The 115343-nt window shown below is 40.2% G+C and carries 112 protein-coding genes (2 of these 112 only partly in view); 44 read left to right on the top strand and 68 right to left on the bottom strand.

Annotation, left to right across the window (positions count from 1 at the left end):
• The 4 genes from ACT53H_RS10885 to ACT53H_RS10870 form a co-directional block, all read right to left on the bottom strand.
• Nucleotides 1-1918 carry the 5' portion of a bifunctional diguanylate cyclase/phosphodiesterase gene (locus tag ACT53H_RS10885; protein ID WP_443271180.1) on the bottom strand. It extends 137 nt beyond the left edge of the window, so 1918 of the gene's 2055 nt are visible here — the first part of the coding sequence; its start codon is at nt 1916-1918; its stop codon lies beyond the left edge, outside the window.
• A 335-nt stretch (nt 1919-2253) separates the two neighbouring features.
• The gene (gene ilvC, locus ACT53H_RS10880; RefSeq protein WP_004794656.1) at nt 2254-3270 is read right to left on the bottom strand and encodes a ketol-acid reductoisomerase; all 1017 of its coding nucleotides are present in this window, start codon (nt 3268-3270) and stop codon (nt 2254-2256) included.
• Between the two features lie 32 nt (nt 3271-3302).
• The gene (gene ilvN / locus ACT53H_RS10875) at nt 3303-3794 is read right to left on the bottom strand and encodes an acetolactate synthase small subunit (RefSeq protein ID WP_001215920.1); all 492 of its coding nucleotides are present in this window, start codon (nt 3792-3794) and stop codon (nt 3303-3305) included.
• Nucleotides 3794-5518 (bottom strand): acetolactate synthase 3 large subunit, encoded by a 1725-nt coding sequence (locus ACT53H_RS10870; protein WP_004794658.1) that lies wholly within the window; start codon nt 5516-5518, stop codon nt 3794-3796. Before ACT53H_RS10870 ends, ilvN begins: the two co-directional genes overlap by 1 nt.
• A 505-nt stretch (nt 5519-6023) precedes the next feature.
• Here ACT53H_RS10870 and ACT53H_RS10865 point away from each other — a divergent pair.
• The 7 genes from ACT53H_RS10865 (at nt 6024) to ACT53H_RS10835 (ending at nt 15590) form a co-directional block, all read left to right on the top strand.
• Entirely contained in the window at nt 6024-6371 is a 348-nt protein-coding gene (locus ACT53H_RS10865; RefSeq protein ID WP_174738743.1) for a DUF4124 domain-containing protein, read from the top strand.
• Between the two features lie 187 nt (nt 6372-6558).
• A complete protein-coding gene (gene leuS / locus ACT53H_RS10860) occupies nt 6559-9183 on the top strand; it encodes a leucine--tRNA ligase (protein ID WP_151826851.1) in 2625 nt (874 codons plus the stop codon).
• A 27-nt stretch (nt 9184-9210) separates the two neighbouring features.
• Nucleotides 9211-9720 (top strand): LPS-assembly lipoprotein LptE, encoded by a 510-nt coding sequence (locus ACT53H_RS10855; RefSeq protein ID WP_004794663.1) that lies wholly within the window; start codon nt 9211-9213, stop codon nt 9718-9720.
• A gap of 18 nt (nt 9721-9738) precedes the next feature.
• On the top strand, nt 9739-10728 hold the full coding sequence (gene holA / locus ACT53H_RS10850; RefSeq protein ID WP_476009224.1) for a DNA polymerase III subunit delta: 990 nt from the start codon (nt 9739-9741) through the stop codon (nt 10726-10728).
• A gap of 107 nt (nt 10729-10835) precedes the next feature.
• Nucleotides 10836-12176, top strand: coding sequence for a MacA family efflux pump subunit (locus tag ACT53H_RS10845; protein ID WP_004794665.1), 1341 nt, complete (start codon nt 10836-10838; stop codon nt 12174-12176).
• Between the two features lie 2 nt (nt 12177-12178).
• Nucleotides 12179-14173, top strand: coding sequence for a MacB family efflux pump subunit (locus ACT53H_RS10840; protein WP_004794666.1), 1995 nt, complete (start codon nt 12179-12181; stop codon nt 14171-14173).
• Between the two features lie 22 nt (nt 14174-14195).
• Nucleotides 14196-15590, top strand: a complete 1395-nt coding sequence (locus tag ACT53H_RS10835; RefSeq protein WP_476009250.1) for an efflux transporter outer membrane subunit — start codon at nt 14196-14198, stop codon at nt 15588-15590.
• A gap of 69 nt (nt 15591-15659) precedes the next feature.
• Here the strand turns inward: ACT53H_RS10835 and ACT53H_RS10830 are convergent, their stop codons facing one another.
• The 3 genes from ACT53H_RS10830 to orn form a co-directional block, all read right to left on the bottom strand.
• Entirely contained in the window at nt 15660-16463 is an 804-nt protein-coding gene (locus ACT53H_RS10830) for an enoyl-ACP reductase FabI (RefSeq protein ID WP_216069908.1), read from the bottom strand.
• Between the two features lie 137 nt (nt 16464-16600).
• On the bottom strand, nt 16601-17332 hold the full coding sequence (locus ACT53H_RS10825; protein WP_004794670.1) for a Bax inhibitor-1/YccA family protein: 732 nt from the start codon (nt 17330-17332) through the stop codon (nt 16601-16603).
• A gap of 154 nt (nt 17333-17486) precedes the next feature.
• On the bottom strand, nt 17487-18053 hold the full coding sequence (orn, locus tag ACT53H_RS10820; RefSeq protein ID WP_005302306.1) for an oligoribonuclease: 567 nt from the start codon (nt 18051-18053) through the stop codon (nt 17487-17489).
• Between the two features lie 126 nt (nt 18054-18179).
• On the opposite strand from orn, the gene rsgA reads away from it, so the two are divergent.
• The 4 genes from rsgA (at nt 18180) to secB (ending at nt 20504) form a co-directional block, all read left to right on the top strand.
• On the top strand, nt 18180-19241 hold the full coding sequence (rsgA, locus tag ACT53H_RS10815) for a small ribosomal subunit biogenesis GTPase RsgA (RefSeq protein WP_005302303.1): 1062 nt from the start codon (nt 18180-18182) through the stop codon (nt 19239-19241).
• 97 nt (nt 19242-19338) lie between these two features.
• Nucleotides 19339-19755 carry a rhodanese-like domain-containing protein gene (locus tag ACT53H_RS10810; protein ID WP_004794673.1) on the top strand — a complete coding sequence of 139 codons (417 nt, stop codon included), beginning with the start codon at nt 19339-19341 and terminating at the stop codon, nt 19753-19755.
• An 11-nt stretch (nt 19756-19766) separates the two neighbouring features.
• Complete coding sequence (gene grxC / locus ACT53H_RS10805; protein ID WP_476009223.1) at nt 19767-20024, top strand: glutaredoxin 3; 258 nt, start codon at nt 19767-19769, stop codon at nt 20022-20024.
• A gap of 27 nt (nt 20025-20051) precedes the next feature.
• The gene (secB, locus tag ACT53H_RS10800) at nt 20052-20504 is read left to right on the top strand and encodes a protein-export chaperone SecB (protein ID WP_476009222.1); all 453 of its coding nucleotides are present in this window, start codon (nt 20052-20054) and stop codon (nt 20502-20504) included.
• 68 nt (nt 20505-20572) lie between these two features.
• On the opposite strand, the gene ACT53H_RS10795 is transcribed toward secB, so the two are convergent.
• From ACT53H_RS10795 to ACT53H_RS10635, 33 genes are all read right to left on the bottom strand, one after another.
• Nucleotides 20573-21229 carry a 4'-phosphopantetheinyl transferase family protein gene (locus ACT53H_RS10795; protein ID WP_476009221.1) on the bottom strand — a complete coding sequence of 219 codons (657 nt, stop codon included), beginning with the start codon at nt 21227-21229 and terminating at the stop codon, nt 20573-20575.
• Nucleotides 21230-21253: 24 nt separating this feature from the next.
• Complete coding sequence (locus tag ACT53H_RS10790) at nt 21254-21688, bottom strand: hypothetical protein (RefSeq protein ID WP_004794675.1); 435 nt, start codon at nt 21686-21688, stop codon at nt 21254-21256.
• Nucleotides 21689-21699: 11 nt separating this feature from the next.
• Nucleotides 21700-22926, bottom strand: coding sequence for a beta-ketoacyl-ACP synthase (locus ACT53H_RS10785; RefSeq protein WP_476009220.1), 1227 nt, complete (start codon nt 22924-22926; stop codon nt 21700-21702).
• Nucleotides 22926-23651, bottom strand: a complete 726-nt coding sequence (locus ACT53H_RS10780) for a 3-ketoacyl-ACP reductase FabG2 (protein WP_476009219.1) — start codon at nt 23649-23651, stop codon at nt 22926-22928. The genes ACT53H_RS10785 and ACT53H_RS10780 overlap by 1 nt, the downstream gene beginning before the upstream one ends.
• A gap of 23 nt (nt 23652-23674) precedes the next feature.
• A complete protein-coding gene (locus tag ACT53H_RS10775) occupies nt 23675-24100 on the bottom strand; it encodes a hotdog family protein (RefSeq protein WP_476009218.1) in 426 nt (141 codons plus the stop codon).
• Nucleotides 24100-25302 carry a beta-ketoacyl-[acyl-carrier-protein] synthase family protein gene (locus ACT53H_RS10770; RefSeq protein ID WP_476009217.1) on the bottom strand — a complete coding sequence of 401 codons (1203 nt, stop codon included), beginning with the start codon at nt 25300-25302 and terminating at the stop codon, nt 24100-24102. Before ACT53H_RS10770 ends, ACT53H_RS10775 begins: the two co-directional genes overlap by 1 nt.
• The gene (locus ACT53H_RS10765; protein ID WP_353155620.1) at nt 25299-25844 is read right to left on the bottom strand and encodes a DUF3261 domain-containing protein; all 546 of its coding nucleotides are present in this window, start codon (nt 25842-25844) and stop codon (nt 25299-25301) included. The genes ACT53H_RS10770 and ACT53H_RS10765 overlap by 4 nt, the downstream gene beginning before the upstream one ends.
• 2 nt (nt 25845-25846) lie before the next feature.
• On the bottom strand, nt 25847-27142 hold the full coding sequence (locus tag ACT53H_RS10760; protein ID WP_476009216.1) for an NAD(P)/FAD-dependent oxidoreductase: 1296 nt from the start codon (nt 27140-27142) through the stop codon (nt 25847-25849).
• Between the two features lie 29 nt (nt 27143-27171).
• Nucleotides 27172-29487, bottom strand: a complete 2316-nt coding sequence (locus ACT53H_RS10755) for an MMPL family transporter (RefSeq protein WP_476009215.1) — start codon at nt 29485-29487, stop codon at nt 27172-27174.
• The gene (locus tag ACT53H_RS10750) at nt 29462-30091 is read right to left on the bottom strand and encodes a LolA family protein (RefSeq protein ID WP_174726921.1); all 630 of its coding nucleotides are present in this window, start codon (nt 30089-30091) and stop codon (nt 29462-29464) included. Before ACT53H_RS10750 ends, ACT53H_RS10755 begins: the two co-directional genes overlap by 26 nt.
• Entirely contained in the window at nt 30091-30519 is a 429-nt protein-coding gene (locus ACT53H_RS10745; RefSeq protein WP_000542808.1) for an acyl-CoA thioesterase, read from the bottom strand. The genes ACT53H_RS10750 and ACT53H_RS10745 overlap by 1 nt, the downstream gene beginning before the upstream one ends.
• Nucleotides 30520-30528: 9 nt before the next feature.
• Nucleotides 30529-32064 (bottom strand): HAL/PAL/TAL family ammonia-lyase, encoded by a 1536-nt coding sequence (locus ACT53H_RS10740; RefSeq protein ID WP_476009214.1) that lies wholly within the window; start codon nt 32062-32064, stop codon nt 30529-30531.
• A 1-nt stretch (nt 32065) separates the two neighbouring features.
• Nucleotides 32066-32992, bottom strand: coding sequence for an LpxL/LpxP family acyltransferase (locus ACT53H_RS10735; RefSeq protein ID WP_476009213.1), 927 nt, complete (start codon nt 32990-32992; stop codon nt 32066-32068).
• A gap of 2 nt (nt 32993-32994) precedes the next feature.
• The gene (locus ACT53H_RS10730; protein WP_476009212.1) at nt 32995-33735 is read right to left on the bottom strand and encodes a glycosyltransferase family 2 protein; all 741 of its coding nucleotides are present in this window, start codon (nt 33733-33735) and stop codon (nt 32995-32997) included.
• 3 nt (nt 33736-33738) lie between these two features.
• Nucleotides 33739-35397, bottom strand: a complete 1659-nt coding sequence (locus tag ACT53H_RS10725; RefSeq protein ID WP_476009211.1) for an ApeI family dehydratase — start codon at nt 35395-35397, stop codon at nt 33739-33741.
• 9 nt (nt 35398-35406) lie between these two features.
• On the bottom strand, nt 35407-35961 hold the full coding sequence (locus ACT53H_RS10720) for a COG4648 family protein (RefSeq protein WP_111855481.1): 555 nt from the start codon (nt 35959-35961) through the stop codon (nt 35407-35409).
• The gene (locus ACT53H_RS10715; protein ID WP_001987856.1) at nt 35958-36212 is read right to left on the bottom strand and encodes an acyl carrier protein; all 255 of its coding nucleotides are present in this window, start codon (nt 36210-36212) and stop codon (nt 35958-35960) included. The genes ACT53H_RS10720 and ACT53H_RS10715 overlap by 4 nt, the downstream gene beginning before the upstream one ends.
• 5 nt (nt 36213-36217) lie before the next feature.
• Entirely contained in the window at nt 36218-36478 is a 261-nt protein-coding gene (locus ACT53H_RS10710) for a phosphopantetheine-binding protein (RefSeq protein ID WP_000067033.1), read from the bottom strand.
• 1 nt (nt 36479) lies between these two features.
• A complete protein-coding gene (locus ACT53H_RS10705; protein WP_104075002.1) occupies nt 36480-37283 on the bottom strand; it encodes a lysophospholipid acyltransferase family protein in 804 nt (267 codons plus the stop codon).
• Entirely contained in the window at nt 37268-37882 is a 615-nt protein-coding gene (locus ACT53H_RS10700; protein WP_476009210.1) for a beta-ketoacyl synthase chain length factor, read from the bottom strand. The genes ACT53H_RS10705 and ACT53H_RS10700 overlap by 16 nt, the downstream gene beginning before the upstream one ends.
• 197 nt (nt 37883-38079) lie before the next feature.
• Nucleotides 38080-39489: a ribosome biogenesis GTPase Der gene (gene der / locus ACT53H_RS10695; protein ID WP_004794708.1), complete on the bottom strand. Its 1410-nt coding sequence runs from the start codon at nt 39487-39489 to the stop codon at nt 38080-38082.
• Nucleotides 39490-39676: 187 nt separating this feature from the next.
• The gene (gene bamB, locus ACT53H_RS10690) at nt 39677-40822 is read right to left on the bottom strand and encodes an outer membrane protein assembly factor BamB (RefSeq protein ID WP_049837905.1); all 1146 of its coding nucleotides are present in this window, start codon (nt 40820-40822) and stop codon (nt 39677-39679) included.
• Complete coding sequence (locus ACT53H_RS10685) at nt 40822-41520, bottom strand: YfgM family protein (RefSeq protein ID WP_004794712.1); 699 nt, start codon at nt 41518-41520, stop codon at nt 40822-40824. Before ACT53H_RS10685 ends, bamB begins: the two co-directional genes overlap by 1 nt.
• 27 nt (nt 41521-41547) lie before the next feature.
• Nucleotides 41548-42840, bottom strand: a complete 1293-nt coding sequence (gene hisS, locus ACT53H_RS10680; RefSeq protein WP_476009209.1) for a histidine--tRNA ligase — start codon at nt 42838-42840, stop codon at nt 41548-41550.
• On the bottom strand, nt 42837-43952 hold the full coding sequence (gene ispG / locus ACT53H_RS10675) for a flavodoxin-dependent (E)-4-hydroxy-3-methylbut-2-enyl-diphosphate synthase (protein WP_004698760.1): 1116 nt from the start codon (nt 43950-43952) through the stop codon (nt 42837-42839). Before ispG ends, hisS begins: the two co-directional genes overlap by 4 nt.
• 21 nt (nt 43953-43973) lie before the next feature.
• Nucleotides 43974-44765, bottom strand: a complete 792-nt coding sequence (locus tag ACT53H_RS10670; protein WP_151964001.1) for a helix-turn-helix domain-containing protein — start codon at nt 44763-44765, stop codon at nt 43974-43976.
• Nucleotides 44756-45556, bottom strand: a complete 801-nt coding sequence (pilW, locus tag ACT53H_RS10665) for a type IV pilus biogenesis/stability protein PilW (RefSeq protein ID WP_216069900.1) — start codon at nt 45554-45556, stop codon at nt 44756-44758. The genes ACT53H_RS10670 and pilW overlap by 10 nt, the downstream gene beginning before the upstream one ends.
• A gap of 15 nt (nt 45557-45571) precedes the next feature.
• The gene (gene rlmN, locus ACT53H_RS10660; protein WP_004794719.1) at nt 45572-46807 is read right to left on the bottom strand and encodes a dual-specificity RNA methyltransferase RlmN; all 1236 of its coding nucleotides are present in this window, start codon (nt 46805-46807) and stop codon (nt 45572-45574) included.
• Nucleotides 46808-46930: 123 nt separating this feature from the next.
• Complete coding sequence (gene ndk, locus ACT53H_RS10655; RefSeq protein WP_003654870.1) at nt 46931-47362, bottom strand: nucleoside-diphosphate kinase; 432 nt, start codon at nt 47360-47362, stop codon at nt 46931-46933.
• Between the two features lie 113 nt (nt 47363-47475).
• On the bottom strand, nt 47476-47676 hold the full coding sequence (gene iscX, locus ACT53H_RS10650; RefSeq protein WP_003654869.1) for a Fe-S cluster assembly protein IscX: 201 nt from the start codon (nt 47674-47676) through the stop codon (nt 47476-47478).
• 99 nt (nt 47677-47775) lie between these two features.
• The gene (locus ACT53H_RS10645; protein ID WP_017388400.1) at nt 47776-48327 is read right to left on the bottom strand and encodes a phosphatase PAP2 family protein; all 552 of its coding nucleotides are present in this window, start codon (nt 48325-48327) and stop codon (nt 47776-47778) included.
• A gap of 24 nt (nt 48328-48351) precedes the next feature.
• The gene (locus ACT53H_RS10640) at nt 48352-49641 is read right to left on the bottom strand and encodes a glycosyltransferase family 4 protein (protein ID WP_476009249.1); all 1290 of its coding nucleotides are present in this window, start codon (nt 49639-49641) and stop codon (nt 48352-48354) included.
• A gap of 138 nt (nt 49642-49779) precedes the next feature.
• On the bottom strand, nt 49780-51963 hold the full coding sequence (locus ACT53H_RS10635) for a carboxy terminal-processing peptidase (protein WP_004794726.1): 2184 nt from the start codon (nt 51961-51963) through the stop codon (nt 49780-49782).
• Nucleotides 51964-52155: 192 nt separating this feature from the next.
• Here ACT53H_RS10635 and nagZ point away from each other — a divergent pair, with 192 nt between their 5' ends.
• Both nagZ and ACT53H_RS10625 read left to right on the top strand, forming a co-directional pair.
• On the top strand, nt 52156-53175 hold the full coding sequence (gene nagZ, locus ACT53H_RS10630; protein ID WP_476009208.1) for a beta-N-acetylhexosaminidase: 1020 nt from the start codon (nt 52156-52158) through the stop codon (nt 53173-53175).
• A 325-nt stretch (nt 53176-53500) separates the two neighbouring features.
• Nucleotides 53501-54343, top strand: coding sequence for a class I SAM-dependent methyltransferase (locus ACT53H_RS10625; protein WP_476009207.1), 843 nt, complete (start codon nt 53501-53503; stop codon nt 54341-54343).
• 55 nt (nt 54344-54398) lie between these two features.
• Here ACT53H_RS10625 and ACT53H_RS10620 read toward each other — a convergent pair whose 3' ends face one another.
• Nucleotides 54399-55712 carry an alpha/beta fold hydrolase gene (locus ACT53H_RS10620; protein ID WP_476009206.1) on the bottom strand — a complete coding sequence of 438 codons (1314 nt, stop codon included), beginning with the start codon at nt 55710-55712 and terminating at the stop codon, nt 54399-54401.
• A gap of 299 nt (nt 55713-56011) precedes the next feature.
• Between ACT53H_RS10620 and ACT53H_RS10615 the strand changes: the two genes are divergently transcribed.
• A complete protein-coding gene (locus ACT53H_RS10615) occupies nt 56012-57277 on the top strand; it encodes a glutamate-5-semialdehyde dehydrogenase (protein ID WP_476009205.1) in 1266 nt (421 codons plus the stop codon).
• Nucleotides 57278-57395: 118 nt separating this feature from the next.
• On the opposite strand, the gene ACT53H_RS10610 is transcribed toward ACT53H_RS10615, so the two are convergent.
• From ACT53H_RS10610 to edd, 5 genes are all read right to left on the bottom strand, one after another.
• Complete coding sequence (locus tag ACT53H_RS10610; protein WP_440203061.1) at nt 57396-59024, bottom strand: NADP-dependent glyceraldehyde-3-phosphate dehydrogenase; 1629 nt, start codon at nt 59022-59024, stop codon at nt 57396-57398.
• 167 nt (nt 59025-59191) lie between these two features.
• Entirely contained in the window at nt 59192-59704 is a 513-nt protein-coding gene (locus ACT53H_RS10605; protein ID WP_476009204.1) for a gluconokinase, read from the bottom strand.
• A gap of 17 nt (nt 59705-59721) precedes the next feature.
• A complete protein-coding gene (locus ACT53H_RS10600; RefSeq protein WP_004794740.1) occupies nt 59722-61080 on the bottom strand; it encodes a GntT/GntP/DsdX family permease in 1359 nt (452 codons plus the stop codon).
• A 185-nt stretch (nt 61081-61265) separates the two neighbouring features.
• A complete protein-coding gene (gene eda / locus ACT53H_RS10595; RefSeq protein WP_016142253.1) occupies nt 61266-61895 on the bottom strand; it encodes a bifunctional 4-hydroxy-2-oxoglutarate aldolase/2-dehydro-3-deoxy-phosphogluconate aldolase in 630 nt (209 codons plus the stop codon).
• A 20-nt stretch (nt 61896-61915) separates the two neighbouring features.
• The gene (edd, locus tag ACT53H_RS10590) at nt 61916-63769 is read right to left on the bottom strand and encodes a phosphogluconate dehydratase (protein ID WP_174726959.1); all 1854 of its coding nucleotides are present in this window, start codon (nt 63767-63769) and stop codon (nt 61916-61918) included.
• A gap of 659 nt (nt 63770-64428) precedes the next feature.
• Between edd and ACT53H_RS10585 the strand changes: the two genes are divergently transcribed.
• The 5 genes from ACT53H_RS10585 (at nt 64429) to ACT53H_RS10565 (ending at nt 70373) form a co-directional block, all read left to right on the top strand.
• Nucleotides 64429-64548, top strand: coding sequence for a hypothetical protein (locus ACT53H_RS10585; RefSeq protein WP_476009203.1), 120 nt, complete (start codon nt 64429-64431; stop codon nt 64546-64548).
• The gene (locus tag ACT53H_RS10580; RefSeq protein WP_476009202.1) at nt 64530-65732 is read left to right on the top strand and encodes an acetate/propionate family kinase; all 1203 of its coding nucleotides are present in this window, start codon (nt 64530-64532) and stop codon (nt 65730-65732) included. The genes ACT53H_RS10585 and ACT53H_RS10580 overlap by 19 nt, the downstream gene beginning before the upstream one ends.
• Before the next feature lie 45 nt (nt 65733-65777).
• Nucleotides 65778-67922: a phosphate acetyltransferase gene (pta, locus tag ACT53H_RS10575; protein ID WP_476009201.1), complete on the top strand. Its 2145-nt coding sequence runs from the start codon at nt 65778-65780 to the stop codon at nt 67920-67922.
• Nucleotides 67923-68150: 228 nt separating this feature from the next.
• Complete coding sequence (locus ACT53H_RS10570; protein ID WP_004794749.1) at nt 68151-69677, top strand: fumarate hydratase; 1527 nt, start codon at nt 68151-68153, stop codon at nt 69675-69677.
• Between the two features lie 141 nt (nt 69678-69818).
• Nucleotides 69819-70373 (top strand): DUF2059 domain-containing protein, encoded by a 555-nt coding sequence (locus tag ACT53H_RS10565; RefSeq protein WP_174740234.1) that lies wholly within the window; start codon nt 69819-69821, stop codon nt 70371-70373.
• 24 nt (nt 70374-70397) lie between these two features.
• Here the strand turns inward: ACT53H_RS10565 and ACT53H_RS10560 are convergent, their stop codons facing one another.
• From ACT53H_RS10560 to tig, 4 genes are all read right to left on the bottom strand, one after another.
• Nucleotides 70398-71114, bottom strand: coding sequence for a DUF2846 domain-containing protein (locus ACT53H_RS10560; RefSeq protein WP_174740232.1), 717 nt, complete (start codon nt 71112-71114; stop codon nt 70398-70400).
• Between the two features lie 152 nt (nt 71115-71266).
• Nucleotides 71267-72580 (bottom strand): ATP-dependent Clp protease ATP-binding subunit ClpX, encoded by a 1314-nt coding sequence (gene clpX, locus ACT53H_RS10555; protein WP_474771641.1) that lies wholly within the window; start codon nt 72578-72580, stop codon nt 71267-71269.
• Between the two features lie 105 nt (nt 72581-72685).
• Nucleotides 72686-73291 (bottom strand): ATP-dependent Clp endopeptidase proteolytic subunit ClpP, encoded by a 606-nt coding sequence (gene clpP, locus ACT53H_RS10550; protein WP_003654845.1) that lies wholly within the window; start codon nt 73289-73291, stop codon nt 72686-72688.
• 193 nt (nt 73292-73484) lie between these two features.
• Complete coding sequence (gene tig, locus ACT53H_RS10545; protein WP_004794757.1) at nt 73485-74819, bottom strand: trigger factor; 1335 nt, start codon at nt 74817-74819, stop codon at nt 73485-73487.
• Between the two features lie 414 nt (nt 74820-75233).
• Between tig and ACT53H_RS10540 the strand changes: the two genes are divergently transcribed.
• The 7 genes from ACT53H_RS10540 to rdgB all read left to right on the top strand — a co-directional run bounded on the left by ACT53H_RS10540 (nt 75234) and on the right by rdgB (nt 83672).
• Nucleotides 75234-77507, top strand: coding sequence for a TonB-dependent receptor (locus ACT53H_RS10540; RefSeq protein ID WP_476009200.1), 2274 nt, complete (start codon nt 75234-75236; stop codon nt 77505-77507).
• A 106-nt stretch (nt 77508-77613) separates the two neighbouring features.
• The gene (locus ACT53H_RS10535; protein WP_312820873.1) at nt 77614-78297 is read left to right on the top strand and encodes a Fe2+-dependent dioxygenase; all 684 of its coding nucleotides are present in this window, start codon (nt 77614-77616) and stop codon (nt 78295-78297) included.
• Between the two features lie 458 nt (nt 78298-78755).
• Entirely contained in the window at nt 78756-80453 is a 1698-nt protein-coding gene (gene leuA, locus ACT53H_RS10530; RefSeq protein WP_004794764.1) for a 2-isopropylmalate synthase, read from the top strand.
• An 83-nt stretch (nt 80454-80536) separates the two neighbouring features.
• A complete protein-coding gene (metX, locus tag ACT53H_RS10525) occupies nt 80537-81697 on the top strand; it encodes a homoserine O-succinyltransferase MetX (RefSeq protein WP_476009199.1) in 1161 nt (386 codons plus the stop codon).
• Nucleotides 81697-82290, top strand: coding sequence for a methionine biosynthesis protein MetW (gene metW, locus ACT53H_RS10520; RefSeq protein WP_001217230.1), 594 nt, complete (start codon nt 81697-81699; stop codon nt 82288-82290). The genes metX and metW overlap by 1 nt, the downstream gene beginning before the upstream one ends.
• Complete coding sequence (locus ACT53H_RS10515) at nt 82287-82874, top strand: tetratricopeptide repeat protein (protein WP_476009198.1); 588 nt, start codon at nt 82287-82289, stop codon at nt 82872-82874. Before metW ends, ACT53H_RS10515 begins: the two co-directional genes overlap by 4 nt.
• Nucleotides 82875-83048: 174 nt before the next feature.
• A complete protein-coding gene (gene rdgB / locus ACT53H_RS10510) occupies nt 83049-83672 on the top strand; it encodes an RdgB/HAM1 family non-canonical purine NTP pyrophosphatase (protein ID WP_004794770.1) in 624 nt (207 codons plus the stop codon).
• Between the two features lie 194 nt (nt 83673-83866).
• Here rdgB and ACT53H_RS10505 read toward each other — a convergent pair whose 3' ends face one another.
• The gene (locus ACT53H_RS10505; RefSeq protein ID WP_312820875.1) at nt 83867-84742 is read right to left on the bottom strand and encodes a permease; all 876 of its coding nucleotides are present in this window, start codon (nt 84740-84742) and stop codon (nt 83867-83869) included.
• 252 nt (nt 84743-84994) lie between these two features.
• Here ACT53H_RS10505 and ACT53H_RS10500 point away from each other — a divergent pair, with 252 nt between their 5' ends.
• From ACT53H_RS10500 to ACT53H_RS10480, 5 genes are all read left to right on the top strand, one after another.
• Nucleotides 84995-85213: a Sec-independent protein translocase subunit TatA gene (locus ACT53H_RS10500; protein WP_004794775.1), complete on the top strand. Its 219-nt coding sequence runs from the start codon at nt 84995-84997 to the stop codon at nt 85211-85213.
• A 12-nt stretch (nt 85214-85225) separates the two neighbouring features.
• Nucleotides 85226-85660 carry a Sec-independent protein translocase protein TatB gene (gene tatB / locus ACT53H_RS10495; protein ID WP_476009197.1) on the top strand — a complete coding sequence of 145 codons (435 nt, stop codon included), beginning with the start codon at nt 85226-85228 and terminating at the stop codon, nt 85658-85660.
• Nucleotides 85657-86427 (top strand): twin-arginine translocase subunit TatC, encoded by a 771-nt coding sequence (tatC, locus tag ACT53H_RS10490; RefSeq protein WP_151964015.1) that lies wholly within the window; start codon nt 85657-85659, stop codon nt 86425-86427. Before tatB ends, tatC begins: the two co-directional genes overlap by 4 nt.
• A gap of 175 nt (nt 86428-86602) precedes the next feature.
• A complete protein-coding gene (locus ACT53H_RS10485; protein WP_353155574.1) occupies nt 86603-88783 on the top strand; it encodes a PhoX family protein in 2181 nt (726 codons plus the stop codon).
• Between the two features lie 179 nt (nt 88784-88962).
• A complete protein-coding gene (locus ACT53H_RS10480) occupies nt 88963-91155 on the top strand; it encodes a PhoX family protein (RefSeq protein ID WP_476009196.1) in 2193 nt (730 codons plus the stop codon).
• Nucleotides 91156-91202: 47 nt separating this feature from the next.
• Here the strand turns inward: ACT53H_RS10480 and ACT53H_RS10475 are convergent, their stop codons facing one another.
• Nucleotides 91203-91982, bottom strand: a complete 780-nt coding sequence (locus tag ACT53H_RS10475; RefSeq protein WP_174738919.1) for an NRDE family protein — start codon at nt 91980-91982, stop codon at nt 91203-91205.
• 93 nt (nt 91983-92075) lie between these two features.
• Here ACT53H_RS10475 and lgt point away from each other — a divergent pair, with 93 nt between their 5' ends.
• The 7 genes from lgt (at nt 92076) to msrA (ending at nt 96964) form a co-directional block, all read left to right on the top strand.
• Nucleotides 92076-92894 (top strand): prolipoprotein diacylglyceryl transferase, encoded by an 819-nt coding sequence (lgt, locus tag ACT53H_RS10470; RefSeq protein WP_004794786.1) that lies wholly within the window; start codon nt 92076-92078, stop codon nt 92892-92894.
• Nucleotides 92895-92969: 75 nt separating this feature from the next.
• Complete coding sequence (locus tag ACT53H_RS10465) at nt 92970-93329, top strand: hypothetical protein (RefSeq protein ID WP_004794788.1); 360 nt, start codon at nt 92970-92972, stop codon at nt 93327-93329.
• Nucleotides 93330-93340: 11 nt separating this feature from the next.
• A complete protein-coding gene (locus tag ACT53H_RS10460) occupies nt 93341-93706 on the top strand; it encodes a hypothetical protein (RefSeq protein WP_004794790.1) in 366 nt (121 codons plus the stop codon).
• A gap of 166 nt (nt 93707-93872) precedes the next feature.
• Nucleotides 93873-94715: a thymidylate synthase gene (thyA, locus tag ACT53H_RS10455; protein ID WP_005302144.1), complete on the top strand. Its 843-nt coding sequence runs from the start codon at nt 93873-93875 to the stop codon at nt 94713-94715.
• Between the two features lie 44 nt (nt 94716-94759).
• Complete coding sequence (locus ACT53H_RS10450; RefSeq protein ID WP_231761974.1) at nt 94760-95269, top strand: dihydrofolate reductase; 510 nt, start codon at nt 94760-94762, stop codon at nt 95267-95269.
• A gap of 14 nt (nt 95270-95283) precedes the next feature.
• The gene (locus ACT53H_RS10445) at nt 95284-96339 is read left to right on the top strand and encodes an Lnb N-terminal periplasmic domain-containing protein (protein ID WP_004794796.1); all 1056 of its coding nucleotides are present in this window, start codon (nt 95284-95286) and stop codon (nt 96337-96339) included.
• 100 nt (nt 96340-96439) lie between these two features.
• On the top strand, nt 96440-96964 hold the full coding sequence (gene msrA, locus ACT53H_RS10440; RefSeq protein ID WP_004794799.1) for a peptide-methionine (S)-S-oxide reductase MsrA: 525 nt from the start codon (nt 96440-96442) through the stop codon (nt 96962-96964).
• Nucleotides 96965-97021: 57 nt separating this feature from the next.
• On the opposite strand, the gene ACT53H_RS10435 is transcribed toward msrA, so the two are convergent.
• The 5 genes from ACT53H_RS10435 to ACT53H_RS10415 form a co-directional block, all read right to left on the bottom strand.
• Nucleotides 97022-97426, bottom strand: coding sequence for an ExbD/TolR family protein (locus ACT53H_RS10435; RefSeq protein WP_003654800.1), 405 nt, complete (start codon nt 97424-97426; stop codon nt 97022-97024).
• The gene (locus tag ACT53H_RS10430; protein WP_004641039.1) at nt 97426-98046 is read right to left on the bottom strand and encodes a MotA/TolQ/ExbB proton channel family protein; all 621 of its coding nucleotides are present in this window, start codon (nt 98044-98046) and stop codon (nt 97426-97428) included. The genes ACT53H_RS10435 and ACT53H_RS10430 overlap by 1 nt, the downstream gene beginning before the upstream one ends.
• 42 nt (nt 98047-98088) lie before the next feature.
• Nucleotides 98089-98838, bottom strand: coding sequence for an energy transducer TonB (locus tag ACT53H_RS10425; protein WP_476009195.1), 750 nt, complete (start codon nt 98836-98838; stop codon nt 98089-98091).
• A gap of 380 nt (nt 98839-99218) precedes the next feature.
• Nucleotides 99219-100082 (bottom strand): formyltetrahydrofolate deformylase, encoded by an 864-nt coding sequence (gene purU / locus ACT53H_RS10420; protein ID WP_004794803.1) that lies wholly within the window; start codon nt 100080-100082, stop codon nt 99219-99221.
• A gap of 75 nt (nt 100083-100157) precedes the next feature.
• The gene (locus ACT53H_RS10415; RefSeq protein WP_004794805.1) at nt 100158-100850 is read right to left on the bottom strand and encodes a TetR/AcrR family transcriptional regulator; all 693 of its coding nucleotides are present in this window, start codon (nt 100848-100850) and stop codon (nt 100158-100160) included.
• A 112-nt stretch (nt 100851-100962) separates the two neighbouring features.
• On the opposite strand from ACT53H_RS10415, the gene ACT53H_RS10410 reads away from it, so the two are divergent.
• The 4 genes from ACT53H_RS10410 (at nt 100963) to ACT53H_RS10395 (ending at nt 104844) form a co-directional block, all read left to right on the top strand.
• A complete protein-coding gene (locus ACT53H_RS10410; RefSeq protein ID WP_174740220.1) occupies nt 100963-102411 on the top strand; it encodes a coniferyl aldehyde dehydrogenase in 1449 nt (482 codons plus the stop codon).
• Nucleotides 102412-102578: 167 nt separating this feature from the next.
• A complete protein-coding gene (rpmB, locus tag ACT53H_RS10405; protein WP_000048256.1) occupies nt 102579-102815 on the top strand; it encodes a 50S ribosomal protein L28 in 237 nt (78 codons plus the stop codon).
• Nucleotides 102816-102827: 12 nt separating this feature from the next.
• Entirely contained in the window at nt 102828-102983 is a 156-nt protein-coding gene (rpmG, locus tag ACT53H_RS10400) for a 50S ribosomal protein L33 (protein WP_003654787.1), read from the top strand.
• 151 nt (nt 102984-103134) lie between these two features.
• Nucleotides 103135-104844 (top strand): cation:proton antiporter, encoded by a 1710-nt coding sequence (locus ACT53H_RS10395; protein WP_004794809.1) that lies wholly within the window; start codon nt 103135-103137, stop codon nt 104842-104844.
• Between the two features lie 35 nt (nt 104845-104879).
• On the opposite strand, the gene ACT53H_RS10390 is transcribed toward ACT53H_RS10395, so the two are convergent.
• From ACT53H_RS10390 to ACT53H_RS10345, 10 genes are all read right to left on the bottom strand, one after another.
• The gene (locus ACT53H_RS10390) at nt 104880-105158 is read right to left on the bottom strand and encodes a hypothetical protein (protein WP_002114792.1); all 279 of its coding nucleotides are present in this window, start codon (nt 105156-105158) and stop codon (nt 104880-104882) included.
• Nucleotides 105159-105270: 112 nt separating this feature from the next.
• On the bottom strand, nt 105271-105774 hold the full coding sequence (locus tag ACT53H_RS10385; protein WP_004794811.1) for a DUF6586 family protein: 504 nt from the start codon (nt 105772-105774) through the stop codon (nt 105271-105273).
• Nucleotides 105775-105855: 81 nt separating this feature from the next.
• Nucleotides 105856-106218 carry an ASCH domain-containing protein gene (locus tag ACT53H_RS10380; protein WP_476009194.1) on the bottom strand — a complete coding sequence of 121 codons (363 nt, stop codon included), beginning with the start codon at nt 106216-106218 and terminating at the stop codon, nt 105856-105858.
• 9 nt (nt 106219-106227) lie between these two features.
• On the bottom strand, nt 106228-106467 hold the full coding sequence (locus ACT53H_RS10375) for an RNA recognition motif domain-containing protein (protein ID WP_003654760.1): 240 nt from the start codon (nt 106465-106467) through the stop codon (nt 106228-106230).
• A gap of 72 nt (nt 106468-106539) precedes the next feature.
• Entirely contained in the window at nt 106540-108519 is a 1980-nt protein-coding gene (locus ACT53H_RS10370) for an ATP-dependent helicase (RefSeq protein ID WP_476009193.1), read from the bottom strand.
• Nucleotides 108520-108634: 115 nt separating this feature from the next.
• A complete protein-coding gene (locus tag ACT53H_RS10365; protein ID WP_476009248.1) occupies nt 108635-109207 on the bottom strand; it encodes an HdeD family acid-resistance protein in 573 nt (190 codons plus the stop codon).
• A gap of 135 nt (nt 109208-109342) precedes the next feature.
• Nucleotides 109343-110101 (bottom strand): hypothetical protein, encoded by a 759-nt coding sequence (locus tag ACT53H_RS10360; protein ID WP_476009192.1) that lies wholly within the window; start codon nt 110099-110101, stop codon nt 109343-109345.
• An 89-nt stretch (nt 110102-110190) separates the two neighbouring features.
• On the bottom strand, nt 110191-112827 hold the full coding sequence (gene topA / locus ACT53H_RS10355; RefSeq protein ID WP_151964022.1) for a type I DNA topoisomerase: 2637 nt from the start codon (nt 112825-112827) through the stop codon (nt 110191-110193).
• Nucleotides 112828-112862: 35 nt separating this feature from the next.
• Nucleotides 112863-113312 (bottom strand): hypothetical protein, encoded by a 450-nt coding sequence (locus tag ACT53H_RS10350; protein ID WP_004794821.1) that lies wholly within the window; start codon nt 113310-113312, stop codon nt 112863-112865.
• A gap of 148 nt (nt 113313-113460) precedes the next feature.
• Complete coding sequence (locus tag ACT53H_RS10345; RefSeq protein WP_174727438.1) at nt 113461-113838, bottom strand: winged helix-turn-helix transcriptional regulator; 378 nt, start codon at nt 113836-113838, stop codon at nt 113461-113463.
• Nucleotides 113839-113937: 99 nt separating this feature from the next.
• Between ACT53H_RS10345 and ACT53H_RS10340 the strand changes: the two genes are divergently transcribed.
• On the top strand, nt 113938-114948 hold the full coding sequence (locus ACT53H_RS10340) for a zinc-binding alcohol dehydrogenase family protein (RefSeq protein WP_476009191.1): 1011 nt from the start codon (nt 113938-113940) through the stop codon (nt 114946-114948).
• Nucleotides 114949-115002: 54 nt separating this feature from the next.
• Here the strand turns inward: ACT53H_RS10340 and ACT53H_RS10335 are convergent, their stop codons facing one another.
• Complete coding sequence (locus ACT53H_RS10335; protein WP_004794826.1) at nt 115003-115248, bottom strand: SlyX family protein; 246 nt, start codon at nt 115246-115248, stop codon at nt 115003-115005.
• A gap of 32 nt (nt 115249-115280) precedes the next feature.
• Between ACT53H_RS10335 and ACT53H_RS10330 the strand changes: the two genes are divergently transcribed.
• Nucleotides 115281-115343, top strand: the start of a protein-coding gene (locus tag ACT53H_RS10330) for an ATP-binding cassette domain-containing protein (RefSeq protein ID WP_476009190.1). 1848 nt of this gene lie beyond the right edge of the window; only the first 63 of its 1911 coding nucleotides appear in the window; its start codon is at nt 115281-115283; its stop codon lies off the right edge, out of view.

Here is a 115343-nt window from a genome sequence, read left to right as displayed (position 1 = left end):
TTACCGTTAAACCTAGCTTTTTAGCTAAATGAATAATACTTTCTAGGATAACTTCTTCTTTTGAACCAGGTTTTAAATCAACAATAAAGCCACGGTCAATTTTCAATTCGTCTACAGGCAAATCTTTTAAATATAAGAAGCTCGAATGCCCTGTTCCAAAATCATCAATAGCAACACGAATTCCCATATCACGTAACCGCTCACAGGCTCGGATACTCAAGTCGATATGACGCATTGCCGTAGATTCTGTAATTTCAACAATTAAGTGATGAGGTTGAATTTGATATTTTTTTAACAATGCTTCGAGCGTACTAAATAACTTTTTATTTTCAAACTGTAATGCCGACAGGTTCACTGCAACTGGATAAAACGGTGTATTACTGCGTTCCCACGCTTGAATTTGTAGGCAAGCTTGCTCCAGTGCCCAATACCCCATTGGAATAATTAAACCAGTTTTTTCTGCACCTTCAATGAACATATGCGGAGTAAGTATTCCTAAGGCTGGGTGATTCCAGCGGATTAAGGCTTCAACCCCACAGACTTCAAGATTGGTATTAAATTTTGGTTGGTAATATAAGATGAACTGTTTTTCTTCTACGGCTTTATAAAGATCATTGATCAGTTTTGACTGACTTCTTGTTTCTTGCTGATGGGTTGAGTAACTAAAGATTGTATATGTATTCCGACCTTGTTCTTTAGACATCAGCATGGCGGCATCAGCATTCATGAGTAAGTCCTGAACATTTTGTCCATGCTCGGGAAAGAGTGCCACGCCCAAACTTGCAGAAATATTAATTTCCTTGCCAGAGATTTGATAGCTTTCCTGAATCAGCTGTAAAACCTTCTCAGCCAAAATCACCGCTTCATCTGCATTTGTATTTTCTGCAATAAGCAAAAATTCATCGCCACCGATTCTAAGCAATTTACATTTTTCATTGAGTTGCCAATGTAAACGGTTTGCCATTTGAATAAGTAATTGATCACCCACATGATGCCCAAACGCATCATTCACCGATTTAAAACGGTCTAAATCGATATATAAAAAAGCAATTTTCTGATCTTTATATCGATGATCTGAGAGCAATACCTCTGCATAATCAACCAAATAAAGACGATTGGGTAGTTTGGTTAAATTATCCAGTATAGATAAGTTAGCTAATTCTTTATTCGCCTTACGTAACTCTAAATTTTGTTGGGTGAGCCGTTGCTCTAACATCGCGACAATAAAACTTGCTACGAGTACCAGACACGTGACCAAAATAATCGTAAATAATAATAAGTCATGTTCTGCCTGATATTGGCTAATAAATTTATCAGTGATATTCGTCGCAATGAGCGCCGTATAGTGCATTCCCATAATACTTAAGGTCATCATAACCGAAAATACGATTTTTAAAGTTAGGCGGTAACGTTCATTATCTTTTAATTTATAAGCTAATAAAAATGCCAGCCCTGAGCCACTCATCGCAATTAATATAGAAAATAATAGCAAGAAAGAGGTGTAATCTTTTTTATAGATATTAATACTCCAGCCCAACATACTTATGTAATATGAAGCTGAAATTCCAATTCCCATAATAATAGAACTTAAAATGAGCCGGAATAAAGGGAGCGTAAAACGCGAAGTCAACCACAAGGCAATGCACGATAGCAAAGCACTAATGGCAAATGAAACAGTAATCAAAGGAATATTTGAGTTAACTGTTTCAGACAGATGATAAGCTTGTATACCAATAATATGAACAATACTAATTGCTGATGCGAGCAATAAGCCATTGATAAATAGAATTAAGGACTCAAATTTTTTATAGACTTGCTTGAATATTAATTGCTCCATGGAAATCACAAGATAGCAAATGAAGCCAGCTGCAAAAAAAGAGCCGACGATCAATGTGCTATCGTAATCAACATGACCCATAGTGGACTTCCATGATTATTCAATACTTTTTTTTATTTTGTTCAACTCATTGCCCAAAATACAATTAAAAATTAAACATGTTAAAAAAATTTTAGTAAATTTGACGTTTTTAGTCAGTTATAAACAATAACATTATCTATATTTTGGTCAAGTATTTTTTACTTTATAAATCAATAGAGTAACTAAAAATTAAGCAGCCAATTATATGAAAAATATAGAATTTCTTTAATCTGGTCAAGTTGACCTAATCGCACTTTTTCACATTCAAATAAAAACAGTATAAAAAAGAACCCTGCTACTAAGCAGGGTTCTTTTGAAGCTTTAGAAAAAGAAAATTAGTTCTTTTCTTTGTCTACGATTTTGTTCGCTTGAATCCAAGGCATCATCGCACGTAACTTATTACCAGTTACTTCAATACCATGTGCAGCATTTTGACGACGACGAGCAGTCATAGATGGGTAGTTTAATGCACCCTCTTGAATGAACATCTTCGCGTATTCACCAGATTGAATACGTTTCAACGCATTACGCATAGCTTCACGAGACTGTTCGTTAATTACTTCAGTACCAGTTACATATTCACCGTACTCAGCATTGTTAGATACTGAGTAGTTCATGTCAGCGATACCGCCTTCGAACATCAAGTCAACGATCAATTTAAGTTCGTGTAAACATTCGAAGTAAGCCATTTCTGGAGCATAACCAGCTTCAACTAAAGTTTCGAAGCCCATTTTCACGAGTTCAACTGCACCACCACAAAGAACTGCTTGCTCACCGAATAAGTCAGTTTCAGTTTCTTCACGGAATGAAGTTTCGATAATACCAGTACGGCCGCCACCTACGCCTGAAGCATAAGAAAGAGCAACGTTACGTGCATTACCAGAAGCATCTTGGTGAATTGCGATTAGGTCAGGAACACCTGAACCACGTTGGTATTCAGAACGAACTGTGTGACCAGGTGCTTTAGGAGCCACCATGATTACATCTAAATCTTTACGTGGAACAACTTGGTTATAAAGAATTGAGAAACCATGAGCAAATGCAAGAGTTGCACCTTCTTTGATGTTCGGCTCAATCACGTCACGGTAAAGTTGTGATTGGAATTCATCTGGAGTCAAAATCATTACGAGGTCAGCTTGCTTAACAGCAGCAGGCACTTCTGCAACTTTAAGACCAGCGTTTTCAGCTTTCTTCCAAGAAGCTGAACCAGCACGTAAACCTACAGTTACGTCTACGCCAGAGTCTTTAAGGTTAAGTGCATGAGCATGACCTTGAGAACCGTAACCAACAATCGCTACTTTCTTGCCTTGGATGATTGATAAGTCACAGTCTTTATCGTAAAAAATTTGCATTTGTGTTCTCCGCTAAAATACTTTTTAAAAAATTAAATGGCTAATACTTTTTCGCCACGGGCGATACCAGATACACCTGAACGAACGACTTCTAGAATAGTGTTTTCTGCAAGCGCATCGATAAAACCATCTAATTTTTCAGTTGTCCCTGCTATTTGAATGGTATAGGTAGTTGGTGTCACGTCGACAATTTGCGCACGGAAAATATCCGCTGTTCGCTTAATTTCAGCACGTGAAGCACCCAACGCTTTTACTTTAATCAACATCAGTTCACGCTCAATGTGTGAACCTTCTGATAAATCTACTACTTTTACAACTTCAACAAGCTTGTTGAGCTGCTTTGTAATCTGTTCAATCTTATGGTCATCACCATAAGTGGTTAACGTCAAACGCGATAACGTAGGGTCTTCGGTTGGAGCTACATTCAACGTCTCAATGTTATAGTTACGTTGACTGAATAAACCTACCAAACGAGAAAGCGCACCAGCTTCGTTTTCAACGAGTACAGAAATAATATGTCTCATTATGTACGCTCCCCTTTCCCTAACCACATATCCTTCATTGACTGACCTGCGATCAGCATTGGATAAACATGTTCTGTACGATCAACCATGACATTAATGAATACACATTTATCATTAATCGCCATTGCTTCAGCAAGCTTCGACTCTAGTTCGTCAGCATGATCAATCTGGATACCCACATGACCATAAGCTTCCATCAATTTGCCAAAATCAGGTAATGATTCAACGTATGAGCTTGAATGACGACCTTCATAGTTCATATCTTGCCATTGTTTAACCATACCTAAAGCACGGTTATTCAAGCACAAGATCTTCACATTCATACCGTATTGCTTACAAGTTGAAAGCTCTTGAATACACATCTGAATTGAAGCTTCACCGGTAATACAAACTACCTGTTGATCTGGGAAAGCTAACTTAGCTGCCATTGCATAAGGTAAACCTACGCCCATGGTGCCTAATCCGCCTGAGTTAATCCATTGACGTGGACGTTTGTACTTGTAATACAACGCGCCAAACATTTGGTGTTGACCCACATCCGAAGTAATAATGGCATCGCCATTAGTTGCTTTATATAAAGCTTCAACAACTTGCTGTGGCTTCATCGTGCCATCAGCAGGTGTTTCATACTTCAAGCCATGAACTTTACGCCATTCATTAATTTGATCCCACCATGCAGCAATTGCTTCTGGGTTAGGCTTAGACACATTCAATTGTTTCAATTGCGTCAACATTTCCTGAAGTACAGGCTCAACCGCCCCTACAATCGGAATGTGCGCCATGATCGTTTTTGAAATGCTCGCCGGATCAATATCAACATGAATAACTTTTGCATTCACACAGAATTTTGCAGGGTTATTGGTTACTCGGTCATCAAAGCGCGCACCAATTGCAAGAATGACGTCAGCATTATGCATCGCCATATTTGCTTCATAAGTACCGTGCATTCCCAACATGCCCACGAACTGTGGATCATTACCAGGGAAACCACCAAGACCCATAAGTGTATTTGTCACTGGATAGCCCAACAAATGAGCCAACTCAGTCAATAATGCTGATGCATTACCTTGAACAACACCACCACCTGTATAAATTACAGGGCGTTTTGCACTTAAAAGCTCATCAATCGCTTTACGAATTTGACCAGAATGACCACGTGAAGGAGGTTGATAAGAACGCATCTTCACTTTTTCAGGATATTCGTACGCAAATTTTTCTGCAGGATTTGTCGCATCTTTAGGAATATCGACTACCACAGGGCCAGGACGACCACTTGATGCGATATAAAATGCTTTTTTGATAATTGCAGGAATTTCGCTTGCGTGACGAACTTGGAAGCTGTGTTTCACGATCGGACGTGAAATACCCACCATATCAGTTTCTTGGAAAGCGTCTTCACCAATAAGATGTGATGCAACCTGGCCAGACAAAATCACCATTGGGATTGAGTCCATATAAGCTGTTGCAATTGGAGTCACAGTATTAGTTGCGCCAGGTCCAGAAGTGACCAGTACTACGCCAGTCTTACCTGTAGCACGCGAGTAAGCATCTGCCATATGACCAGCAGCTTGTTCATGACGTACGAGGTAATGATTAATTTTGTCTTGTTGAAATAGCGCATCATAAATATGTAATACAGCGCCGCCTGGATAACCAAAAACATGTTCAACGCCTTCGTCCGCAAGAGCACGAACGAGCATTTCACCACCAGATAAAAGTTCCAACGTGATTCACCCTAAAATCTTTATCACTATTTATGGAAGGCACAAATAGTGTTTCATTCATTGAATTGTCTGCACTGTTATAGCACACATATTGTCTAGTTTTCGTTGCAATAGAAAAATTTCTGTTTTTCAGCCGTATAAGCTTTTTTAACATTAATAAAGCATGTCTGGATATACATACTTTAAGTAAAATCAATCTCTCGGCTAGAGAGAATGTCTATTACAAAACATGACGGTTATTCGAAGGGTGATCAAATAATCGCATATAAAACTAAAGGAAGCATTTTTGTTGTTTAATTCACTAAAGTCAAGATTAAAGAAAAGGTTTTTCCATAAAAAGTTTTAGCTGCTTCTTTTTTAATCTAAATTTAAATCGTAAATTTGGTAGTTCTACCCTCTATTTATTAAAAATAATTATTCTTTTTTATAAAAAACCATGCATTGTAAATTGCTTATTTATGAACTTTATTTAAATATAGCCAGCTTTCTTTGGGGAATATTTGATATGATTTTATCTTATTTAAAAACAAGCTTATATACAGCAATTGCAACAGCGATTTTAGTTTACTCAAGCCAAAGTCAGGCACAGCAATATTACAAATGGATGGATAAACATGGCTCCACCCATTACACCACGACTCCTCCACCTCAGAGTGCAAAACATTTGAACAAAGTTTCAACTTACGGTAGCCAATCATCTGTAAAAAATTCGACACCTTTCAAAGAACAACAATCTCAAGATAAAACAGATAAAGTAGTGCAAGAGGCAACTAACGTCACACAGGAAAAAAATGCACCCGCAGTAGCTATTCCACCTGCGGTACCTACCCCACCCACTACAACAGCACGATAAGTAAAATGAGAGTGGTGAATATTTTCATCACTCCTCTATTATTTAAAATAAAGAAGAATAGATTGAGAAATGTTTATTGCTCATATTAAAAGATAAAATCCTGATCTAAAAACTGACATTTCCTGTTATTTTGCGCTATGCTGTGCAGCAATCTTTCATTTCAATTTTCGTTGTATAGCTTACGTCTATGACTATTTCTCACATTGACCCCGAATATCAAGCAAACACGATTGAACCATCAGTTCAACAAGATTGGGAAAATCGTAAAGTCTTTAAAGTTGCCGACACTGTCGAAGGTAAACATCGCTACATCCTGTCAATGTTTCCTTACCCAAGCGGCAAGCTGCATATGGGGCATGTGCGTAACTATACAATTGGCGATGTAATTAGCCGTTTTTACCGTTTAAAAGGTGAAACTGTATTACAACCTATGGGTTGGGATGCATTCGGTTTACCTGCTGAAAATGCAGCAATTGCCCATAAAGTTGCTCCAGCAAAATGGACATTTGAAAACATCGCTTACATGCGTGACCAATTAAAAAAATTAGGCCTGTCTGTAGACTGGGATCGCGAATTCGCGACTTGTACACCAGAGTATTATCACTGGGAACAATGGTTATTTGTTCAGCTTTATAAAAAAGGTCTAATCTACCGTAAACTTTCAACAGTAAACTGGGATCCAGTTGACCAAACAGTTTTAGCAAACGAGCAAGTTGAAAATGGTCGTGGCTGGCGCTCAGGTGCATTGGTTGAAAAACGTGATATTCCAATGTACTACTTCCGCATTACGGACTATGCACAAGAATTATTAGACGATCTTGACACTTTACAAGACGGCTGGCCTCAACAAGTGTTGACCATGCAACGTAACTGGATTGGTCGCTCTACAGGCATGGAAATTACTTTCCCTTCAGCCAATACTGAAATCTATGCTGATGGCTTAACTGTTTATACAACACGTGCCGACACGCTAATGGGTGTGACATATGTTGCTGTTGCAGCAGAACACCCTCTCGCGCTTAAAGCTGCTGAAAACAACCCAGAATTGGCTGCATTCATTGAAGAGTGCCGCATGGGTTCAGTTGCAGAAGCGGACTTGGCAACAGCCGAGAAAAAAGGCATGGCAACAGGCTTGTTTGTAAAACATCCTGTAACTGGTGAAGAGCTTCCTGTCTGGATCGCAAACTACGTATTAATGTCTTATGGTTCTGGCGCAGTAATGGCTGTACCAGCGCATGACGAACGTGATTTTGAATTTGCTAACAAGTTTAACTTGTCAATTAAGCAAGTAATCGATGCGAAAGGCGCTGACGATGCAGATTACTCTGCAACTGAGTGGCAAGAATGGTACGGTTCTAAAGAGGGTAAACTTGTTAACTCTGGTGAGTTTGACGGTTTAGAATTCCAAGCTGCGTTTGACGCATTCCTTGCAAAATTAGAACCACAAGCTTTAGCAAACTCTAAAGTTCAATTCCGTTTACGTGACTGGGGTGTTTCTCGTCAACGTTACTGGGGTTGTCCAATTCCAATGATTAACTGTGATACTTGTGGTCAAGTCACAGTTCCAGAAGACCAGCTTCCAGTTGTATTACCAACAGACGTTGTTCCAGATGGTTCAGGTAACCCGCTTAACAAAATGCCTGAATTCTATGAAACTAAATGTCCTTGTTGTGGTGGCGATGCTCGTCGTGAAACAGATACTTTAGATACTTTCGTAGAGTCATCTTGGTACTATGCACGCTATGCATCTCCAGACTTTACTGGTGGTATGGTTAAACCTGAAGCAGCTCAAAACTGGCTTCCTGTAAACCAATACATTGGTGGTGTTGAACACGCAATTCTTCACTTACTTTATGCACGTTTCTTCCACAAATTAATGCGTGATGAAGGCGTTGTACAAGGTAATGAGCCATTTACTAACTTGCTAACTCAAGGCATGGTACTTGCAGATACGTTCTATCGTGAAGCAGAAAATGGCAAGAAAACTTGGTTCAACCCAGCTGATATTGAATTAGAACGCGATGAGAAAGGTCGTATTCTTTCTGCAAAATATTCAGGTGACGGCCAAGAAGTTGTGATCGGCGGACAAGAAAAAATGTCTAAGTCGAAAAATAACGGTATTGACCCACAAGCGATTATTGATCAATACGGTGCAGATACAGCTCGTGTATTCATGATGTTTGCTGCTCCACCAGATCAATCTTTAGAATGGTCTGATGCAGGTGTTGAAGGTGCAAATCGTTTCTTGAAACGTGTATGGCGCCTTGTAGCTGGCTTCCTTGAAAAAGGCAACTCAGCTTCTACAATCGATACAGCTAATTTATCTAAAGACGCTCAAGACTTACGTCGTAAAACACACGAAACGATTCAAAAAGTAAGTGATGATATTGAACGTCGTCATGCATTCAATACTGCGATTGCTGCTTTAATGGAGTTGTTAAACGCGAGCAACAAGTTTGAAGCAAAAGATGACAATGACATTGCTGTAGAACGTGAAGCAATCACAACACTGTTAACTTTACTTGAACCATTTGCACCGCATTTAAGCCAAACTTTATTGGCCCAATTTGGTACAGATGTTACAGCAGCAACATTCCCTGAAGTTGATGCTTCTGCGTTAACGCGTAATACGCAAACGATTGTTGTACAGGTTAACGGTAAACTTCGCGGTAAACTTGAAGTTTCTGTTGATATTTCTAAGGAAGATCTATTAGCTCAAGCTAAAGCTCTACCAGAAGTTCAACAATTCTTAACCGGACCAACAAAAAAAGAAATTGTGGTTCCAAATAAATTAGTTAACCTCGTGGTTTAATTAAAGTTATTAATGAGAGGATCAAGCATGCACTTAGCCAAACGTTTAGCCGCTGTTGTTTTAACCTTAGGCCTTAGTGCTGGCTTAGTCGGGTGTGGATTTCATTTAAAAGGAACCAACCCGACTGCGACTCCGCTTGTTTATAAAAAGTTAAGCCTTGAGTTACCAGCTAAAACTGATGATTTGGAAACGCAGTTAAAAGTGTATTTAGCTGCAAATGGTGTTCAGCTCAGCAATGATAATGATGCCTACGTACTTCGTGTTTTAGAGTACACACCACGTCGTCAGCTTTTAAATGGAAAACTAACTGAAGTATTATTACGTTTGACCGTAACCTTCCAGATCGAAGATCGTCAGGGTAATAAAATTACTGAGCCACGCTCATTAACTGCATCTCGTAGTTATCAATATGACTTGGCAACAGTCAACACTGAAAATCAGCAAGAAAGTTACTTACAACGTATTGTAATTGATGATATTGCGCAGCAGATTACTCGTCAGATTTCAGCAAATCGCTTACCAAAAGCTCAGCCTTAATCTGTATTTTTACCAGCAATGAAAATTGACTATTTACAAGCCTTAAAACGTACTCCGGAAGCTCGGGGTGCGTGGATTTTGCATGGGCAAGAGCCTTTATTAGAACAAAATTTATTAGATGCCTTTCGAAAAAACTGGCAACAACAAGAAGTTGAAAGACAGCGCTATGATATTAGTAGCGTAAGCGACTGGAAAAATGTCTTTAATGCACTTAATAGCTTATCTTTATTTTCTCAGCAGCTTGCTATTGAAGTACACGGCAATATAAAACCTGATGCGAATGGCTTAAAACAACTCAAAAGCTATATACAACATAATGAACATAACCTGCTATTAATTGTTTTACCCAAACAAGATAGTAGCAGCTTAAAATCTGCTTTTTTCCAAGTTGTTGAAGCAAATGGGGTTGTAGTTGCCCTCACGGCAAATTACCCACAAGATCGCCAAAGAATTTTATCTGCTGAAGCAGAGAAACTTGAAATTCAACTCGACAATGATGCTTGGCAGTGGCTAATGCAACATCATGAGCACAATTTGCTTGCAGCTAAAAATAGCTTGATGCGTGTAAGAGACACTTTTCCAGACCAACAACTCATTCAAATTGAACAATTATATGCGTGTCTACAAGATCAATCACGCTATACCACCTATGATTTAAGTGATGCATTATTAGAAGGCAACCTAGGCCAATCTATTAAGATTTTTCAATATTTAATTGCAGCAGGCGAACCCGACAGTCTGATTTTATGGACTTTAAGTAAAGAAATGCGCTTGTTGATGCAATTGTTTGAACAACCCCATAATGCCTTACAGCTCGGTATATGGAAAACAAAAGTTAGCTTATATCAACAAGCATTAAGAAGACTAAATCCACAACAGTTCCTAGGCTGGTCTACCCTTCTATTGCAAATCGATGCGGCAATTAAAGGAATGTCGAACGAAAATGCAGAACATTTAATGCAGCAAGCGATTGCTGAGTTATGTGGAAAAACATTATTTATACAGTAATTCGCCTGAATCATTTTTCTTCATTCCTGAAATATCATAAAAATTCACGTTTTATCCTCATTTCGCTTTTATACTAAATTAAATTTTAAACTTTTCGACCTCTCGCCATGCCAAAAATAAAGCCAATCAAACTTGTTATTATCATCGTCTGTATAGTAATTATTGCTCTATTAGCCTGGAAGTTTTTCAAGCCAAAACAGCAGCAGCCACAATATATTACTGCTGAGGTAACACGCGGGGATATTGAAAATAATGTACTCGCAACGGGTACACTTGATGCAACGAAACTGATTAGTGTCGGTGCGCAGGTATCTGGTCAGGTTAAAAAGATGTATGTGCAACTTGGCGATCAGGTTAAGCAAGGCCAACTCATTGCACAGATTGATTCAACGACCCAAGAAAATAGTTTAAAAACCTCTGATGCAAATATTAAAAATTTAGAAGCGCAGCGCCTTCAGCAAGTTGCTTCTTTGAATGAAAAACAACTTGAATACCGCCGTCAGCAACAAATGTATGCACAAGATGCAACACCACGTGCGGATTTAGAATCGGCTGAGGCAAGCTATAAAACAGCTCAAGCACAAATCAAAGCATTAGATGCACAAATCGAATCTGCAAAAGTCACAAAATCTACGGCGCAAACCAATATTGGTTATACACGTATTGTTGCTCCAACAGATGGTACAGTTGTCGCGATTGTGACTGAAGAAGGTCAGACAGTAAACGCCAATCAAAGTGCGCCAACAATTGTCAAAATTGCAAAACTACAAAACATGACGATTAAGGCCCAAGTCAGTGAAGCTGACATTATGAAAGTTGAGAAAGGACAACAAGTTTATTTCACTACCTTAGGTGAAGACACTAAACGTTACGCGACTTTACGCCAGATTGAACCTGCTCCAGATTCTATTTCTAGCGAATCAACAAGTACGACAAGCTCAACAACGAGTTCAGCTGTTTACTATAATGCCTTATTCGATGTGCCAAATACTGATGGTAAATTGCGTATTGATATGACTGCGCAAGTTTATATCGTATTAAACTCGGCTAAAAATGCCCTGCTCGTTCCATCATCAGCACTGAGCTCTAAACAGTTTTCAGGTCAAAGAAAATCGGGCCAATCATCTGATAAAGCAAGCTCTACACCTGAAGCTGCTAAAAAATCTCAAGGAAATGGAGCTCGTCTGGAGCGTCTTAACCTGACTGCTGAGCAAAAACAGTTAATTGAACAAGGTAAATTAACCTTAAGTGTTGTACGTGTATTACAAGCTGATGGCACAACTAAACCAACTCAAATTTTGGTTGGCATTAACAACCGTGTAAATGCGCAAGTTCTTGCGGGCTTAAAACAAGGTGATCAAGTTGTCATTGCCGATAGCGCAGATACTTCTGCTGCATCAGCTAATAGTAGTAATAACCGTCGCCGTAGTGGCCCAATGGGAATGTAAGCATGACAAAACAAGCTTTGCTTGAAGTCAGCAATCTAGTCCGGGAATTCCCTGCTGGCGAAAGCACGATACAAATTTTAAAAGGCATTGACCTTACCATTTACGAAGGCGAACTGGTTGCCATTGTCGGCCAGTCTGGTTCTGGTAAATCGACCCTCATGAATATTTTGGGTTGTTTGGACCGACCTACGAGCGGTAGCTATAAAGTTAATGGGCAAGAAACAGGTAAACTTGAACCTGATCAACTCGCTCGACTACGCCGTGAATATTTTGGTTTTATTTTCCAGCGCTACCATTTACTCGGTGACTTATCTGCTGAGGGTAACGTTGAAGTTCCTGCTGTTTATGCAGGGGTTACCCCTTCTGAACGTAAACAACGCGCCACAGCTTTACTGACCGAATTAGGCTTAGGTACTAAAACACTCAATAGGCCAAGCCAACTTTCTGGTGGTCAGCAGCAACGTGTTTCTATTGCCCGTGCACTCATGAATGGCGGTGACGTCATTCTGGCAGATGAACCAACAGGGGCACTCGACTCTCATAGTGGTGTTGAGGTGATGCGTATTTTGCGTGAACTCAATGCCGCAGGTCACACTATTATTTTAGTCACCCACGATATGCAAGTTGCAAAAAATGCGACGCGTATTATCGAGATTAGTGACGGAGAAATTATTAGTGACCGTCCTAACGTTCCAGATCAAGCAGCCGAACCGATCAAATCTGATCCAGATGCCGCTCCAGCTCTGCAAGGCAAACAGAAGAAAGGCAAAAGTATTTCTGCATGGCGTTCTACTTTAGATCGTTTGTCAGAAGCTTTTCAAATGGCTTTACTGTCGATGAATGCCCACCGCATGCGTACTTTTTTAACCATGCTTGGGATCATTATTGGTATTGCATCTGTTGTTACAGTGGTCGCGCTAGGTAAAGGTTCTCAACAACAAATTTTAAGTAATATTAGTAGTCTGGGAACAAATACGATTACGGTGTTTCAGGGCCGTGGTTTTGGTGACAACTCCAAAACTGCAAACTTTAAAACATTGGTTCCTGCCGATGCTGATGCGTTAATGACTCAACCTTATGTCAGCGCAGTCAGCCCAATCGTCAGTACATCCAAAACCATGCGTTACCAGCAGAATGAAGCAAACGCGACCATTAATGGTGTAAGTAACGATTATTTTGATGTTAAAGGTTTGGTCTTTAAAGATGGGCAAACTTTTGACCAACGTAGTGTGCGTGATCGTTCACAAGATGTTGTCATTGATACCAATACGCAAAAGCAATTCTTTGGAGATGGTAGCAATCCAATTGGCCAAGTCGTACTGCTCGGCAGTGTACCAGCACGTATTATCGGGATTGTAGAACCGCAGACAAGCGGCATGGGTTCAGATGATACTTTAAATGTCTATATGCCTTATACAACCGTAATGAGCCGTATGTTAGGTCAATCTAATGTACGTAATATTGTGGTTCGTATTAATGACAAATATTCAACTGCTGCCGCAGAAAATGCGATTGTAAATTTATTGACCCAGCGCCACGGTGCACAAGATATTTTCACCATGAACAGTGACAGTATCCGTCAAACCATTGAGAAAACAACCAGCACAATGACGCTTCTGGTTTCAGCAATTGCCGTAATTTCACTGGTGGTTGGTGGTATCGGGGTGATGAACATTATGTTGGTTTCGGTGACTGAACGTACTCAGGAAATTGGCGTACGTATGGCTGTAGGTGCTCGTCAAAGTGATATTTTGCAGCAATTCCTAATTGAAGCAATTTTGGTGTGTTTAATTGGTGGTGTGCTTGGCGTCTTACTATCGCTTGGCCTTGGACAACTCATTAATAAATTTGCTGGCGGTAACTTTAGCGTGGCTTATTCAAGCACTTCTATTATTGCAGCCTTTGTGTGTTCAACCCTGATTGGTGTCGTATTCGGTTTCTTGCCTGCCAAGAATGCCGCGAAACTGGACCCTGTTGCAGCACTATCTCGAGAATAAGGAAAATTGCATGTCTTTCTCTATGACTAAACTCAGCACAGCACTTCTTCTCACAGGTTCTCTTGTAGGATGTGCAGCTGTAGTAAAAACACCTTATGAAACGCCTGCAGTACAAGTTCCGGGTAGTTTTCAATATGACATAGCAAAAGTAAAAAACATGTCTGCCGATCAATACTCTGATCGCTGGTGGACGCTTTTCAATGATGCACAGCTTAATCAGCTGGTAAGCAATGTATTAGAACGTAATAGTGATTTAGCAGTTGCCGGAATTGCGTTGAAACAAGCCCGCCTACAAGCTGATTTAACCGCTAACAAGCAAGGCTTGCGAACTAGCTCTAGTGTGTCTACAGGGCATTCTTTCGATTTAAATTCGGGAGATGACAGCTCTAAAGGCCTATCAATGAGTGCAGGTGTAAGCTATGAGCTTGACTTGTTTGGCAAGCTTGCACGCCAAACTGAGGCAAGTAAATGGGAAGCCTTAGCGACTGAACAAGACTTACAAGCCACTGGGCAAAGTTTAATTGCAACCACTGCCAAACTCTATTGGCAACTCGGTTATTTAAATGAGCGCTACACAACTGCCCAGCAAAGTCTAGCAACCTCTCAAAAGCTTTATGATTTGGTACAAATTCAATATAAAGCTGGTGCTGTTTCAGGTGTAGATCTGACTCAAGCAGAACAATCGGTACAAAGCCAGAAAGCGAGTTTAAGCCAAATTGAACAACAATTGGTTGAAACTCGCACGGCTATTGCTGTGCTATTACATGAGCCGCTGCAACAATTAAACATTCAAGAACCAAAGCGTTTACCACGCACTGCTCTACCTGCAATTGGTGCTGGTTTACCTGCCGATATTTTATCGCGCCGCCCTGATTTGCAAGCAAGTGAACTCCGCTTAAGAAAAGCATTAGCAACTAAAGATGCTACTAAGGCGAGCTACTATCCATCGATTAGTTTAACCAGTAGTTTGGGTTCAAGCAGCACATCTTTGACAGAACTGTTACGTAACCCTGCCCTCACGCTTGGGGCAAGTTTAAGCTTACCGTTTTTGCAATATAACGATATGAAAAAAGATATCGCGATTAGCAATCTTGATTATGAAAAAGCAATTATTCAATATCGTCAAACGCTTTATCAGGCTTTTGCTGATGTAGAAAACGCTTTATCGAGTCGTACAGAACTCGACAAACAAGTAGCGTTACAAGAGCGTAATGTTGAACTTGCAGAAAAAACTGAACATTTAACTGAAGTCCGTTACCGTTATGGTGCTGTCGCATTAAAAACACTTCTCGATGCTCAGCAAACTACACGTACTGCGCGCTTGAGTCTTGTTGAAACCAAGCAAAGCCAATACAACGCGTATGTCACCCTTATGCAAGCTTTAGGTGGTTCACCTGTAAAAGAACTTCCTCAGTAACTTGCACCAATTAAAAAAGCCGTAGTCCTTCAACTACGGCTTTTTTAATGGCTAAATAAGTTTTAAAACTTATTCATCATCCATCATAGATTGGCTCATACCTACAGTATTGAAACCAGCATCTACATATAGAATTTCACCAGTAATACCTGAAGCCCAAGGTGAGCATAGGAATAATGCTGCGTTACCTACTTCTTCAATGGTTACGTTACGTTTTAATGGCGCAACTTTTTCATTGGCATCTAACATTTTACGGAAAGACTTAATACCAGAAGCAGCCAAAGTACGGATTGGACCCGCAGAAATCGCATTTACGCGAATCCCATCAACACCCAAACTTGATGCTAAGTAGCGAACGCCAGCTTCTAAAGAAGCTTTTGCCATACCCATAACGTTATAGTTAGGCATAACGCGCTCAGAACCTTGGTAAGTCAAAGTCAATAAACAACCTTGGCGAGCTTGTAATAAAGGTTTTGCAGCACGAGCCATTGCAATAAAGCTGTATGCACTGATGTCATGAGCAACTTTAAAACCATCACGGTCAGTCACGTCAGTGAAGTCACCATCAAGCGTGTGTGCAGGTGCAAAGCCGATTGAGTGCACAACACCGTCTATACCGTCCCAATGTTTTGCAAGTTCTGCAAATGCATTATCAATTTCAGCATCAACAGCAACATCACATGGAAACACAAGCTTAGAACCGAATTGCTCAGCAAATTCATCCACACGTTTTTTTAATTTTTCGTTTGGATAAGTAAACGCAAGCTCTGCACCTTCACGGTGTAATGCTTGTGCAATACCAAAAGCAATTGATAATTTACTAGCAACGCCTGCAATCAAAAAGCGCTTACCTGCTAAAAGTCCTTGTGTCATGCCGATCTCACTCAAAACAATTTCAAGCATAATGCCAATATTCAGCGGTTTTCGAAATTGCATAATGCATCTTTTTTCAAAAATCGCACGAAAAAAAATCGCTCCTGATAAGGAGCGACTTCTCGATGAATTCAATCTTAGTCGTCAGACAATAAGCCAAGTAAGCGTAAGAAAGAAATATACATCCACACTAAAGTTGCAAGTAATGCGATACCACACAACCATTCCATGAATTTTGGTGCACGATATGCTGCATTAGTTTCGATTAAATCAAAATCTAAAATCAGGTTAAGTGAAGCAATCACTGCAACAAATGCAGCAAAGCCAATGCCTAACCAGTTACTTTCAAAAATATAAGGAACACTTGAACCAAATGCTAAACGCATGACCATCTGTACGATAAATACAATAAAGATCGCCAAAGATGCAGAAATTACAACTGACTTGAACTTTTCAGTTGCGCGAATAATTTGGAATTTATATAGACCAAACATCACCAAAGTCGTAACGAAAGTGGCTAATAAAGCCTGAAGAGGAACACCTGGGTATTTCAACTGGAAAGTAAAAGAAATACCACCTAAAAAGGCCCCTTCAAATAAGGCATACGGAATTGCCAATGTTGGTGCGGTCGTTGGTTTAAACGTTGTAATTAAAGCTAAAACCAAGCCACCAATTGCACCAACAATTGAAGCCGCGTAAGCAATACCAACATTTGCAGTAAAGGCTGCATAGAAAAATAAAGCGACACCCACCGCAGCAGCAATAACTGTCAACATTACAGATTTTTGAATCGCACCTTGCACAGTCATCGGTTGACTATAGTCACTGACCGTTTCAACACGGGTCAGTATCGGGTTATTACTTTGCATAAATGCTCTCTTTTTATAATAAAAATTTAAAACATCATTTTAAGCAAAATGAATATGAAAGCCAAATCAGGCGATCGGCATTATTGTAACAATCCCCTTTAAACAATAAAAAAGGAGGCAATAGCCTCCCTTTCATATCACTCGGGCAAAGTCATTAATCTTTACCGTCAGTGTTCATAATAAAGAAGTATTCACGGTAATATTTCAACTCAGAAATCGAGTCACGAATATCATCCATTGCTAAATGCGATGCATTCTTTTTCAGACCGCTCATGATTTCAGGGCGCCAGCGTTTTGAAAGTTCTTTTACCGTAGATACATCAAGATTACGATAGTGGAAATACTGCTCTAGTTCAGGCATAAGACGGTGTAAGAAACGGCGATCCTGACAGATCGAGTTACCACACATCGGTGAAACTTTTGGATTAACCCATTTTTTTAGGAATTCTAAAGTTTGTAACTCAGCATCACGAGCTGTTAATTTGCTGCGACGAACTCGTTCAATCAGACCTGACTGCCCATGCTGGCGAGTATTCCACTCATCCATTGCATTTAAAATACGGTCAGGCTGGTGAACGGCTAAAACCGGACCTTCGGCAAGTACATTTAAATGATCATCTGTAATAATTGTTGCGATTTCAATAATTTGGTCATTATCGGTATCTAATCCGGTCATTTCCAGATCAATCCAAATTAATCGTGTATTTAAAGTACTGCTCATGTATGTACGTTCTAAAATGCCGTAAAAACATCAATAGTAGCAAATTTCTTGCATCTGCGCTGTAATTCTATAGCCGCTTCATGCTATTTTTGCCATCTTCAAACAGTGGTTTTTTTTGGGATATGAATGGCTTTAATTCGTAAGCGTCGTTTAACTGAACAACAGCAACGTCGTATTGAAAAACAGCACAAAACTCGCCAAGAAGAGGCCGATACTTCACAAGATCTGGACGGACTCGTTGTACAACATTATGGCCGCCAACTTGAAGTACAAGCACTCTCTGTACCTGAGCATCACCCAGAAAAACCTCAAGTTGCCGAAGGAGAGCCAGAACCGTTCTGGAAACCTATCGAGCTCAAAAGCGTATGGCGCTGTCATACTCGAACAAACTTAGAATTACTTGTGACTGGTGACCGAGTTAAATGGCAAGCTGACCCAAACACGGGTTTAGGTATTATTACGGCCATTCACCCTCGTACCTCTTTACTTACACGTCCAGACCGTTATCACAAAGTTAAACCTGTGGCAGCAAATATCAGTTTGATTGTGATTGTATTTTCACCGCTTCCTGAACCTGCGCCAACGCTAATCGATCGATATTTAGTTGCTTGTGCAGATGCAAACATTCCTGCTCTTTTAGTCCTCAATAAGTCTGATTTACTCACTGAAAATGACCCAATTCTCACGCTATTAGAAGAATATAAAACTTTGGGTTATGAGGTGATGATTTGTCAGTCTAAAAAGGGTGATATCTCTGCTTTATCTGAACGTTTAGATGGCGAAACAGTCGCTTTCGTTGGCCAATCGGGTGTAGGAAAAAGTTCTTTAATTAATGTGCTCATTCCAGAAGCAGAGCAAAAAACAAATATTATTTCTGAAAACTCTGCACTTGGTCAGCACACAACAACCTCTACACGTTTAATGAATTTCGGTAAAAATGGCGCGTTAATCGACTCACCGGGAATTCGTGAATTTGGGCTTTGGCATCTTGATTTAGAAAAAATTCGTATGGGCTTTCCAGAAATTGAAGCACATTTGGGTTCTTGCCAATTCCGTAACTGTACCCATACTCATGAAAAGAACTGTGGGTTAAAACACGCTGTAGAATCTGGTGAAATTTTACCACGGCGCCTAGATAGCTTTTTGCGTTTAAATGATGAGATTCAAGAAGCACAGCAAAAAAACTAATTTTCTGTCCGCTTTGCCCTTGAAGTGGTGATTTTGATCACCATCTATATACGCTATACTCTAGGTCAATTTTGTTTTTAATTTTTTTAGGTGACTTGTGGAACGCTGGTTAGAGTTTATGGGGAATCACCCCATTTTGTTTGGTACGCTCGGAGTCTTGGTCGTGTTGTTCTTCATTTTTGAAGGTCAACGTAACGGTCGTAAAATTTCACCACAGTCGCTTGGTATTTTAGTGAAAGCGAAAAATGCCATACTCATCGACTTGCGCGATAGTAAAGACTTCCGTGAAGGTCATATTAGTGGTAGCCGCAATATTCCTTTCAGCCAAATTGCAAGTCATGCTGATGAATTAAAAGCAAGTGACCGTCCATTAGTATTTATTTGCAACCTCGGGCAAGTCGCTGGTAGTGCTTTGCAAAAAGTTGCTCACCATGACAGCTATCGACTTGATGGTGGCATTAGTAACTGGAAAGCACAAGGCTTACCTCTTGTAAAAAGCAAACCAAAAGCTTAAGGAGAATTATTATGGCTGCAAATGTCATTGTTTACTCAACTTCTGTATGCCCGTATTGTGTTCGTGCTAAACAGTTACTTGAGCGTAAAGGTGTTGCTTACAAAGAAGTAAATCTTTCTGTTGAAGCACCGGAAATACGTGTTGAATTAATGCAACGCACTAATCATCGTACTGTCCCACAAATTTTTATTAACGATCAGTTTATTGGTGGTTTTGACCAACTTTATGCTTTAGAGCGTGAAGGTAAACTCGACGAATTATTGGCTTAATCTCGCATCCATATTAAGGAAAAAACAATGAGCGAAGAACAACAAGTTCAACCACAATTAGCTTTAGAGCGTATTTATACAAAAGATATTTCTTTTGAGGTTCCTGGGGCACAAGTTTTTACTAAACAATGGCAACCTGAACTCAATATCAATCTTTCTTCTGCTGCAGAAAAAATTGATCCAACTCATTTTGAAATTTCTTTAAAAGTTGTGGTACAAGCCGATAACGACAACGAAACAGCGTTCATTGTAGATATCACTCAATCAGGTATTTTCTTGATTGATAACATCGAAGAAGATCGCTTACCGTATATTTTAGGCGCTTATTGCCCAAATATTTTGTTCCCGTTCTTACGTGAAGCGGTAAATGATTTAGTGACTAAAGGTAGCTTCCCACAGTTACTTCTTACACCAATCAACTTTGATGCAGAGTTCGAAGCGAATATGCAACGTGCTCAAGCTGTTGAAGGTCAAGCTTAATTTTATAGCTTGCTCTAAACTAAAAAAACCGCGTAATTCGCGGTTTTTTTATGTCTGTTATTCGCTTATTAAGTATCAAGTGAATGAAGCTGAATTGTAGGAAATTGAAAACCACGGCAAGATAATTCTGAGCGCCATGCCACTGTTAAAATCATATTACCCACAACGAAGTTTTGATAAGCAAATGTCCCGATCAGTGGATGAGAACATATTCCGCCACGATCTGTAGGATGTGCTTGAGTATTTAAAGTATTTAAATCTAAACGTATACCAAGGCCTGAAGCTTTTAGAACAGCCTCTTTAGTTGTCCAAACTTTAAACCAATATTCTCTATCTTGTTCTAGACTTTGCCATGTTGCATATTCATCGGGATGAAATGCATGCTGCGCTAGAGCTTCCAAACGTACTTTACGGTCTAACTCTTCAACGTCTATACCGATATCTTTAACATGCTGACTCATCGCTAAAGCATAATATTGTTGGCTATGAGAGTGATTAAAATTTAAATTCTGACTCAATAAATATGGCTTGCCATGCTCATGCTTTGCAAACTCCAAATCTGTTATTGTAATTTGTAACTTCTGTGCTATCAGCTCGTTTCTAATATTATGTATTTGCTGTTTTTTATAATGATTAAATGTACGGAAGTCTGGAAAATCTTGTTTAGATTTTAAAAGAAGCTGGGACAATGTCTGTGTGTAGACTTCAATATTACGTTTAGACATTGTCCCGACCTTATTTAAAATTAATTAGAACTTAACCACGTCGCCTTTTAAGGTAACACCCGCCATCATGGCACCTTTATAGCAATCGTAAGTTGTCGTACTTGTAGTTTCATTGGCTTTAAAATAGCTCACAATATTAGTAACAGCATTTGCACCTTGTGCTTTAGCATTATTTTGCATTTGGATCAGTGCTGAACGTAAAACCCAGTCACAAGACGTTGCTGCTGACTTACCAAAACCATTGGTTTTTTTATTGGTTACCGCATCTTTTTGAATGATTTTACCGCCAGACTTTGTACCCTTTAAATAAAACTTTACTGAACCATCTAAAGTCCCATCTGCAACTGCACGGTCTACAGCTTCTTTAAAATTTAACTGATGTACTTCATCTCCAGCCTGAACAGTAGCAGTAAAACCCGCACTTAGCATTGCTACAAATAAAAGTTTTTTATTTAACATTGTTGTGTTCCTTATTGTTTAACACGTTTAAAAATAAGCGAAGTATTAATTCCGCCAAAAGCAAAGTTATTGCTCATAATAATGTCAGCATCCAGAGTTCTTGGCTGCTGAACGATATAATCCAGATCGCCGCACAGTGGATCGACTTCATCTAGGTTTAAAGTTGGAATAAAGCGGCCACGATTCATCATTTCAATGCTCAGCCAAGCTTCAATAGCTCCGCACGCCCCCAGCGTATGTCCAAAGTAGCTTTTTAAAGAACTGATCGGTTTACATCCTAAAACTGTTGCTGTCGCCTGACTTTCAGCCACATCCCCCTGATCTGTTGAGGTGCCATGCGCATTTACATAAGCGATGTCTTTAGCCTCTACAGATGCATCTTTAAGTGCTAATTGCATACAGCGCCCCATCATCTCGGCGTCTGGTTTAGTTACATGTTGACCATCAGTATTGCTACCGTAGCCAATCACCTCTGCATAGATATGAGCACCTCGAGCTTTAGCATGTTCATATTCTTCTAAAATTAAACAACCTGCCCCTTCACCAATCACCAATCCATCTCGCTTAGCATCAAATGGACGCGGTGTTTTTTCGGGTTGATCATTCATGCCACTGGTCGCGAACAATACATCAAAAACGGCTGCACCTGCTGCACTAAGTTCCTCAGCACCACCCGCAATCATGACCTGTTGTTTGCCATATTTAATTGCTTCATAGGCTTGCCCAATGGCCATAGAACCAGATGTACATGCACTTGAGGTCGGTAAAGTTAAGCCTTTTAGACCAAAATATACGGTCATGTTCACCGCACTTGTGTGGGCCATCATACGAATATAAGTGGTTGCATTGATCTTACTCATGCTCTGATGAAGCAACATGCTAGCAAACTCACCCACGGCCTCTACACTACCCGCAGAAGAACCAAAAGCAACACCAGTTTCGCCACTAGACAAAATTTCGTGTCCAAGCAAACCTGCATTTTGTAAAGCAGTTTCCGCACAAACCACAGACATGAGAGCTACACGCCCCATCCCGCGAGTAACCTTACGGTTAAAATGTTTTGGAACATGGAATGTTTCAACAGGGCCAGCAAGCTTAGTCCGAAGATCAACATATTGCTCCCACTCTGGCATGTAGCGTATACCGCTTTTAGCAGCGTCAAATCGAGCAAAGATCTCATCGGAGGTTTCACCTAAAGAGGTAATTCCTGCCATTCCGGTCACGACCACACGTTTCATTAGATGAGTCCCCCATTTACAGAAATAACCTGTCGGGTTATATAAGAAGCTTCATCTGAACACAAGAATTTTACTACACTCGCCACTTCATCGACCTGTCCCATGCGTTGCAACGGAATCATTTTAAGCGCATGTTCTTTGACTTCATCGGTGACCATTTCAGTTTCGATCAACCCTGGTGCAACACAGTTCACAGTAATTTTTCGCTTCGCCAATTCGAGTGCCAAAGCTTTGGTCGCACCAATCAGACCTGCTTTTGCAGCACTATAGTTAACCTGACCACGGTTACCCATAATCCCAGAAACTGAAGATAAGGTGACGATACGACCACCTTTACGCAAATGAATCATTGGCATAACTAATGGTTTTAATACGTTATAAAAACCGTCTAGGGAAGTCGAAATAACTTCATCCCAATCTTGATCGGTGAGTGCAGGAAAAGCTCCATCATGAGTAAGACCTGCATTCAATACAACGCCATAGAAAGCGCCATGCTGCTCTACATCTTGCTCTAAAATTTGTTTAACCGTCTGGCGTTCATTTACATCAAACATTAGATAATGGCTATTTTGTCCTAATACTTGAATCTCTTGTACGACTTGCTCAGCCTCTGCCTGACGCGAACGTGCATGCACGGTCACATCAAAACCAGCCTTTGCTAGTTGTAACGCAATCGCTTTCCCAATTCCTCGACTTGAACCTGTTACTAAAATTCGTCTTGTCACAATGTATTCCTAATTCTTTGTGGTTATTCAAATGGTGATTCTGTTGGCTCAAATACACTTAACGTTGCCTGAATGCAGTGCTCAGCATATTGAATTTCACAGGAAAATTGCCCAAGGCCTTCATAAAAATATTGTTGTTCTATTTGAATGATCAATCGAGAACCCAAGGCGAAATAAGGGATTGGTAAATTTAATTTACGCGTTCCCAATAAAAAACCGACTTTTGGCGCTTGTTTTGACTGCTGACCTTGCCAGCCTGAATAAGCACTAATCGTTTGTGCCATAATTTCAATGCTTGCCCATGTCGGCAAACCTTCTGCTTCACAAAACATCAGCTCTGGCGTAATCGTGAGTTCTGCTTGCGCCCGCCCTTCTGCAACCTCGGTTAAATGGTCAATAAATACCATCGGTTGCTCATGAGGAATATATTGAATTGCATCTAGTTTCACTAGGGCTTCACTCCAAAAACAAGACTAATATTACTTCCCCCAAAAGCGAAAGAATTACTCATGACATAGCGAATGGATTGTTTTAGTTCAGCTTCTTGCACATAGTTTTGGTCAGCCAAATCTGGATCAACCTCACCACTTTGATGTAAAGGCAACCAACTTTGATCTTTTAGAATCTGTTCACAAACAAAAGCTTCTATGGCACCCGCTGCACCAAGACAATGTCCAGTTTTATGTTTAGTACTACTTAAGGCCACTGGGTAATCCCCAAAAACTTGTCTTACAGCCTTAATTTCCATTGCGTCATTTTGTGGAGTTGCTGTTCCATGCAAATTGATATAACCAATCTCTTGAGCGGAAAGATGTGCCATATCTAATGCACGTTGCATGGCTAAAGCGGCACCTTTACCTTCAGGATGTGGAGCCGAAATATGCCATGCATCCATAGATTCACCAGCACCCATTAACATGACAGGTGCTTGTTCTTTACTTAAAACAAAAAATGCAGCAGCTTCACCAATATTAATACCATCACGATTTACACCGCAGGGTTGGCAAATATGTTCAGATAAACTTTCTAGGCTATTAAATCCATTTAGGGTTAACTTGCACAAGGTGTCGACGCCACCAACCAGCACAACATCTGCTAAATCTGCGTGAAGTAATCGCTGCCCTGCGGCTAATGCTTTAGCGCTTGAAGAACAAGCTGTCGAAATAGTATAGGCGGGCCCTTCCCATCCTAAGTACTGCTGTAATGCTTTCGCTAAACAGCTCATTTCTTGAGGATAATGAGATATTGATAGATCTGTTTGCCCTTGAAAATATTGCTTAAGCAACAATTCATTATCTGCAATACCAGAGGTAGACGTGCCCACCACAATCGCCAAACGTTTATTTTCAAAGAATGCCGTATAGGCTTTTAACTCTGTTTCAATTTCAGATAATGCGGTTAATGCAAAACGTAGATTACGTGAATCTACAGACCGCAAAGCATCAGGTAGGCTCGAACTTAATGGATGCGTATATTGTCCCACCCAAACATCACGATCAGCGATTAAATCATCTCGCAAACTCAAGGTTTGCTCAGGCTGTTGTAATACCTGTTTAATTTGATTAAGTTCGCAGCCTAACGCAGATAAACCAACACTAAATTGTATGCCTACTGCCATTGGAGCTGCATTTGCTGAAGGTAAATGTTTCATGGCGTAGGACTTTCTTCTGTCTGTAAGGTGTTCTCAATCGAACTCAGCGTCATGGTATAAGGGACTTGTTCATTAATCAATTCAATGCTTCCTTGCCCTTGTTTAACCTGCAACACAGGCTGCTTTTCAATATAAACAACCTGCTTGTCTGCTTGTTGTTGAATCTCTACGGCTTGCTGCCCTAAATGCGAAAACTGAGGGTATGTCGCAAACAAAAGATCACGCACCACAAACTCAAAAGGCAATAAACGCATTTGATCAATACGCTGTTCAACATGAACCCGATGCCCATCAAACTGTAACTTAAATAATTGTTGGCCTGTCAGGCTTAAAGCGACCATATCCAGTACAGCACCCTTTTGCTGTTGATATAACAAGAAGCTAAAACTTTGCTGCTTCCACTGAACTTCAACCTGATCTTGCCGCTGATAAGTCTGAGCCTGCCATAGAGGACTTTGCAGCCCTTTAGCATGTGGCATAACCTGACAACCATTTAAAAATATAAAGCTACTGAGTAATATCGTTGCCCATTTGCGTTGCATGGTTATCCCTCAAGTACCTGTTCTTGCGCCAAGCCTTCACGACAATATTCTGCCAAGGTGCTGAGTCTACGTTTGGCATTTTTATGAATCGGATTTTTTTCATCCCACGCATAACCAGCCAATAATGAAGAAATCATACGGCGAATGCCTTCATTTTGATTTTGCGAGAACACCACATCTTGGAACTCGCCTTCGTACCATGACTCAACATAGGCACGAAACACCTGAATACCACGGCGTAATGGTTTTTCATATTCTTCTAACCAGTCGATTTGCTCACCTTGTAAAACTCTTTCAACCAAAGGAACAGCCAAACTTGAAGATTTAAGAGCAATCGTTACACCTGATGAAAAGACTGGATCAAGAAACTCACCCGCATTACCTAATAGCGCATAGTTGCGGTCTGCCAAGTGTTTCACATTCGCTGAGTAGCCCACCAAAGTACGTACTGGTGTATCAAACTTTGCACGGCGTAGTACATGTGACAAGCTTGTTTCATCAGCCAAAATACGCTTAAACATTGCTTCAGGTTCATTATCTTCAGCATTTTCGACCGTGTGTTTGTCAAAAAAGTCTTGTTCTGCAACCACACCGAATGAAGCGCGTCCATCTGCAAATGGAATAAGCCAATACCATGCACGGTGGTCTTTTTCATGCACAGTAATTAAAATTTTATTACGATCAAACTCTGGGTCATCGGTAATTCCATCTTCAATATGGGTAAACAGTGCACGTCGTACCGGAAAATTTGATGGGCTCTCTAAATCTAATAACTTTGGCAAAATCCGCCCAAAACCACTCGCATCTAACAAGAATTTAGTTTGAATCTGATAACGTCGTTGTTCTTCATCTAACACGGTAAGTACAGGCTGTTCAGATGTAACATCAACATCTAAAACCTCATGTCCAAAGCGTATGTCTGCGCCATAAACTTGAGCCTGTTTTGCTAGCAAATTGTCAAAATCTGCACGGCGAACTTGCCAAGTTGTTCCCGGACCATCCGTAAATTTTTCTGTAAAGTCATAAAAACTACGCTGTTTGCCACGTAGAAAAGCTGCCCCATTTTTAAATTGAAAAGCATATTGTTCAACATGCTCACGGACTGTTTCTAATAAACCAGCCTCTTCTAAAAATCCCATAGACTGCGGTAGCAATGATTCACCAATCGAAAAACGAGGAAAATGCTGTTTTTCGATGACCGTAACGGTATAGCCCTTTTTTCGAAGAAGTGCAGCAGCAGAACTACCTGATGGCCCAGCCCCAATAATCACGACGTCAATTTTTTCTATAGTGCTCATAGCACAACTTCCTTTTTAATTTATTCAAATTATGAATGGTCTTGTAAATTTACAATATGTTTTTCATCTGCGGGGGTTAACAAAGTCGCATAGATAAACGAGAAAATAACCCCGAATAAAACCGTTAAACCAAAGCAATGAATTGCATAAGTATGGCTAAATGAAAGTAATCCAAAGCCAAGTAAAGTCGACATCATACATAAAAATAATGCCATTCCAACTACTTGCGGGTGATCATGTCCATGGCGGTAGAAAATTGCATAGTCGACACCAATCCCAATAATCAGGAAAGTTGCCATAATACTAAACAGGTTAATCTCGACACCTAACCATGCCTGAATAGCAAAAGTGCTCAGTAATGCCAAGCTGACTGGCAAGACCAAAGGCACAATCGAACTTAATCCATAAATAAGCGCCAAACCAACTGCCAGACCAATTAAGGCGTAAATCAGAAGATGTTGAGCCTGTACTCGATGTTCAGCAAACATTTGCGACATTTCGGTAATCGGTTGCTGAAAATGTATATGCTCATTCTGAAGCTGCTTCAACACGTCAGGCTGTTTTGCCCCTGTCACCATCACTAATCGCTCATTGGCTTGAGGTTGTAAAAAAGCTAAAGGATGATCTTTAAATACAGAAAAATCTAATAACGGTTGTGTCGCCAGTTGCTGTTGCCACTGTAAAACATCATTAAAATTTAGCCCCATGCTTTGTGCATATTGCTGCAAAGTTGCTTTAGGAATATTTCTTAATAGTTGTAGATTATTTTGCTGCTCTGCCAATGGTGGAATCCATTGTCCCAAAGCTTGAAATGCACTGATTTTCCCTTGTGACTGTAACTGTTGTAATTGCCCAATCAGTTGCTGCTCTTGTTGCTGCATTTCATTTGCCGATGCTGCACGCACCACAAAATAATCACTACTTTGTTGCTGGCCAAATTGCTCACGAACTGCTTGATCCTGCTGCTTTAAGCTCGCGTCCATACCTTGTAAATTACGAATATCATCATTACTTTTAAGATAGAAAAGACTCGCCGTACCTACTGCTAAAATGATTGCAATCAAGCCATAACGAATTTTGGCACGCTGCTGAAACCATAACCGTGCTTGTCCAATCCAAGACAATGCTTTTATTGCGGGCTGGGCATTGAGTGCAGGTAATCTTGGTAATAGCAGTACACTGCTGATCCACGCCGCAGTTAATCCTACAATTGAAAAGACTGCAATCTGCTTAAACCCAGGAAACGGAGTAAAACTCAAAAAGATGTAAGCAACCAATGTGGTCATTAAGCCCATAAACAAACTTGGTAATAGTGGTTTTAAAATTTGAAAACCACCAAGCTTTCTATGCTGCGATTGCATCGCCATAAAATAAAATGAAAAATCGACACAGACACCAATCAGACTCGCACCGAATACCAATGTCATCAGGTGAATTTCACCAAACATCCAGTGGGTCACGGCAAATGCCACAAAGCTTCCAGTCGAAACGGCAATAAACTCGGTCGCCAAAGGTCGCAGTGAGCGAAAGCCGAACAAAACCAGAAAAATTAAGCCCAATGTCGAACCAACACCAATGGTTGAGATTTCCTGTTTAGCCGATTGCGTCCCAAAATTTGAAAATAAAATAGTTCCAGTCCAATGAGATTTTAATCCCATTGCAGCTAACTTTTGCTTAGTTTGCTCAATCCAAGTAGAGGTCTGTTCTTGGTAATCAATATTGTATGGGCTTTGCGTCAACTGTAATACGAAAAGCCGAGAGATACCTTGCTCATGATGAATTGTGGCAAAACCCTGCTCCATTTCAATATCTTGTTGCGACGGGGTTGCCAACTGCATAGCATAACGAGGGAACAATAGTAGCGGGTCTTGCTTAAGTGATTCAGCAGTGACAGGCATGCCTGGACTCATCATCTGCATCAGACTTTGTTCAGTCAGCGCAGCATAATCCTTTTTTTGCAATAAGGCTTGATCTTGAGCACTCAACAAGCCTGCTCGATGTTGATACAACTGTTTTGCAAATTGATCAAAATCGAGTTGGGGCTTCAACGGTTGCCACAACTGGCTTTGCTTGGCCTGCGCTGTTAAGAAATGAGTCGCTTGTTGTATCGCAGCTTCATCTTTGGCATCTACCACCACAAATACTTTATTGTTGAGTTGCTCATTCATGTACTGCTGAGTACGTGCAAGTGCTGGGTCTTGCTGAACTTTAGGCAATAACGCAAAAATATTAGTTTGAATATGAATATCTTTATTCAGCCACGTTATGCCAAGCCCCACCGCGATCAGTAGCAGAGCAATTAACCAAAGCGCGGTGAACTTATTTTGCCAGTTGGAAAATCGCATGCTCAGCAGCCGTTAGAGTCGTCGGTTGAGAAGTCTGGTGACTAAAGCGAATGGTCGTTAAATTATTCGCTTTCTCGGTAATCACAATTTGGTTAACGTACTGTTGACCTTGAGCATCAACACGCACAAATAACTTTTTAAACAAGCTACTTTTCGGAGTTAAGCTCATGCTCCAACCCGCTGGACTATAATTCGAACTTACTACATTAAAATTCTTTGCCAAAGCCTGTTCATTACCAGACATGAGCTGTAAGAATAAAGTCGCGACCGAACTATATGGCGATTGATCAACTTGTATTTGGCTAAATGTACGCTGAGTTTTCTGTACCAATTTGGTTGGGGTAACGATCAAATCTGCTTGCACAGGTCGTTTGATTTGCCATGCTACACCATAAGATTTTGAGAACAACAAAGAGCCGTTCGATACAAAAGTTTTATTCAACGATGGCAATTTTTTTTGCTGTTCAAAATCAGCACGAACTGTAGGAGACTGTGACAGTTGCTGAAAAATTTGAGTGATCTGTGTTGGCGCTGCATAGACCGCACTTAAACTGCTCATCCAAACAGCAGCACCTAAACCTAAAGTTTTGATGAATTGAGACATCACGCATTCCTCTTCGGTTGAAACTCAGACCATGCATTCAAGCGATCAAACAAAACCTGTGGCGATTGAAAACACATTTCACGAGCTTCAATATTCACCGCTACCTGTGTGGTATAACCCTTGGTTAAACGTTTCCCTGACTCAGCATCAAAAATCAAATAATCAATTTTCAAACGGTTTTCCCATTCTTTTAAAATGGCCCGAACCCGAATCTTTTGTTCAAACTCAATACCGTATGCATAGCGAACATGGCTTTCAATCACAGGCCATGCATAGCCTGATTCTTTCATCTGCATATAGTTGTAATGAAATTGATCGAGCAATTTACAGCGAGCAATTTCAAAATATTTTAAATAGTGTCCATGCCAAACCACATTCATGGTATCGACATCATGAAATGGAATTTCAATGATTACATCTGCATGCATTGGCTCACCTTATCCCATAAATTCTGATTGATTAAACAATTCAAGTTGGTCTAAACGATCAACAATCTGTTGTAATTCGGTTTGTAATGGTCGGTCTTCTTCGACAAATGCAAAACTTTGTAAGGTCCATTGCATAAACGTTTGCAATGTTGGACTTAACTGTGTCGTTAAACCTTTCAGATGAATCGCCTGCACACTCGCACAGCAAAGAGCTGCAATAACTTGCTGTGTTAAGGTAATTACACGGCTCGCATCACGTGCAGCAATGGTTCCCATGCTGACTTTATCTTGGTTATGACATTCGGTTGAACGTGAAAAAATTGAAGCTGCCAAAGTGTTTTTCAAGGCTTCAGCCGTCCACGCTGATACTCCGATTTGTACCGCTTTAAAACCATGATTCAATGGTAAACGTTCAGCCGTTGCACCCGTTAAATTACGTGGTAAACCATGATTCATTTTATGATCGACTAGCTGTGCAATCTGTCTATCCATCAAATCAGCAATATTGGCAATCATAATTTTCAAGCTATCCATTGCCTGTGCAATGTGTCCACCGTAAAAATGACCGCCATGCAACACACGCATACCGACTGGATCAATCAATGGATTGTCGTTACTTGAATTCAGTTCATTTTCAATAAACTGACGTAACCATACTTTTGAATCTTCAAATACACCAATAATGTGTGGTGCACAGCGCAACGAATAACGGTCTTGCAAGCGTGGACTTTGATGTGCTGTTTGTACTTCACTGTTCAGCCAGTCACGTAATTGCTTAGCAATCTGTTGCTGCCCTGGATGAGGTTTCTGTGCAAACAGCACTTCATCAAAATGACTAGGATTACCTTCCAAGGCCAACACATTTAGAGCAGTAATTAAAGTACTCGCAAGTGCTATCTGCTCTGCTTTTTTATAGTTTAGACAAGCAATTGCCGTCATCACCGCTGTGCCGTTCATGAGCGCCAAACCTTCTTTAGGTCTAAGCATTAAAGGCTGCATATTCTTTTCAGTATAGACTTGAGCAACTGGAACAGTTTGTCCATTAACATAGACATCACGCTCACCAACTAAAGTTCCCGCAATATAAGACAACGGTGTTAAGTCACCACTTGCTCCGACTGAACCTTCAGATGGAATGACTGGAATTACATTTTCATTCAGCAACCAAACTAAGCGTTCCAGCAAAGCGATCGACACACCTGAATAACCGCGAGCCAATGAACATAAACGTGTCACGACTACTGCACGTGCAGTGATGACATCTAAATTTTCACCTAAACCACAACCATGAAAGCGTGAAAGATGTAGCGGTAGTTCATTAACCTGATGTAATGGCACTTCAACCAAACATGAGTCACCATAACCCGTGGTCACACCGTAGATAACCCCTTCTTCTTCAAGGAGCTGATCGAGAAAATCAGCGCCTTTTTGAATCAGTTCACGCCATTCAGACGTTTCTGGTAAAGCAACCTGACATTCGCCTCTGGCTACAGAAACGACATCTTCAATACTCAGTGGTTGTTCACCTACGGTTAACACACGCATGTTATTTCGTCCAAAAATTATAAAAATTAAACCATTGATAAGGGGCACGCAGACAATGCTGTTCTAGTACGGCAACATATGTTTTAGTGATGGTTTGCATACTTTCAATACGGTTAGCACGAGGTAAATTTATCTGCTCAGCAATTGAATGGATATGCACTTGAAACTGCTGTTGCACCCGATAGCAAAACACCGCAATAACAGGCACTTTGAGTAAATTTGCTAAAATCCATGCACCTTGTGGGAAAGCTGCTGACTCCCCTAAAAAATCAACATGCTGTACACGATCTGACTGCACAGGCACTCGATCTGCCGCCACAATGACCCACTCACCTTGTTGCATCTTGTCTTGCAATAGCATTGCAGTTTCAATACCCAGCTCATCAACTGATAAAAGACACACATCTGCCTTATCATTTATTTTTTTCAAAAACTCATTAAATTTGGTCGCGTGCTTTTGGTAAACCAGCACATTAATTTTCTGTGGATGCTCTGACTTAATTGCTCGAAGCAATTCAATATTGCCGAAGTGAGAGACAACAATCAGAGCACCTTTTTGATAATGCTGAGAGAAGTTTTCATGTCCAAAAACTTGTAGCTCCTGCTCGGGAATATTGCCTAGCCAGCCCTCAATCTTATCTAAAATACATTCGCCAAATTGCATGAAATGCGCGTAGCTATTTGTCCAATTTGGTTGGTGATTAAACGGCGACTGTGATCCAGCAAAATGATGCAGTTTTTGTAAATAAAGTAAGGAAGCCTGTCTTGCTGTGGTAGCAAATAACCAGTACCACATAATAACGAAGTACATCACCAACTTGCATAACCAACGTCCACCAAAACGGTAAAACCATAACATCAGCATAAGGGGCAACATACCGCCTCGCTCTTTAATGTCGTTCCATTTTGGTGAAGCTGAATCTGTCATAGTCAACCTTGCAGCTTTTGTTTTAATAGCTTCGGTAAGCGAATCAACATGCCCATAAACAAAGTTGCATGCGCTTTGCTTAGCCCTAAGTTATCTCGCCAAGCATGAAAATGAGAAATCCCCTGCTCTGGATAAACCACAGGTGTTGGTACATTAATAAAAGGGGTATTTTCCCATTTTAAACGTACTAAAATTTCACTATCAAAACCCATACGTGGCTGAAATTTAGCACTATTTAACACCTTTACTGTGCTCTCAAGTGGATACACACGAAATCCGCACATACTGTCTTTAATTTCAAAAGACAAACTATTTAACCACACCCAAAAGTGGGTAATGTAACGGCCATATAAGCGTTTTTTAGGAATAGAGGCATCAAAATATGGCTGACCAATTACCATTGCATCTGGATTTTGTCGAGACTGCTCAATAAATTTTGGAATATCATCCCAGCAGTGTTGACCATCTGAATCGAGTTGTAATGCATGGCTTAAACCAAGCTCATAGGCTACACGTAAACCAGTTATTACGGCTTGTCCTTTACCCTTATTCACATCATGCTCAATAAGATGAATTTGAAAATATTGCTCTGCCAATGCTTTTAAAATTTGGCTACAAGCATCGTCACTTCCATCATTAACCAACACAATCGGTAGATCAAAACTGTCCAGATAAGAAATCAAATCTGCCAAATAATGTGGATGATTATAAACCGGAACAACAAAGCCGTAATTGGACTGCATTTTTTAATCCTCTACTTCTGTTTGCAAGGCAAATAATAGTCGCCCTGAAGCCAGAATCTGTTCTGAATCACGTAGTTCAAAACTCACTTTGTGCTCTTTTCGAGCAAGCTTGAGTTGTACCACGGCATACGGACGAATCAGGTTTTGAAATTTTAACTGCTCATATCCTTGACACCAGCTCAAATCAGACCAAATTGATTTAGCAAAATGTTGTAAAAAGCCTATTTGCCCAACCCCAGGATAAATCGGTTGTGTTGGGAAATGTCCTTTAAAACAAGCTAACTCAGGTGGAAACTCTAACTCCCAAATATAGTCATCTGAATTTTGAGACTGTGACAGCACCACGGGTTGTAAGATAGGCTTAAATAGAGTTTTCAAATAGTTTTTATTGAGTTTGGACTGAGTATTTTGTGGTAACTGGCTGAGGAAACGCCATTGACGAGGAATCGCGATCGTTTCCAAACTGTCTTTTAATTGTTGTTTTAAATGGCTGACAAAAGCTGGCTTACCTTGCTGTTGTAACTGCTCACGAGTTTGTTCTGTCAGAACAACAATACAACCCAATATTTGACGTTGCTCATGCTCAAGTACCAATACATGACAGTGTTTTACGACATCTAGAGCCTGAATACTTTGCTCAATCGCGTCTAGACTCAAACGCTTTTCTTCAAGTTTGACAATTCGATCTGTACGCCCCATTAACTTAAAGGTCTGCCACGTTTCATCTGTCCATGCTGCGCCATCACCTGTGCTAATCCAATCATTCTCAAAGGCGTGATTACTCTTAACCATAAGCTGTTGGTCTTCAATCCGAATAGCCACATTACTAAATGCAGTCCAAACATCTTCATCTTTAGCACGATGGGCAATACCACCAGTTTCTGAACTTCCCAAAACTTCAATAATCGGACGATTTAAGAAAGGGCGAACACCACTTTCTAGCTTACCACCAGAACTAAAGACCATTTGACAGTGTTGTAAAACGACATCGGTTGTCCAACGTTTTAATAATGCAGGACTTGAGATCAAATAATTGCTTAATCCCAACGTTTCTAATTGTTTTTGAGCTTGTACCACATCTTCTGGGAATGCCATTTGAGGCACATAAAAACTTCGACCAGTAGCAAGTGGTAGCAGTAATTTAAACAGTAATCCATAAATATGTTGATGACTAACCGTTGCAATCGCAATTGCATGTTCATCAAAACTAAAGCTTTGACTTAACCCTTGGACTTCGTTGAGTAATTGTTTGAGTGTTCTGGGAATTTTTTTAGGTTCCCCTGTTGAACCTGATGTATAAAAATAGAGTTGCGCCTGCTCTAAAAAAACATCGTCTAAGGTTAAAAATGAAGGAACAACTTTTTCAGTATTTTGGCGCTTTAAAAAATAAACCTGCTGTGCTGCAAAATCTTGTTCTAGTTCACGTACTCGATTTGGTGGTAAAAGTACTTGTTTTTTCGCTAGCAAAGCAGCAAAGAATAAAACCAGAAATTCATAGCTATCTGCTTCCCATAAAGCCCAAGTTAGATTTTCCATTTGAGCAATTGCAGCAGCTTGTAAGGCCACATCCTGCCAAAAGTAATTAAAACTGGTCGAGTGCAGAGCACCATCTATACAAAGTGGCTGAGCTGAATCGATGAATTTCTGAAAATGGCAATACATAGTTTTTAATTAATGATTTGAAGAATGTAAACGCTGATGTCGCTTACGCAAAATAAATTCACCAAGGAACAAAATGCCCATCAGCACATAAGAAATAAAGCCATTATAAATGACCCAAACCTGAGTTGAGGTAAAAAGCACAGTGCTTAACGCGATCAGTGCATTACAAAAAAAGAAAACACACCAAACTTTAGTCACCTGTCTGGTCCACTGCACCCCAGAATCAGGTAAATCAGGTTCAACGAGTCGGGCAAAGCGTTCAATCATAGACGGCGGCTTAATGAGTGTCAGCGAAAAAATAATTAATGCGCCTAAACTCATACCAACTGGATATAACTTTAACCACGCATGATTATGTGACAATAAGCTCAGACTGCCACAAACAATAGCAAAACCGGTTAAAGGCCATAATAAAGAGTTACCTTTGCCAAAAAGTCTGACGACACCCAGCCCGATGAGTAATAGACTTACCCAAATAAATTGACCGTGTGTCAAACTCCAACCCACAATAAAGGGATACAGCACAAAAAGTGCTGCAACTATCCCTTTAAGAATAAACTTCATTCAGCAGTCATGTTCTGAATAACCGTCACAACATCAAGTACGGTTCTCACATTTTTAAAGTCTTCAGGCTTTACTTGCTTACCTGTTAACTCTTTAATTTTTACAACTAAATCAACCGCATCAATACTGTCGACATCAAGATCAGAATAAAGGTTCGAATCGAGTTGAACAGTCTCTGGTTCAATTTCAAACAAATCTTCCATCCATTCACGGAGTTTAGTTAATACTTGCTCTTGAGATAACATCATCACGCTCCTTATGACTTCTGTTGTGCTTCAACTAAAGCAACCAAACTCTGGATTGATTTAAAATGCTGTTTGGTTTCATCCGACTCTGCATTTAAATGAATGTTGTAACGCTTTTTCAAAGCTAGTCCCAACTCAAGTGCATCAATCGAGTCTAATCCTAAACCTTCTCCAAATAGTGGCGCTTCTGTATCAATATCCGCAATAGTGATATCTTCAAGTGCCAAAACATCAATAATCATTTGCTTTAGTTCATCAGCAAGATTGCTCATTTCAAGATAACTCTTCATCAAAAATTTTATAAAAACTACGACTTAACTGACGAACTTGTTTAGGTCCTACTGTTAAATCGTCTAACAAATCTGATACCTGTACCGCATCTAAAACCTTAACCTCGATATGAAATGGTTGAGATGGTACGTGATACCATTTTTCATTCTTGGTTAATGTAGATGGTGTGCAGGTAATAATTACTGGACGAATTGGTACATTTGCGCGAATGGCAATATTGGCTGCGCCTCGCTGAAACTCATTTAGGGTCATCCCTTTTTCAGTGCGCGTTCCTTCCGGAAAAATTAAAAGAGAAGCCGCATTGTTTTCTTTTAGACGCTTTACACAGTCTTCAACAAACTGCTGAGAACCTGCATTTAAAATATAGCCTGCGCTTTGTACGGGTCCTTTGGTAAATGGGTTCGACCAAAGAGACTGCTTCACAACACAATTAGCCTGCTGCATCATACCAATTAGTACTACAACATCAATCAAAGTCGGATGATTGGCAATCACCAACTCTTGACGACTATTTTGTAGCTTTTCCAAGCCTTCTACCGAATAAGTCATGATGCCAAGTTTGACCATCATTTCGGTAAAGCCTTTGAAACTATGTTTAATCACATTTTGTGCACGCTGCTGACGCTCTTCAGAGTCAGAAGTTGTCGCATTTAGTACTGGTGCAATCACTGAGGCAATGGCCATACCACCCAGCCCAAAACTGGCAAAACTAAAACCAGTAGCAGCCACACGCCAGCAATAATTACTTTTTTGCTTGAGGTTTTTAAGATTTAGCATTTGTTCCACCCAAATGCAGATGTTAACTGGTCAGCATCCTGCCAAAAATGAGCAAAAGCAGGAGCATCTGCTTCATCTGTATGCATCCACGCAGTAATTTGTAAATTAGGTTGCTCTAGAGTAACGACAGCAGCCATTGTATAGGCAGAAAAATCGACTGCCTCAGCATAAATATTAGGTAATGGCTCATCATAAGCAACGACTAAAACCCGCTTGATATCAGTCATCGACTTTAAAAGTGCATACGCCTCAATCAAACTTTCAGTCCATGAACAGCTTAAGCTTGTAGAGGGAGTATCATCCTGACATAAAATAGAATAAAGCCCAGAAATTGCATTATGAACAGACGTTGAAAATTGTGTAGGCGATGGCGTTTGCTCATTTAAAACATCTTTTAAGATATTTAAAGTTTTGGCCTCATCACCATACTTTGACACCCAAACAATATAATCAGCTTTATTACCATCTAATGCACCGATCGCGCTATTTAAAGCAAGTTTAGCTAAGGGCGATAAGCGTCTGCGCTGCATCGCAGGGATGCAGTCGAGAGCTGCGTACGAGGGCTGAGCATGTGTAAATATAAGCTGAGCAAGATGTAATGTTACCATGCTAAAAAATGAACCCTAAGCCACGTTATTCTGTCGAAATATAAATTATTTTATAAAGATGCTGATTATAGCATTCGTTATAAAATTTACAAAAAATTACGTTTATTACTCACACTTTTTCATAACTCTTGGAATGTGCTCATTTATTTGCAATAAAAAACCCAAAGAAAACTTTGGGTTTTTGAACGTTAAAAAGCTTAACGATTAAATTTTTTCTCTGCTTTTTTAAATTTCTGAATGTAGCGACGACGACGCGCAGCAGTACGTTCATCAATTTGACTCTTACGACCTTCAAACGGGTTTTCAGAAGTTTTAAAGTCAATACGAACTGGTGTACCTTCAAGTTTATATACTTTACGGAACACGTTTTCTAAGTAACGACGATAATCCGCAGGAGTCTTATCAACCTTATTACCATGGATCACAATCGTTGGTGGGTTCTGTCCACCCATATGCGCGTAACGCATTTTAATACGTTTTCCACTCACCATTGGCGGTTGATGTGCATCTGTAGCATCATTCAAGATTTGGGTTAATTTCGCAGGTGAAACTTTTAAATGCGATGAATCATAAGCACGGTGAATAGTTGGATACATATCCCCTACACCCGTACCATGCAATGCAGAAATAAGGTGTACTTTCGCCCATGGAATAAAGTCAAAACGACGATCAACATCCAATTTACATTGTTTGCGATCATATTCGGTCATGTTATCCCATTTATTAATAGCGATCATCATGGCACGCCCAGCTTCAAGTGCGTAACCAATTAAATGCAAATCTTGCTCAACAACTCCTTCACGAGCATCGAGAACTACCACAACCACATGTGCGTCTTTAATGGCTTGTAGCGTTTTCACAATTGAGAATTTCTCAATCATTTCTTCTACTTTACCCTTACGACGCACACCAGCTGTGTCAATTAATGTGTATTGACGACCATCACGTTCAAAAGGAATATAAATCGAATCGCGGGTTGTACCAGGTTGGTCAAATGCTACTACACGATCTTCGCCAAGTAATCGATTGACCAAGGTAGATTTACCAACGTTTGGACGACCAATAATAGCTAAGCGTAAACCTGTTGCTTTGTCATGTTCTTCTTCGCTTTCGTCTTCAGGAACATTCTCAAGAACATCTTCAAGCATTTGCTGCACGCCACGACCATGGCTGGCAGCAACTTGTAAAGGTTCACCCATACCAAGTTTGTAGAATTCAACCAAAGCCGCTTCTGCATGAACACCATCTACCTTGTTTGCAACAAGATAAATTTTCTTGCCCAAAGTACGTAGTTCACGGGCAATTTGCTCATCTGAAGCCAATAAACCAGCACGAGCATCAACCACAAAAATAATGATATCTGCTTCATTAATTGCCGTTTTTGACTGCTCGGCCATGTAGTTATCAATACCGCCCTCATTTTCCCCAATACCGCCAGTATCAACGACAATGAAAGACTTATTCTGATAAGTCGCATCACCATATTTACGGTCACGAGTCAGGCCCGCGAAGTCGGCTACAAGTGCATCACGACTCTTGGTAATCTGGTTAAATAACGTTGATTTTCCGACATTCGGACGACCAATGAGCGCAATAACGGGTTTCATACAATAACCTTAATTCAAGACCAGCCATATTTCATGGCATGAGCATTAAAAACAGTACAGGAGATATATTTTAAGGTCAGAGATGACCATAATAAAAGACGGGGCTTTGAACTGATTTAATTCAAACACCCCGATATTTTTAACAGCATAATTTGTTAAGCGCTTATTTTAGCACAAGCAAACGAAATTAACGATTCTGCCAAATACTTAAATCACCTTTTCGGGTCGAAACATAAAGTTGATTCTCGATAACACGCAATGTGTTAACTTCTCCACTTGTTTTTGAACGACCAATTAACTTACCTGTTGTTGGTTCAACAAGATGTAATACGCCATCTAAATCACCTACAACAAGATCTTGTCCTAGCACAACTGGATTACTTAAATGACGGTTTAACAAACTATCATTTTCCCAGATTTTTTCACCAGATGCTAAATCGTAAGCTGTTAACTTACCATCTGTTGAAGAGACAAATACTTTATTGTCATAAACTTCTGGACGTTTAGTACTGCTCGAATCTTCACTCCAAACGACACGTTGAGAAGCAAGATCGGTTACAGTCACTTGACCTTGGAAACTGGTCGTTACCATAAACTGTCCAGCTACAGTAGGATCACCATCGATATCAATTAAACGTTGAATATCAGAACGACCTTCACTTACCGCAACACGACGTTGGAAACGTGGAATACCACTAATGGTATCAATTGCATAAACATATGCATTCGCAGAAGCAATTAATACAGTACGAGGATCAAGGCTCACTGGTGATGCCTGACCACGCAAACTAAATTGGACATTCGGTAACTTATAAGCCCAAACTTGTTGGCCTGAAGTAGCATCATGCGCAAATACAGTACCATCATTCGCAATGGTAATAACACGTCCAGATTGAACCAATGACGGGCTTAACAATGCGCCAGATAACTGTGCAGTCCACTTCTGTTCGCCTGTTGCCTGATCTAGTGCAAAGAGTTGACCTTTACTGTTACCAACAACAACAATTCCTTCAGCAGCTTCAACACCAGAACTCAAGCCTAATTTGCTGACTTTCTTTTCCCAAATGCGTTGTTTACCACGATATGCAGCGACTTCACCTTTTGGATCAAGAGTAAAAACCACACCATCGTTTGCATCAAGTTGCAAACGTAATGGATCAGCTTTATCAGTAGAAGAAACACTACGCGAAAACACTGGCGTTAAGGTCTTTTTCGACTCGGTCAATTTCGGTAGAGGATTAGGTTTAACTTCTTTTACTTTATTACTAGAACATCCCACCAGTACAGCCGATGCGATTGCAATTGCCAAAGGCAGTTTGAATTTCTGATTCATTAAGACTCTTCCACCTGTGTTTCCAAAATTGGGCGCTCAATCTGTGGATCTTCAACTAAAACGCCAACACTTTCGAGTTTAATTTGTAAAATTTGTCGCTCTTGTTTACGTTCTAGTAACGAATTCCAAGCTGCCTGATACGCTTTTTTAGCAGAATCAACATCTTTCTTAGCAACAAAGATATCACCACGTAACTCTTCTACCGTTGCTTTAAACGCAGGATCGACGTTACCAGACAGAGTTTTTAGTGCTTCATCATATTTGTTTTGCGCCAATTGTGCATCTGCTAAACGCAATTTTACAACCTGAATCAAACCTTCATCTTTAACTTTTGAATTTTCAACTTTCTTTAAGGCTTTTTCAGCAGCAGCATAATCTTGTTTTTCATAGGCTAATTTTGCTAATACAAACTGAGTCTGTATAGCCTGAACAGAGTCGATATCATCTTTTACAATTTTATCAGCTGATGCAGTTACTGAACTTAAAGCATTCGGATTATCGGCACTCGCATTTGCCTCATCCATTAACTGCTGTACTTTTGCAGTTTCTACCTGACTAGTTGCCAGATTCTTTTTTTGCCAGTATGTCCACCCAAAAAAGGCAATCAACGCAATGAGAATTCCGCTAATCATGGCAGAACCATATTTTTTGGCGAACGACTTTAAGCTGTCGAATTGTTCTTCATCACTTAAGCTCATGTGATTGTCCTTTTCCAGATGTTCAGTTTATTTTGTAAATTTTTGGATTAAAAATGGTACGAGGTCAGCAATTGCGACTTGTGACTGTTCAGCTGTTGCTAACTCTTTAATAGCAAGCTGCTGTGCTTCCCACTCTCGTTCCCCTAAAATCAAAGCAAAGATTGCTCCAGCCTGATCAGCTTTTTTCATCTGGCTTTTCATGCTGCCTTGTGAACCTGTTTTGATGCGAATACTGCTATTTGTAGCTTCTAACTGGTCACGTAATTGTTCCGCTAAAATCAAAGCATTTGTTTGATAAGCAGGTTCTGCAACCAAGAAAACTTCACAATCACGAATAACTTCAGCTTGTTCAACTTGCTCAAGCAGAAGCAATAAACGCTCCATACCCATTGCAAAACCAACAGCTGGTACAGATTGATCTGGCTTACCTTTTAATTGGCCAACTAAACCGTCGTAGCGCCCACCAGCACATACTGTGCCTTGCGAACCAAGTGCTGTAGTCGTCCATTCAAAAACAGTCTTGTTGTAATAGTCTAGACCACGCACCAACTTCTGGTTAATTACAAACTGGATACCAGCAGCAGTCAAATAATCTTGTAACTGCTTAAAATGATCCAAACTATCTTCTTTTAAGAAATCATGCAATTTCGGCGCATTTTCCAGAATTTTCTGAGTAGATTCAATTTTAGAATCTAAAATGCGTAATGGATTTGTTGTTAAGCGACGCTGCGAATCTTCATCCAACGCATCTTTATGCTCATTTAAAAAAGCAACTAATGCATTGCGATACTCTGTACGCTCATCAGTTTCGCCTAAAGTATTCAACTCAAGCTGAACCTTATCAGCAACGCCCATACGTTTCCATAAGCGAGCTGTCAACATAATCAATTCAGCATCAATGTCAGGAGTCGCAACACCAAAAGTTTCCACACCAAACTGATGGAACTGACGGTAACGCCCTTTTTGTGGTTTTTCATAACGGAACATAGGTCCCATATACCACACGCGTGGCGTAGCGCCGCGCAACAAATTATGTTCAACCAACGCACGAACACAGCCAGCTGTACCTTCCGGTCGTAAGGTTAATGACTCTGGTGGGTTACCTTTGTCGAAAAAGGTGTACATTTCTTTTTCAACAATATCAGTGGCATCACCAATAGCACGTTTAAACAAGCCCGTTTGCTCAACGATTGGTAAACGAATTTGCTGATACCCATAAGCATCCATTAAAGATGCTAAATGTTGCTCAAGACGTCTCCACGCTACTGTTTGCGTTGGCAAGACGTCATTAAAACCTTTGATTGCGACAATTGAACTCATGATGAACTACGAATAATTTCTTTAGATTTAGCTTCTTCAAGCTCTTGGACACGTTGACGAACCATTGTTTCGATTTCATCAACCAATTGATCGGTATCGATTAAATGGCTTTTCTCACCATTACGATAAACCAGTGAGCGAGGCGCAGCCCCAACAACCCCGATATCAGCTTCTTTTGCTTCACCCGGGCCATTTACCTTACAACCAATCACTGACACATCCATTGGAGTACGAATATCTTCTAAACGTTCTTCCAAAGCTTGCATCACTTGAATAACGTTAAATTCTTGGCGCGAACAACTCGGACACGCAATGAAGTTAATCCCGTTAGAGCGTAGACCAAGCGATTTTAAGATATCAAAACCTATCTTGATTTCATCTTCTGGTTCGGCAGCAAGCGAAATACGCATTGTATCGCCAATACCTTCCATCAATAATCCGCCAAGGGCAATCGCTGATTTCACAGTACCCGTACGGTAAATACCCGCTTCGGTAACACCAAGGTGTAATGGATTATCAATTTGCTGAGAAAGCAAGCGGTAAGCATCCATGGTTAAAAACACATTTGAGGCTTTTACACTAACTTTAAACTCATGGAAATCGAGGCGGTCTAAAATATCAATGTGACGTAAAGCTGATTCAAGAAGTGCTTGCCCAGTAGGCTCGCCATATTTTTTCTGTAAATCTTTTTCTAGAGAACCCGCATTCACACCAATACGCATTGAAATACCATGGTGACGTGCCGCAGCAACGACCTCGCGAACTTTCTGGTCTGACCCGATATTACCCGGATTAATACGCAAACAGTCTGCACCATAATCTGCAACTGCTAAGGCAATTCTATGGTCAAAATGAATATCGGCAACTAATGGTACTGAAACGCGCTTACGAATTGCGCCAAATGCCTCAGCAGCCTCCATAGATGGGACCGAAACACGCATAATATCAGCACCTGCATCAACGCAACGCTCAATCTGAGCAACGGTTGCATCAACATCGCAAGTTTCGGTGTTTGTCATACTTTGCACACTAATAGGTGCATCGCCACCGACATACACCGACCCAACACGAATTTTGCGTGTTGGTCGACGTTTAATTGGGTTCTCTATCATTGTATCGCTCAACTCATGGTATTAGCGGGATAAACGGAATTCAGCTTTACCGTTTACCGTATATGGAGACAATGAAATCTGTTCTTGGTTTAAACTTAATGACACGGCAGTTGCATCATCAAGACGAATCTGAAATGGAGACTCGCCATTTAAGTTTAAAGTTGATGACTGACGGCCTGTCGCCAAAACTTTACCTGTTGCATCAACAATATGAACAGACGTTGGACGGTTAAAGTTTAGCACCAATTGATCACCCACTGTTGATGTGGCATTTCCTTTCATAGGTAAAACTTCAACACTAGATTGATTTACTTTAGGTAAATCAGCATCTTCTTTCTTAGAAGTCCATTTTTGAATACCCATGACAATCAATGACACAACGGCAATAATCACGACTGCAAGAAGTGCTCGCTTCAACCATTTCTTATTACGGTCACTATTAGAACCAGGGAGTTTACCCATGATTTTAATCGGTGAATTATTTAAGGCATGGTTCGGTAAAAGCCCGGTATCATTTGCATAAATTTCATCAAAGCGCTGAATAATTGCCGTCGCATCTGTATTTAAATATTTTGCATATGAACGGTAATAACCCTTGATAAAAGTCGCTTCTGGCAATGACTTGTAATCATCTTGCTCTAAAGCAGTTAGAGTCTTAACCGGCATGTTTAAATCTGAAGAAACTTGCCCTAACTCTTTATTCTGAGCAACTCGAATTTGACGTAAATACTCACCAGGACGTTGAATATTTCCTAAAGCAGAAGTCGGTAAGCTTGAGCCAGTTGGCTGCTGTGAATTAGGATTTATTTCCATACGGCCTCAGTACTATACTGTAATTGCAAATAACGTTGATATTCTGGACTTTCCGGGAACAAAGCACGTAACTGGTTTACTAACACTTGCATTCCCATTTTATCCGCATTGGCTCGAGCCACTCTTACACCAATCCAAAGTGCTCTTGCACCCTGATTTTTCTGCCCCACTGTATGAACATATTGTTCATACATTTGTGTAGCAGCCGGAATCTGCTGCTGCAAATAAAAAATTTCCGCTAACTCTAACATTGAAATATAAGAGTCGCGGTTAGCAAGGAGTGCTTGTTTGAATGTTTTTTCAGCATTCGCAACATCACCCAATTTTAAATAAATACGTCCTAGATTTTCTAACGCCTGATAGCGTTGGTCATAACCTAATGTTGTACCAGCAATACGAAATTGCTCGATCGCATCATTATAGCGTTCCATTTGGTATAAATAAGTACCATAGTTATTATGTGCTTGAGCATTATCTGGTTCAGATGAAATTGCTCGTTTAAAGTAATGTTCTGCTTTTTCTAAGTTCGGCTTGCTACCTTCTTGCTGTAGCAGAATGCCCATCATCATATTTGCCATTGCATCGCGGTTATCGACACTTAAAGCTTGATCAAGAGCTCGCTTTGCTGAATCCAAGTCACCCGAACGGATATGTTCAGCAGCAAGTTGTGTACGCACTTTTACCGCTTTTTCTGGGTCTTTCTTTTGCACATGCGTTGTCTGGCAACCACTTACCAGAAATGCAACTGCAACCCCCATACATAATACCGTTTTTAACTTTGGAGTACTCAAAGCCTGCCCTCAATTTTATCCCTGTGTACGCAAAATCTCTTGACGCTGTGTGACTTTCTTCTGCCACTGTTCAGCACGACGAGTTCTATCGGCCACTTGACCGACTAACTGTCCACATGCAGCATCAATATCATCACCACGTGTTTGACGAATCGTACACACAAATCCAGCATCAGACAAAGTTTTTTGGAACGAGATAATTCGATTTCGGCTTGAGCGGCCATATGGTGCATGCGGGAACGGGTTAAATGGAATTAAATTAATTTTACTTGGTAAGTTTTTTAATAATTTAATCATTTGTTGTGCATGTTCAGGCTGATCATTCACACCCTCTAACATCACATATTCAATAGTCACATGTTTACGCGTACTTTCATTACCATCTTTGGCAATATAACGCTGACATGCTGCAATCAACTGAGCCAATGGATATTTTTTATTAATTGGCACTAGTTCATTACGTAATTCATCATTTGGTGCATGTAAAGAAATTGCTAAAGCAACATCAATGTCTTTTGCAAGTTGATCAATTTTAGGTACAACACCTGATGTTGATAAAGTCACACGACGCTTAGACATGCCATAAGCAAAGTCATCAAGCATAATCTGCATTGAGCTTAATACTGCATCATAGTTGAGCAATGGTTCACCCATACCCATCATCACGACATTGGTCACTGAACGCTCGCGCTCGGCAACGGGCACTTCTTCCATATAAGAATAGTTTGCCATCCAAAGTTGTCCAATGATTTCATCTGGCGTTAAATCACGTTGGAAACCTTGTTTGCCTGTTGAACAAAATGAACAATCTAATGCACAACCGACTTGTGACGAAATACACAAAGTCTTACGCAAGCCTGTTTTATCTTCGGCAGGAATTAATACAGTTTCAACTAAAGAACCTGCACCATCGCCCACACGAAAAACCCACTTACGTGTACCATCTTTTGAATAGTGACGGTGAACCACTTCAGGAGCTTTGATTTCACAAATTTGTTCAAGCTTCGCACGCAACTTCCCTGAAATATTGGTCATTTCAGCAAAATCAGTAATGAAGTATTGATGTATCCATTTCATCACCTGACCGGCACGAAACTTTTTCTCACCAATATCTTCAAAGAATTTTTCTAATTCAGTACGAGACATGCCGAGTAAATTCACTTTATTTTCGGCAGCAGGAATGACCAGCGTGGAGGAAGATTGCTGCTGTCCATCAAGATTTTCAGATGAAACGACCTCTGCAGAACTCATGTGTATTTACCTAAACCATGTCAAAAAACTGAAGATATTGTTCAAGAATCAAACAATATTCTCTTGAGAGAATAAAAAAACCAGATAAGTAGTATACCACTTATCTGGTTTGAATGCTTTCGATTAACGAGTGCGTGGGCAGATCTCGTTGTCAGCAAAGAAGTAAGCAATTTCACGCTCTGCAGAAGCAACTGAGTCAGAACCGTGAGCAGCGTTTTCGTCGATGCTTACAGCAAAGTCAGCACGGATCGTGCCAGGAGCAGCTTCTTTAGGGTTTGTAGCGCCTAAGATTTCACGGTGTGCAAGAACTGCATTTTCGCCTTCAAGAACAGATACTACAACTGGACCAGAAGTCATGAATGCAACTAAGTCACCAAAGAAACCACGTTCTTTATGCTCAGCATAGAAACCTTCAGCATCAGCTTGAGAAAGGTGTTTCATTTTAGTCGCAACAATTTTTAAACCCGCTTTTTCAAAACGAGCAAAAATATCACCGATGTGGTTTTTAGAAACTGCATCAGGTTTTACGATAGACAAAGTACGTTCAATAGCCATGAGTGGCTCCTTTATTTTAAAATTTAAACATTAAAAAATTTGCCGCATTATACCGATGTCATAGGCAATAATCAGCTTTGAATGTGTAAAAGTTGTGATTTTTTCTACTGTTTTTAGCGAACTTCGTCTATCCAGGCCATTTGAATCCCTTCTAGCAATCCTTCTGTCGATTTATTTGGGTCATCATTGAAGTCTGGCAATGCGCACACCCATGCATGTAAATCGGTAAAACGAATCCATTGCGGATCAACTTCTGGATGTGCTTCTGACAATTCAATGGCAATATCAATCGTATCTGTCCAACGTAAGCCCATAGCGGCTCCTATCTGTTTAATCTGCTAAATCACGAACTGTGTACTTTAGCAAATCCACAAACCTAATCGATAGCTTAAGCTGATAAAAATTACCGATGCCTATAAAGCGATGTTCAAGAGCGGAGCCATAAAAATAATCATACTCGCGACTGCTGCACCAATGAGTGCACCGACAATCACATCACTTGGGTAATGAAGACCAAGTACCATACGAGACAATGCTACAAGCACCATGAAAGGAAACATCGCCGCAAGTAAAGCTGGCTGGATATAACCCAACACAATCGTCACCATGACCGCATGAAGCGTATGGCCCGATGGAAAGCTAAAGTGATCAAGTGGTCTTTCACCAAGCACAATCACTTGATGCACTTGATAAGGACGAGGTCGTGTTGTCTTATGTTTTAAAAATTTATAGATCGCAGTCCCAACAGAACCACCTAATAACAAGTAGATGATTTGCAGGCTATAGGTGATCCCTTGCATCCCCCACACGATTGCCAGCATTAGATACCAAAATGGGCCATCACCCACACGACTGATGATTTTGAAGAAAAGGGCAACACGCTGTGAGTGAGAGAAATTGTTAAGGTATAAACAGCCTCTTAAATCTAAATCAAGTATTTTTATTTTTGCATTCTTAAATTTCATGGTCATTCTCCTATTTTAGGATACTTAGGTGAAGTCCACCGAGGGCTCCTTCACTACCTGATAAAATGCCTGCTCCAATTGCTGAACCGGAAGTTGCCAACCGCTTTGCTGTACTTTATGACAGGCTTGTACGCCCATTTCTCTAAGTTGTTGTACTGAAGGAAGCTGATAAATTTGTTGTATAAAGTGGCTTTTTTGTCCAAGTGGGCTTAACCAGCCATTCACACCATGTGTTAAGTATTGATGTGCACATGCATAATCATACGCGATAACTGGCAAACCGCTTGCCATTGCCTCTAAAACTACGTTACCAAACGTTTCAACTTGACTCGCAAATACGAATACGTCTGCACTCGCGTAGGCAGCCGCCAAATCTTGACCTCTCAAACTTCCGGTAAAGATAACACCCTTCGCTTCAGGTAATGACTTTAAACGAGCAAAATCCGGGCCATCTCCCACAATAACCAATTTCGTTTTATGGGGCTGGACAGTTTGTAAGTTGGCATAACTATCAATGAGCACTTGCACTTCTTTTTCAGGAGACAAACGCCCTACATAAAGCATAACGCGAGTATTCTCATCGGCATCCCATTGCTTTCGTAAATTTTCAGAGCGGTGCTTTGGTGAAAATCTCGTTGTGTCTACACCACGTCCAACAACAACCAGCGGGCAAGTAATGCCAAAACCGCGTAATGCTTCTTGGGTATCTTTACTTGGCACACAAGTCACTTGAGTATTGTTGTGAAACCAGCACAGGTATTTTTGAATCGGTTTAACCAAAAAAGCCAAATCGAAGAATCGACTAAAATCTTGAAATGGCGAATGAAAGCCACTAGAAACCGGAATAGATTTTGCCTTAGCAGCTTGCATGGCAGTTAAACCTAATGGTCCTTCGGTCACAATGTGCACCACATCCGGTACAAACTTTTCAAAAGCTTTCGATACTTTTAAATATTGTGGCCAACCAAACTGCAAAGTCGGATATTTGGGAATTGCCTGCGACATCACCAGACATTCTTGCTCTGGCGTAAAGTCATGGCATTTTGCTTTTTGCTCTGGACGAATCAGTAAAATCTTATGCCCCTGTTTTTGTAAACCTTGGCATAGTTGTAATAATGAAAGTGCCACGCCATTAATTTCAGGTGGCCAAGTTTCGGTAACAATCGCAATTTTTAAACGTGGGCGCACTAAATCATGCAGTGAATGCGTATTAGATAGCTGCAGCTTTTGTTTAAAAAAGAATTGGAAGCTTTCAGGAAGTTGCTGTTGTTTTAATAGTGCTGTCGCGTATGAGCTTTGCATAGCGCCATCCATCAATGTATTTATTTTCATGCTTAAATATTAAGCAGCTTTTTTGACATTTTGATGATAAATGCGTGACAGTTTACTGACATGAAAAATAAAAAAAGCACGCTGATAACAGCATGCTTTTCTCTTAAGACCTAGTAATACTTAGCGATTTTGCAATTTTGCATAATCCATGAGTACATTTGCAGCTTCAGTCACAAAAGTTTCTTCTTCTGGCAATGCAGGGCGTTGAGATGCTTTCATTTTAGCGCGAGATTCAGCTAGAGCATCTAATGAAGCTTGATAGCTTTCCCAGTTTGCAAAAGGCTTTTGACCAGTTGCAGCACGGCGTTCATTTTCTGCATCTAAAGTTTGTTTCTCTAAACCAAGTAATTCTGCACGGCGTTTATCAATATCAAGTACCACTTGTTTCTGATCACTCGTAACTTTGGCAATCGCGGTACGTTTATTTAGATATTTAAACTGGGCATCATTAGCAACACGTTGTTCAGAGAATTGAGACAACTTTGCCACATAAGGTTGAACAGAGCCTTCGCGCTTAAATGGTGCAGTAGGAATTGTGTCCCACTTCAACGCATTCTTCGATTTACGCTCACCAAACTCTTCGTTATAGATATCGACGAGTTTAATGTCTGGCACTACACCTTTATTTTGTGTACTACCACCTGTAATACGGTAGAACTTACGCTGAGTTAAAGTCGCTTGACCGTATGCCAGAGTATCAAGTTGCACCTGAGCTGTACCCTTACCAGTCGTTGTGCTACCAATAATAATACCGCGCTCATAGTCTTGGATTGCAGCAGAGTAAATCTCACTTGCAGATGCCGATGCCAAGTTCACCATTACAGCGAGTGGACCTGTGTAAACTTGCTGACCACCATCGTTGTCTTCAAAAACACTTACGTTGCCATTGCCATCACGAATTTGAACCACTGGACCTGACTTAATCACTTGACCCAGCATACGTGCAACTTCTTCTAATGAACCACCTGGGTCATTACGCAAGTCGATAATAATACCTTCTACTTTCTTCGCTTTTAACGCTTCAAAAGCATTGGCCGTATCTTCAGAAACTGAACGGTATTGTTGACCCGCACGACGTGAACGATAGTCAAAATAGAATGATGGAATTTCAATTACGCCCAACACATGCTTTTTACCATCACGTGTCACTTCAACTGTACGTGAACGAACACCAGCATCTTCTTCTTGAATCACATCACGCACTAAGGTCACATTACGTGCTTGACTCATTGATGCGCCAGCACCAAGAAGTTTTAACGTAACTTTAGTTCCGCGCTTACCACGAATGAGTCCAACAATTTCAGAACTTGTCCAACCAACCACATCAATCATTTTCTCGCCTTCTTGGGCGACACCAACGATTCGATCTCCCGATTTCACTTGACCAGACTTACTTGCAGGACCACCTTCTACAATGGTTTCAATCTTGGTGTAATCTTCATTGCCACGCTCTGGACGAATCGATACACCAATACCTTCAAGCTGCAAGGTGGTTTGGCGATTCAATTCTATCGCATCGATTGGCGGGTAATAGTTACTGTGTGGATCATAAGTCGCCAACATGGCGTTCAATGTTTTATCCAACACATCATCGCTTTTCACACGACTAATTCTTTCAAGCTGACGCGTATAACGTTTAGTTAAGGTCTGAGCTGGTGTTAAATCTTCTGGACCAGTTAAATCTTGACCATCAGCAAGTGATGGATTTTCTTTAAGCGCTTTTTGTTTCGCCTGCTCTTCTTCACGGCTAATCGTTAAGTTGATTAACTGCGAAACCAACATTTTACGCCAGTGATTTTGTTGCTCAGCCGATGTTTTAAAATACGGCGCTTTTTCACGATCAACTTCAATATAACTATTTGGCTGTTTTAAATTTTGCTGCTGTTTCAGTTCGGCTAACATGAACTCATAAAATTGTTTTAAGCGTTCACGATATTGCTGATGAATTGCAAATGGTCCAGTCAAATTTCCCGCTTTTAAAGAAGCACCAAAATTTGAACCATATAGTTTTTTATAATTTTGAACTTCAGCGTCTAAAAATAGTGAGTGATCCGGATCAAGACTATCTAAATACATATCGAGAATACGATTTGATGTGGTCGCATCCAGACGCATATTTAAATAATGTTGGCGATCAACTAAAGTTGCCAGTTGGCGAGCCACCAAAGCCTGTTCTTGCGTTGGCTGGATCGATTGAGAAACTACAGCAGTATTGGTTGCTGCTCTCGCTTCATTCATCGTATGAGTGAAGAATAAACCGCCAGTTGCGATCGCTACTGCACAAGCTATAGTTTGAAGTTTCATAAATTTTTAATACTTCCTTGGGTGTTCCTATCTTACACGCTCTGTTTTCGATATGAACTAAGCAGATTCAAAATCTTAACCAACTAAATTGTTTATACCGTGTAGTTTTATCATATTCTGTACTGACAAAATGTAGCAAAACATTGCAAAATTCGCTTATTGTTTTTCAATCAAAATTCAAATGGAACCAATATGATTGGCGCATTGATGCTGGATATCGCCGGCACAGAACTTACTCAAGAAGATATTGAACTATTACGCGCTCCGCAAGTCGGTGGCATGATTTTATTTGCACGAAATATTGAATCTCCACAACAAGTGCGTGCATTAACGGATCATATGCGTCAAATTCGTCCAGATATTTTAATTGCTGTCGACCAAGAAGGTGGTCGAGTTCAGCGCCTAAGATCAGGCTTTACCTTATTACCGGCCATGGGTCGTTTCGGTGAACTCTATGTTACTCAACCTCAAAAAGCACTTGAACTAGCTGAACAGTGCGGTTGGTTAATGGCAACCGAAGTCCTTGCTGTCGGTATCGATTTTAGTTTTGCACCCGTTTTAGACCTTAATGCAATTAGTGATGTGATCGGTGATCGTGGCTTCTCTAAAAATATTGAGGATATCGCACCACTTGCTGGCGCGTTTATGCAAGGCATGAAAAAAGCGGGAATGGCAAACACGGGCAAACATTTCCCGGGTCACGGCTCAGTGAAAGCCGACTCTCATGTCGCAGCTGCAATCGATAGCCGTAGCTATGACGAAATTTACAATCATGACATGCAAAGCTTCATTAAGCTTATGCCTCAGCTTGATGCGCTCATGCCTGCACATGTGATTTATGATCAGATCGATCCAAATCCAGCCGGTTTTTCACCTTTCTGGATTCAAGAAGTTCTACGCAACCGTTTGAAGTTTGATGGTGTACTTTTCTCTGATGACTTAAGCATGCAAGCTGCATGTGTAGCAGGTGGCGCAGATGCACGTATTCAAGCTGCTTTAACTGCTGGTTGTGATATGGGACTCGTGTGTAATGACCGTAGTGCGGCATGTACAGCACTTGAAGGTATTGCAAACTTAGAGCTACCAAATCAAGAACGCCTTGAACGAATGCGTGGTCAAATTCCACAAATTCAGATTGGTGAAACCTTATCGCTTGGCAACGAGTGGCAAGCTGTCAAAACAGCCATTGAAGAGTTTAAAAATTCGATTTAAGTTAGTATAAATTTCAATTGGCTACAAAAACCTATTCGCTATCTGATACGCGGTTAAGTCATACGCAACCTGCTCATCTGCTGAAGGATATTGATTGCTTCAATATATTTGATAGATGCAGAAAGTGAACAGGTTTTGCGTATGACAATGGTTTTGGTTACTTTTCCCGAAAGAAAAGTAACTCTAACTGAAAGTTCATCCCAGAATGCGAACCTAATTGACAGGACTCCGTCATACAGGTTCATTCAACATCAATGCATTAAAACCTCTTCATTGTTATAAATAATGAAGATCACAGAAAAACAATAAATCGAGCTCAGGACGAATGACACAACAACTTTCAAAACACCGCCACATCTCTTTTACAGCCCACTATACAGGCTATATCTGGTATCAAATGGGGATCTCTCATGAAGCACTTGCTACAACCAAAGGCAAATCACTAGCATATTTGGTTCATCCAATAGAATCTTGGGCTGAGAAATATGTGGGCGGTAGTATGCGCACGACGCTTAAACAACGTCACACCATGCTTGATCATCACTTAGAACAACTCATTCAAGAAAGTCCTGATTTACAAGTTCTAGAAATAGCATGTGGCCTGTCCCCACGCGGTTGGTGGTTTAGACAGCATTACCCTTCGATTACCTATCGGGAGCTTGATTTACCCGACATGGCACAAACCAAACAAAATGCGTTACAGCAAATTGAAAAAAATGCACCTGAAGTTTTATCAGTTGATTTATTTACAGAAGCTTTTGCACAAGCATTTAAAGTATTTGACCCGAACCGCCCGCTAGTTGTGATTAGTGAAGGTTTAATTAATTACTTTGATAAAGATTTATTAAAACAGCTGATTCAATCGATTGCTCACTATGGCGCTTCTTTTAAAAATTTTCATTATTTAACTGACCTCTACCCTGAACCAGTTAAAAACAAACTTGCTAGTATTATCTGGAATAGCAGTAAGTTATTGAAATTAATGTCTCGAAGCTCGTTTAGTTTTCACTTCAAAAATCCCAAAGAAGTTGAAGACTTTTTTAAAGATACAGAGTTCGATCAAGTTAGCGTGGAACAACCACAAATTTTCTTTGGACAAGCGTCTCAAGATAGTCATGAGCAACATTTAGGCGACTTGGTCTGGACCATTCACGCGCAAATAAAATAACCAATATAAAAAATGGAAGCTCGACATCAACGAGCTTCCATCTATAATTATATTATTAAACTGCTTGTTTTTGACGAGCAATAAAACGGCTTAAACGATCAGCAAGTTCGAAACTACCATGTTTAAATAAAGCGCGAATACCCTGCTCTGTACTCTCAAAAATTAAGCACTCAATTGCAAAGCTACCCTCTTCATCTTCTAAATGCAGTGCCAAGTCACGTGGATGGTCATTCACAAAATTAAGCTGAGAAACATCATCCATTTTTAAATACATACCGAAGAAAGTGACATCAACAATTGTTACAGGTACCTCTACATCAGACTCTCGGTGAGTAAGTTGAGTATTTGGCTGCAAAACTCGAACTCGCTCTTCACCACGGCGTTCCATGTTTTGCATTTGTTCACGTGTCATAGGAATAATGCCATCCAAATTTTGGATAGATTCACCTTTTAAGAATGAAGTAAACAAACTCATGGTTTCTTTACGACGCTGGAGCTGCGGTACATGATCTGCGTTTGCGATCAATGCAAATTCCATGTCTGGGCATTGCAACGCAAAGTTCGCATTTTCATGAGGCAGAGTAAAACTATCGTACTGCCCTGCTGCAACCAACGTTTTGCACTCTGGAATAGGTACATCCGTTAACCGCAAAAGACGATTACAGTTAATTTCATAACGTTCTCGCTCAGTACCCGTAAACTCAGCCATTTGTCTAAAAAATAATTTCTTGGCTGTTGGTGACATGCGGGTTTTATCTAATTTTGCATGATTAACTAAATATAAAATTACAGCTTGCCCAAACTCTTCCATGCGGTTTTCTTGCATGAGCTTGAGCGACTCTTCCAAAATCATTCGCCAACTTTTTCGGGTCTTTTGCATAACCCCCATTAAAATCATGCGATCCATTAATTCAGGACGATGATAGGCAAAACAAGAAGCAATCACTGACCCTAAAGACATTCCCATAACGGAAACTTTTTGTAGACCCACAATATCTAACCAACGTCCCAACATTTTAGACAAATCAGGTAGCTCTAAAGTACCTGCAGATACGCCAGTATCCCGATTAGTAATTTGCTGATTTGCCCCCATAGAAGGCAAATCGATTAAAATGACTGGACCACTTTCAAAAAGTTGTTCAACACAATATTTATAAGAATTAAAATTCTGGAAAGCACCGCCCACAATCACAATTGGCGTATTGTGAATCGATTTTGGATCGGCAATTGCCATATATTCAATTTTCCAGCCGTCAATCCATGTTGTACGAGCAGGTTGTTTAAAACTATCTCTATGGTAGATATCGAAAAAGCCAAAACCGGCATAAGCTTGGTTGATCTCCGAATCCATTTGAATAATGGAATTCATATCCCTGCTTCCTCCTTGCTGTAATTTTTTTATGCTGCAAGAGTTCCTTCTTGAACACGTAATCTTTTATGCACAAAACTTTTAAATTTGTATTAGTTTGTATTGCACAATAACATTCTAAACAATTGTGTGAAATATACGCAATCGCTCAAATGACCGCTCATCTTGTTTAAGTCGCTAATAGTTTGCAAAATATTTAAATGTTTTTTTATGGCAGTCACATTTTTCAAAAAAAGCCATTCATTGTTCCGCATTTGACTGCTACTATCTTACTCATTGGTAAATGATTAAAAAATGCTATGCAAGACTCAATTGAACAATATATGCAAAAAGTCGGGCAACAAGCACGTCAGGCATCTCGTGTCCTAACAAGTGCTTCTACCTCACTAAAAAATCATGCACTCTCTGCTATTTATACTGCTTTAGAAAATAATCAGGCAGAAATCTTGGCAGCGAATCAAATCGACATGGATAAAGGTCGTAGCAATCAGCTCGACAGCGCATTGCTTGATCGTCTTGAACTTACGCCCACACGCTTTAAAGGAATGTTGCAAGGTCTAAAAGATGTGATCGCACTTGTCGATCCAATTGGGGAAATTACTGATCTTGCATATCGCCCCACAGGCATTCAAATTGGAAAAATGCGTGTGCCTTTAGGTGTTATTGGGATGATTTACGAATCACGTCCAAACGTAACCCTTGAAGCTGCATCTTTAGCGATTAAATCGGGCAATGCCATTATTTTACGTGGTGGTTCAGAAGCACTCGAGTCAAATAAAGCGATCGCTGAAGCGATTAAGCATGGCTTAAAAGTTGCTGGCTTACCTGAAGATTCAGTTCAAGTGATTAACACTTCTGACCGTGCGGCTGTTGGTCATCTTATTACCATGGCTGAATATGTAGATGTAATCGTTCCACGTGGTGGCAAAAGCTTAATTGAGCGTGTAACTAACGAAGCGCGTATTCCTGTCATTAAGCATCTTGATGGTAACTGCCATGTATTTGTTGAAGCACAAGCCGACTTGCAAAAAGCTTTACCAATTACATTAAATGCAAAAACACATCGTTATGGCGTTTGTAATGCGATGGAAACTCTGCTCGTTGATGAAAAAATTGCAGATGTTTTCTTACCGCACATTGCTGAACTCTATGCTGAGAAACAAGTTGAGCTCCGTGGTTGTCCAGAAACACGTCGCATTTTGGGTGCTTCTGTAAAACCAGCGACAGAAGAAGATTGGTACACCGAATATTTAGGGCCAATTCTTGCAGTTAAAGTAGTGAGTGGCATTGATGAAGCAATTGACCATATCAACAAATATGGTTCACATCATACCGATGCAATTGTGACTGAAAACTACACTTTAGCTCGTCAGTTCTTGGCTCGTGTAGACTCAAGCTCAGTCGTAATCAATGCATCAACTCGTTTTGCTGATGGTTTCGAATATGGCTTAGGCGCTGAAATAGGTATCTCCACTGATAAAATCCATGCCCGCGGCCCAGTTGGTTTAGAAGGCTTAACTTCACAAAAATGGATTGTGTTAGGTGACGGACAAATTCGCCAATAATTAAATTTATTAGTTCAAATAAAAACGCCTGATCAATTTCAGGCGTTTTTTATTACTCAAGTTATGAGTCACTATAAAAAACCAACCCGAAGGCTGGTTTTTCTTAATCGTATATTTATTAGAAAATAAAGTCGGTATTCACAAATTTAGAGTAGTGTTCAGACACCATAGAGGCCAACATGCCTTTGCTGTCATCTGTCTGTTTAGCAGCAATCATAGAACGGATCGAGAATGCACGAAGCGCATCATGCACAGACAATGTACCTTCCGCAGAATCTTTACGTCCACCAAATGGGAACACATCAGGGCCGCGCTGACATTGACAGTTGATGTTCACACGACAGACCTGATGAACCAGTGGATCAACCAAGTGACCAATTTGCTCAGGGTCGCTACCAAAAATACTCACCTGTTGCCCATGATCAGAAGTAGTGACATAGTCCAGCACAGTTTCAATGTCATCATAAACGGAGACTGGTATCACTGGACCAAACTGTTCTTCGCGATACAGCCTCATTCCCTCAGTCACTGGATAAACTACAGCTGGATAGAACATCGTTTTGCAGAATTCACCGCCTTCCAGATTAACCACTTTTGCCCCTTTAGCCACAGCATCCTCAATGACTTCAGTCATGTAGGTCGTACGGTGCATACCTGGTAACGGAGTAATAAACACACCTTTTTCCCAAGGCATCCCCACTTTAAGTTTAGCCAGTTCAGCCGTTAAGCGGCTAACAAACTCATCGGCTATTGAACGATGTACCATCAACATTTTGAGTGCGGTACAACGCTGACCATTAAACGACAATGCACCCAACAGACACTCTTTCACTGTTAGATCCAAGTCGGCATCCGGCAGAATAATGGCTGCATTCTTCGCATCCAGCCCCAAAATCGCACGCAGACGGTGAGATTTAGGATGTTGCTTCTTCAAGTGATCAGCTACTTTACTAGAACCAATCAGCGCCAGTACATTAATTTGCCCAGATGCCAGTAGATGGGGTACCACTAGAGAGCCTGGTGCATAAATGGTATTGATCACACCTTTTGGAAATGAATCACGGAACGCTTCTAGTAACGGTTCAAACAACAAGGTCCCAAATTGAGGTGGTTTAAAAATAATGGTATTACCCATCAGCATGGCTGGGATCAGAGTCGCAAAGGTTTCGTTCAGCGGGTAGTTGTATGGTCCCATACACAACACGACACCTAGTGGAGTACGACGGATTTGACCAATCGTACCTTCGGCAATTACAAAGCGGGAATTGGCATTATCCAAATCTTTCAGAGCATCAATCGTTTGACGCATGTAGGTAATTGTACGGTCAAACTCTTTTTCTGAATCCGCCAAGCTTTTGCCAATTTCCCACATGATCAACTTAATAATCAGATCTCGCTGTTCCACCATGCGCTGAATAAATTTTTGCATGCAGGCAATGCGCTCACTCACCTTCATCATTGGCCATTCGCCGCGACCATTATTGTAAGCCCGTACCGCTGCCTCTAGTGCTTCATCGCTTTCTTTTTCACCCATGACTGGATAACTACCAAGTTCAACTTGCTGTAGGCTACCGTCAGGCTGCTGAATCCAGATTGGAGATAATGTTTTCTTGGTTGCACCAGCCCATAACTTCAATTCACCATCTACCAGTGAGACACGCTGATGAATTTGGGAGGGTAAACGCACACTTTCAGGAATACTGTCCACTACTGGGAATTTATGTTGTAGATTATTTAACTGATTCATTCTTCTTAATACCTTATTATTCGTATGTCTTTTATATATTCCCGAACTTTCCATTCTAATTAGGATTTATTCGGGTCAATATCACTATTATTATCCGTACTCACCTTGCTTGAAGCGTTAACCACAAGGTGAATATCTTAAAGCGTTGATAACCTTTCTAGCTGAATTTACCCCCGACACACACTATCAGTCGCCCCTAGCTTCTGGATGACTTGTTCAATGATCTGTTCTGGTGTGAGAGCAATATCAATAGCAATTGCTTCATTCACATCAGGCTCCTCTAGTGTGTCTAGCTGTGTTTGTAGCAACGCTGGGTCAAAAAAATGACCTGATCTTTCTGCAAGTCGTTGCTGTAATAATTCATAAGAACCTTTTAAGTAGACAAACTTAATATTCTGGTCCTGCCCTCTTAAAATATCGCGATACATGCGCTTTAAAGATGAGCATGTAAATACAGCCGTTTCACCATCTCTCTGTTTGGTTTCAATGACCTGACGAATTGCTTGTAACCATGGCAAGCGGTCTTCATCTGTTAAGGGAATGCCCTGACTCATCTTACTTTTATTTGCAGCTGAATGAAGCGTATCACCATCAAGAAACTCACAAGCCAAACGCTCTGATAACAATTCACCAATTAGGGTTTTACCTGTTCCACAGACACCCATTGCAATCACAATCATGGATTACTCACCTTTAATTATAAAATAGTGCTAAGCAGTAGCGTGAAAGATAAACCCAACACCGAAATGATCGTTTCTAATACTGACCAAGTCTTGAGTGTCTGTCCTACTGTCATACCAAAATATTCTTTGATTAACCAGAATCCTGCGTCATTTACATGTGAGAAAACTAATGAACCTGAACCTGTGGCAAGTACCAAAAGTTCTGGTCTAACCGCAACTCCCGCTGTTGCTGCAATTGGAGCCACAATGCTACAAGCTGTAGCCATGGCAACCGTTGCCGATCCTGTTGCCAAACGAATTAATGCTGCAACAAACCAACCCAACAATAACGGCGATAAATTTGCCTTTAAAGCTGTAGAAACAATCTCATTAGAAATACCGGTGTCACGCAAAATGCCACCAAAACCACCGCCAGCACCTACAATCAACATAATCCCAGCAATAGAAGCTAAACATCCGCCACAGAATTTTTCAATTTGTTCACGGTTAAAGCCCTGCATCGTACCGAAAGTAATAAAGCTGACCAATACTGCGATGAGCAATGCGATATCAGAAGTACCAATAAAACGTAGTAAGTCGTTTGCAAAGGTTTGTGGTGCAAAGAAAAGATCTGCCCAGCTTCCGATCAACATCAATACAACTGGCAGCATGATCGTAAATAAGGTAATCCCAAAGCTTGGTAGCTCGCGAGTTCTATTCGTATCTGCTTCAATAAACTGCTTCGCTAACGGGTTATTTTCAGGCAATTTGACGTATTTATTGATCCAAAGTGCATACAATGGTCCAGCAACAATAGCTGTTGGCACACCCACTATCAGACTATAAGCAATTGTTTTACCAATATCAGCATGATAAGCCTGTACTGCTAACAACGCTGCTGGATGTGGTGGAATTAAGCCATGCACAACCGACAAACCAGCAACCATTGGCAAGCCTACAACCAGTAAGGATTTGCCTGTTCGCTTCGCAATGTTGAACGCAATTGGAATGAGTAGAACGAAACCTACTTCGAAAAATACGGGAAGCCCAACAATAAGGGCAATAAACATCATGGCCCAGTGAATATTTTTCTCACCAAACCACTTAATTAAAGTAATTGCTATTCGCTCTGCGCCACCCGACTCAGCCATCATTTTGCCGAGCATTGTTCCTAATGCGATTACAATCGCAAGGTGGCCTAGGGTTTTACCAGTACCAGCTTCATATGACTTAACAATATCGCCCATTGGCATGCCAACAGCTAAAGCTAAACCAAGTGAAACAATAATGAGAACCAGAAATGGATAAATTCTAAACTTCGCGATCATGACCACTAAAGCAATAATCGCGATTACAGTGTAGATCAGTAACATGCCACCCTGAACCGTCTCCATGGGACACTTCTCCTTGGAATAATTATTTAGGCTCACTGCCTAAACAAAGGTCTTCAACCACAGTAATTCCTACTGTTAAGACATTAAATTTTTATATTTAGGTGTGACCAGCACAAACTGGTCACATCAATACAGCCTTTAAAGCACATAAAATGCACTTCATTTTTTATAAATATCGACTACATCTACGGTGCTCTCAACTGACTCGCAATTTGTGCCAAGCGAGTAATTTCAGCCCAGTCTTGTGCAGCTACAGTAGCTTTAGGTGTTAACCATGAACCACCCACACAAACCACGTTAGGTTGCTTTAAGAAATCCGGTGCTGACTCTGCAGTAATTCCGCCAGTCGGACAAAAGCGTAAGTTTGGAAATGGGCCATAAAATGCTTTTAGCATCTCAACGCCACCTGCCTGTTGAGCTGGGAAGAACTTTACAATGTCATAACCTAATTCAATTGCCTGAATCAGGTCACTTGGTGTCATCACACCAGGCAATAAAGGCAAGCCGGCATCTTGTGCAGCCAAATGCAGATCTTTAGTCAAACCGGGAGATACACCAAATTGAGCACCTGCTTTTTTAGCTTGAGCACAATGTTCTGGCTTGGTAATCGTACCTACACCGACCACAATGTCATCTGCCAATTGGCTAGCACGCTCAATAGCAGCAAGACCCGCAGCAGTACGCAACGTAATTTCAAGGACTTTTACACCGCCAGCATGTAAAGCACGTGATACATCTTCACCTTGCTCGGCAGAATCAAATGCCAATACGGGAATGACTGGACCTAATTTGACGATATCTTCAATTTTAATCATTATTTTTCAGTTCCTTTGACTCAAATCTGCTCTGGTGAAGTTTCACCAACTAATGCACCAAATACAGATGCTCCATGTTCAGCTGGCGCAGCAGCAGCACGGAAAACACCAAATAATTCACGGCCAAAGCCAACTTCGTTTTCTGCCTGATGTTCTGGCTGTGCAACGGGACGCGACTGCCAAGTCTGTTCATCTATTTCAACATCGAGTACGCCTGCCTCAGCATCAATAATCAACATATCGCCTGTTTGCACTTTAGCAATCGGCCCATTTAGTAAGGCTTCTGGAGATAAGTGAATCACCGCAGGAACTTTGCCTGAAGCACCAGACATACGGCCATCAGTCACTAAAGCAACGTGGAAACCTTGATCTTGTAAAACACCCAACACAGGCGTTAAACGATGCAATTCAGGCATACCGTTAGCACGAGCACCTTGGAAACGAACAACCGCAATAAAGTCTCGGTGTAATTCACCACGATCAAACGCAGCTTGCACTGCTTCTTGAGAATCAAACACGATTGCCGGAGCTTTAACTTTGCGATGTTCTGGTGCAACAGCAGAAATCTTGATGACACCACGGCCAAGGCGACCCTGCATTAAACGCAAGCCACCATCTGGTTGAAACGGCGCATCAATACTACGTAAAACTTTGTCATCAAGACTCTGAACCACACCATCAACCCAAGTCAGTTTGCCATCAATCAGTTTTGGTTCTTTGGTGTAATGGTGCAAGCCTTTACCAGCCACTGTGATTACGTCGTTATGCAATAAACCAGCCTCAAGTAAGTTACGAATGAGGAAAGCAACCCCACCCGCAGCTTGGAAATGGTTTACATCGGCTTTACCATTTGGATAGATTTTTGCGAGCAATGGAACGACAGCAGACAACTCATCAAAGTCATCCCAGTCAATTAAGATGCCTGCGGCACGAGCAATCGCAATAAGGTGCAAAGTATGATTGGTTGAACCACCTGTCGCGAGCAATGCCACGATGCCATTGATAATGGCTTTTTCATCAATCACATGACCAATCGGCGTGTAGTTTCCGCGCTCAACTGTTAAATCCAGTACACGAATTGCCGCTTCTGCAGTAAGTGCATCACGTAATGGTGTGTGAGGATGAACAAAAGCCGCACTTGGCAAATGCAAGCCCATGACTTCCATTAGCATCTGGTTACTGTTGGCTGTACCGTAAAAAGTACAAGTCCCTTGTCCGTGATAAGCGGCTGACTCAGCTTCTAGCAAAGCATCTCGGCCAACCTGACCCGTTGCAAATTGCTGACGAATTTTAGCTTTCTCATCGTTAGATAACCCACTGGTCATTGGACCAGCTGGCACAAAAATAGTAGGCAAATAACCAAACTGCAAAGCACCAATCAGTAAGCCTGGCACAATCTTGTCGCAAACACCTAGACACAGTGCTGCGTCAAACATGTTATGAGACAACGCAATCGCTGTGCTCATCGCAATGGTTTCGCGAGAGAATAAAGATAGTTCCATGCCAGCATTACCTTGGGTAATACCGTCACACATCGCAGGAACACCACCTGCAAACTGTGCTACGCCACCATTCTCACGAGCGGCTGTTTTAATTAAATCTGGAAATGTTTTATAAGGTGCATGGGCCGAAAGCATTTCGTTATATGAAGATACGATGCCAATATTTGGCTCACGACCTACTTTAATAATTAACTTTTCATTATCTTCCATGCTGGCAAAACCATGAGCCAGATTGGCACATGAAAGTGCTCCACGAGCAGGAAATTTGCCTTGTGCATGTTCAATACGTTGTAAATATGCAGAACGAGTTTTTTGACTACGTGCGATTACACGCTCGGTAACTTTTGCCAATATAGGGTTCGGCAAGTCCATGCTGGACGCTCCTGTACAACCGGATAAGCCGGAATATAAAAATAGACCAAATGATATATTTCTTATAATCATTTGAAAAAGGATGAACAATATTATTCAGGCAAAAAGCGACATGCAACCCCAATCAATACGGCTGTAATGGCCTCAGCACAAGCTTTAAAGGCATAGTAAGTTTATATTTTAGACAAAATTCTTATTAATAATGAGGTATATTTAAACCTAAAATAAACCTTGAAAAATACGGTAAAATTATCGCAATATCAATGTAATGAAATATAATTAACAATATATAAATGATGTTCTTTTCATTCTAATTTTTAGTATTAATAAAACTATATTTGGTTCTTTTTAATTCTCTCGAATGCTATTAAAACTTAATTTAACTTACGTATATTATTTGTAATATATGCTTAAAATTTAATTTAAAGACATGAGATACCTATTCAATAAAGAATCAATCTTTAAGATTTAAAATACGTTTTTCATTCAGTTTTATTTTTTCATAAATATATACAAAAAACTCTTTTCTAGGCATATAAAAAAACAAGGAATACAGTGGTTAAGCTTTATACTGGACAGATATTAGTTAGAAATAATTTGATGGTCGATAGTGCTTAAGTCTAATGGGCTAAAGTCTATCTTGGACAGAAAAACAACACATGATAAAACATGACAACCCGTTCAATTTGTATCGGAAAATAATACATCTTGTACAGGAAGTTAGGAAAACTACTTTAAATCAGGACTTGGGTATTTCAACGTGGCTATATCAGTATTAGTTATCAATTGCGGCTCTTCATCTATTAAATACGCACTGGTTTCAGAGCGTCGTGAAGACCGTATTTACGGTTTAGCAGAAAACTTGGGGGCAGCTGACGCTCGTATTAAGGGAGTTACAGTAGGTGGCGAACCACTTGAACTTTCAATTCCTTATGCTGACCACGCCAAAGCTTTAGAAACTTTACTTGCACGTCTTGCCAACTACAAACCGCAAGCGATCGGTCACCGTGTTGTACATGGTGGAAGCCTTACCAAAGCAGAATTACTCACTCCTGAAATTATTGAACGTATTCGTGCTGCGACGCCTTTAGCTCCACTTCATAACCCAGCACATTTAATTGGTATTGATGCAACCGTACGCCTATTCCCTGAATTACCTCAAGTTGCCGTATTCGACACTGCATTCCATCAAACCATGCCACCGCATGCATATCGTTATGCAATTCCTAAATTTTTATATACTGACCACAACGTCCGCCGTTATGGTTTCCATGGGACAAGCCACGCCTATGTGTCTGATAAAGCAAGTGAGCTTGCAGGCAATCTGAAAAAAGGTGGATGGTTAACAGCGCATCTAGGAAATGGCAGTTCAACTTGCGCAGTATGGAATGGACAAAGTGTTGATACCTCTATGGGTCTCACTCCACTTGAAGGCGTAGTGATGGGAACGCGTAGTGGTGATGTTGATCCAAGCTTACATAGCTTCCTTGCGAAAAACCTCGGTTGGGACTTAGCAAAAATTGATAAAGTTTTAAATAACGAAAGTGGCTTACTAGGCTTATCTCAACTGTCTAATGACATGCGCACAGTGATTGAAGCGGCTGAAAATGGCAACGAAGATGCTTGTCTTGCAATTGAAGTCTTTAGCTATCGCCTTGCAAAATCACTTGCTGCATTAAGCTGTGGTTTACCAACTTTAGACGGTTTAATTTTCACAGGTGGTATTGGTGAGAACTCAGCTTATATTCGTGAAAAAACCTTAGCTTATTTACCTCATTTTGGTTTGCAGCTTGATAAAGATCAAAACAACAACCTAAAACGTGGCACTGAAGGACGAATCGACGATGGAACAGGTCCTCAAATTTGGGTCATTCCTACAGATGAAGAAGGCCGTATTGCCAAAGAAACTCGTCAAGTTGTTGAGGCAGCAGAAAATACAGCATCTGTAGCAAGCCTTGCTTAATTAAAGCTTAGCTAAAACTCGATATTCGTTTATTTATAGGTTTATATGAATACAATTTTATTGATTCCTACAGGCGAAGGGGTTGGCTTAACCTCTGCCTGCTTAGGCATGATTTACGCACTTGATTGTAACGGGATTAAAGCAGGCTTTTTAAAACCATTTTCTCAAGAAGACCAAGAGCATCTTGACCGAACAACTTCATTATTTGGTCATTTATTTCAAAGTAAAACCGTTCAATCTATTTCGCATGAAAAGTTAACTCAGCTTATTGCCGCTGGCGAAGTAGATGAATTACTTGAAGAAGCGGTTAGCCTCCACCGTAGCGTTGCAGCAGACCACGATGTCATTATTGTGGAAGGTTTATTACCAAACGGACAAGACCACTTCGCCAGTGAGCTCAACGCCAGTCTTGCACAAGCACTTGATGCAGAAGTCGTATTGGTCAGTACAGCAGATATTCAAAATCCGAAAAAAGCTGCAGAAAAAGTAGATGCGCATTTACGTCAATTTGGTGGTGCAGCGTCAAATCGTACTGCAGGTGTACTCTTTATGCGTACCCGTGGATTAACCGAAGAAACAGCACAAATTCCTGTTGCGTTTGATCCATCGTTACGACCAACCGAAGAAATCGCAAAATTTACGAGCGAACTGCAAAAATATAATCGTTATTTCGGCTCTAGCGATTTACCAATTATTGGACTTGTTCCTTTTAGTAATACACTGAGCGTACCAAGAACACTTGATATTGCAAATGTCATTGATGGGCAATGGGTACATCAAGGTGAAGCTAAAACACGTCGTATTTTGCATTCGAGTTTAATTGCCTCAAGCATTGAATATGAACTGAATAAGTTCATTGCAGGTGAATTGATCATTAGCGCATCTGAGCGTACAGATGTTTTACTTGCAAGTAGTTTGGCAACCAGCAATGGTATTCCTCTAGCTGGTTTAGTTCTTACCGAAAGAGAAGCACCAGCACCTGAGCTTTTAGAGTTTTGTCAAAGTGCGATTAAACAAGGATTGCCGATTTTACATACCCGTTTAAATACATTGGAAACTGCACAGCGCCTGTCTAATTTTGGCAATGAAATTCCAACAGACGATACCGAACGTGCCGAGCAAGTGACTCGTTTTGTTTCAAGTCATATTGATGTTGAATGGCTTAAGCAGCACAGTAACAATGCTGCTACCCCTCGCCTATCGCCATCGGCTTTCCGTCATGAACTGGTGCAAAAATCAATTGCCGCGAAAAAACGGATTGTGCTACCTGAAGGTGATGAACCTCGCACTATTCAAGCTGCAGCAATTTGTCAGGCACGAGGTATTGCTGACTGTATTTTGTTAGCTAAACCAGATGCTGTGCACGATGTTGCAAAAGCACGCGGGATTGAATTACCTGCCGAATTGGCAATTGTCGATCCTGATAGTATTCGCAACCAATATGTTGCACCAATGGTTGAGCTACGTAAAGGTAAACTCAACGAATTACAAGCTAAAGATCAATTACAAGACACTGTAGTGCTTGGCACTATGATGCTGGCCCTAGACCATGTGGATGGTTTGGTTTCAGGTGCGGTACACACCACAGCAAATACAGTTCGCCCCGCATTCCAGCTCATCAAGACAGCCCCTGAATATTCACTAGTTTCATCAATATTCTTTATGCTTTTACCAGATGAAGTCTATGTCTACGGTGACTGTGCGATTAACCCAGACCCTACAGCAGAACAATTGGCTGAAATTGCGATTCAGTCTGCTGACTCAGCGAAAGCATTTGGAATTGATCCGCGTATTGCCATGATCAGCTACTCAACCGGTACTTCTGGAACAGGTGCAGATGTTGAAAAAGTACAGCAAGCAACTCAAATTGCTCAGCAGCGTCGTCCTGATTTACTGATTGATGGTCCACTTCAATACGATGCAGCTTCAGTTGAAAGTGTGGGACGTCAAAAGGCACCAGACTCACGCGTTGCTGGCCGTGCAAATGTATTTATTTTCCCAGATTTAAATACGGGTAATACAACTTACAAAGCAGTACAGCGTGCTGCAAATGTTGTGAGCGTTGGACCAATGCTGCAAGGCCTAAACAAGCCTGTTAATGACTTGTCTCGTGGAGCATTGGTAGATGACATCGTCTTTACCATTGCCTTAACAGCAATTCAGGCAGAACAACAAGCCACTGCCAAATAATTAATATAATTCACCTTTACTACCTCTCGCCATTTGATATCCGCTCAAATGGCTTTTTTTATTTTAGTCATTCAAAAATAAATAATTTTCCGATTTCTGGCATCTAAATCACTTCAATATCTTCTTATGCGACTTTCGGTCAAAAGATCAACCAATCTCCCACAACACTATCTTTTTGTCATATAATTTAGCCCGCTAGCTAACAGCCCGCTCAAGAGATTTTCTGGTATGACAACGATTATCAAACAAGATGACTTGATTACATCGATCAAGGACGCCCTACAGTTTATTTCGTACTATCACCCGCAAGACTTTATCCAAGCGATGAGCCGTGCTTATGATCGCGAAGAAAACAAAGCCGCAAAGGATGCAATTGCACAGATTCTAATTAACTCTCGCATGTGTGCGGAAGGTCATCGTCCAATTTGCCAAGACACTGGTATTGTTAACGTTTTCCTTGAAGTGGGCTTAGATGTTAAATTTGATTTAACAATGAGCTTAGACGATGCGGTAAACGAAGGTGTTCGCCAAGGTTACCTTGAAAACAGCAATGTTCTTCGTGCATCTGTACTTGCTGATCCTGCATTTGGTCGTAAAAATACAAAAGATAATACCCCTGCTGTAATTCACTATAAACTCGTTCCGGGTAATAAAGTAGATATTACTGTTGCTGCTAAAGGTGGCGGTTCAGAAAACAAATCTAAACTTGCAATGCTTAACCCATCTGACTCGATTGTTGACTGGGTACTTAAAACTGTTCCAACTATGGGTGCAGGCTGGTGTCCTCCAGGTATGCTCGGTATTGGTATTGGTGGTACTGCTGAAAAAGCCATGATGCTTGCTAAAGAAGCACTCATGGAAGAAATCAACATGGACGAATTACTTCGCCGTGGACCAGAGAACAAAATCGAAGAACTTCGTATCGAAATCTTTGAAAAAGTAAACGCACTGGGTATTGGTGCTCAAGGCTTAGGCGGTTTAACGACTGTTCTTGATATTAAAATTAAAGATTACCCATGTCACGCTGCTGGTAAACCAGTTGGTATGATTCCTAACTGTGCTGCTACTCGTCATGCTCACTTCCAGCTTGATGGTACAGGTGTAGCTCATATTCAAGCACCAAAACTTGAAGACTACCCTTCAGTAACTTGGGATGCTTCACAGTCTAAACGCGTAAACCTTGATACCATTACTCAAGAAGAAATGGATTCTTGGAAACCGGGTGATACATTACTTCTTAGCGGAACAATGTACACAGGTCGTGATGCTGCACACAAACGTATGGTTGAAATGATCGACAATGGTGAAGAATTACCAGTTGATCTTAAAGGTAAGTTCATTTACTACGTAGGTCCAGTCGATCCAGTTCGTGATGAAGTAGTCGGTTCAGCAGGTCCAACAACTGCAACCCGTATGGACAAATTCACACGTAAAGTACTTGAGCACACTGGCATGTTCGGCATGATCGGTAAAGCTGAACGTGGTCCTACAGCAATTGAAGCAATCAAAGACAACAAAGCAACTTACTTAATGGCAGTTGGTGGTGCGGCTTACCTCGTATCTAAAGCTGTTCGCGAAGCTGAAGTTGTTGCGTTTGCAGACTTAGGTATGGAAGCTATCTACAAATTCGTCGTTGAAGATATGCCTGTTTCTGTTGCAGTTGATGTAAACGGTACTTCAATTCACGCAGTAGCTCCAAAAATCTGGCAAGCGAAAATTGGAAAAATTCCAGTAGTCGATGCAGCAGCTGGCTAATCAAGAAAAGCACCGAATCCGGTGCTTTTTTTTGCATTCTTTTTTTATTTTAAAATCTGAAAAGAATTGTAACAATTACTTCTTCAATCTGTGCTATTAATAAATGCACTCTCTCGCCATATATTGAATATAGGTCATTTCATGACTATTCGCCCTATTCTTAAAAACCTTTCAATCAGCCTCTGCTTAAGCTGTATTACAACAAGCTTATTTGCGTCTCCTGCTAAGTTAAGTTCAGTCAAAGAACTCATGCAAATGAGCCAAATTGATTACCTACTTAAAGAATCAATTAATGAATTAACACCTTACTATGATCAACAGGCAGAACAGATCGTTAGTAATATCACGGGTATCAAAACTTTAGGTCCAAAAGAAAAAGAGGCCGCGAAAAAGTTAGGTTTACTTTTGAAAGATTCGAGCAATCAGCTCATTAGCAATCCAAAAACCACTCAAGCCTTACAAGATATTTATCTTAAGACTTATACTGAAGAAGAAATTCAGGCTAATCTGAAATTTTTAAAAACCCCAGAAGGCCAATCAATTACACGTAAGAACGTGCAGATTATGGGGCAAATTTCAGAATATATGATGGAGTTGGGACAACAGACTTTTAATGACCCTAAAGCAAGGGATCATATGCAAGAAGAGATGCTTAAAATTCTTGCCCCACTCATGAAAGATAAAGAAAAGTCTTAACTTTTCTTTATCTTTTGCGGTCCATTACCAAGTTAAAGGATTCCATAATTTAAATGGCTTAATCAGATGTACATCTGATTTTTCATCATATTTGGCTGGCTTTAATTCTTGTGGTTTATGTCGAATCTTTCCTGAAGCTTCTTCAGCCACAAAGTTGTAGCTAGAAGATTTAAGCTCGGTAAATGCTATCTCTCTACGTCCTATATTGTCTTGCATTAACATAAATGGGCCAGTGTGTTCACCACGGTCCATTTTGTTCTCTTCATCATATTTCAAATAATAAGACGTTCCCGCCTCAACAGTGATATCAATATATTTCGGTTCTTGAAAATGAATACCAAGTAAAGGGCGGCTTGCAGAAAGACGATAAGTGCCTGCTGGCAATTCAATCCAGTAATAATGATTATGTAATAGACTCGGAATACGCTTGCCATTCACAAAGAGATTTATCGCCGCAATTTCCTGACGATTCCATTTCGTGTCTGGTCGATAAAGATAAACTACAGCAGCTTGCTGATTTTGTGGTTTGACTGGAGCAAAAGTCTGACCCAACTTTTGGTTAACCCAACCACCTACAGCAAAACCACCCACATGATATTGATCAAACAAACCAGGTTCTTTTTCAACATCAACTTTAGGTAAGGTTGCAGTCAATTCACCCGTATTTTTTTCTAAATGAGATGAATTTTGACAGCCCACAAACAATCCGGCACAGCACAAAGATACGATTAAATAACGCATGGCATCCCTCAAAGCGTTTTGTTTTTGATTTATTTTTTACAACGCAAAACTATGCGTATTTTGTATTTTTAAGATTAACACCGCGCACATAAATTGAAAACAAAAAAAGCATGAATCACTCGCGCGATTCATGCTTTTTAGATGAATGAAATCTATGCAGACTTCGAATCAATAACCTTTAAATCTGCCTTAACAACACTTTCATGTGTTGTAGCTTCTTTAGGTTGACGCTCTGCTTTATAAACAGGTTCTGCTTCACCATTAATGACTGCTTCATTAATAATGACTGTCCCAACGTCAGTACGACTTGGTAAATCGTACATGGTTTCAAGCAGCACGTTCTCCATAATAGAACGTAAACCACGCGCACCCGTATTGCGTTCAAGTGCTTTCTTCGCGATAGCACGCAATGCAGAAACTTCAAAGATCAGATCAACATTTTCCATAGTGAAAAGATATTGATACTGGCGAGTTAATGCATTTTTTGGCTCAGTCAAAATTTGCATTAATGCTTCTTCATCCAACTCTTCAAGTGTCGCAATCACTGGTAAACGACCAATGAATTCTGGAATTAAACCAAATTTCACTAAGTCAGTTGGTTCAACCTGACGGAACAATTCAGCAAGTTTTTTGGTTTCATCTTTGTTTTTAACATCAGCTGTAAAACCAATACCGCCTTTCTCTTGACGCTGCTGTACAATTTTTTCCAAACCAGAAAATGCACCACCACAAATAAACAAGATATTCGAGGTGTCAATTTGGATAAACTCTTGCTGCGGATGCTTACGTCCACCTTGCGGAGGAATAGAAGCCACTGTACCTTCAATCATTTTTAACAATGCTTGTTGTACACCTTCACCAGAAACATCACGAGTAATTGACGGGTTTTCAGATTTACGAGTAATCTTGTCAATCTCGTCAATATAGATAATGCCCTTCTGAGCTTTCTCTACATCGTAGTCCGCTTTTTGCAAAAGCTTTTGTACAATATTTTCAACATCTTCGCCGACATAACCAGCTTCGGTTAATGTCGTTGCATCCGCCATTGCAAATGGAACGTCTAATAGGCGAGCCAATGTTTGCGCAAGTAAAGTTTTACCCGAACCTGTAGGTCCAATTAATAGAATGTTACTTTTAGCAATTTCTACTTCTTTAGACACATGTCCATTATGACCAACTTTTAGGCGTTTATAATGGTTATAAACCGCAACAGATAATGTCTTTTTGGCAAGATCTTGACCAATTACATATTGATCAAGCGCAGCACGTATTTCATGTGGTTTTGGCAATGCCTTACTCGCCCAGTCCCCTGCTTCAACCTGTTGGCTGGTTTGTACAAGGTCTAAGCAGACATCCACACACTCATTACAAATATATGCGTCCTCACCTGCAATCAGTTTCCCGACTTCAGACTGCGTTTTACCGCAAAATGAACAATGTTTTTGTCCTTGAGGATGTTCGGACATATTCACTCCACAAATAGAATCTTAAATATTAGGGCAAGATGCACTGCATAAATAACTAAATGGAGATCTTTTTCAACATCTCAAGTTATTTATATAAGAAGGTCCTTATGGACGCTTACTTAACACCTGATCAACCAAACCATATTCTTTAGCAGACTGTGCTGTCATAAAGTTATCACGGTCAGTATCACGAGCAACAGTTTCGTAGTCTTGACCACTATGCTCTGCCATTAAGCGGTTTAAACGTTCTTTAATAAATAGAATTTCACGCGCATGAATTTCAATATCCGATGCTTGACCGCGGAAACCACCTAATGGTTGGTGAATCATGACACGGGCATTTTCTAGACAATAGCGTTTGCCTTTAGCACCAGCATTTAATAAGAATGCACCCATTGAAGCAGCTTGGCCCATACAATATGTTACGACATCAGGTTTAATAAACTGCATCGTGTCATAAATAGCCATACCCGCTGTCACCGACCCACCTGGAGAGTTGATATAAAGGTGGATATCTTTATCAGGGTTTTCAGCTTCTAAAAACAACATTTGGGCAACAATTAGATTTGCCATATTGTCTTCAACTTCACCTGTTAAAAAAATGACGCGCTCACGTAAAAGTCGTGAATAAATATCAAAAGAACGTTCGCCGCGAGAAGATTGTTCAACCACAACAGGAACTAAAGCATTTTCAATTGTTGGAACATACATACGTTATTTATTCCTAAATTTTTTGTGACTTAACCTATGGCAACAATATGCGGGATAATTTCTCAAATTGCAAAAGGTTCGCACTGAAATATTATATTATTTATACCTAAGTACTTAATGTCGCACTCAAATTGACCACATAAAGAAAAACAAAAAAGGCGCCTAAAGCGCCTTTTTCTGACTTCTTAAAAGATTAGCCCATACGGCGAGCTTGTTGTTCTTTCAATAAGTCATCATAAGATACAGCTTTGTCAGTCACTTTAGCACCAGCTAAGATGTGATCAACAACTTGATCTTCTAATACAACTGCTTCGATTTGAGCACGTTGTTGAGCATCATTTTTGAAGTATTCAATCACTTCAGTTGGATCTTCGTAAGAAGAAGCCATGTCATCGATGTAAGCATCAACGCGAGCTTGGTCAACTTCAAGTTTAGCGTCAGCTAAAACTTTGCTTACCAATACGCCAAGCTTAACAGAACGCTCTGCTTGCTCTTTGAACAATTCGTCAGGAAGCATGCTCTTGTCAAAAGATTGCGCGCCTGCACCACCGAACTGTTGAGTGAACTGTTGAACCATTTGTTGACGTTGACGGTCAATTTCTTGAGCAACCATTGCAGTTGGAACTTCAACTTCGTTCGCAGCAACAAGTGCATCAAAAGCAGCTTGTTTAACTTGGTTACGTAAACCATTGCGAACTTCACGTTCCATATTCTTACGAACGTCAGCTTTTAATTTCTCAACGCCTTCCTCTTCAGTTACACCGAAGATTTTCAAGAATTCAGCATCAATTTCTGGAAGTTTTGATTTTTCAACTTGCTTCACAGTGATTTTGAACTGAGCTGCTTTACCAGCCAAGTTTTCAGCTTGGTAGTCTTCCGGGAAAGTAACATCAATTACTTTCTCTTCACCAGCTTTCATACCAACGATGCCGTCTTCAAAGCCAGGAATCATACGACCTGAACCTAATACGAGTTTAAAGTCTTCAGCAGAACCGCCTTCAAACTTTTCACCGTCGATAGTGCCTTCAAAGTCAAAAGTCACTTGCATGTCTTTTTTCGCCATACCCTTGGTAACAGCCCAAGTTTGACGTTGTTTTTGCAAGTTTTCGATCATAGCATCAACGTCAGCATCTTTAATTTCAGCTGTTTTACGTTCAACTTCTAAACCGTCGAATGCTTGTACTGCAACTTCTGGATAAACTTCTACAGTCGCTTCAAAAACTAAAGCATCTTCTTTATGTTCAACTTTATCAATGTTCGGCATACCTACCGCATTGATTTTTTCTTGTTGAATTGCTTCAAAAACGCTATCACGAATGATGTCATTTACAACTTCTTGATAAATGCCTGCACCATATTCGCGGCGAACAACGTTTTCAGGTACTTTACCTGGACGGAAGCCGTTGATCTTCACAGTTTTGGCAGTGCGTTTCAAACGAGCTTCAAATTGCTCGTTAATACGGCTCGTCGGTACAGACACATTTAAACGACGGGCAACGCCCGAAACCGCTTCAGTCGTTACTTGCATGGCTTCCTCGATAAAAATTAGTGAGTAGGAACAGTTTTTTTAAAAGTGCTGTATTATATGACAACTTTCAAGATATACAAAATTAACCGATCACTTCATTTAAGTTAGCGTCATTATTCTTGTAAATTTCACAGTAATTTTATGATTCTTTAAATATTTTTCAAAAAACCTTAAGTAAAACTAATTTTTTAGTTATTCTTCATAAATCTAAAATTACAATCAAAATCTAAATTTAATCGTTTTTACAAACAATTACTAAGAATCAGTAGATTAGCTAAATAAAAGTACACTTTACTATTTAATCATTCACTTTGTCTTCACAATTCAATTGGCAAATCCAATTAACACAAACTGTACATATAAATAAGAATTATTATTATTCGCATAACGTTTTATATTTAAGTCCTGAATGTCATGTCATTGATTAGAACACGTAAAAAAATTGTTTCATCTGCAATCGCATCATCTCTTTCTATGATTGCAACAACAGCCATGGCACAAGAAGTAATTTCACAATTACCAACCATTCACACTCAAGCAACTCACGAAGAATCTTTAAAAGTAGATGAGTCGGCAAATTCAAAATTAGTTGCTCCCCTTTTAGATACTCCAAAATCCGTTTCTATTCTTTCTCAAAAATTAATTAAAGATACAAACTCTAATACTCTACTCGAAGCTTTACGCTATGAACCTGGTATTACGTTAGGTGCAGGTGAAGGCGGTACCCCGTTTACAGATATGCCCTACATCCGTGGTTATAGTGCTCAATCATCTGTCTACGTTGATGGTGTTCGTAATTCTACTTCTCAAAATCGCGATATGTTTGCCATTGAACAAGTTGAAGTCATTAAAGGCTCTTCTTCTGCTCTTGGTGGCGGCGGTGGCGTAGGCGGAAGTATTAATTTAATCCCTAAAGTTGCTCATGAAGGTGACGTTTACCAAGGTAGCGTTCAAGGTGGTACTGACAACTATCGCCATATCCAACTCGATGCTAACAAAGACTTTGGTAACGGAGTTGCTGGTCGTGTTGTGGTTATGGGCCATGAAAACGAAAAAGCTGGTGCAAATAATGGTGCTGAATATGCTCGTGCCGGTATTGCATCAAGTCTTGCATTTGGCCTAGATACTGCAACTCGTGGAACACTGAGCTACTACTATTTACGTAGTAATGATGAACCAGATGCAGGTATTCCATTTCTTCCTGTTGGTGGAAAACCAATTGACGTAAAACAAGGCACTTATTATGGCTGGAAAGAGCGTGATTTTGATAAGCGTGAAAACCACATTGGTACATTTAAATTAGAGCAAGATCTTGCTGATGATTTAACTTTGTCAAATACGATGTCATATACAAAATCTAAATCAGATTACATCTATACAAACGCAGATGACTCAAAAGGTAATGTAACCAAAAATGGTACTATTGTTCGTCGTGCTTTAAGTCGTATTGTAGATACTGATGCATATAGTGACCAGCTTGCGTTAAAAGGGAAATTTAATACTGGCTCACTTAAGCATTCTTTTAATACAGGTGCTGAGTGGAGCTATCAAGAATCAAGCCAAGGTGTTTACACTTTTACAGATGGCTCTGGTACAACCTCAACTGTACACAATACAAGCTGCCCTGCGAGCAGTGCTCTTTCGAATGGTTGGTGTACATCAGTAAATAATCCAATGAATGGAGCATTTACCGATACTTTAGGTAGCATCACCAATCAATATACAACCCGCAGTCGTACAGTTTCTTTATATGCTTTAGATAGCATTGAATTTACCCCTCAATGGCTTTTAAATTTGGGCGTACGTTGGGATAAATTTGAAACTGAACGTAAATATAATAAAAACATTTATAAAACAGTGGGTGGAGCTAACGGCAATTACTCAAATGATGTAAGCATTGCAGCTGGTCAGAAATTTGAAAACGATAGTGATTATTTCTCTTATCAAGCTGGTCTAGTCTATAAACCAACTGAAAATGGCAGTATCTATGCAAGCTTTGCAACTTCTGCTAACCCAGTTGGCGTAGACCAAGGTGACGGCGCAGATGCACTCTCTACATCTTCGCAACAAGCAAATGATTTAGACCCAGAAAAAGCACGTACTTTCGAAATAGGCACAAAATGGGACCTATTTAATAACCGTGCAAACTTAACTGCTGCAATCTTCCGCACAGAGAAGCAAAATACTCGTATCGCTATAGACGCCAACACTTCAACTAATGCGGGCGAAAGCAAAGTTGACGGCTTTGAAGTTGGTTTCAACGGTAAAGTGACTGATAAGTGGGAAGTTTCAGCTGGTTATAGCTATTTAGACAGCGAACTTACAAAAGCGGCTTACAACGCAGTTGCTCAAGAAGGTAAACCTCTTCCTTTCGTAGCTAAAAATAGCGCAACATTGTGGTCAACTTATAGAATCTTGCCTAAATTAACAGTTGGTGCAGGTGCAGAGTATCGTGACAAAGTGTTCACTAATACAAACACAGGTACAACGATGCTTGAAGACAAGTATTTACCGACTTATACCATTTACAATGCTATGGCTAAATACGACGTCAACAAAAACGTAAACTTACAGCTTAACATTAACAATATTTCTGATAAGCGCTACTTTACAAGTGCTCACCCTGCTCACTACGCGTTTGAAGGTATGGGCCGTAATGCTGTCTTAGCGATTAACTTTAAGTACTAAGTTTAAATTCCATAATTTATTTATGGAATTAATTAAAGTTCATATAAAATAGCCTCGTCACGAGGCTATTTTTACAAATGAAGTATCTATTTAAAAGGTGTTTGCTGTGATTCATCATATCCCCAATGTTTTAAACAAAGAGCAAGTTGCCGAGTTTCGTAAACTCATGGAAGAAGCCAATTGGGTAGGTGGAAAAGTGACTGCTGGCACCTTATCTGCTTCTGTTAAAAGAAATCAGCAACTCTCGGAACAAGACCCGCTTACTCATCATTTGAGTGATATTGTCATCAAAGCAATTTGGCAAAATACAGTGTTTCAGGCTGCGGCCCTACCCCACAAAATTATTCCACCGCTTTTTAATCGTTATGATGAACATGAAAGCTTCGGTTTTCACGTGGACAATTCAATTCGTCTTATCCGTGGCACTTCTGAGCAGCTCCGCACCGATTTATCTTGTACGCTATTTTTAAGTGAACCCGAAGAATATGAAGGTGGTGACCTCGTTATTGAAGACACTTATGGTTATCACGAAGTCAAATTACCGGCGGGTGATGTGGTGCTCTACCCGTCTACTAGCCTGCATGAAGTCAGTAGCATTACTTCAGGTACTCGTTTTGCTTCTTTTTTCTGGGTACAAAGTTTGGTACGCGACGATAGTAAACGCCATCTTTTATTTAATCTTGATGAGAGCATTCGAGAATTACGTAAATCACACGGCGATAACTACCCAGAAGTCATGAAGCTCACCAACATTTATCATAATTTAATTCGTATGTGGTCAGAACTGTAACACTATTTATTTTTGCATTTTTAAGACTTAATAATCTTTTTTACCTTAAAAAGGCAAAAATATGAAAATAATTTTCCATAAAAAATAAAACAGCGCAAAATTAGAAAATTATTTTCTAAACAACTTAACTAAAATTATGATAAGAATTTTGCACAAGGTGTAATCATTGTTTAGATGTGATATATCTAAATATCAAGATTACCCGCAAACCATCAAACTTATTATTCTACGGTCTAGAGATGAAAACGAATTACTTGTTTGCCCAGCCTACTCAAGCAAGACATCATCTGCAACTCCTGATGCTGCGCCACGCGCGCGTATAAAAATTTTGTCTGCTTTTTAAAGCAGCATTTCAAAATTACCTTTAATTTTTCTGAATTAGATACCATATATTAAGTAGAGACGTTGCCTTTTAAATATATCCAGAGCAACCGCGCTACGAGACAAGGAGTTTTCTCATGATGTTGGCTGACCCTAGCAAAAAATACCGCCGTATGTACCAACGTGTGGATTTACCAGATCGCCAATGGCCGAATAAAGAAATTACAAAAGCGCCAATCTGGATGAGTACCGATTTACGTGACGGTAACCAAGCAATTTTTGAACCGATGAATATGGAACAAAAATTCAAAATGTTCAAAATGCTTGTGAAAATCGGTTTTAAACATATTGAAATCGGTTTCCCTTCTGCATCACAAATTGACTTCGATTTTACTCGTATGTTGATCGAAGAAAATCATATTCCTGATGACGTATACATTGAAGTTTTGGTTCAAGCACGTGACCATTTAATTGAACGTACTTTTGAATCTTTGGCAGGTGCTAAACGCGCAATTGTGCATATTTATAACTCTAACTCTCCAACCTTCCGTCAAAAGGTGTTGAATGTAGACGTTAATGGTGCAAAACAATTAGCAATTAATGCTGCTCAAAAAGTTAAAGAGTATGCTGCACAGTATCCTCAAACTGACTGGATTTTCCAGTACAGTCCAGAATGTTTCTCTGCAACCGAATTAGAAGTCGCTAAAGATGTCTGTGATGCCGTCACAGAAATCTGGGATGCACGTCCAGATCATAAAGTGATTTTAAACTTACCTGCGACTGTAGAAGTTTCTACACCAAATGTTTATGCAGACCAAATTGAATGGATGCATCGTAATTTGGCACGTCGTGATGGTGTGATCATTTCTGTGCACTGCCACAATGACCGCGGCTGTGGTATTGCCGCATCAGAACTTGCCATTATGGCTGGTGCTGACCGTGTCGAAGGCTGTGTGTTCGGTAATGGTGAGCGTACAGGTAACGTTGATGTTGCAGCCATTGCATTGAACATGTACACCCAAGGTGTAGCGCCAGAGTTAGATTTCTCTAACATTAATGAAGTGATTGCAACGGTTGAAGAATGTACTGGCTTACCTGTACACCCTCGTCATCCATATGCAGGCGACTTGGTATTTACTGCATTCTCTGGTTCACATCAGGATGCAATCAAAAAAGGCTTCGAGTACCAGAAAAACGAAGAAATCTGGGATATGCCTTACTTGCCAATCGACCCGAAAGATTTGGGCCGCGACTATGACGCAGTTATTCGTGTAAATAGTCAGTCTGGTAAAGGTGGTATCGCTTACTTATTAGAAGCGAACTACAACGTTGTATTACCTCGCCGTTTACAAATTGAATTCAGTCAGGTTGTTCAACAATATGCCGATGATAATGGTACAGAAATTAATGCAAAAGAAATCTGGACCTTGTTTAAAGACACTTATGTTGATGTGAAAAACCAACATTACACAGTCAAAAACTACAGATTGTCGGATATTAACGGCACTCAGATTATCGAACTTGATGTTGATGTCGAGGGTGAAACACAACAACTTCGTGGTGAAGGTAACGGTCCAATCTCTGCATTCTTAAATGCGCTTCAATTACCAATTGACGTATTGAACTATGAAGAGCGTAGCATTAGTTCTGGTGCGAATGCGAAAGCGTTAACCTTGATCGAACTTCAAGTCAAAGGTACAGGTAAAGGTTCATTTGGTGCAGGTGTTCACGACAATACAGTCACCTCATCGATTGAAGCAATTATTGCATGTACTAACCGTTTGATTGATCAAGGCGTTTTAAGTACAGATCAGGTTGTTGCCGCCGCTGTTTAATTTAAAAAAACTCTTTTGAAAGGATACCTAGCTTGGTATCCTTTCTTTTTATTCCTGAAAGATTTAAAAGGCGAAATGTTCCCGTGTCTTTTCCAGCTGATTCAGTGGGGTTAGTCACTCCGCAAAAGTTCCAATTTGAAGAACCATTACACCTTGAATGTGGTCGTGTCTTGCCACGTTTTGAATTAATGGTCGAAACTTACGGCACTTTAAATGCAGATCAATCAAATGCCATTTTAATCTGTCATGCTCTTTCTGGACATCATCACGCAGCAGGTTATCACCATGAAGATGATAAGAAAGCCGGATGGTGGGATAGCTGTATTGGCCCGGGTAAGGCAATCGATACAAATAAGTTTTTTGTAGTTTCTCTCAACAATATTGGTGGATGTAGCGGCTCAACGGGTCCAATATCTCCAAACCCTGAAAATGATAATCGCCCTTATGGACCTGATTTTCCCTTAGTGACGGTACGCGATTGGGTTAAAACTCAGGCCATGCTTTCTGATCGTCTAGGGGTACATACATGGTATGCAGTTGTTGGTGGATCATTAGGGGGCATGCAAGCACTACAATGGTCAGTAGACTATCCTGACCGCTTACAAAAGTGTGTGATTATTGCCAGCGCACCAAAGCTTTCAGCACAAAATATTGCATTTAACGAGGTTGCGCGTCAATCGATCTTGTCTGATCCAGACTTCCATCATGGTCGTTATTTAGAAAATGATAGCTACCCGAAACGTGGTCTGATTTTGGCTCGCATGGTCGGTCATATCACCTATCTTTCAGAAGAAGCCATGAAACAGAAATTTGGCCGTGATTTAAAATCTGGCAAATTTATGTACGGTTTTGATGTCGAGTTTCAAGTCGAAAGCTATCTTCGTTATCAAGGCGAACAGTTTAGCCGTAACTTTGATGCCAATACTTATCTCATCATGACCAAAGCTTTGGATTATTTTGACCCATCACGTGAATACAATCATTCGTTAACAGAAGCGATGGGTAAAACCAAATGTCAGTTCCTGATTGTTTCTTTTACAACAGACTGGCGTTTTGCCCCTAGTCGCTCTCAAGAAATTGTAGATGCACTTATTACCAATCATAAGCCAGTAAGTTATCTCGATATTGATGCTGAGCAAGGCCATGACTCGTTCTTATTCCCGATTCCACTGTATGTCAAAACCATGCGCGCTTTCTTAGGCGGTGAAGAACACTTAAAATCGACATCACTGGAGACAAGTTAATGCGTATTGATCAACAACTGGCAGAAAAGTGGATTAAACCCGGCTCAAGCGTACTCGATTTAGGGTGTGGTGATGGTGAATTACTCGCTCATATGAGCCAAAAGCATCAAATTCGTGCTTATGGTTTAGAAATTGATCAAGAAAAGATTGCAATTGCCGTCAGTCGCGGGTTAAATATTATTCAACAAGATTTGAATCTCGGTTTGAGCCGTTTTGCCGACCAGTCTTTTGACTATGTGGTGATGGCACAGGCTTTGCAAGCCGTAGATGCACCGGATGTTTTATTAAGAGACATGGTGCGTGTGGGTAAACAGGCAATTATTACTTTTCCAAACTTTGCACATTGGAAGACTCGTTCTTTTCTTGCATTAAAAGGAATGATGCCTGTATCGGATGCTCTACCATATATGTGGTATAACACCCCCAATATTCATCTATGTACATTTAAAGATTTCGAAGCACTCTGTGCGGAAAATCAGATACAAATTATTAATCGACTCGCCGTCAATGGAAATCAGCAGGGAAGCCTGTTAAGCAAACATGTTCCTAATTTGTTTGGTGAAGTCGCTATTTATCGAGTGAGTGCACTATGAAAAAGACATTATTTAGCACACTATTTGCAGGACTGCTAAGTATGCAGGCTCATGCAGATTATATCGCCCAGCCACAATCGGTTGCGAGTCAGGCTGCACGCTTTTCAACAATGGGGGTTAATGACCTTCAGAAAGCTGCAAAAGCTGGTCAAGCAGGCGCGCAATTTTACCTTGGTACACACTACCAATATGGTAAAGATGTAGAAAAAGACGAAAAACAAGCTTTCGCATGGTTTAAAGCAGCAGCTGATCAAGGTTTATCACCAGCACAACTCAACGTGGGTCGTATGTACGCCGACGGTATTGGTGTTAGAAAAGATGAGTCAATGGCTCGTAAATACTTTGAAAAAGCAGCAAGCAATGGTGATAACCGTGCAAGCTACAACCTCGCGATGATGGAAGAGCAAAAGAAAAACTACATGGGTGCTTACCAATGGTATGAGCTTTCAACTCGTGATGGCATGCTCGATAATAAAGTGATTAGCCTATCTGAAGGTAAGAAAACTGCTCTAGCGGCGAACCTAACTCAAGAACAAATCCGTACAGCGCGTGACCGTGCAGACAAATGGATTCAAGCACAATAATAACGGTTCATCCGTAAAAAACCTTACTCGACTAAAGCCACCTTGTATACTCTATAAGGTGGCTTTAGTTTAGGTTGTCCCATTTTATATTCTATTTATTTCCCTCTATATCCCCTCTTAAAAAACACGTAACATAACTCACGTTCGATATTAGCTATAAAGTTTGGTTTTATTATGTCTACCCCACATTGGTTTGATCAGGGCAGTTTAGTTCTTGCCAGCAATAACAAAGGTAAAGTCGCTGAGTTTGAAAAACTTTTTGAACAGCTTAAGTTACCTGTAGAAATTATTCCTCAAGGTCGCCTTAATATTCCCGATGCAATCGAAGACGGCTTAAGCTTTATTGAAAATGCTATTATTAAAGCGCGTCATGCTTCTAAAATTTCAGGTAAACCTGCTATGGCTGACGACTCTGGTATTTGTGTACCAGTCTTAGGCGGCGCACCTGGTATTTATTCAGCACGCTATGCTGGAGAACACGGTGACGATGCAGCAAACAATGCCAAATTATTAAATGACCTTTTACCCTACCGTAAAAATGGTGAAGTGATTGAAGGTATGTTTGTATGTGTACTTGCTTTAGTGACGCATGCCGAAGACCCTTTACCACAAATTTTCCAAGGCATCTGGCACGGCGAAATTTTAGAAGCTGCACGCGGTGAAAATGGCTTTGGTTATGACCCACTGTTCTGGTTACCTGAGCTACAAGTTTCTAGCGCTGAACTTTCTAAAGAGGACAAAAATAAGATTAGTCATCGTGGACAAGCGATGCAGTTATTTAGAGAAAGTTTAGTATAATTTTTTTCCATATAGCCTTTGAATACCACGTTATAGAGTATTCAGCTTTGTATAGGCAAACCTTACTTTTCAAAGATGAAAAGTAAGCAAAAATCTTTTGTTAGACTGATGGCACGTCCTTGTGCCACAGTCTAACTAGCGGCATCCATGCCGCCTTCACACAAGCAAGTGTAGGGTTAGAATTAAATAATTAATTAGACGAACATGTGCAAAAACACTGCATAAATCGCAATACAAACACAACTCACAATCGTCCCAGAAGCGATATAAGCCGCAGATCTTCCTGTTCCTTGATAATGTGTTTCTAGCGCTACAATATTGGCTGCTGGTGGCAAACAGAACATTAAAAACATGACTCCAATTTGCTGACTTATATTTGGAATCGGTAGAAATCTATAAGTTAATCCACAAAGAATAAGTCCACACACCACCTTAAATGCTTGAGCTTTGGTGCTGTAGATTAAGTCTTTTAAATGCACTCGAGTACGACGTAACCACATTCCCAGTACACACATTCCAGCAAATGTCATTGCGAACTTGGCAACCTCATATACCCAATGTATGGCAGGATGCTCGATATGCTGAGCACCTAACAACCTGAGCACAAGCGCGCAAAAGATTGAAATACACGGAGGAGAAGTTAAAACCTTTTTTAATATGCTGAGCTTACTTTGTGGCGCAGTAGTGACTGCCGTAACAGCCCATGCATTTCCAAAAAGAGACATACCAATATATAGCGCAACAATTGGAGCCGTAGCATCAGGGCCAAATAAAGCCATGGCAAAAGGAAAACCGAGCCAGCCCATGTTGGTATAACTCACGCAAAGCGCTAATAATCTGTCTTTAAATAAAGCTAAATATGCAAAGAAAATAAGAAATGCTGAACCGAAGCTAAAGAGCATCAAACTCAAACTACCCGGCTGATAAAATACCATGTTGTAAATAATCACAACTGGAATCAGTAAGCGGGCAAGCCAAGCTGAAAGAACAGGTTTTATCGTTTCTGAAAGAGAAGTCTGAGCAAGTAAAAGTCCAGTGATAAACGCCAATATTGGCAATAACAACGCCACGTTTTCTCCTCTCACCCATCAAAATCAGTTTGTTATGCTACACCTTTTCAAAGTGAAATGTACTTTCCATTTCAAGTAATTTAAGCGCCCGATATCGGCCTGCCTATAAATTAAATAATTAAATAACTTCTCTATGAAAATTATCTTCTTAGGCTTTACCCCCATTCACTGTCTTAAAAGTGACATATAAGTGTCACATTCCTGTCATGGCAACCTGTTGATATAAAGCAAACTGAAAAGAGGTATAAGATCATGGCCGGTTTATCTATTTGGCACGTCGTTATTTTTGCAATTGTCGTTATTTTATTATTCGGTACATCTAAATTAAAAAATATCGGTAAAGACGTAGGCGGTGCAGTAAAAGACTTTAAAAAATCAGTTCGTGAAGAAGACGAAACTGCTGCTCTTAATACTCCACGTACAATTGATGCCCAAGTCAAAACCCCTGACAGCACATCAGTGAAAAGCTAAAGGTTTTCCACCATGCTTGATGTAGGAATGACAGAGCTACTCTGTTTTGCAATTATTGCAATTTTAGTTTTAGGCCCAGATAAACTACCAGAAGCCGCACGCTTTGCTGGTCGCTGGTATGTTCGCCTAAAACGTTATATTACCAATTTGCAAAATGAGATTGATCAAGAGTTGCGTCTTTCTGAATTTCGAAAAGAAATGCAAGAAGAACTCAACCGCATTGAAGCACTAGAACGCAAAGTACAACAACAACTTGAAGAAATACAAAAACAGTCTACTTCAGACAACTCAGAAAAAACTGAGGTAGCTGAAACTATATCTCAGTCTACGATGTACTCCCCTGTATCGGGTCATTATGAAGTGCCCTTTCTTGCTAAATTTAGACCTTTGGCATCTCAAAGCGATACTTTAGAAACACCTCCCGTTAAATTGAAGATTGCCGTATGAACCAACTGCCTTCAACGACTATAAATACACAAGAAAATCTAGACCAAATGCCCATCATGAACCATTTGGTCGTTTTAAGACGTCATTTATTTAGGATTGTCGGGGTAACATTATTTTTATTCTTTTGCTTATTACCCTTTCGAAACAACACTTACCAATTATTATCTGAACCTTTAAGGCTGCAACTTCCTGCATCATCGTCAATGATTGCAACAGATGTAACTGCAACCTTTATGGCACCTTTTAAGCTCAATTTATTTGTTGCGCTTGTGCTGGCAATGCCATTTATTCTTTATGAAATCTGGACTTTTGTCCGCCCAGCGTTATATCAAAAAGAACGTCATTTAGCGCTGCCTTTACTCATCGGTAGTATTGTTTTGTTCTATGCCGGAGTTGCCTTTGCATACTACATTACACTTCCTGCAATTTTACATTTCTTTATTAGTGTATCGCCTGAAACTGTTGCACCTATGACGGATATTAATAGCTATCTAAGCTTTTGCTTAAAGCTGTTTTTAGTTTTTGGTGTCACTTTTGAAATTCCAATTGCGACGCTCCTACTCATTTTAATAGGTGTGGTAAATACAAAAAGTCTTGCTGAAAAAAGACGTTTTATCATTGTGGGCTGCTTTTTTGTAGCGATGTTCATTACCCCACCAGATGCAATTTCTATGGTGATGTTGGCAATCCCGATGTGGTTGCTTTTCGAACTTGGATTATTGTTCGGTAAAATTCTTGAGAAAAGAAAAGCTCAATCTGCTGAATAAAATAATATTTAAGAAAAAGCCTGAACCTCTAAGTTCAGGCTTTTTTGTATAGACCACTTTTTAATCTACAAAGCAATAAACCGTCTTCAAAGTGACTTAAAAATGTAAGAAAAGTGTCATTTCCAGTCCATAGAATCAACTCAACAAATATACTCACAAAAGTTACGGATTTATTATGACAACTGCTTCTAACCACCCAACACGTCGCGACATTTTAAAATGGTTTACGGGGATCCCTTTTCTTCCATTAGGTGCGATGGCTACGGCAGCAACGTTAGCAGGATGTAACGATAGTAATGATGATTCAGACGTTACCACTCCATCAAAACCAATTAACTTTAAAAATGCAACGTTTACGTCAATGCCTGCGCCTTCTACTGTAGCAGAGATGGCAACAACTGCATGTGCATCAAAGCTTGCTATTTCATGGGAAGATGGCAGCAAAACTGAATATCAACTTGCTTACAAACCATTCTTTTTAACAGGTACAGAAGTTCCTGATGGTAAAGGCGGAAAGATTATTGCGGGCGGTTATGTTGATATTAATAATCAGCCCATTATTGATAAATCAGTTGCAGGTAAAGAACGTCAATTCTTCTCTGACTGTCCAGATGGTAGTTCTCTGATTAGCTTTAAACAAGCGACTGGCAAAGATTTCACAGATGCAGACAAGAAAGCATTAGGTGTAACTGGTAACCCAGTGTTCCATGTGGTTCAGTTTGAATATTTATCAAAAGACCAAAATGGTGGTGATACTTACGGTAAATTATCATCTCCGATTGCAGTGCTTACTTTAGATCAAGACCCGAAAACTGGTCATTTGACTTTAATTAAATATCACAATGTAGACACTTCAAGTGCGCATGGTTTATGGATTACTTGTGGTGCAAGCTTGTCACCATGGGGAACTCATTTATCGAGTGAAGAATATGAGCCAGATGCTTTCAACCAAAAGTTAGGTCAATCACTTTCAACACTTAAAGCATTTAGTAAAAATGTGTATGGTGATGAAAATGCGGCTAACCCATATAACTACGGTCATTTACCAGAAATTACCGTAAATGCAGATGGTACGGGTCGTGTGACAAAGCACTACTGTTTAGGCCGTATTTCACATGAGCTTGTACAAGTTTTCCCAGACAACCGTACAGTTTTGATGGGTGATGACTATACCAATGGTGGTCTCTTCATGTTCGTTGCAGATAAAGAGAAAGACCTATCTGCCGGCACACTTTACGTTGCAAAATATACAACGGTACTTACAGATACAACGACTGGTCAGATCTCATGGATCAAGCTTGGTCACGCAACAAGTGTAGAGATTGAAAACCTCATCAAGAGCGGTATCAAAGGAACTGATATTTTCGAATCGGTTCTACAAATTGCCAAATATCCAAGCGATGCAACGACAGCAGAAGTTGAAGCTATTGATGCTGGAGATAAAGGTACGCCTGAACAACAAGCTTTAGCGAAAGCTGCGAAAGATCGTTTAAAACTACAACAAGCTACTCAAAAAGCAGAATTAGAAGCTCAAGGTTTTAAATTTACTTATTTGAGCAAAACTGGTGTTTATCTCAAGCTTAAAGATAACAGCGACAAAACTAAACTTGCAGCGGCTTTCCTTGAGACACACCGCTATGCAGCTTACGTTGGTGCTTCAATGGCATTGACCAAGAACGAAGGTACAACTGTAAATATTGCAGATAAACGCGCATATTCAGCTTTAGCTAACATTGTTGATTCAATGGTTGAAGGTGGTAGCGGTTACCTTGCTGAGCACAACGTTAAATTCCCGAAAATAACGGCTGGTGGTATTTTGGAGCATAAACTGACAGGCGGCCAAAAAGACAGCTCAAATGCCGCAATCAATAGTGAATGGGTACCTAGCCAATCTAGTCTTCTCATTAAAGGTAAAGACATTAGCTTTGACAGCTTAGGTAACACTGCTGACCCAGAACAGATTGCTAGCCCTGACAACTTGAAGTTCTCTGAAAAACTACGTACGTTATTTATCGGTGAAGACTCTGGTAACCATTTGAATAACTTCTTATGGGCTTACAACGTTGACACTAAACAGCTCATCCGTATCTTGTCTACACCAGCAGGTGCAGAATCAACTGGTCTACACGCAGTCGATGAAGTAAACGGTTGGACTTACATCATGAGTAACTTCCAACATCCAGGTGATGAATGGAACCGTTTCTATAAAGAAACTAATGGTGTTCGTACTGGTATCAGTGCAGATTTACTTTCGCAAATTGATACAGCCATTAATACAAACTACAGCAATAAATTTGCAGCGGCGGTTGGCTATATCACTGCCGACCCAATTGCTCCATCTGTTGTGAAGAAATAATCTCTTTCACCAAAATAGAAGAAACCTGCCTTGTGCAGGTTTCTTTTTTGACTAAACGATCAATTATTTCATAAACCTATCATCAAAACGTCAAAGCCTCGTCACATTGCCCAACTAAGCTAATGAAGATTTTTAGAACAATCTCTTTATTTCTTTCTTTACTTACTTAGGAATTTCCCATGACAGAGCTGACGCCATATCATGAAGATCAAGAACTGGACAATAATACTTCTGACAATATCCACTTCCGCGACATTTTAGAACAACATGTAAGTCGCCGTAGTTTAATTACTAAAGCAGCAAGCGGTGCTGTAGCTTTAACTTTAGCCTCTACTTTAACAGGCTGTAATGATAGTGATGATGACTCAGGTTCAAACAACGGTGGGACCACACCAGTAGATCCAAATAAAAAACCAGAAAAATTAACTTTTACCGCAGTTGCGAAAAACCATAACGATATTGTGACTGTACCTGAAGGTTATGAAGCGAATGTCATTTATGCTTTGGGTGATTCAATCAACCCTGCTTTTGGCGACTGGGATGACAATAATATTCCATCTGGTCCAAGCTTCCAGTTCCGTTCAGGCGACTGCCATGACGGTATGCATTTCTTTGGTTTAAATACGTCAAAAAATAACTTTGATGAAAGTGTTTCGGCTGAAGGTTTGTTAGTCATGAATCACGAATATATTAACCAGACATTCCTTCACCCCAAAGGCCCAACAAAAGTTAATGGACGCCGCCCTGAAGATGAAGTCATTCGTGAAACTAATGCACATGGCGTTTCTATTGTTCACATCAAAAAAGATGCAGCAACTCAAAAAGTAATAATTGATAAAAAATCAATTTTTAACCGACGCATTACAGCTTCAACAGAGATGAATTTTGCAGGTGTTGCTGCTGGGTCTAGTTTACTTGCAACTCGTTTCTCACCTGCTGGTCGTCAAACACGGGGCACTCATAATAACTGCGGTAACGGTTATACGCCTTGGGGCACATATTTAACTACCGAAGAAAACTTTATTGGTTACTTTGCTCGTAGTACGACTGATGATGCGTTACGTACTCCAGAAGAAATTATTGCACTGAAACGCTATGGCTTAAAAGCAGGATCTGGTTCACGCTACGGTTGGGAAACAGCAATTGGTCAAGTTGAATCACAAGACTTATATGACCGCTGGAATGCCGATGTAAAAACTGCACAAGCTACCCAAGATTATCGTAACGGTCCAAATACATTCGGCTGGATGGTCGAGATTGATCCTTTTGATAACCGCCTGAATCCTGTTAAAAGAACATCTTTAGGCCGTTTTGCACATGAAGATAGTGCTTGCCGTGCAGTTGCAGGTCAGCCATTAGCATTTTATATGGGTGATGACTCTAAAGGTGAATACATCTATAAATTTGTCTCAAGTGCAGTGTGGGATGTCAAAGATGTAAACGGCGGCTATGGTGCTGGCGACAAATATATGAACGCGGGCAAATTGTATGTTGCCAAATTTAATAACGATGGTACAGGTCAATGGATTGAGCTTGCATATGGCAAAAATGGCTTAAATGAAAGTAATTCGACTTACCCATTTAAATCTCAAGCAGACGTTGTCACATTTGCACGTTTGGCAGGTGATGCAGTCGGCGCTACAAAAATGGACCGCCCCGAATGGTGTACGGTTAACCCAGTAAACGGTGAAGTCTATGTGACCCTAACTAATAACTCGAACCGTGGTAAAGATTACGCGACCGATGCTGCGAACCCGCGTAACTATACTGACCTTAAAGATGGAAAAACCACTCAAAAAGGTAACGTTAACGGTCATATCATCCGTTTTAAAGAAACTGATGACAAAACCACTGCCGAAACCTTCAAATGGGATATTTATCTGTTTGGTGCAGAAGCATCGATGGCTTCAAACATCAACTTGTCTAGCCTAACCGACAATAATGATTTGTCCTCTCCAGACGGGATGTGGTTTGACCCACGTGGCGTACTTTGGATTCAGACAGATGATGGTGCTTACACCGATGTCACTAACTGTATGATGCTCGCAGCACTACCGGGCCAAATTGGTGATGGTACTACTGCCACTACATCAAATGGCCAACAAACGCTAGTCGGTGCTAAAGTTACAGACTCAACACTACGCCGTTTCTTGGTTGGACCAAAGCAATGTGAAATTACAGGCATTGCCATGACACCTGATCACAAAGCTATTTTTATTAATGTTCAACACCCTGGCGAAGATTCCGCAAGTTACGCAACACCAGATAGTAACTGGCCTGCAACTCAAAAAGATCCAAACAATAAAACTGCACGCCCACGCTCAGCAACTGTGGTGATTACCCGTAAAGATGGCGGTGTGATCGCGGGTTAATTCTTAGATGATTAAAAATGCCGGTCAATTGATCGGCATTTTTATTGCTATCGATTTAAAAGAATCTGCTGCTGAACAATTTGACCACTGTGCTCACCTTGTTGGGTCTTTTCAAACCAAAGCCATTCATTATTAGTCATTCTTAGAAAATTCGAACAGCGTGTACCATACACAGGACTTTGAATAAAGGTAGATGACAACAACTCTTCCATCTCTGCTTGAATGCCAGTATTGGGTAATAAAGCAGTTGTAACTTTACGCTCATCTTCCAGAATATCCCACGCCGCATGTTGCAAAGTTAACTCTTCTGTCTGATGCTGAAGCATAGGCAAAAACTCTTGCGTAAAACGTGTTCGTAAATGTTTAGTTTTTTCCCAATGTTCAGACATCAAACCATTTGAAACCACGTAAACACCGTTAGCCAAGACTTGCGGAGCTTCACCACGGTTACTCATATACACCGCTTGATCAGCATTTCCCATAAACAAGTTAAAGCCAGCAAAATTCTGTTGCTGCTGTTCTAATTGTTGAGCAAATCGAATCGGCATTAAATCAGATTCTAAAAAAGCCTGAACCAAATGCCCCCGAGAAGTCTCATAAGACTTTTGATCCCGCCCATCACGGAAGTTAGTCAAAACAGCCCATCGACCTTGAGGCGTAATGCCCATCCACGTGCCACCCGACTGTAAATCTTGCCCCGCAACAATCGGAGTATGTTCCCACTGATGCAACAAAGCTGTTGGCCGATGATAAAACTCATCCCGATTTGACATAAGACACAAGGGCATATTATCCAGAACATGCCATGCTAAAGCGACAATACACATCTTTTCTTATTCCCTATCTTTACACATTGAATGTACAACATTTTTCACATCATTCCGCTACAATCTGTCAAAACGTAAGATCAAGGAGCAGCAATGCTGACCTATCCTAATATCGATCCGGTCGCAATACATCTAGGACCTCTTCAAGTTCATTGGTATGGACTCATGTATTTATTGGCATTTTTATGTGCTTGGGGGCTTGCTTCCTACCGTGCCAAACAACGTGATGGCTGGACATCAGAAATGGTTTCCGACCTAGTGTTTTATGGTGCCCTAGGTGTTGTTCTGGGCGGTCGTGTCGGCTATGTCTTTTTCTATGAATTTGATAAATTCCTTGAAAATCCGATTTGGCTATTTCAAGTCTGGACAGGTGGTATGAGTTTCCACGGCGGCTTTCTCGGTGTTATGGTTGCTATGCTATTTTGGTGTAAAAAATACCAAAAAACATGGTTTCAAACGCTCGACTTTATTGCCCCTTGTGTACCGACTGGCTTAATGTTCGGACGCTTTGGTAACTTTATCGGTGGAGAGTTATATGGTCGTGCGGTAACTGACCCCAATTATCCATTCGGTATGATCTTCCCAACAGATCCATTACACCTAGTTCGCCATCCATCACAAATCTATCAAGCTATTTGTGAAGGTTTCCTCTTATTTATTATCTTGTGGTGGTTTAGTTCAAAACCGCGTCCACGCATGGCCGTTTCAGCCCTATTCTTAATGGGATATGGTGTTGCCCGCTTTGTTATGGAATTTTTCCGTCAACCTGATGCCGACCAAGGCTTTATTCTGTTTGGCTGGATGACTAAGGGACAAATTCTCACAGTTCCAATGCTGCTTATTGGTCTTTGGATGATGTGGTACGCCTACCAAAAGAAAATTTTCGATTGGGGTCCACAAAAGAACTCTTAACATTATAAATCAGAGGAGTTTCGGCTCCTCTTTTTTATGCTACAGTTTTTACTCTCCCAAAAATGAAGATATGCCATGCTGGAATTCTGGTTTGATACACAAGTCCCGACATTTAAAAAATTAGTTATTTTAATTATTACTTTGGCCATTTGTATTGCGCTATATCAGTACCAGCCTTTGCCCTTAGAAACAATTTTAATGTTTACTGGAACTGGCGTTATCTTTTTAATATGCCGCTACTTTAAATTGCATTTTGCTCAAAAAAGTCCGACGGGTTTACTCTACCGTCTATTTACTTGGATCCCTATTGCTCTTTTGTTTGCCCTCATTTTTGTTAAAGCGATGCCAAACTTGCTGATCTGGGGTGTGCAAGGAATTGCTTTTATGGCACTTGCTGCTTTTATTTTTTCACCTCAATCGCTTGTTAAAAAATAGGTTGGGTTTTCATGTTGGCTTATTGGTACAACGCTCCGCGCCATATCAAACTCATTTTCATTATTGCGGTTTGTGCTGCAATTTATGTAGCCAATCAAGTCCAGCCTTTATCGCCGACTTATACTGTTCTTAGCCTTGCGTTAGGTTTCGGACTTCATTTCGGGCAATATTTACAAACAAAAATTTCAGATCGTGGTTCATCTAAATCTAAACTCCAGTTTCTACTTAGAATCTACCCTCTTATTATTGTTGGTATTGTGATGTGGATGCTACCACCTCAGCACAATTGGATCGTAACGATACAAGCTTTAGGCTTTGTACTGGTTGGTTTTTTTCTGGTTTCAATTTATCAAAATCGTGCCAAGCGATTTGAATAATTACGTTCATTGAAATGTCATAGAACTATTTTTAGATTTTCATCTTGAGCTACAACAGGTATCATCTTCAATGGTTCATGATGAAGCAGCTCTATTGCGTAATTATTTATCATTGAGCTATCTCCCCCCCTTTATTTTATGGAATTAATCCGAACTCGAGAGTGTTATGCGTGCATATTTAGACCTACTACAACATATCCTTGATAATGGCGGTGATAAAGGCGACCGTACAGGCACAGGAACCCGTTCTGTATTTGGTCATCAAATGCGTTTTGATCTCTCTAAAGGTTTTCCTTTACTCACCACAAAAAAAGTTCACTTCCGTTCTATTGTGATTGAGTTACTTTGGTTTTTAAAAGGCGACACCAACGTCCAATATCTAAAAGACAATAAAGTTTCGATTTGGGACGAATGGGCAACAGCAGAACAAACTGCTCGTTTTGGCCGCCCAGAGCATGAGCTTGGTCCAGTCTATGGTCATCAATGGCGTAATTTCGGCGCAACCAAAAATGCGGATGGTACTTATAACCAAGATGGTTTTGACCAGATTAAATGGTTAATTAATGAAATTAAAACCAACCCAAACTCACGTCGTTTAATTATTTCTGGTTGGAACCCAAATGAAGCGGGACAAGTTGCATTACCACCTTGCCATACGCTCTTTCAATTTTTCGTACAAGATAACAAATTGTCATGCCAACTTTATCAACGTAGCGCAGACGTGTTCTTAGGTGTGCCTTTTAACATTGCCAGCTATGCTCTACTCACCCATATGATTGCTCAAGTGTGCGGTTTAGGAGTCGGTGATTTTGTATGGACTGGTGGTGATACACATCTGTATGCCAACCATTTTGAGCAAGCACAACTTCAATTGACACGTGAGCCTTTACCACTCTGCCAATTGAAACTAAATCCAGAAATAAAAGACTTATTTGATTTCAAATTTGAAGATGTTGAAATTGTAGGTTATGAGTCGCATCCTGCAATTAAAGCACCAGTTGCAGTATAACGACGACTCAAATTTCATTAGGTTACGGTTTAGAGAATAAGATTATGGCATGGCAAAATGTAGAAGTTGTTCACGTTGTGGCAATGGACAAAAACCACTGTATTGGTAAAGGCAATGCGTTGCCATGGCATATTTCTGCCGACTTAAAACATTTTAAAGAAATCACACAAGGTGGTGTGGTCGTAATGGGTCGTAAAACCCTTGAGTCTATGGGCCGTGCGCTACCAAACCGTGTGAACTGGGTCATTACCCGTGATATTAACTGGCAATTTGACGGTGTTAAAATTGCCTATTCAATTGAAGATGCTTTAAATGCAGCTTTAGAAGATGTAAAAAATACTGAAAAACAAGCGTTATTCATCATTGGCGGCGGTGAGATATTCAAGCAAACTCTGTCAATTGCAGACCGTCTTGAACTTACTCATGTTGACTTAGATGTGCAAGGTGATGCACATTATCCAACAATACCGAGTGAATTTCATAAAACTGCAAGTGAACAGCAAGTTGATGAAAAATCAGGGACTTCATTCGAGTTTGCGACTTATAAAAAATAATTCAATGGATGCCTATGCACAATATCGGAACACGTGAATTTATTATTGCTCTACTTTTTGGGGTGTTACATAGTCTATTCACGCTGTTTATTGTGTTCTCTAGTATTTGGGTATGCGTAGCGCTCTGGGTTCAACAGCCTTTTGGCTGGCTAGGCAGCCGCATACTCATTGGCATCTGGATTGCTTTTGCGCTGAGTATGGCTGGCTTATATGTTGAAGGCCATCTTGTTAGCCGCCGTACAGATATCCTGATTTACCTTTTAGCATTTGCCTGCTCTCTCGTTTGGTATTTTTCAATTACTGCACGCCAAGATCGTGACTGGAACCCTGAAGTTGCCAATATGCTGAGCTATGAAAAGCACGGCGATGTAGTCACTTTGCATAATGTCCGTAACTTTAATTGGCATCCTGATGGAACCTATGATGTTCGCTGGGAAACCCGAACTTTTGACCTCAACCAGTTAAATGGAATAAACATCATTGCCTCTTACTGGATGGGACCACAAATTGCCCATACACTGGTCAGCTTCGAATTTGCACATCAACAACCTTTAGTCTTCTCAATCGAGATTCGCAAAGAAAAAACTGAAGAGTTTTCGGCAATCGGTGGTTTTTTTAGAAAATATGAACTGAGCTTAATTGCTTCTGATGAGAAAGATATTGTCTATACGCGTAGCAACATCCGCAAAGAGCAAGTTTATAATTTTCCTATCAATATGCCACGATCTGAGCAAAAAGCTTTATTTTTAGAATATCTAAAAAAATCAGATGAGTTGCGTACAAAACCAGAGTGGTACAATACGCTCACGAGTAACTGTACAACTCTAATTTTTGATATGGTTCAAGCGATTAACCCATACCAACTTCCTAAAGATTATCGTCTAATCGCTTCAGGTTACTTACCTAATTATTTATATGATCTTAAAGCTCTTAATCAAAATGTCAGTTTAAAACAGTGGTATCAAATTGCACATATCAATCCACGTACTGAAAATTTTGAACAGCTTTCAGATCAGAGTAGTGAACACTTCTCTCAAATCGTTCGACAAGGTTTACCTAAAGCTAAATGAAATAAGTAATGCACTTTTCTTTACTTTTTTATACATGCTTTACTTTGTATTTTAAATACATAAACCCTATTGTAATAGGCAGGAAATAGAGGGAAAAACAATGCAACAGGCATTATTTGGCGGCGGCTGTTTTTGGTGCGTCGAAGCTGTATTTTTACAAATACGCGGTGTAGAAAAAGTAACTAGTGGTTACGCAGGTGGGCACACGACTAACCCTACCTACGAGCAAGTATGTCAAGGAGATACCCAGCACGCTGAGGTGATCTTAGTCGACTTTGATGAAGAACAAGTAACTTACTCCCAGTTACTTGACGTGTTCTTTGCGACTCATGATCCAACGACTTTAAATCGCCAAGGTAATGATATCGGCACACAATACCGCTCTGTTATTTACTATTATAATGAAGAGCAAAAGCAGGCAGCGGAACACACGATTCAGACTCTAAAAAATGATGATCTTGATATTGTGACTGAGCTGTCTCCTGTCCCGACCTTCTATCCGGCAGAAGAATATCATCAGAACTACTATGCAAAGAATCCTTCACAAGGTTATTGCAACTTTGCGATTCCACCTAAGCTGCTTAAGCTATATAGTAAATTCCAGCATCTGATGAAAGATCAATAAATCAGAACAATAAAAAAGCAACCAAATTGGTTGCTTTTTTATTAAGTAAACTAAATTTTAGTTTTCACTGACAAAGGCAATATCGCTCAGTCCGGCTTCACTGGCGCGAGACATTACCTGAGCAACAGTATCGTACTTCGACTCTTTATCAGCACGAAGTTGAACTGTTGGTTTAACATCACCTTGACCTGCTTCTTGAAAACGTTTTTGAAGCTCATCAAGGCTAATTACTTGAGTATCCCAAGCCACTTCACCATTTGCATTAATACTAATCGTGATTGCTTTTGGTGGTGGATCAATAATTTCAGCAGTTGTTTTAGGAAGCGTTAATGGAATCGATGGGTTGGCAACTGTTGCTGTGACCAAAAAGATGATCATTAACACCAACATAATGTCGATTAGCGGAATGAGGTTCATCTCATTTATGCCACTATCGTGGTCTTCACCCAATTGAAAAGCCATTAAGCTTGACCTCCAACATAACTTTGCTGTGCAGTTTTAACATCAGACTTTACAGTTGAGTCTTGCTGCAACATCGTATCAATTAATAAGCTGTGCGCTTGATCTTGTAAATCATGAGCAAGACCACGGTTAGCACGTACACAAATGTTATAAGCCAATACCGCAGGAATCGCAACAGCAAGACCAAGGCCCGTCATAATAAGCGCTTCACCTACTGGTGTAGCCACTTGAGCCAAACCTGCTTGTCCACTTTTACCGACTGCAACAAGTGCATGGAAAATACCCCATACCGTACCAAACAAACCAACGAATGGTGCAATTGAAGCAATTGTTCCTAAAACAGAAATACCTTTTTCAGCATTGACTTTTTCAGCAGAAATTTGACGAAGTAGAGCTTGCTCCGCAACCGCTTTACGCTGCTCAAAACTTAAAGGTTGTAACTTTGCTTTTAGCGAAGTGATAGCCTGAGAAAGTTGAGCATAAGCTTGTTGCTTTAATTGGCGAGTCCCCATCAAACGTAAGATGAAAACTGTCCAGGTAGCAATCGACATTGCCAATAAGATGAAATACAGGGTTTTACTCACTGCATCTGCATGTTGCCAATAGATTGAAAAGTTCATATGAACTCCTGATTAAGGTTAGCCGTTGGGACTCAAATTCATTTAAGGGGTTAAATCAAAGGGTTGCTCTGCTTTAATTGGATAAGCAACACCATTTTCCATATAAGGTTTAAATTTCGCACCGCGAACAGCACGGACAACTTTGTCATCTAGACTTGGAATACCACTACTTCTCGTCACTCGTACATTAATAATCTTGCCTTTTTCATCGGCTTCAATCAGTACCATGACAGAGCGTGCTTCGCCTTGTAAATCTTTTGAAGAAACTGTTAAACGTGGTGAACGGCTCCACTGTACACCCGAACCACCAATTGAAACTCGTTTTGGTGATGGATCTGGAGCGGGTTGAGCTTTAGGTGCTTCTTGTACTACTGGCTTTGGTTTTTCAACGACTTTTTCAGAAACAGTCGTTGTCACCACTTTGGTTTCAACTTTAGGTTCTGTCTTTACTGTTTCTTTTGGTGTTTCAGCCTTTTTCACCTGTTGAATTTTTTCCACTTTTTTCGGTGGTGCCACAGGCTTTTCAACAACTTTAACTTCTTTTACCTCTTTCTTCGGTTCCGGCTTTTTAGGCGGTTCCTTTGGTTTAGGAGGTAGTGGTTTAGGTTGCTCTTGAATTTTTACGAAACGTACCTGTAAAGGTTTCTTATCGATTGGCTTTAATTCAGCAGGCTTAATATGGCTAACTGCCCATAAGACCCCGATATGACCAATTGCAACTGCAATTAGTGCTGTGATGACTTTCTTTTTCATCGGATTGGGAGCGTTTAAGGCTGCGGAAGATTGACTCATAAGAATCTAATTACCTAATGGATGATGATTTCAGATTTCTATTTATAGAAACGATTTCAAACATCGGATAGAACAATAAAGTGCCACAATAATAAATGAGAAGTGTTTTCATTTGCAACTATTTTTTGAGAAAAACATTTACTCTCTGTCATAGCTTCATGCCTGTTCAGTATGTTTACTTTAGTTTTCTCATAGTTACCTCAATAGATATCCCATGTTCACAATTTGTTTAGCCAAACTTAAATAGTTGAGCTATTTACACCATGATCAGATCTATTTTTATGATAATCCCACTTATTATTGATATGTTATATTATTTCAATTTTATTTTAAATATAAAAAAACACGCAAGAAGCGTGCTTTTTTAGAATAACCGTTACTTAAAAAACAACGGTCTTATTACCATCAACAATAATACGATCTTCTAAATGCCATTTCACTGCACGAGCCAATACATTACGCTCTACATCTTCACCTAGCTCACGTAATTGCTCAACATTATAGTCATGACTCACACGCTCAACGTCTTGCTCAATAATTGGACCTTGGTCAAGGTCAGCAGTCACATAGTGAGCTGTCGCACCAATCAACTTCACACCTTTTTCATAAGCTTGCTTATATGGATTGGCACCCACAAAAGCTGGCAAGAAAGAATGGTGAATATTGATGATTTTCATTTCCCATTTTGCAACAAAATCTTCGCTTAAAATCTGCATATAACGTGCAAGAACTAATAAATCATTGCCTTGCATCATTTCATCAATTTGCGCATAAGCTTCAGCTTTATTGTCTTTAGTGACTTTAATTACAGTAAATGGAATACCGAAGTTTTCAACAGACTCACGTAAATCTTCATGATTAGAAATGACATGAGTAATTTCACAAGGTAACGAACCACGTGCATGACGCCATAACAACTCAAGCAATGCATGGTCAACTTTAGAAACTAAAATACCGACTTTTTTAACATCGTTTACGAAAGCAAGACGCCATTGCATGCCGTAACGTTCAGCAACGTTCGCAGCAAAAGTTTGAATTAATGCATCTTTACGCGACTGTAAATGATCAAGTTCAAATTCAACACGCATGAAATAACGTCCGCCCTGAGCTTCCGTCGCATACTGATCAAGCGCGGTAATGTTTGCACCTTGATGATACAAAAAGCTCGATACCGCTTGTACGATCCCTGGCTTGTCTTCACAAGTAATCAGTAAACGGGCTGTATTGGCAGTGGTCATATTCATTTGGTTAATATCACTTAATTGAGATAAATCTTTTAATAGGCCGAGTATTCTAGCGCCCTAAATAAACAAGCACAACTATTCGTCTTTTAAGGACGATAAGCTAGCAAATAGATCTGAAGGGCCAAGAGATTCAAGCAACTGCTCATAAGTTGCTCGGCTTTCACCCATAAGATAAGGACCTTCAAGGAAAACCATTTGGCGTAATGCTTGCCAAACCCATTTTTCTTCTAAATGGTTATTGTCACTAATATGACCAGACATATACAAAAAGTTTGTCCAGTTTGTTAATACAATCCAGAGGTTAATAATGAGGGCTTCAATTTCCGAAGCCGTCATTTTCATAAGACCTGCGTCTACAAAGGCTTGATAAATCTTTTGCCCCTGCTGCATCACCTGCCCTGCAAAACGCGGATAAATCTTTTTAAAGTCTTCGTTACTTTCAACTAAATGATACACATCACGATGAATAAAACGGTAACTCCATAATTGACCACTGAGCACCTGAAAATAATTGATTTTATCATTGGTCGTTAATGGTCTATCTTCAGGTAAAGAAAGCAATTCTAAAGTCTCGGCCTGATATTGATACATTAATTCCTTAATGATTTCATGCTTATTCCGAAAGTGATAATACAAGTTTCCGGGACTAATACCCAACTCCGCAGCAATATGATTGGTTGTAACTGACCGTTCACCTCGCTCGTTAAAAAGCTGCAAACTGATTTGTAAAATCCGGTCTTTTGTCTTCAGAGCTTTAGGTTGAGACATTTTAATAACCTTTAATAATTCACATGGTTAAGACTTGAACACATAAACTGTCTTGACTATTTAGAGTATTTACTCTAAAAAATAAACATATCAATGTATTTGGTAAGTACCGATGAACAGTCAAACAAAAACAAATCCAGAGACTCAGCTACCTTATGATGTTAAGCATTTACATGATTTGCTTGAACAACAAAAGCTTGCTTATTTACGTCATCCGGTACCCACTGCTAAAGAGCGTATTGATCGTTTAGCTCGTCTTAAAAGAGTCTTGGTAAAATATCAAGATCAGATTGCTGACGCAATTAACCTCGATTATGGCAATCGTGCAATTATGGAAACAAAAATTGGTGAGTTACTCACCAGTTTGGAACAAATCAAATATTATAGTAAACATCTGACAGCGTGGATGAAACCTTCAAAACGCCATATCAGTGTATTACATCAGCCAGCAAAAGGTTGGGTACAATATCAACCTATGGGTGTAATTGGTATTATTACACCATGGAATTACCCATTGCTTCTTTCAGTTGGGCCATTAATTTGTGCGCTGGCAGCAGGCAACCATGCCATGATCAAGATTTCGAGTGCCTCTCCAAATTTTGGGCGAGTTCTTGAAAGTGCATTAGCAGAAGCTTTCCCACAGGAATTAGTTGCTGTAGTAAATGGCGGCGGCGTTATTTCAGATGCTTTTAGTCATTTGCCTTTTGACAAAATGATTTTCACAGGCTCAACCTCTGTTGGTAAAACAGTCATGGCAGCCGCAGCTCAAAATCTGGTTCCTGTTATTCTTGAGTTAGGCGGAAAATCTCCTGCTCTTGTACATGCATCTATGGATATGAAAGATGTGGCTCAACGCATTGCTGTAGGTAAATTATGGAATGCGGGTCAAACGTGTGTTGCACCTGACCATATTTTCTTGCCACGTGGAAAAACTGCCGAGTTCATCGAAAACTTTAAATTGATTGTGGCTGGCATGTATCCACATTTCCGTAACAATCAAGATTACACGTCTATTATTAATGACAAGCAATACAACCGCATTCAGGGCTATCTTGAAAATGCCCGCGATCAAGGTGCTCGTATTGTTGAAATTAATCCTCAAAATGAAATTTTAGATGATATCCGCAAAATTGCGCCGACTTTAGTTACAGGCGTAACGACTGCCATGGATATTATGCAAAATGAAATTTTTGGTCCGATCCTACCAATTTTAGAATATGACCAAATAGAAGAAGTTATCGAATTCATTAATAGTCGACCACGTCCTTTAGCGATGTATTATTTTGACTATGATCAGGCGCGTGCTGACTATATTGCACAGCATACCCACTCAGGACATTTCGGAATCAACATGGTGATTACCCATGTGGCTCAAGATGATTTACCGTTTGGCGGAATTGGTGCATCAGGTATGGGTAAATATCACGGACCAGAGGGCTTTTTTAGCCTTTCTCATGAACGTTCGGTAATGTCCAATCCAAAACTTTATAGCCTGAAATACATTCTTCCACCGTTCAATAAGCCCATTCATCGTTTCATTTCGAAAACCTTGTTGCGCTAACTGATCAAGGCATGATCTGTTATACTAAATCATGCCTCGTTTTTACCAATTCCGCTTGTCTTTTAATCGTATTTTTGGTATAAAACGCCCCTTGAATGAATTCATCCGTTTACATTTAGTATGACTGGCCACAGATTTGCTGTTGGCTGAATCAATGGAGTTACACCATGTCTAAGGTTTGCCAAGTTACCGGCAAGCGTCCAGTCGTTGGTAACAACGTCTCACACGCCAACAACAAAACCAAGCGCCGGTTCGAGCCGAACCTGCACCACCACCGTTTCTGGTTAGAAAGCGAAAAACGTTTTGTACGTCTTCGTTTAACCACTAAAGGTATGCGTATTATTGACAAATTGGGTATCGAAAAGGTTGTTGCAGACCTTCGTGCTCAAGGTCAAAAGATCTAAGGAGTCTGAACAATGCGTGATAAGATTCGTCTCGTTTCTACAGCTGGTACAGGTTATTTCTATACCACGACTAAAAACAAACGTACTATGCCGGAAAAAATGGAAATCAAAAAATTTGATCCAAAAATCCGTCAACACGTGATTTTCAAAGAAGCTAAAATCAAATAATTTTAGCCTCGAAAAAAAACGACTTCACAATGAAGTCGTTTTTTTTTGCATTTTTTTTATAGCTAGCTTTTTTTTGTTAAACTTTCCACATATTTCGCCTTGGCATTTTTTATGCTTGTCTTTAGCCTAACTCACGTAAAAGGAGTTTTTAGTGCCGCATGACGTAGATTTAATTATTTTACTTGCTGTTGGTTTCGGCGTTGCCCTCATTTTTGGCTATTTTGCAGCCCGATTACGACTCCCTCCTCTTATCGGTTATTTAATTGCCGGAATTATTATTAGTCCAAATACCCCAGGTATCGTTGCAGACATTCATCTTGCCAACCAACTTGCAGAACTCGGGGTCATGTTTCTAATGTTCGGTGTAGGGATGCACTTTTCATTAAATGACTTGCTGCTAGTTCGTCGTATTGCCTTGCCTGGCGCAATTTTACAAATCGCTGTTGCAACCTTACTTGGTATTGGCGTTTCAATGCTATGGGGATGGAATTTCGGGTCTGCACTCGTTTTTGGCTTAAGTCTATCGTGTGCAAGTACAGTTGTATTATTAAAAGCATTAGGAGACCGAGGTCTTCTAGACTCAGTTAACGGCAAAATTGCTGTGGGTTGGCTGTTAGTCGAAGATTTAGTGATGGTACTGGTTTTAGTACTTCTTCCAGCTACAGCTGTTTTACTCGGTGGAAAAGCACCAGCAGGTGCAGACAGTAATATCTGGTTAACTCTTGGGATAACCTTATTAAAGGTGATTGGCTTTATTGCCTTTATGCTGATTGTAGGCAAGCGCGTTGTGCCTATTATTATGCAATTCGTTGCTCGTTTAGGATCAAGAGAGCTATTCACCCTTACTGTTGTTGCTGCTGCTGTTTCGATTGCTTATGGTTCTTATGCCATTTTTGGGGTTTCAATGGCATTAGGGGCTTTCTTTGCAGGAATGGTTGTTAAAGAATCAGACTTTAGTCACCGCGCAGAAGAAGAAACACTTCCACTACGTGAAATTTTCTCAATTCTGTTTTTTGTTTCTGTGGGAATGCTGTTTGATCCCCATATTCTTGTTGAACGTCCACTCCAAATTCTGGCAGTGATTGCAATTATCATGATAGGTAAAACTCTTGCCGCAATGGCTTTAGTTTTATTCTTTCGCTATCCAATTAATACAGCCCTTACAGTTGGTGCGAGTTTGGCCCAAATTGGCGAATTCTCGTTTATCTTGGCAACATTAGGTGTATCTTTAGGCTTATTAACATTAGAAGCCCAAAACCTGATTCTAGCAGGCGCTTTATTTTCGATAACGCTGAACTCTTTTATATTCTCTGCCATTGAGCCAGTACAACGCTGGATTCGTGAGCGCTCTCATCTAGCCCGACTTCTTGAACGCAGTGGTGACCCACTAGCCATGTTACCCGATGAAGTGGATCAAGCTTACTTACGTGATCAGGTCGTGATTGTTGGATATGGCGGTGTGGGACGACGCATCACTGAAAATCTAATTAACGAGAATATTAAGGTCGTTATTGCAGAAGAGAATCGTGAAATCGTAGAAAAACTGCGTCAGGCAAATATTGCTGCTGTGAGCGGTGTTGCTACCGAACCGAGTGTTTTAATTCAAGCACATATCATGCATGCGCGACTCTTGGTGATCTCCCCTATGGATATTTTAGATATCCACCGTATTGTGAGCATTGCCAAGCAATTAAATCCTCAGATTCAAGTATTAATTTGCGCAGAAAGCAAAGAAGAAGCAGCAATTATCCGTGAAGAAAATATTGGCGAAGTGTTCTATGCAAAAGAAGAAATGGCAAAGAATATGAGTCACCACATATTAAATCAGATCGAGCTTGCCCATCAGTCAACTATGCATTAACCCATATAAAAAGCGTACTTAAAAGTACGCTTTTTTTAACTCAAGAATTTAGGCTGTTCGTCTAGTACCTCAGCCTGCCATTCATTTACCTGCTTTTCGAGCAGTCCAAATAGTGCAGCCTGAATCATATGCTGAGCAACAACTGGAGTTTGCTCACCCAAGATTGCTTTGACTTCATCGCTAAATTGAATTTTAACCAAGGGTTCATTCTCAGAACCTGCATTACGCAAGGCGAGTTCACCACCTTCGAGTTGGACTAATTCCAAAACGGCTTCTTGATTTCCAAATAACTCTTTCAATTGCTGTATAGACATATACTTCCTCCATGTTTCAACATGGTGGCAAAGCACCCTTGCACTTTGCTTCTCTTGTCTTATTTATATAGGCACACCTAGTCTAAATTTCAAGCATCTAGGCAGTTTAATTTTAGAACTCGACCATTTCATTACGAAAACCATCAATTAAATGGCTTAACTCACGATGCCATTCACGCAAAATCTTAACATCTGGCAACCAAGATTGAGGACCTTGAGTCACTTTGATAATGAGATTAGAAGAGGTTTCTTCTTCTGGGGTCGGCTCTTTAGGTTCTGGTGCATATTGACACATACGGTAAGCTCGTTTGAGCTCTGCAACAAAACCATCTTTCGCCAATTGTTGCAAAACGGACACTTCTGGAGAAACTTGTCCTTTCGCCGCCATATGTTCTTCAATAGATTTTAAAGTGGGTTGCAATTCATTTAAACGGTAATAACGTACGAGTTCTTGTAAGAAAGCTAACATTGCACCATGTAAATGAAATACAGCTGCTTCACGGTAAGCTTGTATCTGCTGCACATGATCGGTCTGTTCTGCCTGTTGACACGCTAAGCGCGCAAAATAGAGCTTCTGATTGGTACGATCGGCATGATAACGAGCAACACGTGACATAACTAAACTTTCCTGTTCTAAAATCGCTATTGCAACAGCTATTCTTTAGCTTAACGACTCCATTAATAAAATCAACGTTATTTATGGTAAATCCAGCTCAACTTGATAAATTTTACGTTTCGCTAAAACTTTTAGTGGCTGCTTTATAGGACGAACATGACTTAAAACCCAAGCAAAATACCCTTCGTCCCAAGCAGTTGCACATGCTGGCTCAATTTCATCATTTCGCCAAGCATGAATAGAGTCGACATCAACCAAAGCGACAGCAACTCCCTCTTCTTCATCAGTATCTTTAACCAAAAACTTTTGGTTCTCGACAATTAATAGATCTTTAATTGGCAGTTTTGTAGGTACCCATGAACGCACTTCAAGTGTTTTGATACCTTCAGCGATACGAGTACCATTTGGCGTTACAATCGAAAGAGCTGAAAACTGTCTTTTCACACTGACGACTTATTCTTCAGCTGCTTTAACGCGAATTCCATTGCCTTTAACTTTAAGCAGGTTTAAGCCTTTAATTGCCTTAATTGCTTCACGTGGGTTAGGCATTTCAACAAAACCAAAACCTTTTGATTTACCTGTGTCTTTATCAGTAACAAGAACACATGTTTCAACTTTACCAAATGCTTTGAATAACTCTAAAATTTCAGTTTCACTCACAGCACGATCTAAATTACGAACTAATATCTTCATTTTCTAACCTTAATTGGCAATTAAAGGGAGCAGCCAATATATTTAAGTAATCACATTGTCTTATACAGTAGTTTAATCCAGATCGATACCAAAACCTAAATTTACTGCAGGTGAACGGTTCCATTGTTTTTTGGCAAATGGCTGAGGTACTTGCCTATGTATCTTTGCTTGAACTAAATGTGTAGGCAAATCATTTAAAAAATAACTCTCGATTTTACGACCTTGCTCGTCATACGTGTCTTGTGACCACGTATTAAGATTTTGCTTGGTCAAAATTAATTCATTCTCTGCACGTGTTAATGCAACATACAATACGCGGCGCTCTTCTTCGACATCATCAAAATCGCCCTGCGCCCTTGCATAAGGATATTGATTAGGCGATACATGAGGTACATAGCAGACTTTCTGTTCAGCACCTTTAGCGGAATGAATCGTAATTAAAGTCACTAAATCTTGATCAGCAGCTTTTTCAATTTCAGAAACTGAAATAGGTTCAAGAACATATTCTTCGAGGAACTCACCCAAAGATGCATGTTTACGCGCAAGTTGCTTGACCAAATCAAAGTCTTTTAATCGGCGTGACCAATCTTTAGTTTTATAATTTTGCTCTAGCTGTTCACCTAAAGCATCAAGTGCCAAGCCAATACTTGCTTCAACATGCTGCTGTAATACATCTAGCTGTTTTAAAATTAAAATCGCTTGTAAAGGGACTTTCCCATGACGTTCTAGACGATTGCAGCGCTCCTCAACGTCAACAATTCCCATCAACTCTTGCGCTAGCTTACTTGCCCCAACATCCCCAATACCATCCCACAAGGTTAAAAAACGCATCCAAGCCAAATCATCGTGAGGGTTGCTCACAATACGTAGCAGGCTAAGCACGTCTTTCACATGTGCAGATTCGAGAAGTTTTACACCACCAATAAAACGATAAGGAATTTCAGCGGCAATAAAAGCCCCTTCTATATAACGAGCGCTATAACCAGAACGTACCAAGACCATATGGTCATACCAGCCCGCACCTTGTTGATGGCGCGTTATTAAATCTTGTGCAATCCAGTTTGCTTCTTCAAACTCATTACCAAACAAATGTAGCTGTGGTTTTTGCCCTTGACCACGATGAGCTTGCAGCTGTTTTTGATAATCAATTGGACTGTGTGCCAACAACCAGTTTGATAAATCCAAAATCTCTTGAGTCGAACGGTAATTTAAATCCAGTGTATGAATAACTGCATCGGGTATCCGCTCTTTAAAAGAATGGATATTTTCAAAGTCTGCACCGCGAAAACCATAAATCGACTGGGCATCATCACCAACACAAAACAGCTTCACTTTACCAATCAAGGGCTGCAATAAAGCCCATTGCAAAGGATTGGTATCTTGCATTTCATCAACTAGCAATGCCTGACAGAAGCCTGCCACCCAATTGGTGAGCGCTTCTGAGTTTTGTAAATGCACCGCCACAATCGACAAAATATCGTCGTAATCTAAAAAATTACGCTCTTTCTTACGTTGCTCATAAGTTTTCATTAAATCTGCAATTTGAGTCTTATGCTCATATGCATCTGGAAGCTGTTTGATTAATGCTTCAGAAAGCTTTGTTTGAGTATTTCTCGCATAAGAATATAAATCACACAGCTCCGCGGCTTTGGGTAAGACGTTATCTTTATCTTTGCCTCTTAATAAGCGAAACATAAGCAACTGATCATCACGATCAATAATACTAAATTGATTTAACCCAAAAGCTTGCGGGTTACGGCGTAGCAAATACATACAAAACGTATGAAAAGTTGAAGCTCTCAGACCCTTTGCCTGTGCTCCCACATGTTGTTCTACTCTCGCAACAATTTCACTCGCAGCACGGCGCGTGAACGTTAAAATCTTAATTTGGTTCGCTAGCAAGCCTTGATCAATTAAATAGGCTGCACGAGCAACAATGGTTTTAGTCTTGCCACAACCAGCGCCCGCCAAAACTAAACAGTTTTGCGCAGACGTAGTGGCTGCTTTTTTTTGCTGAGCATTTAGTTCATTAATTAATTTTGCAAGACTCATAACACATATCGCTAAAACACCAAGACATAGTTTAACAGACCGAGGCAACAGATGGGTCTGCCTATCCTAAAAACAAAAAGAGCACTTAAAGTGCTCTTTGGTTGAATATTATTTTTTAAGATACTGTTTTTGAACTAGAAGGAAGATGTTTAATGGCTGAAGCCAAACCTAGAAAGTTAATTCCCTGAAATAAAATATCAATAGCAAGGAACATTCCTAACACCCAAAAAGGTGAATCTTTAGAAACTAAAATTAAAACACCTGTAGCCAGCGTCAATAACCCTGAAAACAGGGTCCAGCCCCATCCAGTAATTGGCTTAAGTAAAATTGCATTTATAGTACGTATAGCGCCAGCAATGATCAGCGCTACAGATAATAGGCTTGTCAGCACTACTGCTGTAGTGACTGGAGTAGAAAACGCATAATAACCAGCCATTAAATAAAGCACACCAAACAGTGCCCACAACCATCGGCTTGCGCCTTTAAAAACACTCATAGCCGCGACGAGATGTAAAACACCGCCGACCATCATGAGTATTCCAAATAAAAAAACAACAGAAAAGGTCGCAAATGGTAATGAACTAAATAAAATCAGGCCAAAACCAATAAGCACAAAGCCCAATATCAAATACCATTTACGGTCAGCATGTAACTGATTACGTACTAAATCATTACCTACAGTTTTCATCATGGCTACTCTTATTATCAGGTATTAGAATTTCATCTACCTAATAATAGTGATGTACTTCACATTTTTTGTCTGTATAAAATCTGCATCGTTTCTTAACAATTGATGTGGATAAAGCAGTATTTATCCACAGTTTTATTTCACCCAGCCAATTTCTTGAGCTGTAAGTAAACCTATTATTGTTTCATGTAAGCCATTCGGCATTTTACTGCTCTGCTCAGACAAAGGCGTTTGGCCCCCCATAATTTCAGCATCAGTTTGTGGATATAGAGGCACTTTTTCAGGTTGGGCATAACCTAAAGGGTAAATAGGTTGTCCTGTTTTTAAATCATATTTGTCTTGTGCCCCAAAGCCATGTAATAGCTCATGAACAATCACAACCTGATTTTGTGAAGCTTGTGCCTTGGTCGCAAATAAATTCACACTACCAATACGACCTTTTTCTAAAGCAGTCGAATGGATTAAGACTTTTTGGTAGTTAGGATCATAATAATTTAAATAAAGTTTAAGTGATGCTCCCCTATCTTCGGGTTGTTTTTGTCGCCATGCATAGAAACGAAATTTTAAGCTCCACCACATAACATGCAAAATATTGGCATTTTGAGGAACCTCAGGTGGTCGTTGCTGTAATTGTTGCCCTAAACGAATTACAAATTTTCCTGATTGTCCACGATAATGCTGTGACCACTCACTTAAATAGCTGTTAATTGCCCCAAAATCTTCATTTTTCAACTGATGAATATAGCTCTGTGTTGTCTCTAAACCATCTGCATTAATAGGATGTAAAACGACTACAACTGGTCGATTCCAATCTTGATTTTGATCTCGCCATGCTTGAACAGCAACAATCAATAAAATAATTAATAAACATAAGACCCGAATGTTTTTCCACATTCTTATTCCCCATAAAAATTAAAATTTTCTTTTATTGTTTTAGATATAAAAAATGCTAGCTGAGCTAGCATTTTTTATATTGGACTTGATTAGCCCTCAACCCATTTACCATCTTGGTAAACTAGGCTCCATTTAGTTTGTTTACCTTCTGGGGTTTCTGAACCGACATATTGTGATTGATTCTTACGACTGAATTTCACAATTGTTGGATTACCTTCAGGGTCTACATCTGGCGCTTGTAAAATAAATTGATATTTTGGATCAAGCTGAGCTGCCACACTACGTAACTCTGCAACTTTTGGCGCACGTGTTTCACGAATTTTCGGGAATTTACTCGCTGCCAAGAATAAGCCCGCTGCTCCATCACGCAACACAAAGAAGTCATCATGTTTCGTTGAGCGTAAATGTTCCATCTTGATTGGCTCTACACGTGGAGGTGCTGGTTGACCACTTTTCAAGACTTTACGGGTATTGTCACAGCTTGTACAAGCGAAATACGGGCCAAAACGACCAGTCTTAAGCTGCATTTCACCATCACATTTATCACATGGAATCGTTGGCCCGTCATACCCCTTAATCTTGAACTCACCTTCTTCAAGCTCAAAACCATCGCAGTCAGGATTATTACCACATACGTGCAGTTTACGGCCACCATCAATCACATAGCTGTCCATGGCAGTGCCACATTTTGCACAGCGATGCTTTGACATCAAGTCAGCAGTTTCAGCACCATCATCATCAGATAATGCAGCTAAAGACTCAACAGGTGTTAAGTTCAATGTACCCTTACAACGCTCTTTAGGCGGCAAGTTATAGCCAGAACATCCTAAGAATACACCAGTTGTACCCGTACGAATTTGCATTGGACGTGAACATTCAGGGCAATGTACAGCTGGGACTTCAACTGGTTGGTTACGGCGCATGCCATGCTCGCCTTGAGCATTGGTCAGACGTTTCTTAAAGTCACCGTAGAAAGTATCGAGTAACTCTTTCCAGTTACGCTCGCCTGTTGCAACTTTATCGAGCTGTCCTTCAAGGTCTGCCGTAAACGCATAGTTCATCAAGTTATTAAAACTTTCATCCAGACGATCCGTCACAATCTCACCCATTTTTTCGGCGAAAAGACGACGGTTTTCTAACTTAACGTAACCACGTTCCTGAATAGTAGAAATAATCGCTGCATAAGTCGAAGGACGACCAATACTACGTTTTTCAAGTTCTTTAACTAAAGATGCTTCAGTAAAACGTGCAGGTGGTTTAGTAAAGTGCTGACTTGGATCTAACTTTTCTAACTTTAAGATTTCGCCTACTTTAATAGCAGGTAAAATAATATCGTCATCTGACTTATTCGCGCCACGTACTTTAGTGAAGCCTTCAAATACAAGCGTACGGCCTTTCGCCTTCAACTCAACATTCGCCGCTTCAACAATCAAAGTAGAAGATAAATATTCTGCTGGTGTCATTTGACATGCAACAAACTGACGCCAGATCAAATCATATAGACGTTGAGCATCACGCTCTACACCCGCAAGCTGATCACCTGTAAGTGCAACATTTGACGGACGGATCGCTTCATGGGCTTCTTGGGCACCCGCTTTGTTCCCATAGCGGTTTGGCTTTGCTGGTAAATATTTTTCACCATATTGGCTTTCAATATGCGCACGTACCATGCTTACTGCATCATCACTCAAGAAAGTTGAGTCAGTACGCATATAGGTAATAAAACCAGCTTCATATAAACGCTGAGCCAACATCATGGTTTTCTTCACAGAAAAGCCTAAACGTGTACTCGCAGCCTGTTGCAGAGTTGAAGTAATATAAGGTGCGCTTGGATTGACCTTAGTTGGTTTATCTTCACGCTGTGCAACTTTATATTCAGCACCTTTTAAAACATCTAATAAAGCATCAGTTTCAGCTTTATTTTTCAGTTTAAGGGTTTTACCAGCCTGTCTAAATGCTTCAAGACGAATGTCATCTTTTTTCGCTTGGGTATCTGCAAAAACTTGCCAATATTCTTCTGGAATAAAAGCACGAATTTCTCGCTCACGTTCTACAACCAGTTTCACTGCTACTGACTGCACACGTCCAGCAGATAAACCACGGGCAATTTTTTCCCAAAGTAATGGCGAAACCATAAAGCCCACGACACGGTCTAAGAAACGGCGTGCTTGCTGAGCATTTACACGGTTTAAATCTAGACGTGTTGGCTGTTTAAATGCTTCTTGAATGGCATTTTTAGTAATTTCGTTAAATACCACACGGTGATAACGGCTGTCATCACCACCAATCACTTCTCTTAGGTGCCAAGCGATAGCTTCCCCTTCTCTATCCAAATCCGTTGCGAGATAGATTGCATCGGCATCTTTAGCGAGTTTTTTGAGTTCAGCTACAACATTTTCTTTACCAGGCAGAACTTCGTAATGAGCTTCCCAACCATGTTCAGGATCAACCCCCATACGATTAACTAAAGCCTGACTCGCTTTTTGTTCTTTTTCGGCTTCGGTGAGTTTAGTCCGGGCAGCCGGCTTTTTCTCTGTTGATTTACTGCCGCCTGTTGGCAAATCACGTACGTGACCTACAGAAGACTTTACAATGAATTGCGAACCCAAATATTTATTGATGGTTTTCGCTTTGGCAGGCGACTCCACAATCACTAAGGCACGTTTATGTGCAGCAGGTGCAGTAGATGCTGTGCTTTGAGATGCAGAGCGCGAGGTATTCGCCATATAAAATGTTATTCCTATACCAATAAATTTAAAAATCAGGCTTTAGCCAAGGTCAACAGATAAGCCTTCATCTCATCTAATTGTGTTGCTCTCAGGTCTGATTCCTCATCCCAATAAAGCCCTACACAGTTTGCCTGCATATCAATAGCATAAATCCCTTTTAATGCAATGGGAGAATCATTAAATTTCTCATCGCCCTGAACCACTTTTAACTTGCCGTCTATAACACGAGCACGCATTAAGGATAAACGGGCATCAGGAATCAATACACTATAATAAGCAACCATGCTGGCACGCTTTTCAGTAGCCATTGGGACATGTGTCCATTCAGGTGCAACAATTACACGTGGATGCAACCCTATTTTTCGGGCTTTATCACGCATAATACCAAGTGCCTTTTCACGTGGGCTCACTCTTAAACCAAAAATGGAGCCTAGTACGAAAAGAACAATGATAACGGTAACCCAAATTCCCATATTGTCCATAGCAAAACCTATTAATCTCTTTTATTAGAGTTGCATAAGCTGACCAGAAAACGCAAGTTACATCAGAAAAATAATGCCCAATAAGATCGCAAGAACCAAAATATCAGTATTTCACGGTGCAAATTGCCATGTTGTCATGCAAATATAGTTAAGAGTTCCGACCATCATTAACAAGCGTCAACTTTCCAAATCGGTCGATATGGGCATCACCCCACAGTTTTAAAGCAAATAAAATTTGCTCAAGACTTTGTCCTAATTCGGTCAGGCAATATTCCACTTTAGGTGGGACCTGAGGATAAACTTCCCGATGAATAATTCCGTCTTGCTCTAACTCACGTAACTGATTTGTCAGCATTCTTTGGGTAATGCTTGGAACACGCTTTCGAATTTCATTAAACCGTAAGGTGCCTTCATTAAATAAGTGCCAAAGAATGACGCATTTCCACTTTCCGTCAATCAAACTAATAGCCGCCTCCACTGAACAACCTGGAGAGCAATCAAAACTTGAATGTCGTAGTTTTGCCATTTTACAGTATCCTTTTTGACACTATGAGCGTTATTTGTCTGTAGTCACTAAATTTAAGCTTACGTTATGATCAAACTCTCAACAAGAGGAATGATAATTATGAAAGCTGTGGCATATCAAAAAGCAGGTCCCATTACGTCACCAGAAGCACTCGTTGATATTGAACTCGACACTCCCGTTGCAGAAGGTCATGATTTACTTATTCGTGTTCAGGCGATTTCAGTTAATCCAGTTGATACAAAAATTCGCAACAATGTAAATCCAGAAAATAATCAGTGGAAAACTCTTGGTTGGGATGCGGTAGGCATCGTTGAAGCGATTGGAGATCAAGTCTCGCAATTTAAAGTCGGAGATGCAGTCTGGTATGCAGGTGCACTCAATCGCCAAGGCAGTAATAGTGAATTGCAGTTGGTTGATGAACGTATTGTGGGTCATAAACCAAAAACTTTAGAAGCAACTGAAGCAGCTGCTCTTCCTTTAACGGCTATCACGGCATGGGAAATGTTATTTGATCGGTTACAGGTACCCAAAGCTGCCCCAGAAAATACATCAATATTAGTCATTGGCGGAGCTGGTGGAGTAGGTTCAATCACAATTCAGCTACTCAAGCAGTTGACTAACCTAACAATTATTGCGACAGCTTCACGAGCAGAAACTAAAGAATGGGTTAAGCAACTTGGTGCTGACTATGTATTAGATCATCGAGAGCCTTTAGCAGCCCAAATCAAGCACTTAGGTTTAGATGTACCTTTATATGTATTCTCAACCACTCAAACAGATCAGCATCTCTCAGATATCGTAGAGTTGATTGCGCCACAAGGCCATTTTGGCTTAATTGATGATCCGGCCCAGTTAGATATTAAATCTTTTAAATCGAAGTCTGTATCGGTGCATTGGGAGTTTATGTTTACGCGTTCAATATTCCAGACTGAAGATATGCAAAAACAAAGTGAACTATTAAATGAGGTCAGCAAACTAGTTGACGAAGGAAAAATCAAAACGACCGTAACCGAGGTTATAAGTCCAATTAATGCTAAAAATTTAAAACGAGTTCATCAGCAAATAGAAAGCGGCACAACAAAAGGGAAAATCGTATTACATGGTTTTTAAATAAAATTGAAGATATTCCCTAATAAAATGGCAAGTATTGAACTTGCCATTTTATTAATAGTGAGGAGGTTTATTCGTTAATGGATCAAAAGCGGCAATGCCTTCTGATAAATCCGATGATTCCACACGTTGATAGAGAAATTGCATTTGTTTTTTTAAATCAGCTATTTCTAGAGTCTGAATAGCGAGCTGTTGATTTAATTCTTCAACTAAATCATCCAAAAATGTAATTCGCACTTGCAAATCTTCAATGGGTGCGGACAATGACGCTTGATCATCATGATATGGTGGTTTAGTCATTTAAATCCTCATTTGAGATTCTGGAAAACATTATGGCCTATATTACCCTAAGGGATGTCCAACTTGCTTTTGGCGGACCTGCCCTACTCGATGGC

This window comes from Acinetobacter sp. DMC2 (assembly GCF_056314305.1).
This window is presented reverse-complemented; position numbering and strand designations above follow the sequence as displayed.

Coding starts and splice junctions, on each gene's coding strand:
- ilvC (WP_004794656.1), bottom strand. CDS start 3,270: ATGCAAATTTTTTACGATAAAGACTGTGACTTATCAATCATCCAAGGC.
- ilvN (WP_001215920.1), bottom strand. CDS start 3,794: ATGAGACATATTATTTCTGTACTCGTTGAAAACGAAGCTGGTGCGCTT.
- ACT53H_RS10865 (WP_174738743.1), top strand. CDS start 6,024: ATGATTTTATCTTATTTAAAAACAAGCTTATATACAGCAATTGCAACA.
- leuS (WP_151826851.1), top strand. CDS start 6,559: ATGACTATTTCTCACATTGACCCCGAATATCAAGCAAACACGATTGAA.
- ACT53H_RS10855 (WP_004794663.1), top strand. CDS start 9,211: ATGCACTTAGCCAAACGTTTAGCCGCTGTTGTTTTAACCTTAGGCCTT.
- holA (WP_476009224.1), top strand. CDS start 9,739: ATGAAAATTGACTATTTACAAGCCTTAAAACGTACTCCGGAAGCTCGG.
- ACT53H_RS10845 (WP_004794665.1), top strand. CDS start 10,836: ATGCCAAAAATAAAGCCAATCAAACTTGTTATTATCATCGTCTGTATA.
- ACT53H_RS10840 (WP_004794666.1), top strand. CDS start 12,179: ATGACAAAACAAGCTTTGCTTGAAGTCAGCAATCTAGTCCGGGAATTC.
- ACT53H_RS10835 (WP_476009250.1), top strand. CDS start 14,196: ATGACTAAACTCAGCACAGCACTTCTTCTCACAGGTTCTCTTGTAGGA.
- ACT53H_RS10830 (WP_216069908.1), bottom strand. CDS start 16,463: ATGACACAAGGACTTTTAGCAGGTAAGCGCTTTTTGATTGCAGGCGTT.
- ACT53H_RS10825 (WP_004794670.1), bottom strand. CDS start 17,332: ATGCAAAGTAATAACCCGATACTGACCCGTGTTGAAACGGTCAGTGAC.
- orn (WP_005302306.1), bottom strand. CDS start 18,053: ATGAGCAGTACTTTAAATACACGATTAATTTGGATTGATCTGGAAATG.
- rsgA (WP_005302303.1), top strand. CDS start 18,180: ATGGCTTTAATTCGTAAGCGTCGTTTAACTGAACAACAGCAACGTCGT.
- grxC (WP_476009223.1), top strand. CDS start 19,767: ATGGCTGCAAATGTCATTGTTTACTCAACTTCTGTATGCCCGTATTGT.
- secB (WP_476009222.1), top strand. CDS start 20,052: ATGAGCGAAGAACAACAAGTTCAACCACAATTAGCTTTAGAGCGTATT.
- ACT53H_RS10795 (WP_476009221.1), bottom strand. CDS start 21,229: ATGTCTAAACGTAATATTGAAGTCTACACACAGACATTGTCCCAGCTT.
- ACT53H_RS10790 (WP_004794675.1), bottom strand. CDS start 21,688: ATGTTAAATAAAAAACTTTTATTTGTAGCAATGCTAAGTGCGGGTTTT.
- ACT53H_RS10785 (WP_476009220.1), bottom strand. CDS start 22,926: ATGAAACGTGTGGTCGTGACCGGAATGGCAGGAATTACCTCTTTAGGT.
- ACT53H_RS10770 (WP_476009217.1), bottom strand. CDS start 25,302: ATGAAACATTTACCTTCAGCAAATGCAGCTCCAATGGCAGTAGGCATA.
- ACT53H_RS10765 (WP_353155620.1), bottom strand. CDS start 25,844: ATGCAACGCAAATGGGCAACGATATTACTCAGTAGCTTTATATTTTTA.
- ACT53H_RS10760 (WP_476009216.1), bottom strand. CDS start 27,142: ATGAGCACTATAGAAAAAATTGACGTCGTGATTATTGGGGCTGGGCCA.
- ACT53H_RS10755 (WP_476009215.1), bottom strand. CDS start 29,487: ATGCGATTTTCCAACTGGCAAAATAAGTTCACCGCGCTTTGGTTAATT.
- ACT53H_RS10750 (WP_174726921.1), bottom strand. CDS start 30,091: ATGTCTCAATTCATCAAAACTTTAGGTTTAGGTGCTGCTGTTTGGATG.
- ACT53H_RS10745 (WP_000542808.1), bottom strand. CDS start 30,519: ATGCATGCAGATGTAATCATTGAAATTCCATTTCATGATGTCGATACC.
- ACT53H_RS10740 (WP_476009214.1), bottom strand. CDS start 32,064: ATGCGTGTGTTAACCGTAGGTGAACAACCACTGAGTATTGAAGATGTC.
- ACT53H_RS10735 (WP_476009213.1), bottom strand. CDS start 32,992: ATGACAGATTCAGCTTCACCAAAATGGAACGACATTAAAGAGCGAGGC.
- ACT53H_RS10730 (WP_476009212.1), bottom strand. CDS start 33,735: ATGCAGTCCAATTACGGCTTTGTTGTTCCGGTTTATAATCATCCACAT.
- ACT53H_RS10725 (WP_476009211.1), bottom strand. CDS start 35,397: ATGTATTGCCATTTTCAGAAATTCATCGATTCAGCTCAGCCACTTTGT.
- ACT53H_RS10720 (WP_111855481.1), bottom strand. CDS start 35,961: ATGAAGTTTATTCTTAAAGGGATAGTTGCAGCACTTTTTGTGCTGTAT.
- ACT53H_RS10710 (WP_000067033.1), bottom strand. CDS start 36,478: ATGAGCAATCTTGCTGATGAACTAAAGCAAATGATTATTGATGTTTTG.
- ACT53H_RS10700 (WP_476009210.1), bottom strand. CDS start 37,882: ATGGTAACATTACATCTTGCTCAGCTTATATTTACACATGCTCAGCCC.
- der (WP_004794708.1), bottom strand. CDS start 39,489: ATGAAACCCGTTATTGCGCTCATTGGTCGTCCGAATGTCGGAAAATCA.
- bamB (WP_049837905.1), bottom strand. CDS start 40,822: ATGAATCAGAAATTCAAACTGCCTTTGGCAATTGCAATCGCATCGGCT.
- ACT53H_RS10685 (WP_004794712.1), bottom strand. CDS start 41,520: ATGAGCTTAAGTGATGAAGAACAATTCGACAGCTTAAAGTCGTTCGCC.
- hisS (WP_476009209.1), bottom strand. CDS start 42,840: ATGAGTTCAATTGTCGCAATCAAAGGTTTTAATGACGTCTTGCCAACG.
- ispG (WP_004698760.1), bottom strand. CDS start 43,952: ATGATAGAGAACCCAATTAAACGTCGACCAACACGCAAAATTCGTGTT.
- ACT53H_RS10670 (WP_151964001.1), bottom strand. CDS start 44,765: ATGGAAATAAATCCTAATTCACAGCAGCCAACTGGCTCAAGCTTACCG.
- rlmN (WP_004794719.1), bottom strand. CDS start 46,807: ATGAGTTCTGCAGAGGTCGTTTCATCTGAAAATCTTGATGGACAGCAG.
- ndk (WP_003654870.1), bottom strand. CDS start 47,362: ATGGCTATTGAACGTACTTTGTCTATCGTAAAACCTGATGCAGTTTCT.
- iscX (WP_003654869.1), bottom strand. CDS start 47,676: ATGGGCTTACGTTGGACAGATACGATTGATATTGCCATTGAATTGTCA.
- ACT53H_RS10645 (WP_017388400.1), bottom strand. CDS start 48,327: ATGAAATTTAAGAATGCAAAAATAAAAATACTTGATTTAGATTTAAGA.
- ACT53H_RS10640 (WP_476009249.1), bottom strand. CDS start 49,641: ATGGATGGCGCTATGCAAAGCTCATACGCGACAGCACTATTAAAACAA.
- ACT53H_RS10635 (WP_004794726.1), bottom strand. CDS start 51,963: ATGAAACTTCAAACTATAGCTTGTGCAGTAGCGATCGCAACTGGCGGT.
- nagZ (WP_476009208.1), top strand. CDS start 52,156: ATGATTGGCGCATTGATGCTGGATATCGCCGGCACAGAACTTACTCAA.
- ACT53H_RS10625 (WP_476009207.1), top strand. CDS start 53,501: ATGACACAACAACTTTCAAAACACCGCCACATCTCTTTTACAGCCCAC.
- ACT53H_RS10620 (WP_476009206.1), bottom strand. CDS start 55,712: ATGAATTCCATTATTCAAATGGATTCGGAGATCAACCAAGCTTATGCC.
- ACT53H_RS10615 (WP_476009205.1), top strand. CDS start 56,012: ATGCAAGACTCAATTGAACAATATATGCAAAAAGTCGGGCAACAAGCA.
- ACT53H_RS10610 (WP_440203061.1), bottom strand. CDS start 59,024: ATGAATCAGTTAAATAATCTACAACATAAATTCCCAGTAGTGGACAGT.
- ACT53H_RS10605 (WP_476009204.1), bottom strand. CDS start 59,704: ATGATTGTGATTGCAATGGGTGTCTGTGGAACAGGTAAAACCCTAATT.
- ACT53H_RS10600 (WP_004794740.1), bottom strand. CDS start 61,080: ATGGAGACGGTTCAGGGTGGCATGTTACTGATCTACACTGTAATCGCG.
- eda (WP_016142253.1), bottom strand. CDS start 61,895: ATGATTAAAATTGAAGATATCGTCAAATTAGGTCCAGTCATTCCCGTA.
- edd (WP_174726959.1), bottom strand. CDS start 63,769: ATGGACTTGCCGAACCCTATATTGGCAAAAGTTACCGAGCGTGTAATC.
- ACT53H_RS10585 (WP_476009203.1), top strand. CDS start 64,429: ATGATAAAACATGACAACCCGTTCAATTTGTATCGGAAAATAATACAT.
- pta (WP_476009201.1), top strand. CDS start 65,778: ATGAATACAATTTTATTGATTCCTACAGGCGAAGGGGTTGGCTTAACC.
- ACT53H_RS10570 (WP_004794749.1), top strand. CDS start 68,151: ATGACAACGATTATCAAACAAGATGACTTGATTACATCGATCAAGGAC.
- ACT53H_RS10565 (WP_174740234.1), top strand. CDS start 69,819: ATGACTATTCGCCCTATTCTTAAAAACCTTTCAATCAGCCTCTGCTTA.
- ACT53H_RS10560 (WP_174740232.1), bottom strand. CDS start 71,114: ATGCGTTATTTAATCGTATCTTTGTGCTGTGCCGGATTGTTTGTGGGC.
- clpX (WP_474771641.1), bottom strand. CDS start 72,580: ATGTCCGAACATCCTCAAGGACAAAAACATTGTTCATTTTGCGGTAAA.
- clpP (WP_003654845.1), bottom strand. CDS start 73,291: ATGTATGTTCCAACAATTGAAAATGCTTTAGTTCCTGTTGTGGTTGAA.
- tig (WP_004794757.1), bottom strand. CDS start 74,819: ATGCAAGTAACGACTGAAGCGGTTTCGGGCGTTGCCCGTCGTTTAAAT.
- ACT53H_RS10540 (WP_476009200.1), top strand. CDS start 75,234: ATGTCATTGATTAGAACACGTAAAAAAATTGTTTCATCTGCAATCGCA.
- leuA (WP_004794764.1), top strand. CDS start 78,756: ATGATGTTGGCTGACCCTAGCAAAAAATACCGCCGTATGTACCAACGT.
- metW (WP_001217230.1), top strand. CDS start 81,697: ATGCGTATTGATCAACAACTGGCAGAAAAGTGGATTAAACCCGGCTCA.
- ACT53H_RS10515 (WP_476009198.1), top strand. CDS start 82,287: ATGAAAAAGACATTATTTAGCACACTATTTGCAGGACTGCTAAGTATG.
- rdgB (WP_004794770.1), top strand. CDS start 83,049: ATGTCTACCCCACATTGGTTTGATCAGGGCAGTTTAGTTCTTGCCAGC.
- ACT53H_RS10500 (WP_004794775.1), top strand. CDS start 84,995: ATGGCCGGTTTATCTATTTGGCACGTCGTTATTTTTGCAATTGTCGTT.
- tatB (WP_476009197.1), top strand. CDS start 85,226: ATGCTTGATGTAGGAATGACAGAGCTACTCTGTTTTGCAATTATTGCA.
- tatC (WP_151964015.1), top strand. CDS start 85,657: ATGAACCAACTGCCTTCAACGACTATAAATACACAAGAAAATCTAGAC.
- ACT53H_RS10485 (WP_353155574.1), top strand. CDS start 86,603: ATGACAACTGCTTCTAACCACCCAACACGTCGCGACATTTTAAAATGG.
- ACT53H_RS10480 (WP_476009196.1), top strand. CDS start 88,963: ATGACAGAGCTGACGCCATATCATGAAGATCAAGAACTGGACAATAAT.
- ACT53H_RS10475 (WP_174738919.1), bottom strand. CDS start 91,982: ATGTGTATTGTCGCTTTAGCATGGCATGTTCTGGATAATATGCCCTTG.
- lgt (WP_004794786.1), top strand. CDS start 92,076: ATGCTGACCTATCCTAATATCGATCCGGTCGCAATACATCTAGGACCT.
- ACT53H_RS10465 (WP_004794788.1), top strand. CDS start 92,970: ATGCTGGAATTCTGGTTTGATACACAAGTCCCGACATTTAAAAAATTA.
- ACT53H_RS10460 (WP_004794790.1), top strand. CDS start 93,341: ATGTTGGCTTATTGGTACAACGCTCCGCGCCATATCAAACTCATTTTC.
- thyA (WP_005302144.1), top strand. CDS start 93,873: ATGCGTGCATATTTAGACCTACTACAACATATCCTTGATAATGGCGGT.
- ACT53H_RS10450 (WP_231761974.1), top strand. CDS start 94,760: ATGGCATGGCAAAATGTAGAAGTTGTTCACGTTGTGGCAATGGACAAA.
- ACT53H_RS10445 (WP_004794796.1), top strand. CDS start 95,284: ATGCACAATATCGGAACACGTGAATTTATTATTGCTCTACTTTTTGGG.
- msrA (WP_004794799.1), top strand. CDS start 96,440: ATGCAACAGGCATTATTTGGCGGCGGCTGTTTTTGGTGCGTCGAAGCT.
- ACT53H_RS10435 (WP_003654800.1), bottom strand. CDS start 97,426: ATGGCTTTTCAATTGGGTGAAGACCACGATAGTGGCATAAATGAGATG.
- ACT53H_RS10430 (WP_004641039.1), bottom strand. CDS start 98,046: ATGAACTTTTCAATCTATTGGCAACATGCAGATGCAGTGAGTAAAACC.
- ACT53H_RS10425 (WP_476009195.1), bottom strand. CDS start 98,838: ATGAGTCAATCTTCCGCAGCCTTAAACGCTCCCAATCCGATGAAAAAG.
- purU (WP_004794803.1), bottom strand. CDS start 100,082: ATGAATATGACCACTGCCAATACAGCCCGTTTACTGATTACTTGTGAA.
- ACT53H_RS10415 (WP_004794805.1), bottom strand. CDS start 100,850: ATGTCTCAACCTAAAGCTCTGAAGACAAAAGACCGGATTTTACAAATC.
- ACT53H_RS10410 (WP_174740220.1), top strand. CDS start 100,963: ATGAACAGTCAAACAAAAACAAATCCAGAGACTCAGCTACCTTATGAT.
- rpmB (WP_000048256.1), top strand. CDS start 102,579: ATGTCTAAGGTTTGCCAAGTTACCGGCAAGCGTCCAGTCGTTGGTAAC.
- rpmG (WP_003654787.1), top strand. CDS start 102,828: ATGCGTGATAAGATTCGTCTCGTTTCTACAGCTGGTACAGGTTATTTC.
- ACT53H_RS10390 (WP_002114792.1), bottom strand. CDS start 105,158: ATGTCTATACAGCAATTGAAAGAGTTATTTGGAAATCAAGAAGCCGTT.
- ACT53H_RS10385 (WP_004794811.1), bottom strand. CDS start 105,774: ATGTCACGTGTTGCTCGTTATCATGCCGATCGTACCAATCAGAAGCTC.
- ACT53H_RS10375 (WP_003654760.1), bottom strand. CDS start 106,467: ATGAAGATATTAGTTCGTAATTTAGATCGTGCTGTGAGTGAAACTGAA.
- ACT53H_RS10370 (WP_476009193.1), bottom strand. CDS start 108,519: ATGAGTCTTGCAAAATTAATTAATGAACTAAATGCTCAGCAAAAAAAA.
- ACT53H_RS10365 (WP_476009248.1), bottom strand. CDS start 109,207: ATGAAAACTGTAGGTAATGATTTAGTACGTAATCAGTTACATGCTGAC.
- ACT53H_RS10360 (WP_476009192.1), bottom strand. CDS start 110,101: ATGTGGAAAAACATTCGGGTCTTATGTTTATTAATTATTTTATTGATT.
- topA (WP_151964022.1), bottom strand. CDS start 112,827: ATGGCGAATACCTCGCGCTCTGCATCTCAAAGCACAGCATCTACTGCA.
- ACT53H_RS10350 (WP_004794821.1), bottom strand. CDS start 113,312: ATGGACAATATGGGAATTTGGGTTACCGTTATCATTGTTCTTTTCGTA.
- ACT53H_RS10345 (WP_174727438.1), bottom strand. CDS start 113,838: ATGGCAAAACTACGACATTCAAGTTTTGATTGCTCTCCAGGTTGTTCA.
- ACT53H_RS10340 (WP_476009191.1), top strand. CDS start 113,938: ATGAAAGCTGTGGCATATCAAAAAGCAGGTCCCATTACGTCACCAGAA.
- ACT53H_RS10335 (WP_004794826.1), bottom strand. CDS start 115,248: ATGACTAAACCACCATATCATGATGATCAAGCGTCATTGTCCGCACCC.